The organism is Gimesia algae (assembly GCF_007746795.1).
GTDB classification, from domain to species: domain Bacteria; phylum Planctomycetota; class Planctomycetia; order Planctomycetales; family Planctomycetaceae; genus Gimesia; species Gimesia algae.
In genome coordinates, this window is the sequence record NZ_CP036343.1 from 6,618,056 (window position 1) to 6,733,398 (window position 115,343).

The window sequence follows — 115,343 nt, forward strand, 5'->3', positions numbered from 1 at the left end:
CTCTGGCTGACACCACCAAAAATTACTATATCCCGGTCTGGGGAATTGCATCGGAGAAACGCGCTCAATTGCAATCCAAACTGGAAAGCAAAGATATTGTCGTTGATTCCGAAAGCCGGCCTTCCGAATGGGAATCGCTGATCGCGGTCCTGTTCTTTCCGATCGTGCTGTTGATTTTTGTAATCTACCTCTTCCGTCGCATGGGTGGCGCCGGTTCCCCGATGTCATTCGGTCGCAGTCGCGGACGTATGTATGCCCAGGAAGATATCGAAGTCACATTCAATGATGTCGCCGGCATTGATGAAGCCGTCGAGGAACTCCGTGAAGTCGTCGAATTCCTGAGAACCCCTGCAAAATACCAGGCACTGGGTGGTCGCATTCCCAAAGGTGTGCTGTTAGTCGGGCCTCCCGGAACTGGGAAAACGATGCTCGCCAAAGCAGTTGCCGGCGAAGCGGGTGTGCCCTTTTATGGACTCTCCGGTTCTGATTTCGTCGAAATGTTTGTCGGTGTAGGAGCCGCCCGTGTCAGGGATATGTTCCAGCAGGCAGCACAACGCTCACCGGCGATTATTTTCATTGACGAACTCGATGCACTCGGCAAGACGCGAGGTAGCGGAATGCCCGGCGGTCATGATGAACGGGAACAGACCCTCAACGCCCTGCTGGTCGAGATGGATGGTTTTGGCTCTGATCAAAGTGTGATCGTCATGGGTGCAACAAACCGTCCGGAAACCCTCGATCCTGCCTTGATGCGTCCGGGTCGCTTTGACAGACACGTGCTGGTTGACCGTCCTGATGTACGGGGCCGGGAAGCAATTCTCAAGGTCCACAGCGCCAAAATCAAAATGGATGACTCCGTCAACCTGCAGCATATTGCAAAAATCACCCCCGGTTTTGTTGGTGCCGATCTGGCAAACCTGATCAACGAGGCCGCCCTGCTCGCAGCGCGAAATAATAAAAACGCAGTGACCATGCACGAATGCGAAGAAGGCGTCGAACGCGTCGTTGCTGGGCTCGAAAAATCGACGCGTCTGATCCATGAAGACGAAAAGAGCCGCGTCGCCTATCACGAATGTGGCCACGCTCTGGTTGCCTGCTCTCTTCCTAATGTCGACCCGGTTCATAAAATTTCCATCGTTCCCCGTGGACTGGGTGCCCTCGGCTATACCCTGCAGCGACCCGAAGAAGAAAAACAACTGGTCACTCAGAGTGAACTGGAAAACCGCATCTGCGTCCTGCTGGGAGGCATCGCCGCTGAAGAAATCGTATATCAGGAAACCTCAACTGGCGCCCAGAACGACCTGCAGCGTGCGACCGACCTCGCCCGTCGCATGGTCACCGAGTTCGGCATGAGTCCCAAACTGGGGCGTGTCCACTACAGCGAAACCAGACGGTCTCCCTTCCTCGGCGATTCGCAAGCCGGTGTCGAGAGCGTGCATAGCGAAAACACGTTACGCGAAATCGATCTGGAGATCAGGCGTATCATCGATCAATGCTCTAAGATTGCCTACGAAGTCCTCGACGAACGACGCGAACTACTGGAGCATATGACGAGGGATCTGCTGGAAGTCGAAGTCATGGATATGGAACAACTCCAGGCCATTCTCAAAGAACATCAGCGCGGTCCGCAGATCAAACCGGGCACCTATAAAGGGAATGCCCACGAAGGAAAAAGCGGCGAGCAGAAACCGGACGAAAAGACTTCAGAGAAAGATCAGGCAGCCGACGGAACCGGAGCATGAACACACTCCAAAGTATCTGCGTCTTTTGTGGCTCAAAGTCAGGGAACGATGAGCAGTACCAGAGGTCCGCTCTCAAACTAGGACACCTGATGGCGGAGCGCAAGATTTCACTGGTTTACGGCGGTGGCAGCGTTGGCTTGATGGGAATGATCGCCGATGCCGTGCTGGATGCCGGCGGTGAGGTGATCGGTGTCATTCCGCAACAGCTGGCAAAAAAAGAGTTGATCCATCCTGGCGTGGAGCAGATGCACATTGTGGATAATATGCACACTCGTAAAGCCCTGATGTCCGAATTGTGTGATGCATTTATTGCGATGCCAGGCGGGTTCGGCACACTCGAAGAACTTTTCGAAGTCGTCTCCTGGGTACAACTTGGCATTTATAGAAAACCAATCGGACTGCTGAATATATCCGGTTTTTATGACCCGCTGCTGAATTTAGTCGACCACTGCATTGAAACAGAATTTATCAAACCCAAATACCGCGATCTGATCATCGCCGATCCAACACCAGCTATCCTGGTGGATCATTTGACCCATCACCAGTTGCCTGTCATTGAAAAGATTCTGGACCTCAATGAAACTTGATTCGCAGAGATCTGTAAGCTGTGAATCACTTTGCCTGACCGACTGCAATCGCCGTGGCTGTGGCAAATTCGCGGCTGTGGGAGATCGTAATCAGAATCTCACTGATACCCATCTCGCCAGCGTGGCGCTCGACACCCCCGGAAATGACGATTGTCGGTTTACCACTCTGTAGATTAACCACTTCGATCTCTTTCCAGCCGATACCTTTGATAAAGCCGGTCCCCAGTGTCTTCATGACCGCTTCTTTGGCAGCCCAGCGCCCCGCATAATGCTGCTCTTTATTCTTTTTAGAGCCACAATACGTGTTTTCGTTTTCTGTAAAAACGCGACTCAGAAACGTATCGCCATGACGTTCGATCATCTGACCAATGCGCGAAATTTCAACGATGTCTGTCCCCAGTCCTACGATCACTGATATTTACCTTGCTTCTGGTCACTTGTATAATAATTAAAAATTAAATCTTTTCCTGAATTCTGAAACAGATTTACCTCAGGCAGGGTAACTAAGCATAGAGCTGTCATGATGCAAATCGTAAATCTGCTCTATGAATACTGGACGAAACGACGTCAATTCACGCTACTGTCAATTCCCGTTTGGGTTAGATGATAGTCACAGTTTTCGAAATTCCAGTTGCGCCCATCATTAAATATGAGTTGAGAGGGGAGTTCAAGGTCGAATGCGATGCTTCTATTATCTAATCACAGGAATGCTGGCCGGCTGTCTGTTCATTGCAACAGCTTCAGCCGAACCCAAAGATACTCTACTCAACAAACAGGTTAAGAACTTTACACTGCAGGATTTTCGTGGAAAATCCGTTCAACTGGACGATCAGCGGGAGCAGAAACTGGTTGTCATCGCTTTCCTGGGAACTGAATGTCCTCTGGCAAAGCTGTATGGTGGACGTCTGCAGAAACTGGCTGACGAGTTTACCAGCCAGGGAGTCGCCTTTTATGCCATCATGTCAAATCAACAGGATTCCCTCACCGAAATCGCCGCTTATGCACGAAAACATGAGATCAATTTTCCCGTGCTGAAAGATGCCGGAAATCATATCGCCGATCAGATTGGTGCCAAACGTACTCCGGAAATCTTCGTCCTCAATCAGGATCGCAAGATCTGCTACCACGGTCGCGTTGATGATCAGTATGGAGTGGGCTATCTCCGCGATGAACCCCAACGGGAAGATCTCAAAATCGCATTGACGGAACTGCTAGCCGACAAAACGGTCAGCCAGCCTTCGACGAAACCAGTGGGCTGTTTTATCGGCCGCATCCGCGAACCCGATCCCGACAGCAAAGTGACTTACTCCAACCAGATATCCCGTCTGTTTCAGAAACATTGTGTCGAATGTCATCGTGAAGGGGAAATTGCCCCGTTCGCGTTAAATGAATATGAAGAAGTGGCTGGCTGGGCTGAAACCATCGCAGAAGTCGTCCGCGATCAGCGTATGCCTCCCTGGCACGCAGATCCCAAACATGGAAAATTCGCCAATGATCGCAGCTTAGGTAAAGCAGAAAAAGAACTCATCTATACCTGGGTCGAAAACGGGGCTCCCCAAGGCGATCCCCAGGATTTGCCTAAACAGCAATCTTACGTCACCGGCTGGAAGCTGCCTCAAAAACCGGATGCTGTATTTTACATGGATGACAAGCCATTTAATGTTCCCGCGCAGGCTGGGAAACGAGGTGTCAAATATCAGTATTTCACAGTAGACCCCGGATTCACAGAGGACAAATGGCTGAAAGGGGCAGAAGCACTGCCAGGCAACCGGGCCGTCGTCCATCATATCCTGGTCTTTGCACGTCCCCCGCAGGGAAAACGGGTTCGTGTGTTTGGCGAAGGAGATCAGTTCCTGGTCGGTTATGTGCCTGGATCCCGCGAAGTCATGCTGCCGGAAGGCATGGCGAAAAAAGTACCCGCGGGTTCCAAACTGGTATTTCAGTTGCATTACACACCCATCGGTGTCGAACAGCAGGACCGCAGCAAAGTCGGCCTGGTATTTACAGATGAATCCAAGGTGACACACCAGGTGGTAACAGCTCAAGTGATTAACGAAGATTTCGTTCGTCGTCGCTTCTCGATTGATGCCAATAATGATAACTTCAAAATCGAAGCCACTTCCCCCCCCAGCGATCGCGATGGCGTGATCCTGAGCTTTATGCCACACATGCATCTGCGGGGAAAAGCGTTCCGCTACGAACTTCGCAAAACACCCGATCAACCAGGCGAAACTCTGATCAATGTTCCGGCTTTCGATTTCAACTGGCAGACTGCTTACAGTGTTGAAAAACCGATTCCTATTAAGAACGGGGAATACATTCACTGTGTCGCGCACTACAACAATTCCGACAGTAATTTATCCAATCCAGATCCGAACAAAGATGTTTCCTGGGGCGATCAGACATGGAATGAAATGATGATCGGATACTTCAATGTGGCCATTCCCAAGGAGACAGCAGAAGCCGAAAACCAGTTCAAAACGATCGCCTTTAAACTGGTCAGGCGGCGCGACAAAAATTCTAACGGCAAACTTGAACGCGATGAAGTGCCGCTCCGCGAACTCCCCCTGTTCTTCCAGGCGGACCAGGATAAAGATTCTATCGTCACCGTCGATGAACTGGCTGCCATGATCGAAAAAACACGAGGAAAGAAAACCGAGTGATTGTGATCACTCGGTCAACTGAAATCAGTCCTTCTTCTTGAGAGTAATCCTCTTTTCTGAAACAGAAAAAGCTCAAACTCTACCGTTTCGACGACGGTTTTTTCTTCTTGCCTTGTCCCTGCTTCTTCTTTTGCTTTCCGCTCCGTTTAGGATCACGAGGGGCATTTAGTGCATTTTTACTGGGGAATGATTTTGCCAGCCGCTGTTTGACTTCCACATACTGGGGATCATCGGCCAGGTTTTTCCATTCCATGGGATCCTTTTCGTGATCATAGAGCTCTTCACTGCCATCCTGATAGCGAATCAGACGATACCGGTTATCTCGTAACGCGTGATTCAAGCGACCATGTGTTGTCAATGCCGGGCGCTCCCAGATGATATCGGGGTCCCTTAACAGGGGAACCATGCTGACCCCATCCAGGTATCCGCCAATCGGTAACTCACACAAATCACAGAGCGTCGGATAGATATTCATAAAGTCCACTGCCTGGCCACAGCGTAAACCAGGCTTTGTCACGCCGGGAACAACCATCATCAAAGGAGCCCGTGTCGCCTCCTCCCACAGCGAGAACTTCCGCCAGTGATGTTTCTCACCCAGATGCCAGCCATGATCTCCCCATAAAACCACGATCGTATTCTTAGCATACTGGCTGGCGTCGAGGGCATCCAGAACGCGACCGACCTGGACATCCGCGAAAGTAATGCTGGCCAGGTAAGCCTGCACGGAATAACGCCAGTTTTCCGTTTTCAGAATTTTCGCGTGATCGCCGGTCGGCTTCGCCATTCGGATTCCAGCAGGAGGAACATCATTCAGATCATCATCCGGCACTTCAGGTAGTTGAATTTTATCCAGGGGATACATGTCATAATATTTGCGAGGCACCTGCCAGGGCATATGCGGACGATAAATACCACAAGCCAGGAAGAAAGGTTTGTCATGCTTTTTACCCAGATAATCGATGGCATAATTCGCCATTTTGTAATCGCTCATCTCCCTGTCATCTACATCCAGCACGCCCCAGATAATCGTTCCCGCGCGGCTGTGCGGATCATTCAAGACTGCGGAAACCGGTTGGGGATCTCCTGTCTGCTTTAAATAATCATCCCACGAATTCAGATCGTTATAGCCGCCATGAAAGATTTTGCCGGAGCCAACCGCCTCATAGCCATTGTTTCGAAAATGTTGAGGCAGCGTGACAGCGTCAGGCATGACGGGACGCCAGGGTTGAGGGTTCAAATACACGCCCGAACTGGAAGGTCGAATCCCTGTCATCAACGCTGCCCGTGATGGGTTGCAGGCGGGAGCCGCACAGTGGGCGTTGGTAAACAACACACCACGCGATGCCAGGCGATCGATGTTTGGTGTCTTACAGTCCGGATGCCCTCCGAGACAGCTGATCCAGTCATTCAGATCATCAACGGCTATAAACAGTACATTCGGCTGTTTCGCTTCCGCTGCAGCAACGTCATGTCCCCAGGAAAACGCCGCACATATCAGAAACAGTATTCCCAAAATCGAGTGGCTCATTTCATTCCCCTGTAAACATGTCGGACTTTGATAAATCAGAACAGACGATTATACCCGTTTAAAGCAGCCACGCGATAAGCTTCTGCCATCGTAGGGTAATTGAATGTCGTATTGATGAAATACAATAATGTATTCGCATCTCCGGGCTGAGACATGATGGCCTGACCAATGTGAATAATTTCTGATGCATTCGGACCGAAACAATGAATCCCCAGAATTTCCAGCGTCTCCCGATGAAACAGAAGCTTCAACATTCCGATTGGACGGTTCATAATCTGTGCACGTGCCAAATGCTTAAACATGGAATGACCGACTTCATATGGGATTTTTGCTTCGGTCAGTTCTCGTTCGGTTTTTCCCAGCGAACTGATTTCCGGACTGGTATAAATCCCCGTCGGGATGTCGCGAATTAATGCCCGTTCGCATTCTCCATTGTCCAGATGGCTGGCGGCATAGCGTCCCTGTACATAGGCGGCACTGGCCAGTGAAGGATATCCGATGATATCACCCACGGCATAGATGTGTGGTTGTGTTGTCTGGAAATCATCATTGACTTCAATCTGTCCACGTGAATCAGGAGTAATCTCCACCGTTTCCAGTCCCAGACTTTCCGAATTCCCCGCCCGACCGGCAGCAAACAGGAAAATATCTGTTTTCAGCTTCTTTCCTGACTGCAGTGAAAGTATTACCCCATCATCAGTCCCCTGGATCGATTCGTAATGCTCACAGTGCCTTAACAGTACACCACTCTCACGCATGTGATAGCTAAGCGCATCGCTGATTTCATCATCCAGAAAGTCCAGGAGAGAACTGCGGGTATTGACCAGGTTGACCTTCATACCCATCGTGCGCAGCATGGAAGCATATTCACAACCAATCACACCGGCTCCATAGACGCTGATCGAACGCGGCGTGAAATTCAAATCGAGAATCGTATCACTGCAGAAGATACGGGGATGGCTGAAGTCAACATCGTCAGGCCGATACGGCCGGGAGCCTGTCGCGATAATTGCATAATCAAAGGTGATCTCTTCGGTCAGACCGCTGGGAGTATCAATATGAATTCGATGCGGATCCAGAAAACGTGCATGTCCTTCGACCAGTTCTACCCCGTTCCGTTCGTAAAATGTACGTCGCATGCCCACCTGTTTCTGAATCACAGAAGCCGCCGTCTTCCGCAGATCAGGAAACTCAAGATCCAGCACCATTCCCAGACGGCCCATCTGCCGCATGTAATTATTGATCTCTGACATCTGCAGAATTGAATAACGCAGTGCTTTACTGGGTATGGTACCCTTATGTGTGCAGTTACCGCCGATTTCGTAAAATTTCTCAATCGAAATCACCGACTTGCCCTGTTTGATGGCCTGCATCGCAGCCCCTTCACCCCCGGGTCCGGTACCGATTATTGCCACATCATAGTGTGCATCTGGCATCCCTGAATATTCCTTGCATCTTTACGCGTTGTTACTACTGAAACGAGCGACCTGCCTGCAGTAGAGTTCGTTGACCTGCTGATCTCCGATTGAGAACGATTACGTTTACCTTACCACCAATCCGGCTCTGCAAACAAGTCTTTAACCGGCATCACAAATTCCGGCAGCACATCTTTGCCTGTCAGCTTTCCCTGCACACCGATGACTTCACTCCCTTTTACAGGCTGATATTCCAGGACTTCCCGGGAATCGGGGTCAATCACCCAGATCAGATCAATTCCCCAGCTGACATAATCCTCGACATGACCTGTCATAGACTTTCGTCGAGGATTGGTAGAAGCAATTTCGATCACTGCGTCGGGTTTCCGTTCTGATACTGTTTTATCCGTCTCTTCAAATCGTTTGCCGCTGTTAAACAGACTGACTGCGGGAAACCGGACCGTATCCGGGTTCCGCCTGACCAATAGTCCTAAATCGAAGCAGGCATATCCCTGGTTGACCTTGTGCAGGTAGACTGACAGCACCTTGGAAATGTTAAGCACGATCGTTCCGTGCTCAATATCGGGCGGGTCCAGATTAATGATTTTTCCCTGGTTTAATTCCGTCCAGCGACCGGCATCCGGTAATTCCAGCCTGATATCCAGAAACTCGTCTGCCGTATATTTTGCTGAATCATCCATACCATGTTCCCATCAAACAATATCGATATTATGAGTGAAAACTCTAGAGCGTATCACATTTAACCATAGCGATTCACAATCTATTAAACTCGGTCCAAATGCCACTGGAGACGCTACTGTAAAACTGAACAAAGTCTAAGAATGGATTCCTACGGGCTCCTTTAATTTTTGATAGCAACATCATAGCATACATCAGTTGCTCCCGTCACTCTTTTCAGAAGTTCCATTTCGTAATCCTGATTGAATCACCGTCATGAAAATACGTTCGTACCTGCCTGCAGACCTGGAAACCCTGAAATCCATCACTGTCGAAGCCTTTCAGGGTGTTTCGATTGATGAAGGAATTGAACGCGAATACGGCCTGGTCAATGGCCACGACTGGAAATGGCGGAAAGGAGGACATGTGGAAGCAGATGCCCGTCGAGAGCCTGAGGGCATCTTCATTGCTGAAGTGGACGGCAAAATTGCGGGTTATATTTCGACGTGGCATGACCCGGAAGCGGGTATCGGATATATTCCCAATATGGCAGTTGCATCTGAGTACCGCGGACAGGGGATGGGGCGAAAACTGCTTGAACACGCACTACAGCATTTCCGGAATCTCAATCTGACTCTGGCAAAAATCGAAACGCTCGAACAGAATGAGGTCGGCAACCACCTTTATAATTCGCTCGGGTTCCGGGAGATTGTGAAACAGGTTCACTTCGTTGCACCACTGACCGAAACCCCAGACAACACATAGGAGATGAACAGACCGCAACAGCGGTTGGAAGTGTCATTTTCCTCAGTAAATACAAAAGGCATTTTTTATGCGACGTATTACGGTAATTGGTTCTCGAGGACAACTGGGACATGATCTGATGGATTCTCTGACTGCTGCCGGCCATCAGATTACAGGTCTGACGCATCAACAGATTTCCATTGAAGATCCTGATAGTATTGCAGGCGCTTTGAGACAAACTCCACCTGACCTGATCATCAATACTGCCGCCTATAACAAAGTCGATCTGGCGGAACAAGAACCTGAAGTCGCGTATGCTGTCAATGCACTAGGGCCACGTCATCTCGCCCGCTACTGTTCTGAAAAAAATATCTGTTTGATGCATATCAGCTCTGACTTCGTCTATGGTCTCGATACATCGCGGCAGATTCCTTTTCAGGAGCATGAAGCGCCCGGCCCTGTCAGCGCCTATGGTCTCAGTAAACTGGCCGGTGAATATTTCGTCCGTGCCCTCTGCCCGCAGCATTATGTCATTCGTACCTGTGGTCTCTATGGAGTCGCCGGGAAAACAGGAAATGGCAACTTTGTGGAAACCATGCTCCGCCTCGGCAAAGAACGGGACGAGCTGTCCATCATTAATGATCAGCACTGCACTCCCACCGCCACGAAGGATCTGGCTTCAGCATTGACTCGTTTGATTGGAACGGATCAGTTTGGACTATTTCACGCTACCTGTCAGGGCCAGACCACCTGGTATGAATTTGCCTGTACGATATTCGAACTGACAGGCATCTCAGTGAAAACACACCCGATCACAACCCAAGAGTATAAAGCACCAGCTGACCGACCCCGCTTCAGTGTTCTGGACTGTTCCCGACTCACTGCTACAATCGGGGATGCGATACCCGACTGGAAATCGTCGCTCAGGCGCTATCTGGAATCACAGGGAGAAATCTGCCCTAAGTGAAATGTTCAAAATAGCTTAGACGATTCTAAACCGGGTGGTAAGAGTGACACAATTATCGATTTTCGCTGTGATCGCAGCTTGATAACAGCTGGTTTCCCGCTTTCAGACTTCTGAACGCTGAAACTATTGCAGCTGGGTTTTTGGTTTGATACACTCCCTGTCCGCTGTGTTGTCAATTTACCGAAGTCTCTGCATATTCAAGGCTTCAAACGTTGACTTTCGACACGAAAAACAGCATAAAGAGTGCTGCCTGCCACCATTGAGTGGCAGTCGAAGCATTCAGGAGAGATGGCAGAGAGGCCGAATGCGCCGGTTTGCTAAACCGGTGAGCCGTGCAAACGGTTCCACGGGTTCGAATCCCGTTCTCTCCGTTTTTGAAAATTCAGCCGCTGGAGACTCTTCCTGTCAGAGCTTCCAGCGGCTTTTTTGACGCGCTTTTGCCAACCCGATGAGCAGGGGCTGCCGTATGCTTGCACTCCCCCTCGGCCGTTCCTGTACGATTCTCTTCTCGTTTCACTGCTTGAACATTTCTTGCTATGAATCCCCGATGCAGGGAGATCCCCGTACTCATTTTCTAGCGAATACTCACCGTTGCTATAGGACCTCTTTCCCGAACAATTGAAATAACCGCTATTCGTTTACTGTTGAGGGAATTGCTGTTTATTAGTTGTGTTTGTTGTCGAAATCACCAATACATAAAATGATGTGTTATCCAGCAATACATACCATAGATGCAGCAAACCTCTGTAATTATTTCAATATTAGTGGTGTTTCGTTAGCTGCATGGATTCAATCTCACTGAAACCCACTTGAGATAGATATTACTTTTCAATGCACACTGTTTCCCGGATCAGACAGGTTCTATCGGCGCGTTTTGCTCAGACTGCTGTCTTCAGCTTTATTCTGATGATGGTGGGAGCAGGACTCTGCTACTATTCCACATCGAACTTGAAGCAGTTGGAAAATTCCCGATTTGACCAGATCCATACAGCAGGGGCACAACAACTCCTGCTGCACCGCATGCTCAAGGATGCGATCCTGCTGGCAAAAAACTCTGATTATCAATCAAGCTATACTCAACTTGACGCAGATCTGGAAAGATTCACTCAACAACAGCAGTTTCTGTTGAACTCCTCGTTACCTGAACAGCCTTCGACGAAACTTCTGAAACTTCAGATTTCTCCTTTGACTTCGCAGATGTCCAGGTACATTTTACTGATCCTGTCAGGGAAACGGCCCGCTGCTGCGATGCTTAGTTTAGTGCTGGCAGAAGAAAAACGTCTGATGCCCGCTCTGGAACAGTATCAGAACGAATTGAAATCAGAGCATCAGTTCCTGTCCCGTCGTGATCAGAAACGGCAGGCGATGATTCTCAGTCTGATCTGGCTCTGTATGGGATCACTGATTCTGCTCGTCTGGTGGTATACTCAAAAAACCACGCAAAATATGCATCCAGCGTTATGCGGAACCGTTTCTTCTGATCTCCAGGCTGAACTCGAATCCAGCGCTGAAAGTGAATTACTACTGTCCAAAGTTGGCGAAGTTGGCAAAATTGGAGGCTGGCATCTGAACCTGAAAACACAGGAACTTTTCTGGACTGCAGAAACCTTCGCAATTCATGAAGTTGAACCTGATTTTAAGCCGACTCTCGAAAATGCGATTGATTTTTATGCGCCCGACGCACTTCCCCAGATCAAGAAAGCCGTTAAACTCGCGATCAAAACCGGTCAACCCTGGGATTTGAAACTCCCCTTTATCACAGCCAAGGGACGACATATCTGGGTTCGCGCCAAGGGAGAAATGGAATACCAGAATAACAGACCCGCCCGACTGGTAGGCGCCTTTCAGGATATCACCAGAGAGAAGCAACTTGAGGCCGAATTTACTCTACTGCAGGATGATCAATTCACAACGCGGGCAAAATTAGAAAGCGTGATCCGCGCTGCAACAGAAATCTCTATCATTGCCACTGATCCCGAGGGGTTAATCACGCTGTTCAGTCCTGGTGCTGAACGATTACTGGGATATACTGCCGATGAAATGATTGGAATAAACACGCTTCAGCACTTCCACATTGCTTCCGAACTCAAGCAACGAAGTCAGGAATTAACAGAGAGCCTCGGACAAAAAGTAGATGGGTTTGAGGTCTTTTTCAAACCTGCCAGATGTGGGACCTGCGACAAACACGAATGGACTTATGTTCGAAAAGATGGTACGGAACGGACCGTAGAGCTGACTGTCACCGTCATCCGGGGAAAACAAAATCAGATCGACGGATACCTGGGAATTGGCATTGATGTCACCCAGAAGAAGATACAGGAACAGCAGCTCTTCGAAAGCCATGAAAAAATCAAACACCTGATCGACGCGCTTCCAGCCGCGGCTTATACCTGTGACAATACAGGATTAATCACCTATTACAACCAGGCTGCTGCTGATTTCTGGGGACGGGAACCAGAACTCAACAGCCCAGCAGATCGCTTCTGTGGATCTTTCCAGATGTTCGATTCCGATGGGACTCCTGTCGCTCATGAAGATCGCTGGATGGCTGTTGCATTACAGAATCGTGAAGTCTATCACTGTAAAGAAATCGTTATTGAATGCGATGATGGCAACCGTAAAACGGCGCTGGCACATGTCAGTCCCATCAGGAACTCTGATGGGGACGTGATTGGAGCAGTCAATGTGGTTGTTGACATTTCGGATCGGATTACTCTCGAAAATTCCTTAAGAGAAACGACGGCTCGCCTGGAAACATGTCTCAAAATTCTCGACCAGCATGCGATTGTTGCCGAGACCGAACTCAACGGCGTAATCCGTCATGTAAATGACATGTTCTGTAAAGTCAGTGGCTTTGAACGGGAGGAAACAATCGGCCAGACCCACCGGATCGTGAATTCCGGGTTTCACCCAAAAGAATTCTGGCAAAACGTTTTCAAAACCATTGCGACTGACGGTATGTGGCAGGGCGAGATCTGCAACCGACGTAAAAGTGGAGAGCTTTACTGGCTGGATACCACGATTGCTTCCATGCAGGATGGTGATGGAAAAGCCACCGGGTATCTTGCCATTCGGAATGATATCACCGAACTCAGACTGGCGCAGGAAGCCGCCCTGGCTGCTTCGCATAGCAAAAGTGAATTTCTCGCTAATATGAGCCATGAAATTCGTACGCCGTTGACTGCGATTCTCGGTTATGCAGATCTCCTCAAGAATGATCCCGAGTTTGCCAGTTCAGCAGGCAGAAGAGAACAGGCTGTCAAAACGATTCAGGAAGCTGGGAATCATCTGTTGACGGTGATCAACGACATCCTGGACCTTTCCAAAATTGAAGCTGGGAAAGTAGAAATAGAAAAAAAAACCACTCAACTCTTCAACATCCTCGACCATATAGAAAGTCTGCTAAGACCACCGGCGATTGAAAAAGGAGTAGAGCTGATCACCCGAATCGAAACGCCTCTCCCGGATTTAATCGAAACTGATGCGACGCGACTGAGGCAGATCCTCATGAATCTGGTCGGCAATGCAGTCAAATTCACAGACCAGGGGCACATTCAGATCAATGTAAAAATTCTGGAACAGAACGAATCCAAACTTCTGCAATTCGATATTGAAGACTCCGGACCGGGGATGTCAGCCAGGCAGGCCGCCAAAATGTTTATGGCCTTTTCACAGGCAGACACTTCAGTGACACGTCAACATGGCGGAACCGGACTGGGACTGGTAATCTCCCGCAAACTCGCACGGCTCATGAGAGGCGACGTTACTCTGGCCTGGACGGAACCGGGGAAAGGGACCTGTTTCCGTCTGACACTTCCCCTGCATGCTCTGCCCGAAACCCGATACACCACAAGCCGCTTGCAGGATGGTCATGAGCATGCAGACAAAAAATCTCTCGCTGCCACTGTTAAACTTCCTGCTCACACACGCATTCTGCTGGCAGAAGATGGACCGGACAACCAACGACTGATTACTTTCCTGTTGCAAAAAATGGGAGCAGATGTCGATGTCGCCGACAACGGCGTCATTGCCTGCCAGAAATTCCTGGAAGCAGAAACGGCAAACGAGTCTTACGATTTACTGTTGACAGATATGCAGATGCCGGAAATGGATGGTTATACACTTTCCCGAAAACTCCGGGAATCCGGCGTTACAATCCCCATCATTGCCTTAACCGCACATGCCATGTCCGATGATCGTCAAAAATGTCTGGATGCAGGCTGTGATGATTACCTCAGCAAACCTATCAACAGTAAAATTCTGGGCCAGACCATTCTGCACTGGTTGATACTCAAAGCAGAGAAGAAAATCGAACCCCCCTCTCCTTCGTAGTGCCGTCCATTCAGATCAGCTGTCATCATGCCGGATGTGCTCCCGGCTGACCGGCTTCCACAACAAAAGCTGCCCGCTGGCTGACTTTTCCCCCAGGACGCGTCACATCATCCACAACCATATACTCGGTCGTCCATTTCTCTGGCGTCAAGGTACATCGTACATAACCACGTTCGGAATTCTGGAACTGGATACAGGGGTTGTTCGACAGGATCTCGGCATGACCTTTTCGCTTCTCAGCACCGTTCCCACCACTGCTGATTGATGTGCCCACGAATTCCGTCGCGATCACCGGAGTTTCCATCTGACGATCATCGACTCGTAAATTATTCACCCAGTTTGAATGAATATCTCCCGTCAATACAACCGGGTTGGGAATTTGACGATCTGCCAGGAACTGCACCAGCCCCATCCGTTCATAAGTACAACCGGGCCATTGATCCATCGAATAGGCAACCGGACCTTCTTTCTGTGGAAAACCGACCATTCCCATCATCACCTGCTGTGCCAGAACATTCCAGATCCCATCTGATGATATCAGGCCCGATTGCAGCCAGTGCCGCTGGCGACTTCCCAGCAACGTATTTTTCCGCATCAACGCCGCATCATTAATCGGAGATTTCTTGTCTCCGTTCGGCTGATCTGTACGGTACTGACGCGTATCCAGCACAAAGAAATCGGCCAGACGACCAAATGCAGCCTGTCTGTAAAGCTGCATATGCGGTCCCTGCGGAAGAGAACCCGCTCTGAGCGGCATCATTTCATAATACGCCTGATAGGCATTAGCCCGACGCAACAGAAATTCCACAGGATCGACTTGTGATTCTTCAGAAATATCGTTGGCACAGTTATTATCAAATTCATGATCGTCCCATGTCACAATCCATGGGCATTTCGCATGCATACCATGTAGAAGTGGATCAGAACGATACTGGGAATGTCTGGTGCGATAGTGCTCCAACGTTTCGATCTCTGGTCCGAAATGGGCACGTACCGTGTTTTTTTTCCGGTTCTCTTTTTCGTAAATATAGTCTCCCAGATGAAATACCAGATCCACATCGTCCTGGGCCATCTGCTCATAAGCGGTAAACAGACCTGACTCATAATGCTGGCAGGAAGCGAAGGCGAACTTCAACTGATCGGGCAATTCGGATTCGAGTGGCATGGTTCGTGTTCGACCCACCGGACTTTTCGCATCCCCGGCTTGAAAGCGATACCAGTACCATCGGTCTGGTTTCAGCCCCTTAACTTCCACGTGCAGTGTATGACCCAGCTGTGGAGTCGCCTGGGCTGTTCCTGAAGCAACGAGTTTCGTGAATCTTTCGTTATCGGCAACTTCCCATGTGACTGCAACCGCTTGAGGCCCCATGCCTCCATGGGGCGCCAATGGTTCTGGCGCCAGTCGCGTCCACAATACCACGCTGCTGGAATCAGGATCGCCAGATGCCACTCCCAGACTGAAAGGATCTTTCTGAAACACGGGAGAAGGGTCGGCCCAACTGGCACGCCCCATCAATGGAATCGCAGAAAGAGCCGCCCCATAAGACAGAAATAATCGACGGCTGACACCATTTTCCGATCTGACTGCATCCTGGAGACGTTTGTAATCGAACATATTTGAAACTACCTGTATTGAGGGAAGGAATGGCGAGGAATGAAATCAATCATGATCTACGAACTATCAGAAATGGCGGGACGATACTTCACTGATCAATTTATTCTAAAAGCTGTCTGGACGGCAGACAACAAAGATCCAGATCAAAACTGACCGCTTTACGGGCATTTAACCTGAACTTAACGATCAGAGTTGATCAGCTTAAGATCTCCTGAATCACATGGCCATGCACATCAGTCAGTCGATGATCCCTGCCCCCTTGACGGAATGTGAGACTCTCATGATCAATTCCCAGTTGATCCAGAATCGTCGCATGAATGTCATGGATCGTCAGCGGATGTTCAACGACGCTATTACCGAATTCATCGGTCTCGCCGAAGGTCATCCCCCCTTTCAGTCCACCTCCCGCCATAAACAGGCTGTAGCCGTTCACGTGATGATCACGTCCGCAGGTCGAAGTAACTTTGGGAGTATGTGGGGTGCGACCCATTTCTCCCGCCCAGACCACCAGTGTTTCATCCAAGAGTCCCCGACGTTTTAAATCTAAAATTAATGCCGCGACTGACTGTTCGGTAATCCGCGCATTCTTTTCATGGTTCCGTTTGAGTAAACCATGCTGGTCCCAGGGCGAATTGTTACTGTCAAAACTGGGACAGGTAATTTCGACAAATCGAACACCGGCTTCTACCAGCCGCCGTGCCCGCAGTGCCTGGGTTGCATAATAGTGCTGATGCTCATCTTTGGAATTAACTCCATACTCGCGTTGAATATGAAGTGGTTCTCGCGAAATATCTGCGACTTCCGGAACCAGAGTCTGCATCCGGAATGCGGTTTCATAATTTGCAATGGCACTCTCAATCGGAGACGCCTCTGAAGCCTGTGCCGCAAAAGTAAGATCCTGTTCTGCCAGCAAGGCCAGCTTGCGTTTCTGTAACGGTAATGAATCTGCCGGTTGAATATTATCAACGGGACTGCCTTTTGCGCGCACCAGCGTCGCCTGATGAGTGGCTGGCAGAAATGAACTCCCAAAATTTTCCAGCCCCCCATTAGGGACCCAGTCATTGTTCAGCACAACATAAGCAGGCAGATTTTTATTTTCTGTTCCCAGCCCATAGGAAACCCAGGCTCCCATGCTTGGGGCCTGCCCGATGATCCGCCCGGTATGCAATAACAGGTTCTGCTGACCATGTAGCGGCAGTTCCCCCACCATCGAACGTACGACACACAATTCATCAGCGATCGATGCCAGGTGCGGAAACAGATCACTGACCCATAGTCCGCTCTCTCCCCGCTGTCGAAATTCCCAGGGGCTTCCCAGCCAGACGCGACTGGCATTCGACTGCGATCGTTTAGAAACCGCCTCTTTCCCGATGGCTTTCCCTTCATGTGTCTTCAGCGCTGGCTTGGGGTCAAAAGTATCGACATGGCTCGGCCCACCATCCATAAAACAGAAGATCACGTTTTTCACCTGAGCAGCAAACTGGGGAAGTGCGCTCTTTGACGCTGCCTGAACTTGCTTTCCCAGTAAACCCGCTAATGCCAGCCAGCCGAAACCCGCGCTGGTATTTTGCAAAAAACGACGCCGGTTCATCACAGGGAGATGTCCCGGACAGCAAAGGGAATTATTTTGTCGCCCCATGGTTTTCACCTGTAATAAATGAATTCTTTTGTATTAAACAGGGTATGCGAAATCTGTTGCCAGACACGCGGGTCAGCGAGCAGGAACTGTTCGTCTTCGCTTCCGCCCAGTTCTGCTACGAGTTCAGACCAGCGACGTAATTCCTGTTGATCCGGCTCACGTCCATAGGCTTTCCTGAACATCAACCTGATCCGCTGTTTGACAGAATCGGCTGGCTGTTTGAGCAAGAGTGTTGACCACTCCTCCGCCTGCGCCATCACGAAGGGATCATTCATCAGAATCAATGCCTGGTTCGGCACATTGGTGACATCCCGTTTTCCGGTTGGCAGTTTTAAGTCAGGCAAATTGAATCCCACCAGAAACCGGGGTGGATCCATAATCGACATTCTTAAATAAATCGAACGCCGTCCTTCCCCATCCAACGGACCGCTGAACAGCCGCTTGGCCGCATCTTCTTTTGAACGAGGCGCATCAATCGGACGACCATACATCCGACGCTCCAGTCGTCCCGAGACAGCCAGTAGAGAATCACGAATCGCTTCTGCCTCCAGTCGCCTGGTAGGATAATGCTGCCACAGGCGATTATCCGGATCCCTGTTACGCGCTGCCTCAGTCACCTTCCCCGATTGACGAAAGGCCCGCGTCATCACCAGCCTGCGAATCAGGCGTTTTGTCGACCAGCCATCTGCAATAAATTCTCGCGCCAGAAAATCCAGAAGTTCCGGATGGCTGGGTTTTGCTCCCAGATGTCCAAAATCGTTCGGGGTTCGCACCAGACCGGTTCCATAAATCCATTGCCACACCCGATTCACATAGACCCGCGCTGTCAACGGATGATCCGGGCTGACCAGAAATTCGGCCAACTCTTGTCTGCCGCTTCCCGTACTTTGATGAACCGCATGCCGCCCTGCAAACACTTCCAGAAAGTCAGGCTCGATCAGCGCTCCGAGTTCGTCGACATTCCCACGGATATTCAAGGGATATTTCGCAGAGATCATTCCACGTTCATCCATACTGTTCGCGGTATGAGCAAACGCGATCTGATGTTCCACATTTCGATAGCCTGACAACAACTTTGCCAGCCGTGATCCTGCTTCTGGCTTGTTATTGAACAACTTCTTTTCCAGCAACCAGTTGATCAGTTCGACGTCAGCGGTAGTCGCCTGATCGTCCACCCAACGCTGGACTGCGGAAGACAGCCAGTCTCCGATTCGATCGCAGGCTTCCTCTCGATTCGCGGGACCAGTCATTCCATATAGAGGCGCAAAGCGAGCCAGTTCATCCGCCGGTGTTCCAGTTGAGTCATGCGAGACAATTCCCGTCACACTGAACCAGCTGCGTTTCTCAAAACCCAAATCATCCGCTGGCAGCAGTTTGCCTCCCGCGCGGGTTTTTCCCGTTCGGGGCGGGAAATCCGGATTCAGATCGCTGGTAGAAATCTCGAACATCAGTCGCTGTATTCCATTCATCAGCGGACGATCAGCAAAAGTCTGCCATTGAGGCTGCTCCCGGTCAAAGAATATTACATTCTCTGTCTGAAACGCATTATCGGGTACTCGAAGAAAGCCGCTCCATTCGCCGCCTGCCAGATTCAGACTGATTATTTTCCCTGGAATATCCCGTTCTGAGGGAGGCCTGATCGCGCCAGGCAATTTTGAAGACAGAGCATGCGTATGGTAGCCACGCGGCAAAATACGCGCGACGATTTGCTGCCCCTCCAGAGAAATTAGAGGCACACCATTTTCGACATAACCATGCCGTATTCCGTCTCCTTCTGTCTGCCAGCCCTCTGGAAAACCAGGCTTCTCAAAGCGTGTGAGATACTGAAAGCGTTTCTGATTTTCCCGTTGATGTGTCTCGCTGGCGGTTTGCCATTCCTCCACCAAGACATGCCACAACTTTTGCAGTTCCGCGGGCTGCGAACTACTCAGCAGACGGTGTGCGGGGTAAGCAATCTCACCCGGCTTCAATTTTTCTGTTTTTTTCGAATGGTCTGTATTCAGCTTCAAAACTTCTCGCCACACGGTAGAACGCGGGCTGTCCGATTTCTCAGTGTTAGCCAGGCGAAGCTCAGTTCTAAATTGATTTGCCTGCGCAATCCAGACGAGCTTCAGTTCCTGATGAATCTGATGTCGCAACTGCTTGAGATTTTTAATTGCTGCATCATGCTTACCGGGCGCATCAATCACGCGGGACGTCCAGCGGGGTGTCATGAAGACAGCAGCGAGCGCATAATAATCCCGCTGTGAAATCGCATCCAGCTTGTGGTCGTGGCATCGCGCACAGGCCACCGTGCTGGCCAGAAATGCTTTCGAAAAGGCATCGATCTTGTTATTGATCATCTCCTGGTGAATTCCATTGAAATCCACACTGTCGCCATGCCGATGTTCTCCCATGTGATAAAACATCGGCCCAATCAGGCTTTCCTGAAACACGCTGTTTTCATCAATGCGAGGCTGCTGTAGCAGATCACCCGCAATCTGCTCTCGTACCAGCTGATCGAAGCCCACATCCTGATTGAAGGCACGAATCAGATAATCGCGATACTCCCATGATCCTTTCGCTGGATTGTCCCATTCATAGCCGTAGGTATCGGTGTACCGTACCACATCCATCCAATGCCGGGCAAATCTCTCCCCAAAATGAGGAGAACTCAGCAGATGATCGACGAGTCTCTCATAAGCAGTATCCGGATTCTGTTTTGAATCTGCTGTGAACTGCTTAACCAGAAGCGGAGTGGGAGGTAGCCCGGTCAGGACAAAAGACAGACGGCGAACCAGAATATCGGACTGTGCAGCTGGCGCGGGTTGCAGCTGCAACTTTCTCATCTTATCCAGCAGAAAGCGATCGATGGGTTGAGACGACCATTCATTCTTTGTTAAATCGGGAGGATTTACATCCTGCAGAGGTTGCAGGCTCCACCACTTGCGTCGCTTTTCGAAAATCGTTTTCCATGAAAGTGACGCCGCCTCTGCCACCGTAGGTGCCTGATCGCGCGAGTCAGGTGCTCCCAGTTCCACCCACTTGACGAAATCCGCGATGACCTCATCCGACAATTTCTTACCCGGAGGCATCTCAAAAGATTCATACCTCAACGCTTCCAGCAGCAGACTCTCATCAACTTTGTGGGGTACGACAGCAGCGCCAGTTTCTCCGCCAGAACGAATCGCAGCGCGGCTATCAACCCGTAACCCCCCTTTGACAACGGAGGTAGCTGCAGAATGGCATTCGTAACAATGCTCAATCAGTACCGGACGGATTTTTGACTCAAAGAGTTCCAGGCCAGGATTCTGTTTCTCTGCAGCTGCCCCTTCGCTTATGAAGAACATCAGCGACGCCGTGCAAACAGCAAGGATACCCAGCAGATTACAGCGACAGGCCGGAAGCATCTGATCTCTCCGGAAGGAAAATTAACGGGCTGTTTATCTGAAATAAAATCTCAGCACAGTCATATCAATGAATATTTATCAATCATTATCGTATGTAATCACTGACGGAAACTCAACAAGAGAAACAGCTTTCGTATGAGAACTCCCTATTTCTCAGCCTGGGTCTTCAGCCCCTGGTCCAGTTCCAGTACCTTACCGATGATCCGCTCTTCCACATCCGGCTTATAAGGGCGGCTCGCTTCATAGCCTCCTTCCAGCAGAACCCGCTTGCTGGGAATGTATCCTGAATACACATTCGAATAACCGGCGACCCAAATGGCAGGACCTTCCGACTCAAACAGTTCCTGCTTGAGCCGCAGAGAATAATCGACGACAACTTCAGTCCCCAAAGCCACCAGCGTCAGGTCGTTACCAAACTGAATTACCTGTACCGGGTAGTCCCAGGGAGCGCGTTTCTTCTCAGGTAGATATTCCAGTTCGACCGTTCCATAAGCAGATTTCAGCGGGCCGTGTAATATACGCTGATGCAGCGGAGTCCGCTGATTCACTTCCAGAGCAGCTTCAATCGAAGTCGCCAGTGATCGGCCATGCTTCTGAGCATAATGCAGTTCGCTGCGGGGATACGGATTCTGATCACCGCCACATCCCATCATAAACAGTGCCGTCACACCGGGATGATCTTTTTCGAAATACTCCTGCGCAAACCCGGCATAGTCTCCCAGCCAATTGCGAAAGCCCATCGTCGTATTGTGACAGGCATAACCGAACATTACTGCTTTCAGTTCTCCGTTAGCGTCATCCACTCTTAATACAGGGACCTGGTGATCCACACGCCCGTCAGGATTGGGATGATTCCGATATCCAGTCACCGTCGGAGTGCGACGGTTCATCGCGACTGAACACCGCGCAGCCGACCAGCTCAGTTGCGCCGGCTGCATTTTCTCCAGCGCTGCGCCGATTGTTTTCACGAGTGTGGGGACAAGAATGTCATAATATTCTTTCGCATCCTCACGACCATAGGCGGGGCCACAATGCGTATGGGAAGCATTCATCAGCAAAGCCTGCGGAGGCAAGTGATATTGTTCCTGAACCTGACTGGTAACATCCGCCCGCAACTGTTCAATCACGCCAATCAGATCGAGAGTCAGAAAGACAGCCCGGTTCCCTGCTGAATCTTCCACAGCCAATGCTTTGGCATACAGATCCTGCTCGGTCCCTTCCGCGGGTTCCTTACGCCCCGCATAGCCTGCCATTCGTAACGGTTTTTTCGGAGTAATCTTGGCGGAAGCAGCCCCCGCCTTCCATTCGGTCGGTTCCGCTTTGGCAGGTTCCGCTGCCAGCAAAGCCATACAGTGGCTGAAAACAAAAGCAAGACTGAGAACAATGCGATGCATGAGGAGAGCTTTCCGGATTTCAGGTGAGCAGGACTGCGAATTCAGATGGCTCTGATCGCGGTAAGAGGTAACACCATGATGCTAACCCGTTGAAACCGGAGTATCAAGAATATTTGTGCGATTTGAGAGAGCCCTGTTATTCATTTTAAAAAGTAAGAATGATTTTCCCCTCGATTAAATACCTCGATCATCTCCCCAAAAACCGATTTATGGCTACTTTAATCATACCGTTTCGCGCGTTATCATTTCGTGTACTGTATTCTTTTGAATTCCCCCAATCGTCAGGTTTAGTTGTTCGGAGTCCAACATGATGAAATATCTTTGCCTTGCTTTTTTTACTCTGTTCTCACTGGCAGCGGCACCCATTGAAACTCCTGAACCCACTGAAAGCGTCGCCATCTGGCCGGACCGCCCGCTGCTGGACAAGAGTGATGACGAAATCAAATACAGCAACATCATTCGAATTACCAAAGTCAATCGCCCGGCGGTTGAATTTTATAAAGCCCCTGACGCGAAACCGAATGCCCCCGCAGTCGTCATCTTCCCCGGTGGCGGATACAACATCCTTGCGTATGACCTGGAAGGCACCGAGATCGCTGAATGGCTGAATTCGATCGGGATCCACGCGATCGTTGTCAAATACACGGTTCCCGGCAACCAGCGTGAAGCCGCGCTGAAAGATGCACAACGTGCTTTTGGTATCGTTCGCAGTAAAGCGAAAGATTGGGGTATCAACCCGAATGAAATCGGCGTGCTCGGCTTTTCCGCCGGAGGTCACCTGGCTGCGAATCTGTCTACAAACTATCAGAAACGCAATTACGAAGCCATTGACGAAGCCGATCAGCTCAGCTGTCGACCTGATTTCACGGTCCTCATCTACCCCGCATATATCTACAAGGAAGACAACAAACGACAGTCAGCCCCCGAGATCAAAGTCGATGCAAAAACGCCTCCCGCGTTTATCGTGCAGACTCTTGATGACCGCCGTCTGGTAGACAGTGCATTCAACTACACTCGTGACCTGAAAGACGCAAAAGTCGATGGAGAACTGCACCTGTATGCCAAAGGGGGACACGGATACGGAATGCGTCCTTCGGATAATCCCATTTCAGGCTGGCCAAAACTCTGTGCTGAATGGCTCAAACGTACCACACAGCAGGATTGATAAAATGTCAGACAACCCTCAGGGCCCGCCTACCACTTTGAAGCGGCCCTCGGGGGACTGACTGGCTTTCTGGAATTCCACTCGTAACCCCAGGTCACCGCGTAAACTGCGATCTACTTCAAACGTCAATTGATTGCGACCACTCGGCAAGTTCAGCAGCGTCGATTCTTCAACAGGAAGTGGCGTTCCATTCTGCCAGACTTTGAGCCCTTTCACCGAATTCAGTTTCAGCTGCACGTTGCCAGCCTGATTGACATCTACAAAAGCAATCGCCTGTGTCAGCGGTTTTTTCAGATTCAAATCGGCAGCCGGTAACGTACCGTTAACCATGCTGTAAGCGGCGACTCCCGCATCCGCCACTGTGTTGAATTCCTGCATCTGCTCTGCAGTCAAAGGCGCATCTGTACCTCGCAGACGCCAGCGCCGCACGACCTGCGACACACTCGTCGCATAAGGCCCCGGGCGCCCCAACTCTGTCACAAATTTCACCAGGTCCAGAAACTCCTGACGATCTTTCAATTTACTTGCCAGTCCCTGAGGCATCAAGGACGGCAACTTCTTTGTGAATTCGATCTGGTCGGCTGGAATCGTCACCAGTTCCCCCTGTCGCGCCGCATCTTTGAGCACGACTTTCTTATCATCGTGTACTACCATGATTCCGTTATACACGCGGCCTTCACCGGTCACGACCATGATACTCTCATAAAATTCCTTGATGACTTTGGACGGGCGCAGAAACGAATCCACGATATAGTCCGGCGGGGAACTTGAACCGATGGCAGCCAGATCTGGGCCGAGTACCGGTCCCGCATTGGAAATACTGTGACATTTCATGCACGCCAGTTCGCTCCGCCTGAATATCTGCTCGCCTCGCGCTGCATTTCCTTCTCCACGAACCGCCGTCGCCAGCTCCAATACATTTTCTTTTAACAATTGAGCTTCAAGTGAATCCTGCATGACGGCTCCCCCAAACGCGTCAATCAGCGGCTGGCTGGTTTCGCCCGTTTCAATCAAAGCCTGTCTGATCTGCGATGCAACCTGCGGATTCAACGATGCTGTCTTCAATTCCTCTGCCAGAATCTCCGCACCCCCTTTACGTCTGGTAAACGCTGTCAGTATCCAGGCAGGATCTTCTGCTTTGGGATCTTCCTTAAGAATCGCTGGCAGCTGTTTCGCTGCCTGTTTCTGGTCGTGGGCCGCCAGACCATAGACACCCAGCAGTCGTTGATTCATCGGCTTCTTCGACTCAGCCAGAGACTTCAGATACTTCAGCGAAGCCGCATCACCCAGCATCCCCAGTGATTCCGCTGCCAGCTGTTTGACTTCGAAATCCGTCTCCGCCGCATTGATCTCACGCTGCAGACGTTTTCCTTCGCGTGTCAGTTTCCAGGAACCGATTAACCGGGCCACTGATTTCTGAACCGGTAAACCCGGGACAACAGCTGAGCGACTCAACATTGAACTGATATTTCCGTTGGGGATCACACCCCGTTCCCGCGCTGCTCGATCAAGGGCATTCAATAAGATACTCAACGCTTCAGGCGAAATCCCTTTGCCTCCCTGCGTTTTATATTCGCGCGTCACTTCTACCAGACTCAACACCAGCGGTTCCAGCTGATTCGCATTTGCTCGCTCAGCGACTGTCTGAGCCGGCCCCTGTAATAGTTCCGCATCAATACTGCCGGCGTTTAACAGATCGATAATCACATCGATCGACTCATTCGACAGCAGATTCGCCAATGCGTAATTTTTGTGGGCTGGCTTTTCAAACATCACTTTCCCCTGCCGCTGTGGTTCCAACCACTGTGACTGCAGCCCATCGATAGTCAGTTTCAACGCGTGTTCCAGATAGCGATCCATGGGGGCATCGATCGCTTTGACGGCAATCGTGACCGAACGTGAATCGGGAATATACCCTGCTGTCAAAACAGCTTCCAGACGCACACGCGGATGCGAATCGTGGATCGCGGTCTCAACCAGTTCCAGTGGATTTTTAATTTCCGGAAACCAATATCGCAGCACCCGCATGGCGGCAGCGCGGGCCCGGGCATCTTTCGCCTGCAGAAGTTCACGCAGTAGCTCTTCATTCACAACGCCAATCGTCTGATAACACCAGAGTGCTTCCAGTCGATGATGATCATAATTCGGTTCCTGGGGCACCAGTGTCAGCAGCCATTCATCCAGAGCCTGCTTCGCCTGCTGCTGGTCGGCATCGTATAACACACGTTTCACCTGCTGCCGGGTAAAGCTTTCCGGATCACGCAAGTGAGAGACTACCTTCGCGAGAGGCACTCCCACCAGTTGGGGACGTTCTACTAGTGGACGCGATTTATGTGTCACTCGCCAGACCCGGCCATGTGTGGTGTCGCGGCGTTCGTCGCGGAAGCTGTGCTGCATATGACCGATCAAAGGATTGTACCAGTCCAGAATATACGCAGCGCCATCTGGCCCCATCTTCAAATCTACGGGTCGGAAATAGGAACTGCTCGACTGAATCAATGGATCTAAACCTTTGATCGTGTAGCCGGCACCATCATCCGATACTTCATAGCGGGCCACCACATGCGACTTGTACTGATTCGTCCAGATTTCTCCCTGGACTTCCGGTGGAAAATGCCCGCTTGCTACAAACTCGCCGCCACACTGTTTCGTGCCTTCGCCGCTGGCATCATAACCCAGTTTGGCACGACTGTTAGCGGTGAGAGGCGCACTGAAATAGAGCCGCGGGTTGTCAATCACAAACGACTGTCCCCAGTCATCGAACATATGCCCCCACGGATTCGAGGCACGATAGTCGGCAAATACATTCAGTTTGAGTGTACGTGGTTGAAACTGAAACACACCACCGTTTTCCAGACGGACGGTTCCATAAGGCGTCTCCACCTGGGTATGCATGAAGGTCCCTTCCTGGAAATACAGCCAGCCCCCCGGCCCCCACCGCCACGCACTGATGGAGTGGTGATTGTCCTCCGTCGCGAATCCAGTCAGAATCACTTCCCGGTGGTCGGCTTTTCCATCGCCATTCGTGTCTTTCAGGAACAGCAGATCCGGGGCATTCGCAACATACACTCCCCCATCTCCCAGTTCCAGTCCTGTGGGAACATACAGTCCCTCTGCGAAAACCGTGGATTTGTCCGCGCGCCCGTCCCCATCGGTATCTTCCAGAATCACGATCTGATCATTGGGCTTCTCACCTGGAGAAACCTGCGGATACGATGTCGAACAGATCACCCACAGCCGCCCCTGAGGATCCCACGTCATATGAATCGGATTCACCAGCATAGGTTCTGCCGCGAACAGATTCACCTCGTATCCGGGCAGCATCTCAAATGTTTTCCGTTCCGCTTCCGGAGAATGATCCTGTGTCAGTTCAAACGGTCGCTTCAGGTTGGGAGCCGTATTCGCCACCGCCATCCGCTCGGGTGTCGTGCCCACCGGTTTTTCCAGACACCAATGAACCGCGTTGATCAGCAGTCGATTGAAAGCATCAAGTCCGAACGATTTTTCGTGCCCCAGTGTTGTCGTAAACACTCGGCTGCCCCATTCATTTTTCCAGGTCCAGGCTACCGGAAAGCTCATTTCACCTGTCAGCTCATACGTGCCAAACTGATTCTTGAAGATCCCCTTTCGTTTTGAATTGCCGGTCCCCAACAGTAAGGGCGTCGCATCGGCCGGCGGGCTGGCCTGATATAAAGTTCCCGGATCAAGAAACTTCGCCGCGACACCATTCAGAATCTCGTGATCGCGATGCGCCAATATATGCTCGACCACGGTCTCGCCCGACAGGTCAAACAGGAATTCGGAACCCAGCACCCGCTTGCCGAAACCCTGGTTCCATTCGTCGAGCGGATGCCCTTTCTGGTAATCAAACGCATGCACACTGGTACGTAATCCGATCAACGGTTTCCCGGATTCTATATAATCATGAATATGTGTGAACTCACCCGGCGCCAGCCGTTGAAATCGCAGGCAAAACACGGCGACATCCGCGTCTTTCAAAACTTTTAGCCCGGTGACCTCTTCCCGTTGATTCTCCTTCTCACCTGTTTTCTCTGGTAGCAGGACAGTGGTTTTGAAACCATATTGTTCCAACCGTTTTGCAAACGCGGGAATTGTTTTAACAGGCAAATTATGTGTGGTTCCTACTACAAACACCACGTGAGGTTGTTCCTGCTCCGCGGCATTGCAGCGAGTTTCGTTCCACAGCAGCATACTCACCGATGATATCGCAAAAGCAAAAATCGACAGGATTGGTCTTTGATACATAGTTCACTCTGATAGCTGAGAAGTTGTAATATTCAATTGGAAAAGCAGTCGTCAAACACAAATCCAGTTAATCCACCCGGAACAGGCCCCACTTTGTTTCATCCAGTGGTCGCGCCTGATTTTTGATGGTTGTTTCACGGGCTTCAATCAGTTTGCCGAACGTCTCCATTTCCGGAGGAAAAGAAACCGCCCCAAACGGCTTGGTACGACGCCCGAAGACATATTCCGCATTGTGCGCCCGATAGACATAGAAGAACAGTTCATTCTTCCGGTCGATGCTCGCTCGCAGATCATCAACCCTCGCCTGGGAAGGCAGAGCCTGTAACTGCAGCCCTCGAGACCAGTCGGAATGACGAGCCTCTGTCACTGGAATCCCATTCACCAGTAGTCGATACTTTCCTTCCGGGAGATTTTTGACTGTCAGTCGAGGCTGCTTCTCCAGTAATTCATTGACTGGAATCGAAGCTTTCGGCGGAGCAGGCAGCGGCAGTGTTTCAGCCAGAATGGTAAACTCGACCTGATCAGGTTGAAACTTCGAATCTGTGACTGTTGCATAGGTTACCTGAATCTGTTTCTGTGAAACATCGATCACAACAGACGGGCTTTCCAGCTTACGCCCCAGCAACTGCTCCGCCACGAATTGACTCAATGCCCAGTAACCATATTCATTCAAATGGATCCCGTTTCGTGTCAGTTTCTGGGAGACATTTTCCTGCATCATGTGTTTTGATCTGGCATACAGGTCCACGAATGGTATCTGATGCCGCTCCGCGATAGCCAGCATTGCCTGAGTGTATTTAGCCAGACTTTGATTATGCTCGAAGGGATCTGGTAACGGTGATCCCATATTTTCATGAGCGATCGGAGAAATGATGACCACCCGCGGGGCCGATTTGCCATTGAATTTCTGCGATGTCAAGTGCTGCAGAAACTGTTCCCATGCCTCGGTATAGTCAGCCAGACCCGCTGCGCCGTCGAACGACTCATTCATGCCGAAACAGGCGATAATCACATCAGCCTGTTGTGCTTTCAGATGATCATCCAGTGAACCAAAATTGAGCGGACGTGGCCTCAGTTTCAGCGTATCGCCCGACCACGCCAGATTCCGGAAGGTCAGTCCCGGCACCGCTGCCTGCGATGTCAGCAGCGTCTCCAGATAATTGTTCAACCGTAACTGATCGGCAAATGTGTTCCCGATAAAGACGACTCGGTCCCCCGCTTTCAATTCCAACGAAGTCGGCGAGGTTTGACGCGGCGAATCCGCGGCTGAAACGTTCGCAGTCAGCAGAACCATCGAACTGATCAAAATCAACAGTATAGGACAAAGGCGTAAAAACATAAAATCGAATCCCGATATCTGGTCTGTGAATTCCACAACGGTTCAGGCGTTGTTCCTTTATTATGCGACTACGCCGGGGCAAAGGAAAGTCCAGCTCAAAACAGTTTCCTGCCCTGCATTCGATTTCACAGCACTTTCACATTGAATTGATGCGCCGGTCACTTCACAATACAGTCTGGAAAGCTCGAAGTTTCTACGAGAAAAGGAACCAACATGCAAACTACCCAGTCACAGCCCAGACGACATTTCCTGCAAACACTACTGCAGAGTTGCGCCGCGGGGGCGCTGCTCCCTCAAATCGAAACTCTACTGGCCGAAGAAACCGGACAGTCTTCCCGCTCCCTCCCCCCCGTTCCCGGAAAGCTCTCTGTAAACCTCCGTAAACGTGGCAAGGAAATAGATGCTTCTCCAACAATCGAGCAGACAGAGTGGAACGCTTCAGAAACTGCAATTATCATCTGCGACATGTGGGCCGATCATCCCTGCAAACTGGCAGCACAGCGTGTGGACCGCATGGCGCCCCGCATGAATCAAGTGATCTCAAAAGCCCGTGATCAGGGTGTCGCCATCATCCATGCTCCCAGTGGCGGAATTCAACTTTACGAAGACACGCCCTTCCGCCAGCGCATTAAAGAAGCCAGACCGTCAAAACCACCTGTCCCTATTCAAAGCTGGTGTTATCTCAATCCGGAGAAAGAGTCACCTCTACCCGTCGACGATACGGTGAAACGATCTACAGAATCCACTCTGCGAGGCTGTGATGATCCGATTGCAGATTACAAAAAAAATACCGACCGGCACGAACACCCGGCGATTAAAATTGTCGGTTACGATGTCATCAGTGCGAACGGACAGGAGATCTTTAATTTCCTCGAACAGGAACAGCGGAAGAACATCGTGATCATGGGCGTGCACACCAACATGTGCGTTCTCGGCCGTCCGTTTGGCATTCGACAGCTGAGATACCTCGATAAAAATGTCGTGCTCTGCAGAGACCTGACCGACGCGCTCTACGATCCCCGTGACCGCCCTTACGTCAGCCACGCGCGAGGTACGGAAATGATTATCGAACATATCGAACGCCACTGGTGCCCTTCAATTCTCGGCAAAGACCTTACAAAAGTGATCCCTGGTTCCAACAATCCGGACAGTTAAATCTCGAATAGAATCATCCAATGTTCAGACCCGTTATAACTACTAATCTCACTACTCAGGACTTGCAATCTCATGGACGAATTTGAACAACAGTGGCAAGACGCACTTGAAGAGCGTTTTGGCGAGATAAACGAAGTCGCCGAAGTTCAGGCAGAAGACCATCTCCCCACAATCAAGATCTTTTACTTTGAAGATCTGCCGGAAGAAGGAACTCTTACTGCCGTCACCTGTGGTCTGTCCAACGCCTCACACCCTGACTGGAAACATGGAAAACCAGAATTGATCGTCTCACTGGATACCAGTGACAAAAGCTGGGGATTCGCCGCCGGCTATTTTGCCTCAGGTTTTTTTAACGAAAAACGATTCTCCTACGGCGACATTTTTCAGGTCGACGACCCGATTTCCGAGGAAAGCGAAATGAGCGCCTATCTGGTGTTCGCCCCCTCTTTTCTGAATCAGGATGAGGCCACTTTCGAGCTACCCGATCGCACGATTCACCTCACAGGCATGTATCCTCTCTTTGCCTCCGAAATTGATTTGTATGACAAAATCGGCCTGAAAGAGTTTTGGCACTCCGAAGGCTTCGATATGTATAATTCAAAACGAGCCCCCATCTCCGGCTGAAAACATGCATTTCTCTTCACCGATCCTCAACCCCCCCTGCCCGCTTCATTACTGTTCAGATTCAACTTGACAGCCACGCGCCGCTGGCGAAACTCCCTGACCTGTGTCGCGCGCGCGAGTCAACTTTAAGGTGAGTGATAACACACGAACCACTGCGACATTTTCACTATCAAAGTCCCTTGTTTCAGCACCATTTTTTGATACTCCTGCTCATCCGATCCCCGGTTATCGACACACTTCACCACTCAATGACACTGCCTTCGCAATTCGATCACCTTCGTTTCGCAACCTTTCACTACAGTATCGCCAACCGAACTTCTGGAATCCCGCTTGACACCACCACGCCTTTGAAGAGGATTCCTTCAAAGACACTGGAATCACAAACTCCAACGGATAAAACATAAGCATTCCTCAAATTACAATCAATCGTTTGCATTATCTATACGCGGACTCCCGATAACCTCGCGCAGTCGTGTATTTTAATCAATCCAGGTTTCAGCCACTCAGATGAATATCCGGCACCTGTATCAACGTGTTTCTTTTTTCGTGTCGTTTCGTGCTATTTGTGGTAGCAAAAAAAACGATTCTCAAACGAACCTGTTCTGCTCTATTTCCTCTTACTGATAACTCGTATTGTTATCGGTTTCATACCAGTGCCCACCAGTCAGTCAGTTTGAGTTGAAACCAGACCCATGCCATTTGACCTGCAACCCACACTCAACGGCGAACTGCTCCAGTTGCGTCCCCTCCAGCCCGCTGACTATTCCGCCCTGTATGCCGTCGCCTCAGACCCGCTCCTCTGGGAGCAACACCCCGCCCGCACACGTTATCAGGAACCGGTTTTTCAAAAGCTGTTTCTGGAATCCCTGGAGTCCGAGGGGGCATTAGTTGCGATTGACAACAGTACGGGAACCATCATCGGTTCCTCGCGTTTTAACGGTTACGACCCTGACGCGTCTGAAATTGAGATCGGCTGGAGCTTCCTGGCCCGCTCCCACTGGGGCGGCCGCTATAACGGAGAAATGAAACAGCTCATGCTGCAGCATGCTTTCCGCTACGTCGATTCGATCATCTTCCTTATCGGCCCTGACAACATCCGCTCTCAGCGAGCCGTGGAAAAAATTGGCGCTCATCGTGATGGCTGCCACACTGATGAAACTGGTTTTGAAAGCTGGCTCTATCGGATCCAAAACAAAGAAAGCACTATATAAACTACAAGAAAATCAGCTGATTTTCTGCCACAGCGATTTTTCTTAATAATGACAAAATAAAACATACTAATAGTTGTTTATATATTCAGGAATTCTATACTAATATGAACATAAGCAACTCATTATGTCAAATCCTAAGCTAGATCGCATCACATTTAACCACAGCGTCTCTCAATCTAGTATACCCGGTCCAAATGGCCCTGAAGACGCGACAGTAAAACTGGACACAGTCTAAAAGAGATAGCTGATCTTCACTCTGTTTTATTTTCATTCGAACCAAATAAGACAGATCTAACTATAAGAACTCCGCAGGCACATTAAATTTATTTTCTCTTAATGAAGGTGCATCATGCTCTCGCGAGTATTCCTGCTGCTGAGCTCGTTTCTGTACGTACCGTTCACTCTCTTCTTTGGTTTGTTTGCTTTTTTGATCGCGATTCTGTTTTTGACTCAACAGGAAATATTTGTTGACGCGGAGGGAGTCCCCCTGAGGCCCGGGAATATTGATATCCAGCCGATGTCTGAAGATATGCGAGAGTTACTGGAGCTTTCAGGAAAAACAGGCTGGAAAAAAAATCCTGAGACCAAAGCAAGAGTCATGGAATTAAGCAATTCAATTGAAACAAGAAAGACTCTGCCCGAGACGACAGAAAAGCGGCCAAAAGCGGTACCGATCGTCCCCAGAGATTTAACACCGCAGATTCATCACGAGTAAACAGGCACTATTAGACGCTCCGCTGATCAATCGATCGTCCGCAACCGATACTCCACTTTTTCTGCGATCACAAACCCATCCAGGTGACGGCTACCTCTCACCCGGTAGGCCTGGAGACCCCGTTCTTCCAGAAGGTTTTCCAGTTCCGGAAGTGTTTCACAGGAACAGAGAGGCCACCCGTGATTTTTTCGTTTGAGAAACAGCCACTCCCACTCATTCAGCAGCGTCCGGAAAGTATTGTATTCCACATCAAACAGAATACTGGGAGCCATAATGTCATTAAAATGATGCGTGAGCACCCCGGAAAATCGCAGATCAGTCTGTTCTTCCCGCTGATGGATTTCCTCATACCGTGTCTTTAAAATGAGCGTCCCCTGCTCCAGATCGAGCGATAGCGCCGTCACAAAGTTGTCGTGCACCGCAGGAACTTGCATTCCCTGGGATGGATCGATCTGACATTCCTGCCACTCTGAAAACTTATCCATTTTCTGCTCTCTCCCTGCTGCTCCCACTTTGCTCACTGCACACTTTGACCGAATGCTTTCCCCAGCAGTTCGCCGACCAATCGACCACTGGTGATGGCCCAGGCAATGTGCAGACCGTGGCCCCACAGCACCTGGCCTCCCATACCGTTACTCCCAATCGCATATAAACCGGGAATAGGCTGTCCGCTTTCGTCCAGTGCCTGCAGTCCTGCGTTAATCGCCACACCCCCTTCAGTGGTTGTAAAATACGCTTTCGCCGGTCCCAGTAACACCCAGCGTTTCCCTGTCAGCGGACATTCATCACCGGTTCGACCAAACAGATCAGATTGCTCAGCACTGACGTAACGATTGAACTGCTGTACCGCTTCATTCAAATTCGTCACATCCAACCCGCGCTGTTCTGCAACAGCTTCCAGCGAATCCGCCGTCACACTCACATCCGGGCGGAGCTTGAGATAATCGTCCACGTACGCATAAGCAATTTTTGGCGCGGTGGAAATAAAGTAAGGCCATTGGCTGTAATGCGCGGCGATGCGTTCGTCTAATAAAATATAAGCAACTTTTCCCGGCTGCTCAGATATCGCGATCTCCCGTGCAGGTGAATCGGTCTCATTACAGAAACGTTGTCCTGCCTCATTAACCAGTATCGCGCCATCATCAAACAGAGAATTCTCCGGATGCTGCCACGTTAACAGCAATCGTTTGATCCGCCAGTTGATCACTGCCTGCGGTAGCAGAGGCACCAGTCGTCCCAACAGCTTCGCGAACAGGCCACTGGTTGGCAGCAACTGTTCGAACGGATCTCCCGGCGGTGGCAAAAATCGCAGTTCCGGTCCGTAGGTGATCTCCATATTCAGCAACCGCGCCCCGACCCGCTCTGCCAGCAAATGTCCGTCACCGCACGCCTGTGGATTCACACCGTCAATCGTTTTAAAACGATCTCCTTTGAATCGCCCGATCATCTCCGGTGCACTGGAATAATCACCGGCCGCCAGCACCACCCCCCGCTTCGCGGTGATCGTCGTGCGGGTCCCCTCGATTTCCGCGACGACACCCGTTATCCGTGCTTCATCAGACACCAGTCCCACTACCGGCGCACTGCAGATAATCGTCCCTTTGAGTTGAATGATTTTCGCCTGAAACGCAGCGATATACGCTTTCGCGTTCGGCACAATATTATGCATGCGAGGCACCCGGTTCGGCGGTTCCGGATTGGGTCCATGAAAATACAATCCCATGCCTCGCAGCCACTCCAGCGTCTCTGCAGTCTCCCCCAGAAAGAACCGCCGCAACTCACTGTTGTTGTGTGCTTCGACTTCTGCAGCCGCGAACCTGCCAGCATCTGCTTCATGATCGTCCGCGTTATCATTCACACCCGCATCACGTTGCAGACTCGTTCCGTTCGCGGTAAACGAACCGATGGCCATCCCTGTCGTGCCCCCCAGTTGAGACTGCTTTTCCAGTACCAGAACGTTTGCCCCCATCTCCAGCGTCCGCACCGCCGCCGCCAGTCCACTGCCACCCCCGCCAATGATGATTACATCATATGTTGTTAACACGTTGTTCGCTCTCTGTCTGTACGCATTTCGAATCACGATTTGGTCACAATCGTATCAGAACCGCTTGTCGCATCAATCAGGTAAACCATAGTGATTATGAGTTTACCAGGCTCCACTCACAAAAGTCTGGCGATTACTTCTTCCGCAAGCCGAAACAAACTTAAGGTTGTTGACTTAAACACATCAACCAAGTATGATCTATCCTTGTTCACTACTATCTTACCTGAACGCGTACGACTCCTCCTACCTGCATAGAATCTGTCGGCCATGCGTAAGCTTTTCACTCTGATCTCTGCCACCTGCTGGTTTTTGGCGATCACCTTCTGCGCCGCTTCCCCTGTTTTTTCGGCCAGTAAATCAGCGAAAAAAACCGTTCCATCGAAGATGAATCCACAACAGCGGGCCTTTTTCGAAAACAAAATCCGCCCCGTACTCGTCAAAAAATGCTACTCCTGCCATTCAGAAAAGTCCGAAGAGCTGGGTGGTAAGCTGCGAATGGATACCCGCGATGGCATGCGTGAAGGAGGCGAATCGGGACCGGCGTTTGTCGAAGGACGCCCGGATGAAAGTCTGTTGATTCAGGCACTCCGCTACGACGGTCTTGAGATGCCTCCCAATGAACCACTGCCCAAAGCAGTCATCACCGACTTCGTCAAATGGGTGGAAATGGGTGTGCCCGATCCCCGCAATGATGTCCCCCTCACCGCGAAAAAGCCGAACTCGATTTCTGTTTCCGCCGATCCCGCACTCTGGTCTTTTCAACCGATCACAAATCCCGATCTCCCCGATGTGCAGAACCAGCACTGGGGCGTTGATCCGCTCGACCGGTTCGTCCTCTCCCGCATTGAAGCCGCTGGCCTGAAACCTACATACGACGCAGCACCCATGCAGCTGGTAAGACGTTTATATTACGACCTGACGGGTCTGCCCCCCACGATGCGACAGGTCGAAACTTTTCTGGAAGACTATCAGCGTCGCCAGCAGGCCGCTGTGCAATCGCTGGTAGATGAGCTGCTTGCCTCACCGCATTTCGGGGAACGCTGGGGACGCCACTGGCTCGACGTGGCCCGCTATGGTGAATCGAACGGCAATGACGGCCTCAGCCGCAACTCGACCTTCCCTCATGCCTGGCGATATCGTGATTATGTAATCCAGTCGTTTAACGCTGATCTTCCTTATGATCGTTTTCTGACCGAACAGATCGCCGGAGATCTGCTGCCTGCTGAGAATCCTGCAGACCGCGACCGCCTGCTGATCGCTACCGGATTCCTGGCCCTCGGTTCCAAACCCGCCAAAGCCATGAATGTCAACTTTGCGATGGATGTGATCAACGACCAGATCGATGTCGTCAGCACTGGTGTCATGGGTCTCAGCGTCGCCTGTGCCCGCTGTCATGATCACAAGCACGATCCCATTCCCACCAGCGACTACTACGCTATGGCGGGCATCTTCCTGAGTACCGAAACCATGTGGGGCGCCGCCGGTCATCAACCCTTAACCGCACCTGAAACACCTCTGCATGTTCTGAAAACCAGACATCATTATGTTGCGCCGCCGGACAGTGGTGCCAAACCGGTTTTAAACAAACGTGTTCAATCCAGAAAAAAGAAACCAAAATATGTTTATCCTGCGGGGACACCGCTGGCGATGGGCGTGCGCGAAAAGAAAAAACCGGCTGACTGTAAAATCAATATCAAAGGGGAATCCAAAAAACTCGGACCCAGCGTGCCCCGCGGTTTCCTCACTGCCTGCAACATGGCAACATCGCCGCAAATCAAAGCCTCACAAAGTGGTCGTCTGCAGTTGGCCGAATGGCTCACCTCTGAGGAACATCCGCAGACCTCCCGCGTGATGGTCAATCGCATCTGGCTGCATCTGTTCGGCCAGGCCCTCGTCCGCACTCCCGATGATTTCGGAGTCTACGGCGAACGCCCCACGCATCCCGAACTGCTCGATCATCTGGCCACCCGCTTCCGCAGTGAAGACTGGTCGATCAAACAGCTGATTCGCAGCATCGTCCTCAGCCGCACCTATCAGCAGAGCAGTTTCTGCGAAGCCGACGTGCTTGATGCCGACCCGGAAAATAAACTCCTCTGTCGACACAGTCGGCGTCGCCTCGATGCTGAATCCCTCAGAGACAGTATCCTCGCAGCCAGCGGTCAATTAAATCCGAATCCCGGTCTGGGCTCTTCAATCGCCAATGTAGATGAACTCGTCAATACCGCAGGCAACCTGCATCTGCCTTCAAATCATCGCAGTATTTATCTCTGCATGTTACGTCATTCCGAACCAGCTCAACTGGCTGCCTTCGATCTACCCGATTCCACAAAACCTGTCGGTCAGCGCAACGAAACCACACTGCCCACCCAAAGTCTGTTTCTGCTCAACAGTGATTTTCTGATTGAACAGTCACAGGCCTTCGCCCGGGCTATCCTGACCGATCCACAACTGAGTGAATCCGAACGCATTCATCTGGCCTATCAGCGCGCATTGACCCGCGGGCCCGAATCGTCAGAACTGCAACGGGCGCTGACACTGCTGCAGGATCTCGACATAAGTCTGCAATCAGAAATATCACAAACAGAACAGCGACGGCTCACCGTCTGGTCCACACTCTGCCAGGCATTACTGACCACCAGCGAATTTCGCTACGTCGATTAAGAATTGAACACAAAAAGCAAACACGATCACAATCAGAGGAACGACCTCATGCTCGGATTATCGCGACGCGAAATGTTACGTTCAGCCTCTTGCGGCTTTGGCTACCTTGCACTGTCTGCGCTTTGTGGTCAGACAGCAACCGCCCGCGATTCAGCAGTGACTGCCAGTCTGGCTCCCCGCACACCGCAGCTACCTGCCCGCGCCAAACGAGTTATTTTCCTCTGTATGAGTGGCGGCCCTGCCCAGCTGGATACTTTCGATTATAAACCGCAGACCGGCAAGAAAAAGCATCCCGGCTCGGTATTCAATTTCGCACAGCACGGCGAAAGTGGACTCTGGATATCAGAACTGCTCCCCGAAACGGCAAAACACGCCGACAAACTCTGTGTCCTGAATGGTATGCACGCCGACATCACCAACCACGCGCAATCGTTTCTACAACTGCACACCGGCGACCGCTTGCGGCCCCGTCCCAGCCTGGGCTCCTGGATCCTGTATGGGCTCGGAACCGAAAACCAGAATGTTCCCGGATTCATCAGCCTGTATCCTAAAAAGCCATCCGTCTACTCCAGCGCATTTCTGCCTCCCGTTTACGAAGGCACCCCGATCGGCCTCAACACGACCAACATGTCAACCGCTACCATCGGCAACATTCAAAGCAATCACCTGCCTGCAGCCACCAAACGCCGTCAGCTCGACTTTGTACAGGCGATGAACCGCGAACACGCCACCCTGCGGCCCGAAGATGCCCGCCTCGATGCGGTCATTCAGTCGATGGAACTCGGGTTCCGCATGCAGATGGCCGCTCCCGAACTGCTCGATCTGAATCAGGAAACAAAATCGACTCTCGAACGATATCGCGTCGGGCAAGGCAAAACAGTCGGCACCTGCAGAGACTCCGACTTCGGTCGCCAGTGTCTGCTGGCGCGTCGCTTTGCGGAAGCGGGCGTACGTTTCATTGAAGTCAATCATGGCAGCTGGGATCAACACAAAAACCATCGTGCCGACCTGACCGCAAACTGTGAATCAACGGATGCCCCGATCGCTGCTTTGCTCGAAGACCTCGAACAACGGGGCCTGCTCGAGGAAACACTGGTTGTCTGGGGAGGTGAATTCGGTCGCCCCGGTCTTGTTCCCGAAACGAAAAAAAATGAGACCGGCCACAATGCCCGTGGCTTCACTTTCTGGATGGCTGGCGGAGGCATCAAAAGCGGACTGGCTTACGGCAAAACCGATCCCACCGGAGCCCGGGCTATTGAAGGCAAGGTCCATTTCCGCGATCTGCACGCTACCATCCTGCATCAACTGGGGCTGCAGCATGACCGACTGACTTTCCACCAGGGGAACCGCGAATTCCGACTGACGGGTACCGAAGGCGGCAACGTCGTGCATGACATCATTGCCTGACAGACGCTTTTCATGCACAATAGTGAGTGAACCGACTATCGCAGTCTGATTGTTTCAACTCACTCTGGCAGGAATCCGATGTTGCATATACCCCGTCGCTCAATCCTGATGATGATTCTGTATCTGCTCGTCTTCTGCTCTCATCTGCAGGCAGCGGAACGACCCAACATTCTGATTATTTTTACCGATGATCAGGGCATCAACGATGTCGGCTGTTATGGCAGTGAAATTCCGACCCCCAATATCGATCAACTGGCTAAAGAGGGACTGCTGTTTCGCCAGTACTATTCCGCCTCAGCAATCTGCACACCCTCCCGCTTCGGAATCCTCACAGGCCGCAATCCGGCACGCTCGCAGGATCAGCTTCTGGGGGCATTGATGTTTATGAGCGAGATCGATCAGAAGCGCGGCATTCAACCCGGCGAAACGACCATTGCCGATGTGCTGCGGCAGAACGGTTATCAGACCGCCCTGCTCGGCAAGTGGCATCTGGGGCATGGCAAGGAATCCTTCCTCCCCACTTCCCATGGCTTCGACTTGTTTCGCGGACATACCGGAGGCTGCATTGATTACTTCACAATGACCTATGGCAATATCCCCGACTGGTATCACAACCAGAGACATGTCTCCGAGAATGGTTACGCCACCGACCTCATTACCGAAGAAGCCGAACACTTCCTGAAAGACCAGCAGACAACTGACAAACCATTCTTTCTGTTCCTGTCCTACAACGCGCCCCATTTCGGCAAAGGCTGGTCTCCCGGCGATCAGAACCCTGTTAATATCATGCAGGCGCGCGGCTCCGATTTAAAACGGGTGGGAAATATCAAAGACAAAGTCCGGCGCGAGTTCGCCGCCATGACAGTTGCGCTGGATGACGGCATCGGACGCGTGATGTCCTCACTGAAGAATAACGGGCTGGATCAGAATACGCTGGTCATTTTTATGACCGATCACGGCGGTGACTACGTCTATGGCGGCAATAATCAACCCTTCCGGGGCGCCAAAGCCACACTGTTTGAAGGCGGTATTCGTGTCCCCTGTATTATCCGCTGGCCAGGAAAAATCAAAGCGGCTACGGAAACAAATGAAGTCACCTGGGCATTGGACCTGTTCCCGACCATCTGTCAGCTAGCCAATGTAAAAACAGACGGACTGACCCTGGACGGAAAAGATATCTCCGGTCTCTTGACCAGTCAGACGCCTGTTGGCACCAGAGAACTGTACTGGCAACTTGGGCCCCATGCTGAACTGAAACGGGGTCGCTGGTCTGCATTAAGGCAAGGTGACTGGAAATACATTGAGGATGCAACCGGCGAAGAGTTTCTGTTCGATCTCAAAACCGATCCGCATGAGAAACGCAACAAGATTCGGTCTCAAGCAACTAAGCTGGCAGAACTCCAGAAACGTCGCGATGCACTTGTGAAAACACTAACGCCCCAGGTTGAAGCAACCGATCGATAAAATCACAATTCATATTTTATAGCAAAGACAATTCTGCATGTCACAACACGTTAAAAAAAGTTTCGGCTTCCTGAAAACCACCGCGATCGGGGGACTGATTTTTCTATTACCATTAATTGTGATCGGTGCACTCGTCGGACAGATCGTGCCGATCGTGCTCTCCATCGCCACGTTCCTCTCCGATTACATTCCCGTCAAAACCCCGGCAGGCATCGCCATGCTGATTGGCATCGCGCTGGGTATCGTGCTGTTGATGTGTTTTGCTGCTGGTCTGGTCGCCCGCTGGTCGATTGGGAGAAGTCTGTCCCGACTGATCGAGAAGAACCTGATCCTGCTCTTCCCCCGCTACGCTATCTACCGTGAACAGCTGAAAGGTAGTATCGGCGGCCATCACAATAAACCTGAGATGCTGCCCGTCCTCGTTCGCCTCGATGATATGACCCGCATCGCATTTGAAGCCGAACGCACTCACGATAAACTCGTCTCCGTCTACCTGCCCGGTTCCCCCGATCCCTGGTCCGGCTGGGTCGTTTTCATGGACCCCGATCGCGTAGAACGATTGGATATTCCCTTTTCCGAAGCACTGGGAATCTGTGAACGCATGGGCCGTGAATCACTGTATCTGCTCGAACCCTCACCGATTCTTAAACAAAAATAAAGCATATTTCGGTTTCGTGCAGTTGTCGTGTCGTTTACGATAATACTGAGACATTGCCCCATTAATCCTACCCGAAACGATCCAACACAGGGAACTACTGCCATGCCCGTTCATCTGCCCGCACAAAATCGCCGTCAGTTCCTTTTCACGCTGGGTGCCGGCTTTGTCACCTGTTCTACCGGCCTGCTGGCAGAAGAACAGAACACGCCGCAGTCTGACATCGTCTATCTCTTAAACGATACACACATCGGCGAAAAGCATCCGCCAAAATCTTCCATCCCCACGCATCTCCGGGAGATCGTCACTGAACTGGTGGAATTACCTCAAAAACCGGCCTGCGTCCTGATAAACGGCGATCTTGCACTCCGCGACGGTCAACCCGGCGACTATCAACATTTCGCCAAACTAATTCAGCCGTTGCAGGAAGCCAAAATTGATACACACCTCACACTGGGCAATCACGATGACCGCGATGTTTTTTATGAAGTCATGCAGGCACAGCGTCCGTCCGCCCCTCCCGTGAAGTCACGACATATCTCCGTCGTGCAGACTAAACATGCCAACTTCTTTCTGCTCGATTCGCTGCATAAAACCATGGTCACTCAGGGGACACTCGGTAAAGAACAGCGTACCTGGCTGGCCAACGCACTCGATGCACACGCTGACAAACCGGCCATCATTGTCACCCATCACAATCCGCGACTGGGCGGTGATCCTCTGCATTTCCCGGGCGGACTGACCGATTCAGAAGAACTCTGGGAACTACTGGTTGCGCGGTCGCAGGTCAAAGCCTATATCCACGGGCACATTCATGATCGCGGAAATGCTGAGCATAAAGGGATCCACATTCTCAACATGCCAGCCACTTCCTATGTGGCCAACCCCGATCATTCCACCACAGGCTGGACCGTCGCGAAGCTCACACCCACCGGAGTCACGTTAACCACACGCACGAATATCAAAGATCACGCCTGGAATCGCCAGACAAAAACACTCGCCTGGCGCTGAATCTGCCAGACAAGTGAACGATAGAACTTATTCCTGGCGAGGCAGATGCATGCTTAACTGTTTCCCGTCCCGCAGGACCGTGACCGGAACTGATTCGCCGGGCTTGAATTCGTTCACGCCATACGCCAGCAGGTCGGTCTCCCGCTTCAGATCTTTTCTGCCGTTGTAGGAAAGAATCAGATCCCCTTTCTGGAAACCAGCCTTTTTTGCTGCTGCATGGGCCCCGTACTGCCCCAGATGCTTGATACGTAGCGTCATATCCGGGGACGCCATCGTCAGCCCGATCTGTTTGCGCTCCTCGCGCGTCGCTTCCTCCAGTACGGCTCCACCCAGTACCATCCGCCGTAAAGGCCAGCTGCTCACGCGCCAGGAAAGATCATCCTTGCGTCTCCAGCCCTTAGGTAGAACCATCGTCAAATCAAGTTCCTGTCCGCCACGATTGACACGAGCCGCCAGTTGATCTGTCTCTTTCGCATGCTGCAATACCCACTGCACGTCGGCAATCGAAAGTAAAGGCTGCCCTTGCATCGAAATGATCTGATCCCCCGGTTTAAAACCGGCCTGCGCGGCGATGGAGTCTGCAGTAACCTCCTGCACCCTCGCTTTCTCTTGCGGGTCAAGAATGAGTCCCAGAATCTTGGGATGCGGGTACGAAAACAGGATCTGGTCGGGCAGCGGTTTCTGATCACGCAGATAATAATCGCGCTGGGCATCGCCAATCTGATGACAGTGAATACAGCTTTTCACAATATTTTGTTTCTCGTTGATGCGCGATTTATATTTGCCCGCCAGTAACGGAAACTTTTCGGGTGAGGCTACCAGTGGCTTTGTCCCCTGCTTCCCGGCCAGCGAATCCTTTGTGGTCTCATAGCTCTTATGCAGTTCCAGCGCCCCTTCGATGGCCTTTCGCAGACCGGCAATCGAAACATCTTCCGACCACATCGTCCGATGTGAACGGGTTCCGAACCGCCCGTAAATCGTACGATCAGGGTTCAGCATGAAGACGGCAAACGACTGATCGTAGTCGTATTGAAACAGCGACAGGTCCAGCCCGTTGGTGGAAATCAGTCGCACGCGCACAAACTGATCCATCAAAGGTTTCAGGTTCTGATCCTGTTCCATCAGCTGTTCATCCAGCTTCACGCATTCCTCACAGGGAATACACCGCAGCACAACCAACAGAGGTTTATTCGACTCTTTTGCCGCCTGGAAGCCCTGTTCCAGATCGTTGTAGATCCAGTAACCGGTTGACTCCACATGCGCACGGTCCTGTTTTACTTTTTCTTCACGCGTCTGCGCAAAAGAAACCGTTGTGAACTGAACCAATAGCGCAGCTGTGACCAGAAAACATTTCCACATCGCTCCGTCTCCTGACACCGGCCGGTTAAAAAGAGAAGTCAATCACGTAGAAGCAGTTTAATGAATGATATTGTCGCCACCATTTTCTTTCTGGTGAATGGTCACGGGCCATCCGGGAAACTGATTAGCAGCTTTCCCATCCGTTGCATCCACCAGAAAACGGTAGCAGTTCAGGGTATAAGTCTTTTTCTCGGGGTCAATCATTACCAGACCAAAGCCGCTCCCCTTTTGATGCGCCAGATCGTAGCGGTTCTTTTCAGAAGCAGGTTCCGGATTGCCCACAGCGTAGACATATACTTTATTGCCGAAACCATCGATAAATTCCCCTGTATTTGCCAGCCCATGCTGCGGGCGGTTCTTATGAGGCATACCCAGTTCATCAGGACGCCACCAGCGAGGATAACCAGCTGAGATCGCCGGCGTACAGAATGACCAGCAGCTGTCCCGCTGTTCGTCGGATCCATATTGTGAAAGCGATGTCAAATGCTGATCGCCGTTGATGTGTAACGGCATACCTTTACGAATGATCTTGACTGTGCGATTCCGAGCCGTCTGAGGCCAGCTGCCACAGTCCAGGTCGGCTTTCAGATAACCATCATAACCGCCATGATGTGTGGCGACGCCGGCAAATACAGTCTGGCTGAACAGCACCTTAATGTTGTGCGCCCGCCAGTCTTCACCCCAGCGTTCCAGAAATTTTTCCTGCCGCTCACCCAGCAGAACCAGTCCGGGTTTATCAAGAACTGACGTATCAAAGTTGGGATCCATCACATGATCTGCCCGGCCACTCCCCGTTTCCACACGTTCAGGACCGCTCTTGAACTGTCGGTCCGCGATGATGGCGAAGCCCACACCGCCATAAATCATATCGCCGTAGTACACGCTGATATTCTGCTTACAGGGAGTGGGGTCCGCATAATCAGGGTGGTGAGCAGTACACGTTTTGTGAACCACATTCACCATCCGCGCCGGTTCTCGATACCCGCCAGTGGAAGACGTCGTGCCTTCCTTCATTTTCATCCCACCTTCACCCCAGATGTTACCCTGGAACACGTCATGGTCATCAGGAAGACAGATGGTGGGACGGTCCCGCATCGCTTCACCAAAGGCCCAGCCATGCATATAGAATTTTCGCAGGTAATTCAGAATCGCCGGTTCCGCGGGGTCGCGAATCAGGCCGAAACCGCCATGGTCTTCATACAGCTGATCGCCCGAGAAATAGAGCAGGTCCGGATCGACTTTCAGCAGATTATTCGCTACCGGCTCATATGGGAAGCCGTAATCTTTCTGACAGGTCAGCGCCCCCAGTTTCAGTGGACGCCCTTCCGGATTCGCCCGGATGATACCAGTCCGCTCGGCGGCCAGTTCCGATCCATCTGTCAGTTTTTCCTGATAAACGAGTTTGAACGGCGTTGCTGCTTTCTCATTCCAGTTGGGTACACGGAAGGTTGCCGTCCATGCATCCGTATCCAGAGCTGCAGTCCCCAGAGATTTCCACTTGTCACCCTGTTTGATGAACAGTTCCACGTCTTTGTTGTCCTGCTCACCCAGGGGGCCTGTCAGAGCAGTGATCTTCATCACAAAACCATCGTCGCTGCGCGAATCACTGAGCGAATACTGCGACCATAAGATGGGACCAAATTTGTGTTCGGGTGAAACAGTAAATGCAGCGCCAGTCACCGACCAGTCGCTGAAGCGATAGCGGGCACCAATCATCCGTTTGAAGCGGGGATCGAAATTACTGACGACCGCCACATTACCCAGCAGTGCCTGGGGTGGAAACGTCTGGGTCAGTGTTCCCAGCGGCTTATCTGATTCGGGGCTGGAGACGATTAACGTCAGCGAATACTTCTCCCCGTCCGGCTTCCCGATCAAGGTCAGCACACAGTTTTTCATATCCGCCGGGCGCGTCAGTTTCTGCTGTTTGTTGCCCAGCACCATTTCGCCATTCACCACACCGGCTTTGATACCACTTTTGGCAAAGCAGTTGCTGCGGTATTCGTTAATGTCGCTTTTCACGCCAACGCGAAAGCCAACACCACCATCCTGCTGCTTGACTTCCATCTGACTCACATGCACGGACATTCTGAACGGCGCATCCGTATTCGTCAGTTGATGCGTCACCAGCTGAATGTTGCGGCTGCCTCCGGTCGACAGGCATTCGGCGGCACCCTCTTTAATTCGCCAGTCTTCCATCGGATTCGCCCAGAATTCTTCTCCCAGCCAGACCCGGTCGTGAGTTTTACTCCAGCGTCCTACGACAGAACCGGCCTCTGTTTTATTACCTGCCTGCAGTGCTCCCGGTTTTTTGAACCCCAGGAATGTCGTTCCCGCAGCAAACAGTTTCAGCGCCATCCGTCGAGTCAGCGATTGCATCTATAAATCTCCCATTGATCGCAGGTTCAGCAGTAATCATTGAATAATACCGGAACAGACATTATCAAGGGCGCAGCGGGCATTGTCCAGCGAGTCTCCCCGTGAGATACACTACTTAAGGTTGTTAAGACAGTGTTCCGATTTACTCCTGTGATGCCAGCTTTGCAGTCACGCTTGCTGGTTGAGTGACCCGGACTTTCTCCGCCCCCGCCAGTTGGATCAGGTTCGGCAGGTCATACACCTTGAGTGCACCGTGTACCGTGTTAATCAACTGATTCTGCGTCTCCGGTGTTTTCACGACGTCCCCCCAGGATGCGATCATCTGGCTCAGGTTGACTTTTGAGAACAGTCCCGGTTCGAGAGCAGCTGCATGCAACGCCGAAACCGAAGTTTCACCAATGGCCGTCAACACAACCGGCTGCGATTTTTTCTCTGACTGATAATCCGACAGGAACCGGGCCGCCACCAGAACGTCTTCTGCTCGCAGTTTAACCATCGACTCGCCCAGCAGATACGCGAGCGCACACTCATGATAGTTCGGCCCCAGCAGGCCATGCGACCAGCCAATCCGTCGATTATTCAGCCGCGAAGTTTCACCAATACAACGCACATCCACAGCGAGAACGACATCCCCTTGCTTCACCAGTCGCTCAATCCCAGCCCCAGCGTCCGCTTCCAGATGTTTGCCGCCACCATGCAGATATAATACGAGTGCTCCCTTGCGCGTCTCGGGCAGAAACAGCAGCGCCGGCAAAGGCACACCGTGATCGGGTGTGATAATCAGTTTCTGAATCTGATAATCCTCCCGCGATATTTTACCCGCTTCCTCGATCTCAGGTCGTGGCAGTGAATCGAGGGGCAGGATCCCGGAAACCTCACGCACTTTTTCTCGCGCGACGCTTAAGTCTGTTGAATTCCAGAGTGCGGCACGTTCCTCCGCCAGACCCTGATTCAATTCATCATTGACGGCAAACAGCGAACGCTCGCCCGCGTCGAGTAAAATCTGCCCCGATTGTGAACACTGCAGTTCTTCGTCCGTAAAGACCGGCTGATCTTCGACCTCAAAGATCGGATTCTCTTTGTTCAACAGCCAGCGGTTCATCCAGCGTGCCGAACCTTCCCGCAGTTTGATGGTGAATCCATGTGGGGCATCGGCCTCGATAATATCCACCCGCTCCGCATACCCCATCCGTGTATAGAAGCGTTTGGCTTCGCGGAACAGTTCCCATGTCCCGTCAATTTTGAATGTACTGTCGAGTGTGCCGGCACAGATCAGTGTCGGTTTGGGAGCCCGCATCAGCGTATAGTCGGCGATGTCCATTCCATAGGCAAGCTGGCCGAAAATGTTCTGTTCCCCGTCCTGCGGACCATTAAAATCGATGAGATAACGATACATGGTGGAATAGCAGACCGGTGCTGCAGCCTGCACACGATCATCAAGCGCCATGATGTAACTCGTCAGAGTTCCTCCCCCGGAATTCCCGGTACAGCCAATTCGTTTAGCATCAATCTCCGGACGGCTCACCAGGTAATCAATACTCCGCATCCCGTCCCAGATCCGATAGCGGGCCGCATTACTCCCTAATGGAATGGAACTGACCGAAAATAGCGTATGCTCGGCAGTGCAGTAGTACTGCACACGCGGATGAGGCGGTCGATAGCGACTCCCTCCTTGAAAGAATTCGTTCGGCTGTTCGGACAGCACCTGATACCGTTCTCCCTGACCAATGGGATCGTAGCACAGCGCCGCCATTCCGTTTTTCGCCAGCAGGATACAGGCCCGCTGATACGCGGCGGAAGCCTTGCCGTTATGACTGTGCCCACAGGGAACCAGGACACCCGGATACGGGGGCGGCGTGGTGGGCAGATACAAATTCGCCGTCACATGATGCCCGGGCCAGCTTTCGTAAATCACATTCTCAACCCGAAATCCGTCCCCCTTCAGCTTTCCGATCACGCGAGGGTTGAGAGGCGTCCGTTCCGGAAACCCGCCGATCTGCGTCCGGAAGAAATCTTTCAGCCGCTTCTGATAGGCTTCGCAGTCGGCAGGCGTTTTGATGTTCTCGTAGGTCTCTTTACGTTTCGCGAACGCTTCATGCGCCCGTTTTTGCAGAGCCTGATACACCAGACCAGATTCGGCTGCTGCACCTTCCAGAGCGGGAAGCACAGTTAAATCTTCCGCCGCATTAGCAATCGGAGAAACAACAGACAGAAAGCCAAACAAAGTCAACAAAAGCAGGCGATTCATAGCAGCGACCTCATGAGCGGGAATGCGGGCAGGAGATTAAACAGCGGCAGGATCATCTGGCGGCCAGATAATTAAATGTTCTTAATTATCATACCTGCTCGCTTGCCCGGACTCAATCAAAGATCGTTTATTGAAGCAGTTTTCTATTCTCCAGCCGTAATCTCATGACTCAAACAGTGAAGCGTGCCCAGCCCCCAGACCAGGTCGACGGCATGAATGCCGATCACGCGGCGGTCGGAAAACTGCTTACTGAGAATGTCCAAAGCTAATGAGTCATTCGAATCATTAAACGTCGGCACCAGCACACAGCCGTTTGTTACCAGAAAATTCACGTAGCTGGCAGGCAAACGTAAATCTTCAAAGTCGAGACGGCCCGGCATAGGCATTTCTACAACTTTCAGTTTGTTACCATCTTCCAGGCGCACACTTTTCAGGCGCTCCCGATTCTGTGCCAGGCGACGATGATTGACATCTTTTGTGTTCGACTCAACGCAGGCAACGACAGTGGTGGGATTCACGAAACGGCAGATGTCATCCACGTGGCCGTGCGTGTCGTCCCCTGCGATGCCATCCCCGAGCCAGATCACATTTGATACACCCAGATACTCTGCAAAGACGGCGGCATAGTCTTCTTTCGTGAAGCCGGGGTTACGCACCTGGGTTTTCTGGTCGAGCAGACATTCCTCGGTCGTGATCAGAGTCCCCCGTCCGTTAACTTCGATGGCGCCCCCCTCCAGAACCACCGGACGTCCCTGGTAACAGACCTCCGTTACAGGAACCTTGAGCGATTTCGCAACCGCGGGCGGTACCTGCCAGTCCAGTCGATGATTGGGATATTTCGCCCAGCCATTAAAGCGGAACTGTAGTGCTTCCCGTTTGCCGTCACTCCGCTGCACAATAATCGGTCCCGAATCGCGCATCCAGCTGCGGTTCGTATTCTGCAGAATATATTTGACCTGCCCGGTATTGGCGTGCGCCTGCTGCAGCATGGTATCGACCTTCTGCTGCAGTTCCTCATTTTTGACAACCAGCAGGACGCGTTCAAACTCGGCCACCTTGCGAATGATTTCGATGAACGCCCACTTGATGACTTCGTACTTACCGGGCCAGTCATTGCCATTATGTGGGAAACAGAGCAATGTTGCCTGCTGCGGCTCCCATTCAGCGGGCAGTCTGCGTGTGATCTCACTCATTGAGAGATATCGTCATGATAGAGTTTCAGAATGTTACCATACGCGTCGATGCGACGGTCGCGGAGGAAGGGCCAGTTCTGGCGGACCTCTGCCATCTCATCCAGGTTGACCTCTGCGATCAGAATTTCTTCCTGGTCGTGCGATGCCTGGGCAATGATATCTCCCTGTGGTCCACAGATGAAGGATGCCCCCCAGAATTCCAGCCCCGGCTGCTCGGGTTCGGGCTGTTCAAAGCCAACCCGGTTGACGGCGGCGACGAAAGTGCCATTGGCAATCGCGTGACTCCGCTGAATCGTCATCCAGGAATCGTGCTGCTTCACGCCATACTCGGCTTTTTCATGGGGATGCCAGCCGATGGCGGTCGGGTAGACCAGCACATTTGCACCGCTTAACGCAGTAATCCGCGCTCCTTCCGGGAACCACTGATCCCAGCAGATCAGGGTGCCGATTTTGCCGAAGCGGGTTTGAATGGCTTTGAAACCCAGGTCGCCGGGCGTGAAATAAAACTTTTCATAGAAGCAGGGATCGTCGGGAATATGCATCTTGCGATACAGTCCCGCTTCACTGCCATCTGCGTCAATCACGTAAGCGCTATTATGATACAAGCCTTCGGCTCGTTTCTCGAAAAACGGCACAATGATCACCACGCCCAGTTCTTCCGCCAGCTTGCTGAAAGCGGTGAACGACTTGTCGTACAGCGGTTCGGCAAATTCGAAGTACTTGGTCGTCTCTTTCTGACAAAAGTAGAACGAACTGTAGAGCTCCGGCAGACAGATAACCTGTCCCCCTTCTCCGGCGGCGGTACGGACCCAGTCGAGGCACTTGATCAGATTCTCATCGGGAGTCCCGTTTAATGAGACCTGCACCAGAGCGATATTAAATTGACGCGACATAAAGGAAACATTCCAGAAACATGAATAAACTGTGAAGACCTGTTTCAGCAACCAGAGTTTTGATCATTCACTCGGTGATGTTATGTACGAAATCTGAAAGTGAGTTGCAAGTCGTGCATCCCCCACTTCCACCGTTTCCCGGCAATTATAGGACAGTCATCGCTGCTCAAACTCCAGCTTACTGGAATCCGTCCAGTTTCTTAAGAGTAACATCGACAGACTCACCACTTTTCCACTATTCTATGCCTGAAACAGGAAGTGCCTTTCAGATCAGGTTTTCCGTATCACTTCCTCACCCACGACTCTTCACATCGGGATAGAATTTGACATGAATACAGGACGTACGACAGAAGAATTTTCGATCGAGAAACGCGGCACCCTGCTGGTGGAAGACCCCCTGTTGAATAAAGGAACTGCTTTTACGACCGAGGAGCGAATCCAGCACGGATTACTCGGGCTCCTGCCACCGCATGTGGATACTCTCGAAGAACAGGTCGAACGCGCTTACGAAGCCTTCTGCGACTTCAAGGAACCGATTAACAAACATATTTATCTCCGACAGCTCCAGGACGAAAACGAAACTCTCTTCTATCGTCTGATGCTGGGTCATATCACAGAGATGATGCCAATCGTTTATACGCCCATTGTGGGTCTGGCGTGTGAACGTTTCAGCCATATTTATCGACGTCCCCGTGGAATTTTCATCTCCTACCCGGAACGTGATTCCATGGATGCGATTCTGGAAAATGTCGAACGGGACATTGATGTCATCGTGGTCACAGATGGCGAGCGGATCCTGGGTCTGGGCGACCAGGGTGTTGGTGGCATGGGCATTCCAATCGGCAAATTATCCCTGTACACCCTGTGTGGCGGTGTTGCCCCCGCGAAAACACTGCCGATCGTGCTGGATCTGGGTACCAATAATCAGGAACGCCTGGACGATCCCCGTTACATCGGCTGGCGGGAAAATCGCATCAAAGGGGAAGAGTACGACGAATTCATTGATCTGTTTGTGACGGCTGTCAAAAAACGTTTCCCGCATGTTTTGCTGCAATGGGAAGACTTCGCTTCCGTCGACGCCGAACGGATTATCGACCGCTACCGGGATGACCTGTGTACATTTAACGACGACATTCAAGGCACCGCTGCCGTCACCACGGGCACAATTCTCGCCGCGATCGCTGCCGGAGGGGGAGAATTAAAAGATCAGAACATTGTGATGCTGGGTGCAGGCTCGGCCGGAGTCGGCATCTGTCTGCAGTTGAAACAGACGATGATGGCAGCAGGCATGAGCGAACCGGAGGCCCGTTCCCATTTTTATGTAATCGACCGCGACGGGCTGCTGCATTCCGGACGCACGGATCTTGATGAACTGCATCAGCAGTTGGCACAGCCCGCTGAAAACCTGAAAAACTGGGACTGTGATACGACGGGGGCCATCTCGTTTGCTGATGTGGTCCGCAATGGAAAGCCGGGTGTACTGATCGGTGCAACCGGGCAGGCGGGCGCCTTCTCAGAACCCATCATTCGCGAAATGGCAGCGCATGTCGAACATCCGGTCATCTTTCCGCTCTCCAATCCAACCTCACGGGCAGAAGCCACACCTGCGGATTTGCTGGAATGGACCCATGGTAAAGCTGTGATTGCTACCGGCAGCCCGTTTGATCCCGTAGACCACAACGGCGTCACGCATACGATCGCACAATGCAATAACAGCTATATCTTCCCGGCGATGGGGCTGGGCATCCTCGCGTCGCGGTCCCGCCGCGTCACCGATGCGATGTTCATTGCCGCCGCGGAGGCCTTGAAGGAAACTTCCCCCGCGCTCAAGGACCGGACAGCGTCTCTGCTCCCCTCGCTGACGATCATCCGTGATGTCAGTCGCAAAATAGCCCATGCGGTCGCATTAGCCGCCATTGCAGACGGCGTTGCCGACTCGATCACGGAAGCTGAAATCGACCAGCGAATTGAAGAAACCATGTGGCAACCTGAATATTAAAGCTTCCGCACTGCGTACTCCAGGCTGAATTACACTTATCAATAGAAGGAACTTTGATGTCTGATAACAGTACTACCGTCGGTTCTTACCTGGCTTCCCGTCTGGAAGAAATTGGAATGAAGCACTATTTCGCTGTCCCCGGCGACTACAACCTGGTGCTGCTGGACAAGCTGCTGGAAAATAAAAATCTGGAGATGATCTCCTGCTGCAACGAATTGAATGCCGGTTACGCGGCAGACGGATACTGTCGCGCCACCGGCGGTGCCAGTGCGGTCTTCGTGACTTTTAGTGTCGGTGGTTTAAGCCTGCTCAACGCCGTTGCGGGCGCCTATGCAGAAGACCTGCCACTCATTGCTGTCTCGGGCGGACCGAATACCAATTCGGAAGCCGAATTTGAGATGCTGCACCATACGCTGGGTCTGCTGGACTACGATTATCAACGCGACATCTTTTCCAAAGTGACCGCGGAAGCAGTGACGATCCATGATCCCCGCGAAGCGCCGACGCAGATTGATCATGCAATCCAGACCGCCCTCCGCTTCCGTAAACCCGTCTATATTGAAATTGCGTGTAATATCGCAGATGCAGTCACTTCCGCTCCTAATGTCCGTTCGTTCGGTGGCCCGACTGCCAGTGATCCACTGTCGTTGAACGCCGCCGTCGATCGAGCCGTAGAACTACTGAGTGCCGCGTCGAAACCGGTCCTGGTAGCAGGCGTCAAGCTCCGGTCGTTTGGTGCGGAAGCCAACTTCCAGAAACTGGCTGATGCCTGTGGTTATGCCATCGCCAGCATGCCCAATGCGAAAGGATTCTTCAACGAACAGCATTCCCATTACATGGGTATTTACTGGGGCCCCGTGGGCACACCCGGTTGTGGTGAGATTGTCGATTCTTCTGATCTCTGCCTGTTCGCGGGTGGTACTTTTACCGACTATACCACCACCGGACATGCGGCCCTCATCAATCCATCTAAGGTCATTCAGGCCCGCCCGAACAGTGTGGTCTTTCCCAATCAGACCTTCAGCAACGTTAAACTCACCGAATTCCTGGAAATGCTGGCAAAGAAATTGAAACCCAATGACGGGTCGATGATCGCCTACAATCGAATCAAGGAAGAAATCGCTCCTCTGCGCCCCGGCACTCCTGAAACAGAGCTCTCCACGCGACAACTGTTCTCGCGTATTCAACAGATGCTGGGCCCCGATTCCGCAGTGATTGCCGAGACTGGCGATTCCTGGTTCAATGGCATGCAGTTGGATCTGCCCGAAGGTGCGCGGTTTGAAGTACAGATGCAGTACGGTTCGATCGGCTGGTCTGTGGGAGCCACTCTGGGCTTTTGTGTCGGTGCGCCCGATCGGCGACCGATTGCCCTGATTGGGGATGGCTCGTTTCAACTGACGGCTCAGGAAGTATCCACCATCATTCGTTACGGTTTGAAACCGATCATCTTCCTCATCAATAATGGCGGCTATACTATTGAAGTGGAAATCCATGACGGCCCCTATAATACCATCAAGAACTGGAACTATGCCGAGCTGGTGCATGTCTTCAATGCGGAAGACGGTAATGGTTTCAGCTGTAAGGCCCGTACAGAAGGCGAACTGGATGAAGCCATCAAACAGGCGACCGCACACGATGGTCCGGCTCTGATTGATGTCCTCATACATCGGGATGATTGCAGTAAAAATCTTCTGGTCTGGGGAGGCCACGTGGCGAAAAATAATGGGCGACCACCGCGTTTTCATTAAACGCTCCCTGCCGAAAAACGATTTCGCTCGAGTCAATTTGATCTTTCGCTGTAATATTGGATCGTTAATCGATGGAAGAAACCTGTGAATTGCCGGACGGCAAGCTGATTCTGAGAACCCTGGCCATGCCGGCAGACACCAATGCCAATGGTGATATTTTTGGTGGCTGGATTATGTCTCAAATGGATATCGCCGGCGGTATCCTTTCCAAGGAGGTCTCAGGAACCCGCACGGTGACGATTGCGGTTGAGTCGATGAAATTCATTCGTCCAGTCAAGGTTGGCGATGTTGTGAGTTGCTATGGAACGGTCGAACGCATTGGCAATACTTCTATCACCCTGCAACTCGAAGTCTGGGTGGAACCGGTCCTGCGGCATGAAGATTCGAAATGCCCCTACTTCAAAGTTACCGAAGCGGCCTTTACTTATGTCGCCATTGATCACCAGGGAAATAAAACGCCGATTGTCAAACGGGGGTGTTGAACGACAATACTGCTTTTCCAGCAAAACCAGGGAACCTTGCCTGCTTCCTGTTCCACTTGTGGTTTGCCGGGTACAATTGATGCAGTTCCTGAAGCCGTTTTGATTTTTTGGATTTACATTCGAAACAGCTGGAATCTCCGTTGGTTGTGCAATCATTCCGGTATCCGTGTTGACTGTGAAAGGACCAGAGGCCCATGAAGAAAGTGGCGATTATTGGAGGTGGTTTCAGTGGAACTATGGCGGCGGTCAATCTGGCCCGCTTAAGCAGCGGCCCGCTCTGTATTCAACTGATCAACGATAAATATCCACTCGGTCGTGGTGTCGCTTATGGGACCCGCCGCGAAGAACATCTGCTGAATGTCGCCGCACGAAACATGTCAGCCGTTCCCGATCATGCAAATCACTTTCTGGACTGGCTCCGTACCCGGGTTGACTACAGTGACCTGCCCGATCCCCAGCTCCGCGAAACCTATGTCCCACGTCGCATTTATGGAGATTATCTGCGCAGCATCCTCGCCACTTATATGCAACCGATCGACAGCCATCATCCTGCGGAAATCCAGGTCATCGAACAGGAAGCGATCGACATTGAATTTAACTTTGAAGGCACCGCAGAGATTTCGCTCAAAGATGGCTCCACCATCGAAGCTGACCGCGTTCTGCTGGCAACGGGAAATCAGCCACCCTGTCCGCTGGCGGAAGATGCATTCACTCATCATGGTTACTGCGCTGAACCCTGGACCAACTGGATGGAAAAAATCCCCGGTCCGGCTGAGAACATTATTGTCATGGGAACCGGTCTCTCTATGATTGACGTCTTTCTGACACTCAGCGAACAGGACTGGCAGGGACACTTGATCGCGATTTCCCATAACGGGATGATACCCCAGGCGCATTTTCGTGGCATCGAATATCCCGATTTTCTGCCCGAAGAACCCGAAAACCTGGGCCTGGAACATCTGGTGCAGTTGCTCGAAAAACATTGTCGTCAGCTGCAACGAATTGGTGAAAATCCGGGAATCGTCGTGGACCGCCTGCGACCTCATACGCAGAAGATCTGGCAGAAATTTGAACTCGCGGAAAAACAGGAATTCCTCAAACGGTATGCGGCCCGCTGGAACGTGATCCGACACCGTATCGCCCAACCAATTCACCAGCGCGTAACAGAAGCGATTACCGAAGGCCGACTGAGTGTCGTTCGAGGACGCATCACCGGACTGGAAGCAGACGGCGATCGCGTTTGCGTCAACGTACTGAATCGGGCGGGCGACTCACAACAGGTGAGTGGCGGTCTGGTGATTAACTGCACCGGACCCAAATCCGGTTTTTCAGATACCAGTGTCCCCCTGTTTCAGAATCTGCTGCAGCGCGGACTGATTCGACCGGATGAACTGGATATGGGCATCGATGTCGGAGCGGACTTCGCCACGATCGACGCGGAAGGCAATCCGTCCGAATTTCTGTTTGCCATCGGTCCGTTGATGAAAGGGACTCTCTGGGAAACAACGGCCGTCCCCGAACTGCGGGGCCAGGCAATGCGCGTTGCGCAGCTGCTGCTGGATGACGCCGACCTTGTCTCACCCGGACACGATTACCGCATCTCGGTCGAAGAAGAACACGTGATTGAATACTATATTTAATCCCCGAACGGATCTGGCAGGGAAGTTAACTGATTCTTCTTAGCCAGTACCACCACAGGATGATAGAGTGCTGCCGATCACTCCATCAGAGGATGTCTTGCGCATGCGTCTGCAAAATTGTCGCATTTTCAGCTCGTTTAGCGAATCCATGATTGAACACTGAGAACTTCTACGAAGTTCCTTTGAGAAACCAGACTGATCGAAAGGGGAAACGAGCATGTTACGCTGCATCTTGCTGGCGATACTCGCGACAATGGGGAGTTCCTGCCTGCAGGCGGGAGAAACAAGGACCTGGGAAGGGAAATGGAATAACCGCAAGTACAACACCACTGGTCCTTTGAAGTGTGTCGCGTCATCGGATGATAGTGGAAAATGGAAAGCGACCTTCACCGGATTATTTAAAGGTGATCCATTTAAATATGAAGCGACGTTTCAATCAAAGCCCATGGGCAAACAGCTCAATCTGTCGGGGGACGCTGTCATTCGCGGTCATCAGTATCAATGGACCGGCTCGATGAAAGGCAACATGCTCAACGGAAAATACAAATCGAACATCGGCTATTTTGGCGCGTTCGTCTTGAAAGAGAAAAAATAGCAGTTCGAACCTGACTGACGGGGGGATCAGTGTTACTCACTCTCTGCGGCAATGTGTTCTTTGATCCGCTGTAGATTGGTCAGTCCGGTCGGCTTTCCTACTTTCATGATGAACTTGACCAGTAACCAGCCCCAGAAAGGAATCTGTCGTTCGAACTTAATCCGTTCAATGACCCGTGTGTATCTACCCAGAGGCTCAATTTCATACTCGACAGTCATATGCTCCGTGCGATTCTGTTCGGGATTGGTCTGCACCACGATGTTACAGGTGACTTTGAATGGGTCATCATCTTCGGGAACCATGCCGGCGAAATCAATCGTCTTTCCTTTGAAAACCAGCTCACCAATGCATTTATCACCTTCGACTGAAATCGATCGAATCTTTTCATTGATCTTCGGCCAGTTTTCCAGATCGCTCAACCAGTTGTGAATCTGATCAGGAGGCGCTTCCAGTTTTGTTTTTTCGGTCAGTTCCAGTTGCATCGCATCATTTTCTTTGAGATAAGTTACAAAACAATCTCTGCAAAGTATGCGGGCTTTCGAAATTTGCTGCAAGAGCGATTTGACCTGACGATAATAAACAGCCGCCTCAAGGCAGCACATTCAGGTTAAGCTGGTTCTCTCCCTCTGCTGTGATTTCGGCGATCAAAGTAGTCGTATTACGTTGAGAATATTTGACAGGAATTCGAGGCGTCTTTTGTGGAACCGCTGTGCCATCAGGACTTCCATGTGACACCTGGATCACCACTTTATGCTCTCCCGGTATTGCACCATCTCCTGATTCATAAGTGGATAAATGAAATGCGCCATCATCGCCTATCATACCGACAGCATGTTTACCGCCAGATACAGGAAAAAACATAATATTGCCTGAAGTAAGTGGCTTTCCGTCGAAGGCAACGGTCCCCGTCACCCTGGCTGTGGGCAGACGGTCATCAGGCTGACCACAGCCGAAACAAAGCAGCATCCCCAGAGACAACAGCAGGCCTGATCGATTACTCATGACTGTTTCTTTCTCAAAAAGTGAAGACAACGTTAGCTACAGTTACTTGTTGAATCCACCAGTGGGCAATCCATCACTGGCATGTCCCAGTTGCTGATACAGGGTCAGGTCCATGTTCTCACTCAGAAAATGAACGCTGCCGTCTGCCAAAAGAAAATGAGCACCACCCGTGTGAAAACTTTGCGAAGCGGTCGTCTGTGGCCAGCCGATCGTCGGATATTGACAGGGGCTCGGCCCACATAGTAACGATGAACTGTTAATCGCTGCGGAAGTATGCACCGGGCTGTCACTGGGTACCCTGGCACTGAAGGGATTATAGCTGGGAGACATTTCACCAATCGCCAGTACATTTGATGCCCCATCAGTCAGGTCTCGAAACCGCATTACAAACGTTTGACGTCGACGAAACATTCCCCCCGGACCACTATCCGGATGCAGCCCGCATACTTCTCCATAAGTTGCTACTGCTGCGGTTGTATCGTAAGTACTGCCAGCAATATCACAGACATTAGTAGAAGTCAGAGCGCCACTGGCACCGGTTGCGTTTCCAGGAAAACACCAGTTGACATGTAAGTCTCTTTTCACCGCAGGAGTCGGGTCACTGGGACAGAGGTAAACGGGGATAATATTCTGACACAGCGCCAGATGAGCGGGATCAGTAATCCTTAAACTCGAATTGAACTGATTGAACAGGGGTGCCTGATCAATATAAGGCAGCACTTTCATCCGCCAGCTGAACCCGTTGGGCAGATTAGGGTCAGCGCCATTGGAATTCGGCGGGAAGACATTAAACGCATCATGATAATTATGCAGCGCCAGACCGATCTGCTTCAGATTGTTCTTACACGTGGAACGACGGGCCGCCTCTCGCGCCTGTTGGACCGCTGGTAAAAGCAATGCGATCAAAATTGCGATAATGGCGATGACCACCAGCAATTCAATGAGTGTAAACGCACGACGTAGTCTTTTCGAACTCAGCATGATGGACCTCAATATGATTCTGGAATTGATAAAGCGAAACAAATCAAATGATTCGGTTGAGAACGCTGACGAGACCACAATTAACATTTTGGCACCAAAATATATTATATTGCCGGCAATGGCAAATATAATTCACTTTGGTGACAATATATTTCCAGAGTTTTTTACCAGTCTGATTTCAGATAAAGCCTGATCCCACCGATTATCCAGGGCACATCCTACCTGTAAACGGATATCATTAAATGAGTTAGGAACGTATCACAGCAACACACATCAACAGAGATTGTTGTGTTTCCGATCCGGCAGCTTTATAATCAGAGCCCGACAAGATCCATTTTCCTGATGAAACAAGTGAGGAGCGAGACCGATGACAGGAGTATTCAAGCGACGACAATGGTTGGCTGGTATTGTAAGCGTCTGTTGGTCTCTGCTATTGATCGGCAGCCTACAGGCAGCTGATTCTCCTCGGGGGAAAGTCCTCAAAGCGGGTGCCGCCACGAGTAATATCACTCCACCGCTTGGCGAGGCGATCATAGGCGGATTCGCCCCCTTCCCCGCGGAAAATGTACATGACGAACTGCATGCCCGTTGTCTTGTTCTGGATAATGGTGAAACACAAATTGCGTTTGTCATCTGCGACAACCTGGGCATCACTGACGATGTCTACCAGACTGCCCGCGAATATATCAAAGCGGAAACGGACCTGCCTCCCGAAAACATATTAATGGCGGCAACACACACGCATTCGGCGACTCGCGCCAGCAGTCCGAAATATCGAGACTTCCTTTCCCGCCGCATTGCCGACTGTGTCCGACGTGCCCTGGAGAAAACGGAACCAGCCCGGATCGGCTGGGGCGGCGTGGACGAACCCTCCGAAGTGTTTAACAGACGCTGGCACACCACGAATCCGGACTTCTGTAAAAACCCGTTTGGTGGCGTCGACCAGGTACGTATGAATCCGCCACGCGGGAATGCAGCACTCGTCAAGCCGGCTGGCCCCATTGATCCCGAAATCTCTTTCATCAGCGTGCAGTCTCTGGATGGTCGCCCGCTGGCGCTGCTGGCCAATTACTCACTACACTATGTCGGCGGGGTGAAAAAAGGAGAAATTTCGGCTGACTACTTTGGCATCTTCGCAGAAAAAATTGGATCGCTCATCGGTGCCAGCCCGGAAGAGGGTTCTTTTGTAGGCATGCTCTCGAACGGTACCAGTGGTGATATCAATAACATCAATTTCAGTAAGCCAGGACAACGCATGCAGGCTTACGAGAAAATGACACAGGTCGCAGACCTCGTGGCAAAACGCGTCTCGGAAGCATACAAAAATGTCAAATACCAGACCTGGGTCCCCCTGGGTTCAGCCAATGCAGAACTGACTTTGAAAGTCCGCAAACCGGATGCTGCGATGCAGGCCTACTTCAAAAAAGTACTGGCACAACCGGAAGATGCTCCGCAACATCATCGCTATGAACGGAACTATGCGGGTCGCGTCCAAAGGCTGCTCGAAGGACCGGATGAAGTCACCGTGAAATTACAGGCTCTCAGAATCGGCGATCTGACAGTTGCCGCCATTCCCTTTGAAACGTTCTGTGAGATCGGTCTGGAAATCAAAGACAAGGCGCCGTTTAAAGATGCTTTCACAATTGAACTGGCGAATGGCTATTACGGATATTTGCCTACACCAGCTCAACATAAGCTGGGGGGTTACGAAACCTGGATGGGAACGAATCGTGTTCAGTTGGATGCCTCTGACAAAATCCAGGCCGTATTATTTGAACTGATGAGCCAGCTCATTTCAGGTAATTAGATAAACCTGTCTTTACCTGCGGTTCCCCGAGCAGATCTAAACCCCTGAAAATTAGTTCCGAAATTGACCTGTTTCATCTCAAAGCAGATCTACTACAATGCCGAGACAGTCAGGCACATTTTGTTACGGGAACCGAATATGGGTAAACGACCGAAAAAGTTAATGTATGCGGGAGGTGGAATCTTAGCGCTGGGAATTATTCTGGGGCAGTACTTTGGCTTGACCCCCGGCATCAATTCCGGATCAGGAGAGGCTGAGAAGACAGCAGACCCGGCGGAGGAAGAATCACGGGCGATCATGGCGTCCAGCGAATCAGAAATCATCCCGATCTTGATTCAACCGGAACCGAAACAGGAAAAATCGCTCGCCGAACTTCCCGTGAAAGTTCTGGATATCCTGATTGATGATCGAAACTACCTGGTCAAAGCTGCCTCCCAGTCCAAAGACAAATACAGACCAGCAGAGATGAACGAGATCCTCACTCTCGCAAAGCAGGCTTCAGGTGATGCAGACGGCATCCATGTGCGTGTTTATCGAACGGGCTCTGCGCGGGTCGTGCCTGAAGACAGATTGAAAGAAGAGCTCGGCAATTCCGGTTTGCAACCGCACATGATCGACTGGAAAATTCACCTCATTGACTGAACGTCAATTTTTTTCAGGCGGCCTTCCCGCTCCACCAGCAGGCTGAAAGGGAACTTCCGAGAACCTACCAATTTGCGAAACTCCTCACTATTCTCAATTTTTTTGCCGTCAATCTCATAAATCCGGTCATTGATTTTCAGTTCCGCCAGAGCAGCAGGCGAAGATTCGACAAGATCGGATACCACAATGACAGTCGGATCGGCTTCGTCGGTCTGCCACTGAATTCCTAACTTGACCGGTTTTCCGGACAAATTTATCGGAAGTTCCAGAAGTTCTTTCTGTCCTTTGCGGCGAACCTGCAGGACAATTCGGTTGGCTGAATTCTGAATCAAGGCACCAAAACCCTGTTCCGCAATGGGAGACTTGCCATCAATTTTGACTATCTCATCACCCTCTTTGAGTCCTGCTTTTTTAGCCGGTGTATTGGCCATGACCTGCGTCAGTAGTAATTTTCCCTGTGAATAAATATCAGCATTCCAGGCAACCCCCAGTCGCGGAGGATCGCTGTTATCAATGTGTGCCTGCTGATCGATGCCAGACACAATATCCTGGTTGGCATTTCGAAATTCCAGCTTATCCGACTGCAATGCGAAATCGAGTGTCAACTGCGTTAACAACTGGGCACTTTTACGAGCGCCCTGATAATCAATTTTATGGGCGTCGTCTTCCGGACGATGATAATCTGCATGTTTGCCTGTGTGAAACATCAGGAAGGGAATCCCTTTCTGATAAAAGGGCCAGTGGTCACTGTCTGGTCGGATAGCTGAATCGAAATCAATTTTGAGATCGGTTTCTCGTTCATTGGATCGTACGGTACTGGAACGCAGTCCGTATGCGGAACGGGAACCAAATAGAGTCAGGGGTTTCTTTTGTAACCGTCCTACCATATCCAGATTGAGATAGAGGACGACCTGATCCAGAGGCACGGTCGGGTAATTTATCCAGTGGCGTGAACCCAGCAGCCCCATTTCTTCCGCATCCCAGAACATAAACAGAATCGATCGACGGGGAAGCTCTTTGTGTAACGACAGCGCTTCAATCACTTCGAGCAAGGCCGCGGTTCCACTGGCATTATCATCAGCACCATTATGGATCTGCCCGACGCCGCCTCGACTGTTAGATGGTTTCCCGTATCCTACATGATCGTAATGGGCACCGATGACCACATATTCTTTTTTCAATTCGGGATCATTTCCCGGAATCACGCCGATGATATTTCGAAAACCACTATCAAACTCCTGGAAGTAGCCTTCGTCAGCCATTCCCGCTTGAATCCCGTGTTTCTGAAGAAAGGTCCGGATATAAGTCCCCGCAGCCTGGCCTCCCTGTGAACCCGCCTCGCGACCTTCCAGAGAATCGCTGGCAAGAAAATCGATATGCGATTTCAACTCGTCGACTGTGATTGAATTTACGACTGCTTTATAAACAGCCGCGGAATTTGTCTCACCCTGAAGCCGTTCTCCGGTACTAATGATGAAGATTGCGAAACAGACCAGCATAATCCGCATCATATGAAACAGCCTATGATTACACTGAAAGAGAACAGGAGTCTCACCAGGGGGTAGATTCAATGGGGATTTCACTCTGAGAAATTTCTATGACAAAGGGCTGAAACAGACCGGTAGAACAACCTATTCTTACTCCACTACGCAGTTTCGTCTAGCAGAGTGTACATCAGTTATCGATTAAATGCTATCTCAGCAGTGATACAACGACTGGTATTGCATATATTTACGCATTTTCGATAAAACACAACCTGAGTGCCCCCGCGTATCAACCGGCAATTTTTGCTGCTAAGGGACGCTTAGGAAATGGTTTAGAGTAAGCTACTTTAAGTTGAGATGCAATTCTGATTTTTTAATAACGACAGGCAAGGAAGCCATGATACGTTCGTTCGCTCAAAATCTAGTCCGGTTTTCTCTCTCATTTTTGCAACAGAGAATGGGAGTCTCATTTCTTCTGGGATCGGTTTGCGGTCTGTACATTCTTTCCTGTGTTCAACGTTTTCAGAATCTGGTCAGTGACAGTCCGGAAGTGATGACGGGAATTGGTCTGGCAATTGTGATGGGTATCTGGCTCGGACTGCCACAGCGGGCCATCGTCTCGAGCGAAGACTCTGGTGCAGAAACAGTACCTCACCAGAAACGCATCCACTTTACGTTATTGATTCTTTCATTCTGGTCCATCTGTTATCCGTTTTTGCTGGCCCAGTTCAATCAGGTTCTGCATTGGGTCACGCTCACGCAGATGACAAACGTCGTATTTCTGACAGGTCTGATGACACTCTCTGCCATGACGCTGATCCTGCCTGTCGTGTTCTGGTCGACCCGCCTGTTCTGGTTTGCGACATTGACTGCAGGCGCTCGCAAAAATTCCCGCACGACTATAACTTCACAACTGGCCCGCTTCCTGACCGGTGTCAGTGTTTCATTAATTCTGTCAGCTTACTGGCTGGTTCCCGTATTCGGCTGGACCGGTACTTTACTGATTCCTCTCATTGCAACTTTGGCTTTCTGCTGCGTTCCCTGGATTGGTACACTCTGCAAGAGTTATCTTCCTGAATATTCACACTGGCTCAAACTGGATCTTTTCCAGACTGATACGCAATCCCATTCCGATTTCGAGGCGACTAAGCGAGCGGTTGCCCCTCCCCGTATTCCAATGGTAATCCGGGTCGGCTCCTATGTAATGAGTCTGGCAACCGGTATCCTGCTGGTTGTCGTCAGTCGGGTTCTGTTTCAACTTTACCCGGATTCACTCTATCTGAAAGTTACCATCTGGGCGGGATTTTTACTCGGAATCGCAGCGGCCTTTGCATTCCTGCAAGCACGAAAACCCGGAAAGCTCGCTCAGATGACTTCCAGCCTGTCTCTTGTGACAGCACTGACGGGCATCGGCTGTCTGGCGTTGTTCCCATTGCTGGTCTCCTGGATGCTGTATGCCAACGCCTATATTGAATACGCACTGCTGTTGTCGGTCATCCGTGGCGGCTTGACGGCGGCCCTCTTTTGCCTGTTGGGAACCTGCTGGGGTGGCTGGCTCAAACTCTCCAGTCCCACGCAGTATTCCAGAGTAGAGAACTCCACTATAACCACTCTGCCTGTCTGGCAGCCGCTCTGTCTGCTGGCCGGGATGTTTAGCTGTTTGTGGCTTATCGGTTCGGCTGTCATCGAGCTCAAAACCATCGCGGTTGTCACCAGCCTGGTACTGCTCAGTCTGGCGGTATTGGTCCGACTGACTCATTTCCGACTCCCGACGTCACGCTGGCGGGCCGCTGCAATGACCTGCGGTCTGGTCCTGCTCACGACGGGTCTGTTTTCTCACAATAATTATGATGTTCATCATTCTGCCAAGCTGTTGTTCTCGACAAACACTTTTACCGGATTACGCTATGGGTTGAAACCAGAGCTGCTGCCCCACCTGGATGAAGGGCGCTGCCTGTCAGAACTGGAAGGCCAGTACGGTACGTTTACCATCTGGTCTTATCGGGAAAATCAGATTCAGATTCGCAGAAGCGGTCTGCCTTTCGGCGTCACCAGCGTAGATGCCGGATTATGCCCGCATACCACCGGGGAACTGATGCCGTTTGTGATTCCCGTTGTTTTGCATGAGCGTCCTGCAGATGTGCTGTTCCTGGGACTCGGTGCCGGCGTGGGCGTCAATTCCAGCCTCGACTTCCCCGTGCAACATGTAACCTGCCTGGAACCGGATCGAAGTCTCGTCAAATTGTACCACGAAGAGATTGCACCACGAAATGCAATCTCTGCCTTTGATTCAGAGCGGGTCGAGCTGGTTCAGATGCCAATCGCATTGGCAATGGCAGCTCGTACGGACACAGAAACACAGTATGACCTGATTATCAGTAACCCGGCCCATTCGGTTGTGACACAATCTCAGGCAGAGTACACAGCAGAATTTTATCGCAATGTTTCGCGACATCTGAATGCAGATGGAATTTTCTGTCAGCGATTTCAACACATCGATTTTGGTGCACAACCACTGCGTGTGATGGCACAGACCTTTCGGGCCGCGTTCCAGCAGGTTCTGGCAATTGAAATCGCCAACGGCGAAACTTTATTTCTAGGTACAAATTCAGCACAGGGTTTTATCAGGAACAACCTGATCGATCGAATTCAGGCGCCGCAGGTCAGACGCACGCTGGCACAGGTAGGCTGGGACTGGTCGGTCCTGTTGAATCTGGCAGCGTACTCGAATAAGGCACTCGCAGATATGACTGTCGATTTCAAAACCAGCGTCAATCACTCTTCAACCGGAAACTTCGCTTTCACTCTTCCTTACGAGATGATGCGCTGGGGAATGAAACAGGAAGAAATCCGGAAAATGGTTTCAGCAGAAATTCGCAGCGAAAATCCCGTCAAAGAATACCGCAGCAGCCGCCTGCTGAACTGGATGGAGGGCGAGAAGAACGACCCCATCATACTCAGACGACTTTCTGAAGTGACTGCACAAAACAGACTGATGGCCCGCTATCCCGATCAATACTGGAAGTATCGCAAACCTGCCAAAGATCAGATTACAGAAAATCCACGTTCACTCATCAAGCAGGTTGCTGCAGAAAATCTGCACAAAGAAGATTACATCCACGATGAAGACAAACGTCGCATGTTTTATTTCAAAGCACTTTCAGACGCGATGGAGAAAGCCAGCCCTACGGCCGATCAGATTGGTCGTGTGACAACATTTACTGCTACTTACGATCCGATGATCAGTTACTTCATGCATGACGAAGTCGCAGAGCTCTACAATAAATCAGATGATGCGCCGGACATCCTCGAATTCTCACATCGCCTGCACGCCATCAATTATGGTTCCGCCAATGACCGCTCCATTGTTTCCGTTGTACGGGCACTGGAGTTGGCAGCAACTGACCCCAGTCTGTTCCAGGAACCGGGACAGCAGTGGGACCACCTGAACGGGTTACTGCAGTCTTTGAAATATCGGTGGGACAACCGCTCCCAGGCACGACCTTTAACTTCAAAACAGGCTTTGCACGATATCGAACTTAGTATTTCCGGAATCGAACGCGCATTCGAAACCATGGACGAGATTCAGGCTCAGGCGAATGTCAGTGCGCAAGACTGGCAACTACGAAAAAAGGTCCTGGAACGCACACTGGTACGGCCATTGGAAACCTATCACGAACGGGTACTGCCTCATCACTACAAGAAATCCCGTGAAGAGCGAAAAAAACTGCTGGATGGTCTTAACCTGCCCTCTATCCCTTCGCTGTAAATGATTGACTCACCTGGCTTTATAGATCACCCTCACTTCCGTCTGAGCAATTATCGGATTCGTTGAATCTTTTTGTTTTCCGAACTGGTATACTGGGGTGGATGGTATCGAATCTCATTTCATTCAAAATCATTCCTTACCAACCCTGATCGGGAAATAAGTACACAAAATCACACGCTGTTTTTGTCTTTACCCCGGTCGAATTCCGCGTTTTCAACAGTATGAGAACGCGCCACCCTTTTAATACGAATCTCAACTCTACGGAAAAGGCATCGTATGAGAACCTCCTGCACTTCAGGCTCCCAGGACATCTTTGCAAAATCTCTGCTCCTCATGGGACGACAATTAGTTCTTCTCGTTCTGATCTCCTTCTGTAGCAGCACACTTTTTGCCCAGGAACCCGAGACTAAAAAACCGGATTCTGAAAAGAAGGAAGAGCAACAGGAAAAAAAGGGCACTGGTCTGGAATCGATCCTTCCCAAACCAATTATCGTGATCAATGTCGCCAGCGTGGAACGGATCCTCTCGGATATCGATTTCATTTTCGAGCTGGCAGGGCGTCCGGAGATCGCTGAAATCGCCTCGGCTTCACTGGCGAATGTGAACGATCTGGAAGGCATCGATAGAAATAGAAACCTGGGTGTGGAACTCTATCTGAAAACCGGATTAATTCCCCAGCCTGTTCCGACCATGTATCTGCCGATCACGAAAGTCCGTACATTTCTTGAAACCCTGGAAAAGCTGATTCCAGGTGACGAAGAAACCATCAAAAAAGATACAGACCGGGATGACCTGTATGTAATTAATGGGCGACGCGGCGAATCCATCATTCGGCTCCAGGATGATTATGCCCATATGCTGTTTCAGGGTGTCGAGAATGAAACCAGTCTGGACATGATCAGTTCCCGCGACTTCGGTGACCCGTCTCAAAAACTGCAGAACCTGACTGCCGACTATGACCTGGCTTTTAAAATCGATCTAAATGCCATTCCCGAGTTGATGCGCACGACATTTCTGGGTTTCTTCCGTACCGCCATCGAAACACAACTGCAACAGCGGGATGGCGAATCAAAAGCCGCCTATGAATTCCGTCGCATGTCTGGCAAACAAAATCTGGAAAACATCGAATATTTTCTGAGCGAGGGTCAGGAAATGGTGTTCGGCGGTCGCATCGAAAAAGAAGCAAAACGGGGAGTTGTGGACATGCTCATCAAAGCCAGACCCAACAGTGATCTGGCCCGCGCTGTCAAAAACATTCCCGGTAAAGCCAGCTACTTCAGTGTGATTACCTCACGTGAAAATCTGCCTCTCGCTATTTCCGCTTCCATGAATCTTGCCCGCCGCGATCGAAAAATCTATCAGAAATATCTGGACTACTTTGAAAAACAGCTGAGTGAAATACTTCTGACGGAAGAAGAACGCCTGCAGAATACCAACTCGATGCAACAGTTCTTCAGCCCGGTAAAAACGATGGTCGATAAAGGGCACTTGGATGTGTTTGCCCAACTGGCCTCAACCCCGACTAAAAAATTTGCTCTGATTGGCGGAATTAAAGTCGCCCCCTCCTCGAATCTGCCGGCTGCCTTGCTGGATATCATTAATCGAATTGATCAGTTGCCTGACAACAAGACACACATCTTTACGAATGCAGAAACCGTTCAGGGAATCGCCCTGCATCAGGTGCAACCCGATATAAAAACCGCTGATGATAAACAACAACGCTTTCTCGGCGGAGTTCCTTCACTATATATCGGAGCGGACAATGAGGTGATCTGGTTCGCCATGGGTACTGAAATTGCCGTCGCCGCATTAAATGAAGCCATCGAAACAATTAACACAGCGACACCCGAAGCCAGAAAAGAACAACGGACCGCTCCCGGTCAGATAGAGTTTCATATCCGTCCCTGGCTCAACCTGTTTTCCGAAGCGGAAATTCAGGAAAGCGGCGTCATGAAAATTCTGGATGGTGCCTTCCAGAAAGAAAACGACCTGATCCTGGTGACCACTCAACCTACCGAAACGGGCGTCCGAACTCGACTGCAGTTTGACGAGGGTTATCTGAAACTATTGGGAATTTCGATCTCGAAACGCTTTGACAGAAACCAGGAACGTCGTGAAGAACAAAGGCGAACCAGAAAGAGAGCTGAACAACTCGAAAAGAACCTTGGTATCCAGGACAATTGACTCTGACAAAACGGGGTTATTTCACGGTCGACAGTTTACTTCTTCTTGATCTCCAGGTAATGTTTTACAAACTGTTCCTGAGGCATGGAAACTGTCAGATCAATATTTGCCTCTTCAAACAGCTTCCGCATGGAGCGGCTCTTTTTCCATTCTGCAGGGGAAACGGAGCCATCTTTATCCCGGTCGACCAGTTTAAAGAAATAGCCTGCCTGTGCAACCAGCGGGTCGGTACTGGGCACAGAAACCTGAGCTGACTCCGACTGGGATGTCTTCTCAGGTGTAGGTTGCTTCGAAGCATCTGCTGTTCCGGGAGTTGCAGAACTGCCGCTCGCAGCCAGGGGATTTGCAGAAGTCTGCCCGCTATTCAAAGCGAACATGAAGGAGGCTGCACTCCGCTGTGTTTTCCCCTCTTTGGCAAGCTTGATTTCTTTCGGCGTTAGAAATCCATCTCCATTCAGATCCATCGTGAAAAAATCACCAAGCTTGGTCGGAATATTTTTACGCCATTCGTAGAGGCCAATCTGACCATCCTGATCCATGTCGTGAGGCACAAAATCCTGATTCAGGTCGACTGTCGTGCGAACAGGCTTGGCCGGTTCATTTTTGGAAGCGCTGCTCGAAGGACTGCTGCCGGAACGTTTAGCTGTAGAAGAGTCTGACGCGCCTCCCCGATCTGGCTCAAACGAGCCGTAGCGGCTGCGCCTAGCATCACGGTCAAAACCACCGCTCCGATCATCATCGCCACCTCGATCATCGCCGGGCCGGGAAAAACCGCCCGGAGGGCCACCAAAACCACGGGAAGAACCAAAACGACTGCGGTCATCCCCACCACGACTGCCGCGGTCTCGTCGATCTCCACCACCAAACGAACTGCGCTGGCTGCGCATGCGCTCCATCACCTGAGGCATGATCCGTTCGAATTCCTGCTGGCTCATGTCGCGTGATGTATTTACGCCGGCCGCTTCCAGAGTTTCCTTGAAACGCCCCGGCATCTGATCAAATTCAGAGGCCTCAATCACCCCGTTTTTGTTACGATCCAGAAACGACATGAAGCCGCGTGAGCGACTATCGCCACCTGGCTGCGCATATGCCAGATCAGTGCAAAACCCTACCAGCAGTACAGAAGGAATCAGGAGAGTGGTAAAACGGAACATTTTCTTACTCCGCAACATTTAGAGCGGTCTTCGACGGGTATTACCGTGTTTAATAAACAGATACCATGATTTTGCGCATCTGTCCGTTAGAGATGCAAGTAGAATTTCAGTATCTGACATTAGAAACACCCGTCGAGGGGAAACCGGTCGATGAATTCTAAAAGAATCCCCAGATCTTTGAAACGAGCTGTAAACTGTTGAAGTATAACATGATAGTACGCTAGTCACTTAAATAACCTTGTATTTGATTATGAGGCAACTTAGCCTGTAGTCAGTAGATTCAGCGATGCAAAGACCACATTACAAAACAAAATGATGTTTTGGAAGTTCTTAAGGACTCCTGTGGCATACCCCAAATCAGTATCCATAAGTCCACATTTATTCTTGATTTTTTACGCCTGATATCAGAATCGCCATGCAAATGATGAGAAATATCAAATTCCACGTCTTTTTTATGATCGCCTTGATGGGACTGATCCCCTGCTCTGACATTCTCATGAGTTCAGTACAGGCACAGGAAACGGAAGACCGAGGCGATCGGGGTGGCAGACGTGACCGCGGGGGCTTTGGCGGCGATCGCGGAGGTTTTGGTGGAGATCGAGGCGGATTCGGAGGCCGTGGTGGATTTGGCGGAGACCGGGGCGGATTCGGCAGTCGAGGCGGATTCGGTGGCCCTCGGGGAGGCATCGGTTCCCTGATCAATCGCGAAGAAGTCCAAAAAGAGCTGCAGCTCACCCCGGACCAGATCAAGCAGCTTGAAGAAGCAGCAGTAAGCATGCGCCCCACTCGCGAAAGTATGGAACCCTTCATGACGCGGATGCGGGAAGCTCAGACGGATGAAGAACGGACCAAAGTCCGTGAAGAAATGAGCGCGTCTTTCGAAAAGCAGCGTACCGAAGGTGAAGCCAAAATGATGAGCCTGCTGAACGAAAAGCAGGCCACCCGACTCAAACAACTGCAGTTACAGGATGCCGGCTATCGCCAGTTGACCAATGACGATACCGCCAAACAACTCAAGCTGACTGAAGACCAACTGAAGCAGATTTCGGAACTGGAAGAACAGCGATCCAACGCCCGTCGTGAACTGGGTCGCCGTGCGACTTCAGAAGAACGTGACAAGGTTCAGCAGGAATTTGATCAGAAAATCGAAGCCGTACTGACCAAAGATCAGCAGACCCAATGGAAACAGATGCAGGGACCGGCTCTGGTCACAGAAGCCAAACCGGCTGAGCCCGGTGCCCCGGCTGTCAGCAGTAATGCCAGTCCGACACCACGACCACGTCCGCAAATTCCGATGGAACCGGAAGGGTTGAAACCCGAAGACCGTCGCATCTCGTTCGGTGGTGGCAATGCAGTCGCTAAGAACGACGCAACCAGCAAACCTGCCGACCCTGATCAGCCCCAGACCGCGAAGAAGCCGGGACCAGTCAACAAAATGTCCTTTAACTTCCGATTTGCCCCCTGGGGAGATGTTCTGAAGCTGTTTTCAGAATCAGCCGGTTATACACTTGATCTGAACGATGTTCCTCCGGGAACCTTTAATTACTTCGACCAGGGATCCTACACCCCCACGGAAGCACTCGACATTATCAATGGCTATCTCCTTCAGAAAGGTTATATCATTGTCCGCCGCGATCAGTTCCTGGTGGTTCTGAATATCGATAACGGAATTCCACCCAACCTCGTACCGATTGTCGATTCCGAAAAGATTACCGAACATGGTAAAAACGAACTGATGAGCGTGACCTTCCAGTTGGAAGGGGTCGACGTCAGTCAGGTCGCCAAGGAAGTGCAGTCGATTCTGGGACCACAGGGCAAATCAGTGGCTTTGAACACAGCCAACTCCATCATAGTGACTGATATCGGCAGTAATCTGTCGCGAGTGAAAAAACTTCTGGAAGGTGCCATGGCAAACGCAGGGCCTACCGACCTGGCGTTTCGCTCCTTTGAACTGAAATTTATTGACGCGACGGAAGCGGAAAAAATTGTCCGTAGCCAGTTTGGCTTGCCTGCTGCCACACAGAATGTAAGTGCCAGTGCCACCTCTTCCCGTTACTTTGACTATCGTTCCAGGGGCAGTAGTAGAGATCGAGGCGGAAGTCCTCCACAGCCACAACCCAGCAAAGAATCCAATACCCAGGTAACAGCCGATCCCCGCACGAATCGTCTGCTGGTCACTGCGACACCCGATCAGATTAAAATCGCTGATGAAATCGTCAAATCGATCGACGTTGATGAAGGCAACCCGCTGGGGCCTGGTGGCAACAAACCATTCCTGCATGTTTATAGCGTCAGCTCTGCCGACTCACGCGAAGTAACTAAAACTCTGGATGCAATGATGCCGGGTGTCGTCGTCAACGAAGACGCCCGCAATAATAAAATCCACATTCTCGCCACTCATAAAGAGCACGAAAAAATCGACGAGATGATCCGACAGCTGGATGGCGAAGGAGGCAGCCAGTCTGTTTCCGTAATCAATCTCAGCTCGATGGATCCCATTTCAGCAACCACCACACTACGGTCTCTTTTCTTACGTGACGGTGACGATGCCCCGACCATTGAAGCCGACCTGCTAGGTCGGCGACTCCTGATTCGTGGCACTCCCGATCAGGTCATTCAAGTCAAAGCGCTGCTGGCTCAACTGGGCGAAGATGGATCGGGTCGATCCAAGGACCCCCGCGATCGTGGTCCTGTCCGGACCATTCCACTGGGCGGTCGTGATTCCCGTGAAATTATGGAACTCATCAATAAACTATGGTCCGCTTCCTCAGGCGATGAAAACCCGATCCGCATTGTTGTGCCCTCGGAAAATAATCTGATCCGAGAACGCATTATCGGAGGTGAAGAAGAAGAATCCCCCAATCGTAACCGGGGTTTTCGCAATCCATCGCAAAATACCAGTACTCCCTTGAATCGCCCTATTCGGCAGCAGCAACCTGTTCGTGAGACCAATCAAAAACGGTTTTTCTTTACTGCCAGCGACGAGAGAACAGAATCCTCTCCAGAACCGAATAACGGTGCAGGTTCCAGCAGCAAACAGGAATCCCCCCAACAGCCGGAAACCGATAATAAACCAGCCAACATTCCTCCGGGAGAAAAAAAGAATCCAGTTGCTGTTTCCTCAAATGGAGATAATCTGATTATTTCATCCATGGATCTGGAAGCTCTTAATCGACTGGAAAATATGATTGAAGCGCTGACACAGGCGATTCCACCGAAAAATCAGTGGACCGTATTTTACCTGCGTTCAGCCGATGCCACCGCCACCGCCAAAATGCTGGAAAGTCTGTTTCCCAGCAGTTCTGTCTCTGACATGGATTCGGGCTCCGGGATGTTCGGTGGTATCTCCAACATTGGCGGCAGCCTGATGGATGCCACCGGACTCACTACCCTGGGCATGGGACCGCAAACATTACGTATCATTCCAGAAGTCCGCTCCAATGCACTTTATGTGACGGGGCCATCGGATAAAGTTCGTTCTGTGGAACAGATGCTGAAAGTCCTGGATACTTCTGAATTACCCGCTTCATTGCGAGATCGTTCACCGGGTATCATTCCCGTCGAGTTCGCATCAGCAACAGAAGTCGCCAACATCGTCAAAGAACTTTACAAAGATTACCTGCAGGCACCACAACAGCAGAACAACTCGCGCAGAGGCGGTAATCCTTTCGCCGCCATGATGGGGGGAGGCGCTGCAGGCGGTTCCAGTGCGCAGCCGGCAGAAGCCCGGCTTGCCGTCAGTGTGGATGAAAATGCAAATCAACTACTCGTCTCTGCCAGTGATTCCCTGTTTCAGGAAATCGAATCTCTGGTGCGTGAACTGGATTACTCTGCGAAGATGTCACGAAAATCGGTTCAGGTCGTCACTTTGAATAATGGGAACTCGGCTTTGATCCAAAACGCCCTGACTTCACTGCTACCTAATGTCACCGTGAGCACCACTGGTGATACACGCAAAAAAACAACCGACCCGACGTCTGCTTCCCCTGGCCAGTCAACATCTCCCTCAGATTCCAGTGACCGTGGCGAAGAAATCCGTAACTTCTTTGAACAGCGCATGCGCGAACGCATGGGCGCCGGTAGTGCGCCGGGAGGCGATTCCAGCCGTGGCGGTTCTCCCTTCAGCGGTCGCAGCTCACGTGGTTTTCGTTTCCCGGGCAGCGATGGTGGCAGCACACGCGGAGGCGGCAGCAGTCGCTCCAGCCGTGGTCGTGGTCGCTGATACAACATTACAACTTCCATTCCAATCTTCTGATATCAAACCATTGAGTCAACTCCATGGAAATCGGTGAAATTCTCCAAAGACGTGGCATCCTTGACGAACGCCAACTGCTCATAGCACAGCAGGCGGCGAACGGAAATCGTCTGGACCGCGTTGTCATGGAGATGGGGTTGGCTTCCGAGGAAGATCTGCTCAAAGCTTTTGCTCAAGAACTGGGTATGAAATATTTTGAGCTCAAAGACTATCAGGTTGATAAGGTACTGCTGGCCCAGTTTCCCGCGACACCCATTTTTAAAAATGCCCTGCTCCCTCTGCAGCGCAACAATGGTCGCGTCCTGGTCGCCTCTGCAGATCCATTTGATTTTGAAGCCATCGACGAACTCAGTTCGCTGAGCGGTTTGGATCTTGAGCCAGTCCTGGCATTACATGCTGATGTGATGGAACTGATCAAGGAAAACCTGGGCGTTGGCGGCGATACGATTAATGAACTCGTCTCACAACGGGCCGCAGAGGATGGCGTCGAACTTCTGGAAGAAGTCTCCGAAGAACATGGCGAACTGGCGGACATGGCGCAGACCGCTTCCGTCATTCGCCTGGTGAATGAACTGCTGATCGAAGCGCTGCAGCAGCAGGCAAGTGACGTCCACATCGAACCACACGAATCCGGGCTCGTTGTCCGTTACCGTGTCGACGGCCTGCTGCGAGTGCAATCAGTCCCTCCGGAAATCAATCATTTTTATTCGGCCATTATCACGCGTCTCAAAATCATGTCGCACCTGAATATTGCTGAAAAGCGATTGCCTCAGGATGGACGCATCAAGCTTCGCATCACCGGCCGGGAAATCGACGTCCGTGTTTCGATCATTCCTATGATCTACGGTGAGGGCATCGTGATGCGTCTGCTCGATAAAGAACGCATGGTCTTTCGCCTGGACAATGTTGGCCTGAATTCTGAGATGCTGAAATCATTTCGTGAGATGATCGAACTGCCGCATGGCATCATTCTGGTTACTGGCCCAACAGGGAGTGGTAAAACTTCGACTCTCTACAGTGCCTTAAACGAAATCAAAAACCCGGAAACCAAAATTATTACCGTGGAGGACCCTGTCGAATACCATAGTGAAGGCATCAGCCAGATTCAGGTGAATTCCAAAATCGGGCTCACGTTCGCTGCTGGTCTCCGCAGTATTTTACGTCACGACCCCGATATTGTATTGATCGGGGAAATTCGCGATGGTGAAACGGCCAACAGTGCAATCCAGGCATCTTTAACTGGCCACCTGGTATTCAGCACGCTGCATACCAACGATTCACCCGGTGCATTTACACGACTGATTGACATGGGTGTCGAATCCTACCTCGTCGCCAGCACGGTCGAAGCTGTCTTAGCACAACGCCTCGTGCGCGTGCTTTGCAAACATTGTAAACGTCCTTACGAACCGCATCCGGATAAGATCCCTCCAGATTTTCCTGTTCAAGATATCAAAGAACTCTGGGAACCGGTCGGCTGTCGCCACTGTCGTGAAATGGGATACTCCGGACGAATTGGTATCCTGGAACTTCTGATCAATGATGCAGTCATCCGAAAATTATGTACCGAGCATGCCAGTTCCGGTCAGATCCGTGACTATGCCCGCAAGAACGGCTGGCAGACACTTAGAGATGCTGGCTGGCTGAAAGTACTGGAGGGGGTGACATCCATCGATGAAATTCTCCGCGTGACCAAGGGTGATATATAATCAAAATCCAATCAAACCAGGAATGATTTTTTAGTAAACAAACACTACCAGAGTCAGAACCATGCCGGATTTTCAATACATCGCACGCGAAGCAACGGGCCGCCAGGTCACGGGGATTCTGTCGGCATCCAATCAGCAGGATGCCTTGAATTCACTGGCCGCGCGCAGCCTGTTTCCGGTAAAAGTTGATCTGGCAGATAAAGCAAAAGCCCAGCTGAAACACTCCGGACGCCGTGTTCGCGCCCGTTATCTTTCGATCTTTTATACTCAACTGGCAGATCTGCTCAAATCGGGTGTCCCCCTGCTGCGTTCTCTGGAACTGTTAAATAAACAATCCACAAATCCATCCCTCAAACAGGTACTGGAAGAAGTCCGTGCGGAAGTTGCTGACGGAACCCGGCTCGCCGTTGCCATGGGACAACATCCGAAAGTCTTTTCCGAACTCGCGGTCAGCATGGTCCGTGCGGGAGAAGAAGGCAGCTTCCTGGAAGACGTGCTCAAACGCATCGCCAGTTTCACTGATCATCAGGAAGAACTGAAAAATCGCGTTGTAGGTGCCATGATCTATCCGGCCTTTCTCACAACATTCGGAACCGTCATCGTCAGCTTTCTGCTGGTTTACTTCGTACCGAAATTTGAACCGATTTTTGCCAGGATGTCTGAGCGGGGCGAACTCCCCTGGGCCACGACCACCCTGTTGGGTTTCAGTGCGTTTATGCAATCTTACTGGTTTATCATTTTTTTCTCGATCGGAATGGCGGTTGTCGCAGTTTATAAGTATATCGAAACGAAGGAAGGTCGGTTCAAATTCGATCAGTTCCGCCTGAATGCCTATGGCCTGGGTGATGTAGTCCGCAGCCTGGCGATTGCCCGCTTCTGCCGCATTCTGGGCACACTGCTCGCCAATGGGGTCCCCATTCTACAGTCACTTCGAATCGCTAAAGATGCCGCCGGTAACAAAGTAATCAGCAAGTCGATTGGAGAAGCGGCTGAGAGTATCTCTGCTGGAAAATCAATCGCCGAGCCTTTCGCATCGAGTGGTCAGTTCCCCGAAGAAGTCGTCGAGATGATTGCCGTCGGGGAAGAAGCAAATAACCTCGAACAGGTGTTAATTGACATTGCCAACAACATGGAACGGCAAACCAACCGCAAACTGGACATGTTTGTGCGTATGCTGGAACCGTTAATGCTCCTGTTGATGGCAGCAGTTGTGGTTTTTGTGATGTTAGCGTTGCTTTTACCGGTTTTTCAAAGCTCCGGTTTACTATAATAAATGTAGAAATATCAGATCGGTTTTATCTTCACACGGGTAGAACCCAGAATCATTCCTTCTGGAAATGTATATAGCAAAAAGGATGGAGACATGTATCGAATCAAATCACAAACCAAACCACAACGTCGCGGTTTTACGCTGCTGGAAATGCTGATTGTACTGGGAATCATTCTGGTCATCGCAGCCATGGTAGTTCCCAACCTGCTGGGCAGCCAGAAAAAAGCCAATATTAAAGCCACTCGTGCCAGTATTCATAATCTGGAACAGGCCTTCAAACTGTATGCTACTGAGAACAATGGCGAATACCCGCAAGGAGGCCCCGAACAGTTGGAACTGTTGATGCAACCTGTCAGCTCTGATGGACAGGCAGCTGAACCCTTTATCGAATCCATTCCCCTGGATGCCTGGGGAGAGGTCTTTCATTATGAGTATCCCAACAACAAAGCCAAGTCGACCAAACCTGCGATCTGGTCATCCGGTCCCAATCAGCAGGATGAAAATGGTTCCGGCGATGATGTCAACAACTGGGATCTGAACGAATAGTCTGACATAGCCAAAGGCCTGCAGCAGATGAATTCAGAGGATATCGCACGTGACAAAACAGCCACACCTATTTCGAAACGCGCATCAGCACCGATCAGCCTTTACGCTGTTCGAAATGCTGCTGGTACTGGCATTGTTGCTGGTGCTCGTTTCCGTGGTCTGGCCTGCCGTCCTGCGAATCAGTTCCAGTAACCGCCTGCGTCAAAGTATGCAGGATGTGGATTCGGCTTTCGCTGCCGCCCGCATTCGCGCCATTGAACATGGCGTGAATTTTCACGTCTACCTGGAACTGGGAGGAAATCAGTACCTGGTGGTTCCGGTTGACCAGGGGCTGCTGGGAATCAATACCGAAGAAAACGGCGCTGCAACAACAGGTACCAGCGATGCTGTCCTCGTCCGCGAATTGCCTGAAGAATTTCAGTTCAACAAAACAGTATCCGCTACAGTCACCGAACCGATCATCCCGTTTGAGTGGCTGTCCGGCCTCCCCAACGCAAAAGATTTACGCTGGGTTGAAAGCTCGTTCCCCATCACCTTCTATCCCGATGGAACCGCGGCCCTCGACCTGCAGCATGACATCCTGAAAAAAGAGCAAAAAGTAGCGCGTATCGAAGTTCGCGGACTGACGGGAAACACGACGATTTCTTACAAACAGGAGAAATCGCCATGAAGGTTCGTCATCGGACTTCAGCAAATCACAGTTCATACCGCGCGGGTTTGACGCTACTGGAAGTGTTGATCTCTCTCTCAATCTTTCTAGGCGCCTTAACGGCTCTCAGCCAGTTAATTGGTATTGGCTCCCGGGCCGCTGTACAGACTCAGTTAAGAACCCAGGCGATCTTCAGATGCCAGTCGATCCTCGCAGAGGTACTGGCAGGCGCTCAGCCTATGCAATCGGTGTCGATGTCCGCGTTCGATGATGACAGCGAAAACTGGAAATGGAGTCTCAATGTCGAACCGGGCGACTATGAAAATATGCTGAAACTGACGGTGCTCGTACAATACGCCGGCGACTCGGAAACCGTCACGTCCAGTTATCAATTAATTCGCCAGGTGCGCGATCCCGCCATGCTGCTCGATGCCGCCAATACTGTGGAAACAACGACCGACACAACACTGGAGGAACAGTTATGAGAATCCATACTGCCCGCCAGAACAGAAACCCCGTTCGGTCTTCCGGTTTTACGATGCTGGAAGTCATTTTGGCGATTGGGCTGACAAGTCTGCTACTGGCCGCAATCTATTCTGCTCTCGACCTGTATTGGAAATATACCACCATCGGCCAGCAACAGGTCGAACGCGCGCAGATCGCACGAGCAGTCTTCCAGAAGATCTCGCATGATTTACATTCTGTCACATACATGCAGAAAACAGAGGTCGAAGAGGAAACCTCTTCAGGCTCCTCCGAAACAGAGACCGATGAAGTAGTAATCGAAGTGACTAATCCAGATGACGCCTACACTTCAGGTAATATCGGCGTGTTTGGTGATGCCCAGTCACTGGTCCTGCACACCAGTCGTCCCGGCAGACAGCCACTGTTCGTCGCGAGTGAGGGCAATTCTTCCACGATGCAGAGCGACCTGCTCTCGGTCTCTTATTTTCTGGCGATCGCTGGCGCGGATGGTCTACAGGGGGCCGTCGGAGATCGATATCGCAATACGGCAACTACCAGCCAGAGTACACAGGGACTCGCTCGGCTTGAAGGTGATCGGCTGGCAATGAGCATGGCTGATAATTCAGCTGACATCGAAGTACTGGCTCAGCAGTCACAGTTGCTGGCAGCGGAAATCAGCAGCCTGCAGTTTCAGTATTTTGATGGTACGGACTGGCTGGAAATCTGGGATAGCATCGAATACGGAACCGTCCCTCAGGCAATCAAAGTGACCATCGGCTTTCAAAACGAAAAGATCGAAGGTCTTGAAATAATCACGAATGATAAAATCAATGGTTATGAGAACAAGTTCAGTATGGTGATTGCCCTCCCGCTGGCGTTGCCATCGACGTTGCAGACCACGACTCAGGATACCACCACGTTTTAATATTTAATTGCAGATTACCGTATGAAATCATACACATTACAACAGGTTCAGCCCGATAGTTTTTCTCAACAGAAACACGCGCTGAAGCTACGTGCCGGCAGCACGCTGCTTGTGGTGCTTGTGGTGGTGGTCATGCTCACTCTGGGCGCTTACACATTCTCAGAATTAATGATTGTCGAAGTGGAAGCGACAAATATTTACGGGCGTTCAATCCAGTCACGAGAGCTGGCTCTGTCCGGAATCGAACTCGCCGCCGCCTATATAGGTGATCGCTCAGACATCGATGGCTGGAACTCCTATCATAATCCGGATCAGTTTCAGAACATCAATTTACTACCCGCTGATGTTCCGCGTGCCAGCGGTTATTTCAGTGTTGTAGCACCAGTGACAAAAGATACCGCTTCGAAAACAATCCGCTTTGGCTTAATCAATGAATCGGGTAAGTTGAATCTGAACATTCTAGCCAGTGAAGAAGAGAATGAAGAAGGCGCTGCCGTCGATCGTCTGATGTATATTCCTAATATGACCGAAGACATTGCCGCTGCGATTCTCGACTGGATCGACGATGACGACGAAACCCGGTCTTATGGAGCAGAAAGCGATTACTACGAAACATTAGAGACACCCTATTTCACAAAAAATGGTCCTCTGGAATCACTGGATGAGTTATTACTGGTTCGTGACATTACACCGGAACTGCTCTACGGCGAAGATACCAACCGCAACGGGATCCTGGATTTTAATGAGAATGACGGCGATGCCACGCTACCCAATGACAATGCGGATGGCGTTCTCAATGCTGGCTGGTGTGAATACTTTACTGTTCACAGCCGCGAAATGAATATCCGCCCTGATGGTTCCGAAAAGATTAACGTGAACCAGACCATGCTCACAGAACTCTACGATGCGCTCGAAACTGAACTTGGTCCCGATGAAGCCCGGTTCATCGTTGCCTATCGTTTAAACGGCCCCGTTGTCATGGAGAGTGATCTGTCATCAGGTTCTACGGGCACTACTGTGGGGGGCAGCATGAGTGAGAAACAGGCACTCAATGAACTCGCCAACGGAATTGCCAAAGCGATGTTTTCTGAAGAAGGAGTAACTGTGACCCGGGGGGGCATGGACCTCACTCCGGGTGGCGCATTTACCATCAATTCACTCTTCGACCTGATTGGTTCCGAAGTCGAAACAGAAATCGATGGAACAAAAACGACACTCTCCAGTCCCTGGCTGGCTGATCCGGGGGCAATGACTGCCGAACTTCCCCTACTTCATGATCTGCTGACCACATCCAAAAATCAATACATTGAAGGCCGAATCCAGATCGATGAGGCACGTCTGGAAACATTGCTGGGCATTCCCGGGATGGAAGCAGATCTGGCTAACGCGATCGTTAATTCCCAGATAACTGCTACAAATGGAGCCCCTTCTACTGAAATCAGTCAGGCACGCCAGACAACAGGATGGCTTGTGATTGAAGGGCTTACGACAATTGAACAAATGAGATTACTGGCCCCCTACATCTGTAGTGGCGGAGATGTCTTTCGTGTGCAGGCTCTGGGATATTACGGCCAGGGAGGACCGCTCACACGCATGGAAGCCGTGATTGATGGCACATTTATTCCGCCACGCATCACAGCGGTTCGTGACCTCAGTAATCTGGGAAGCGGTTACCCCGTTTCTACCTTACAGGGATTGACGCAGGAAGAATAACTTCTACATCAATCCGAATCAGAAATTATAATTGAGATATCAATCACTGACGTTTTTTGAGAATCAGACCATGGCAGACTATCTGGCAATCAATTGGGAAAAAACAAAACTCACCGGTTTGGAAGGGCACATCGGTGTTGGCGGAGTCTCCGTAAAACGCGTATTTCAAATTACCTGGCCCGAACACTTGCATCCGGAAAAAGACCCTGTCTCTGCCGGCAGTTGGTTGAAAAATGAGTTCAGCCGCCTGAAACTGTCAACAAAACAGATTCTGATTTCGTTTCCCCGTCACGAGACAACGGTCCGACTACTGGAAATCCCCGAAGTTCCACTCGAAGAAGTTCCGGAAATTGTCCACCTGCAGACCGCAACTCGATCTTCAGTTCCCCTGAATCAACTAATGCTGGATTATCTGCTGCTGCCCGCCCGCGGAGGAAAAGCAACCCGTGAAGTCCTGGTAGCCAGTATTGCAAAACAGACCCACGATCATGTTATTAAAACTTTTCAATCAATGGGCCTGGAGATCACAGCAACGGGAATCAGCTCGATCAACGCAGCCGTCTGGATCAACCACATCATACCTGCTGGTATGGAAGCACCAGCGCTCATCGTCAATCTGGTCGAAACAAACCTGGAGATGACTCTCGTCCACCAGCAACAAATTTCATTCACCAGTTCCACAGCAATGGGTTCTTCAGACCCCACAGTCGTGGATCAGACGATTCAGACAGAAATCAACCGGTTTCTACTCTCGCGGAGTTCACAGCTCGGCAGTGAAAAAATAAACCAGATATTATTGATTGGCGGTCGTCCGGATTGCGCCACTCTATTACAGGAACGACTGCAGTGCACCGTCGAAGTCATCGATCCGTTACAGCAGGAACAGTTTTCACAGGAGCCTCCAGAAGAACTGACTTCTCCTGGTGTTCTGGCAGGCCCATTAGGTATCCTGTATTCTCTACACCAGAAGCACCTCGAGATCGTCGATTTTCTGCATCCCCATAAAGCGGATCAAAAACCGGATCGTCGCAAACTGCAAATGGGACTGGGACTGGTCGGAACAGGACTGATTCTGCTGACGGCTCTCTATTTGACCCACCAGAGTGTTTCTGATCTTGATGAGCAAATTGCCGATCGACAAAAGATCCAGCGCGATCTGGATGAATTGCTAAAACGGGGACAGCCTACTTTAGAATCAGTGGCTCTCATTCAGAAATGGGAAAACTCCAATTCCGAAACACTGAAAGTCCTGCAGGAACTGGACACTGTTCTGCCAGGAACTGATCGCATTTATCTGAGCGAACTCGATGTAAACCGTTCATCCAGTCAGTCACTCAGTCGCCTGAGAGCGATTGGTAATGCGAAAGAAGATCTGGATGCCCGCGATCTCAATCAGCAGCTGTCCAAAAATAACTTTCGAGTGCACCCCAAACGCAGCACAAACAAAACTTATGATCCCGAGTATCCGGTTCCGTTTGAAATAGATGCAGAAAAACTTCCTCCGCGGGCTGAAATACCGCAGCCCGCTGTACAGGCAAAACAGAATGGGAATTGATCAGGTCAATAGTAAACCTGTTTAATCCACTTTTTGAGTTGAATGCTAAGACAATGCAAAAACGTGAAAAAATATTGGCTGCAGCTTTTGGAGCCGTCATTTTGATCTGGCTGGGAATGCCTTTGATCAACAGTACGTTTATTGAGCCTGTGGAATCGCGGCAGAATCAATTAAAGGCTTTGAATCAACAGATCGATCTGCGGGAACAGAAAGAACTGGAACTCTTACGCTCTGCCAAACAACTGGGCGCCTGGGTGGAGAACAGCCTCCCCCCGGACGAACACGATGCTCAGCGACTCTACCTGGAATGGTTGAATGATCTGGCGGAACTTTCCGGCTTCTCCAATCTCAAAATTTCTCCCGGTCGACGGATAAGGGAAGGCAAGACCTATATCGCCATTCAGGCTTCTCTGGAAGGATCTGCAACTTACGCTCAGTTATGTCAGTTTCTGCTCCACTTCTACCAGACCGATCTGCAACAGAATATTATCGGCCTGGAACTGGACAGTACCGGCACCCGTCAGTCTGACCGGCTTGATGTTAAACTGACCGCGGAAGGGCTCGCTTTAGCCAAAGCCCGGCCACGCGAAATTCTGTTCCCGCGGGGGAAACTGACATCAACATTGAATTTTGATGCGACAAAAATGAAGGTTCAGGACGTACTCGAATTCCCCAGTCAGCCTCCCTTTCGAATACGACTGGATCAGGAATTTCTCACCGTGGAAAAAATCGAAGGTGATACCTGGACCATCGCCCGTGGTGCGAACCTGACAGTACCCGCACGCTATGAATCGGGCACACCGCTGGAACTGGCACCGTTAAATCAATTCACTGAAGGCAGCACACGCCTGCAGCAACCAATGACACAGGATGCTGAAGTTCTCAAAGTACTCAGCACGACTCATTTCCCCGTTGATCAGACTTTTCTGATTCAAATTGATAACGAACTGCTGAATGTCATTAAAAGCAGCCCCAGTGAATGGAGGGTCCAGCGGGGTATGCTGGATACGAAACCCTCAGTGCACACTAAAGGTGCTGCTGTCACCCAGGCACCTCCGTATCTGCAGGCATTGTTCGATTATCGTTTAATCGCCCAGGCCAACCCGTTTGCAAAACCAGTTCCCGATAAGGTCTACAAACTGGAGTTAAAAGAAATTGGAAAACAAACAGTCGTCCGCGGAAATACACTGAACCTGACGATACCTCTGGAAGGGGTCAATCCAGCTCTGGCGAATCCTCAGATCACCGTCAAATCAGATCTTCCGGGTCTCACCACAGAAGCAGACAAATTAATGTGGTCACCTGATAAAGAGCAGAAAGCAGGAGTTTACCCGGTGACCGTCATTGTCGCTCAGGACGGGCAAAAAGTTGAACGCACATTCCAGCTCGACTTTCTGGAACAGAATACGGCTCCCCGAATTGAAGCTGCTACTTCGGCCATTGCCTATCAGACTCAGCCATTTTCTCTGTTTGTCAAAGCGGCTGATGCAGATCTTCCGGCACAGAAACTCCGATTTGGTTTAGCTGCCGGCGCTCCCGAGGGAGCACGGATTAATCCCGATTCCGGAGAATTAACCTGGATTCCCGCTACAACAACAGAATTAAAAGAGTACCCGATTACGGTGACGGTGTCCGACTCAGGAACACCCCCTGTCACCTCTTCTCACCTGATCAATGTGAAGGTCTCTCTGGATGATGCATTTTTTACATTTTTAACGGGCAGCATCGAAATCGACGGTAAAAAGATTGCCTGGATCCGAAACCGGGCGACTAACCAGAAACGGGAGATTCAAGTGGGAGACACACTCGATGTCGCCGACATTCATGGTGTCGTGAAATCCATTACAGATCAACAGTTGATTCTGGAAATCGATGGTAAACCCTGGATGCTCTCATTGGGGGAAAATTTCAGATCCATGCGAAACCTGACCTCGCTTCCCGTGTTAAATTAGTCTCTCTCAATCCGTTTACAAGCAGGTAAATGGGCAACATCCTCATCTACCTGCTTCCCATACTTTTTTCTCAACCAATTCCCCTCTGACATCCCACTTCCACATTCAAATCAACTCGTATCTCTACGCGAGCTGCCCCGATTACGCGCATCTCTTTTTATTACTGATACTTATATCATTTTCAATTCATAGAAAAACCGCGTTTTTCTTTGGTTTTCTGCAACCTTTGTTCAACAATAATGTCAAACTTTACCGATATTAACGATTGTAGGGATTCTGTCGGAGTCGATCTCACTTGAGATGCGTCCACACTTCTTGGCTCTAGTTCCTGAAATCAAATCCTGATAATCACGGGGTGAAACGGTGTTGTCTTACAAACGATTAACCAGAAATTTCTCCAGATATCTACGATGTCTGCTGGCGGCGCTCGTACTGAGTGGTCCGTCAATTTCTGCACACGCCGAAGGCAAAGTTGGTTTCTGGAACCGTCTGCGAAAACCAGCGGAAACGCAAAGCAACGAAGCCGGCTCGGCAGTTGTTGGTTCAAAGCAGCAGATCGAGGCAAATCAAAAACAGGCTCGCAAAACAAGTGATGTCGCTGATATTTCTTTGAACCACGTCCAGGCAACCTGGGCACAAGTATTAAAACAGGTGGCTGAACAGAGTGAACTGACCCTGGTCATGGATGTTGTTCCCAAAGGATTCTTTTCAAGAATCGATAGACGGCCTCATACTCTCAGTGAAACATTTCAGATTTTAAATCGGGAGCTCGAACCAAAGGGTTTTCGACTGCTGCAAAAAGACAGTTTCCTGATTGCGCTTGATCTGCGGGAAGCGAAAGCCAAATATATTCGTCCCACCGTTCAGTCGGCTGAGCGGACTGCGGAGGGCAAACAATCACGAAAGAATAACATTCGTCAGATCGATCATCTGGAGCAGGCAGAAATAACGCAGGCGCCTGTCACACAGGCAGATGCGCCAGCTCGATTCGAAAAGAGTGCTCGCAAACTTCAGCAGAAAGAAGTGGCGACTCAAAAATCAACTTTTAAAGTTCAGCCTCGCACACTGAACAGCACGGAAATCCTCCGGCAATTCTATCATGCCTTTGAATCGCGAGCGGAACTCCAGGGTGAAGGTCCCAATGGATTTCCAGGACTGATCGTCTTCAAAAATCAGGAAGCCAGCCCGATCGATGATCGTACTCAGGAACCACAGAAAAATATTGAAGTACAAATCGATTTTCGCGTCGGCATTGATAAACAAAATAACGAACTGATTTTTGAAGCGGCTCCTTCCACAGCACAGGCGTTGAAAGCGACTGCCTTCAAGCTGGATGAGGCTGCAAAAGGATTTTCACAATCCATTCAACTGGTAATCGGATCACCACAAATTGGTCATGTGGCTCAGGCATTACATAAACAGACCAATGCCACAACCGCTGCCTCAACGGCACCACAACGATTGCCAGTCAAATCGTATTCAGACAATTTTGTCTCTCCTCGCGATCAGCAGATTAATCAGCTCAGACAACGAGTGGATCAGCTTGCGTTTCAGGAACAGCAACCCGGGGCTGCACAAAACCCACAGCAGCCTCAACCGGCTGACAAACCAGCCGAAGTCGAAAAACAGCGTTCCCTGCCTGAACTGCTGCAGGACCTGAGTGGCAACGTCAATATCGAATCGGTCCCGGATCTGGGAGTCCTGATCCTGCGGGGTAAAGATGAAGATGTCAATGCGTTGATGAAAATCATTAAAGAACTGGAAAAGCTCAGTGAAGGCACCCGTCCTGATATACATTTATTAAACTTGCGACATGTGAACTCGACCGCGCTTGCCGAGTTATTGAACGGCGTTTATGAAGATCTGGTCAAGTTGCGTGCCATTCAGGGACAGATCCAGAAAATCAAAATCATTCCACTGGTCAAACCGAATGCGTTACTGATTCTGGCACCGGATACAGACATGCCATCGATTCTCAAGCTGGCAGAGGAACTGGATCAACCCGTTAATCCCCTGACCGAGTTTGGCGTCTTCCAACTCAAGAGTGCCAGTGCCAGTCAGGTCGCTACAACCATTCGCGAATTCTATGATGAACGAGGCGGTCTGGGAACACGTATCCTCGTTTCTCCCAATATTCGTACCAATTCAATTATCGTACAGGCACAGCCCCGTGATATGCAGGAAGTCGCTGCCCTGATTCAGAAAATCGATCTGGACCAGTCACAGGCTGTCAGCCGCGTCAAAATTTTCCCTTTAAAAAATGCCATCGCTGCAGATCTGGCGGAAACTCTGAATGCCACATTGCAAAGTGTGCTCAACCCCGCTGCTGCCCAGTCTGCAGGACTCGGAACCAACATTGGCGGTGCCGGCGGCGAAGCCGCACAACAGTTACAGGAAGCCCGCTCTGTCGTATTGGAGTTTCTCTCACAGGAAGGGACTCAAAGTCGAATCTTACGATCCGGCTTATTGGCAGACATTCGCGTTATCGCCGACCCTCGTGCGAACACACTGGTGGTCACTGCCCCTAAAGACAGTCTGGAACTGATTGGCGCGTTGATCAATCAGTTTGACGCACGCGTTTCCTCCGTCGCGGAATTGAAAGTATTCACGCTGAAGAATTCGGATGCCGAATCGATGGTCACCTTACTGCAGTCGACCTTTTCAGCAGATAATCAGCAGACCGATCTGGGGATTCAGATTGCCGGCGTCAATGATGCTAACAGTAATCTGATCCCGTTGAAGTTTTCGGTCGATCGCCGCACGAACTCTGTTGTTGCACAAGGTGGTGCCGATGCGCTGCAGATCGTTGAAGCGATTCTGTTGAAACTGGATGGTGCCGACAGCCGCAAACGCGAAACGACCGTAATTCAACTCAAAAATACTCCGGTCGCCGATGTATCGATTGCCATCAATGAATTTCTGGACACACAGCGTGCACTCATCGCCCAGGATCCGGACCTGATCAGTAGTTTTGAACTGTTGGAACGTGAAGTCATCGTGGTTCCAGAAGCGATCAACAATAACCTGATCATCAGCGCCACCCCTCGATATTTTGAACAGATTTCCAACCTTGTGAAACAACTGGATAAGGAAGCACCGCAGGTGATTATCCAGGCTTTGATTGTGGAAGTTGAACTGGATAACGACGATGAATTCGGAGTCGAACTCGGCCTCCAGGATTCCCTGCTCTTCAACCGCAGTATCATCGATAATGTCTTGACCGTGTCACAGACGGTCACCGGGGCGAGCAATGTGACTCAGACCAACCAGACCATCGTTTCACAGGAAGCGACACCAGGCTTCCTGTTTAACAGCATCAACCCGCTGGGAACCAACAACACACAAAATACGGGTAATGCAGCCGGACAGGCTCTCAGTAACTTCTCGTTGCAACGAGGGAACAGCGATCTGGGATTCGGCGGACTGGTTCTGTCCGCCAGTTCGGAATCAGTCAGTATTCTGATCCGTGCTCTGGCTGCCAAGCGAAATGTGCATGTCTTGAGCCGCCCGCAGATACGGACTGTAGACAATGTCACCGCCCAGATCCAGGTCGGTCAGATCGTTCCTGTGGTCAACGGTGTTTCAGTGACAGCCGTCGGTTCTGCCAACCCGGTGATTGAACAGTCGGAAGCCGGGATTATCCTGACCGTGACTCCTCGCATCAGCCCTGATGGAAACATCGTGATGGAAACCCAGGCTGAGAAGAGTGACTTCAATGGTTCGAGTGTCCCCATCTTTACGGACGCTACGACCGGAAATGTCGTGGAATCTCCTATCAAAAATATTACCCAGGTCCAAACAACGGTCAGTGTTCCTAACGGACAGACGGTTGTATTGGGTGGTATGATTACCGAATCAGACACAACGATCGAACGTAAGGTCCCCTGGCTGGGAGATATTCCACTGGTGGGAATCCCCTTCCGCTATGACTACACTTCGACGCGCCGCAAGGAACTGCTGGTCTTCCTGACACCACGCATCATTCGTAATGATGCTGACTCCGAGTTTATCAAACAGGTAGAGTCAGAACGCATTCATCTGCAAGTCGAAAAAGCAGAACAGATGCATGGACCGATCTTCGCTGTGCCTCCGGGAGAACCTGAATTCCTCCCCGATGGTGAAGGTCTGCTGGAGCCCATCCCCACGACTGTCATGCCCCAGGAAAACCTGAATCCGGAAGTCATCAACAACCAGCAGCAGGGTGGCGTAATTCAGCAGATGAGCCATCAGTCAGAGCCGCTGAAAAAACAAAAGAAGAAACCATTGATACAAAAGAAATTTCCCTATTGGGGGCGAGATTAAGTGATGAAACACCTGATTGTGCCTGTTCGACTTTTCGTATTTTTGATGCTATGTGCCTCAACATCTCTCACAGGGTGTACCAGCCTGGCACTTTCACAGTGGGGCTTGAATAAAGACCACAAATTTGCCACTGCGAAGAAGCCCGCTTTCGAAATCGTCGCCCTCTGGGAGCCGGCGGAAGGCAAAGGCGTGGATGGTATGCCGACGCGTGGTTTTGCCGGCCAGTTGCTGTTTTTCCAGCATAACAACACTTCCCCCGTGTATGTAAAGGGAGAGGTCTATGTGAATCTGTATGATGATCAAGGGGAGGCTGCCACTCAGCAAAATCCAATTCACCAGTACAAATTCGATTCGGGAGCCTGGCAGGTACACGCAGTCGAGTCCACCCTGGGTCCTGCCTATCAGGTCTTTATCCCGTATGTCCGTAAAGGCAGAGATCAGGCAGAGTGTGCACTCCGCGTTCAACTGACTCAAAAGGATGCACCAGAGATTTTCTCGCGTATGATTTCTGTCAAGCTGGATGGCAAGACGCCTCAGGTCACTCAGGAAACGGTCGCACAAACACCTGCAACACAATCAGAAAAAACGAATGTGTCAGTCGACACACTCGCCCGTCGGGAGAGTGGCAAAGCGCTGGAACTTTCACCAGAGCATAAACTCAGACAGTTGAAACGTGCTCTGGAGGAAAGCAGTCAGATCGAGCAGGTCAGTGCCGAGTCCGCTGCACCCGTTGAAGACAAACGAGATGAACGTATTCACCGTCTGGAACAACAGTTGGGCGAATTACTCAATCAGCAGAATCGTACCATTCAGGCGGGATATCAGACTTCCAGCCAGCAACGCCCTCCGGAGCAACCGAAACGCTATCAACAGTTTCGCCTGAACAGCTCAGAACAATAACAGAAAAACAGATTATTTACTTTGTGGGCAATTGGACGATGTTATAATTAACGGGCACGAGTTTTTATTTTTCGCTCTGATCACGGATATAACCATGCGACGCTTTAACTGCCGAAGTGCTTTCTATGCCATGCTTTATGCAATCCTGCCTATTGCTCTGACTACGACCGGCGAAGCACAGGTACAAACCCTGTCCAGCAATAGCACCTCTCAGTCAGGGGGAAGCACGGGAACCACCATTGGAAATCTGAATTCAGGAAATCAGGCAGGCGGAAATGCACAATCTGGACTTTCTACTATGGGGAATTTTCAGAATCTCAATCCTCAGAATGGCTTCGTCGGACGAACTGATGATACACAGAATAATTTTATCGGCCGCACGAATGCCCAGGGAACAACAGGCGCGAATGGCGGTCAGAACCGCAACTTCAACAGAGCTGCAACCAGTGGCTTACGAAACGGGCAAAATCAGCTGAATGCAGGTCAGACAGGCCCTAAGGTTCCCGAATTTCGTCCCCAGTTACGTGTTGCCTTTGCCGCAACTCCTTTGCCTCTGAATAACGTTCAGACATCGATGGGAGAATCCTTCACACGCATCAAAGAGCGCCACGAACGGTTACGCGATGTCGAGTTCCAGTTGAATCCCGATCACAGCGTCACACTGCGAGGCGAAGTCGAATCAGCGGGAGCAAAGAAGCTGGTTGAGTTTATGGCCATGCTGGAACCTGGTGTAAGAACGGTCAAGAATGAGCTCACCATCACAGCCCAGCCAGTGATCCCGGTTCCCGCAACTCAGATCAACCAGTCTAAATAGACGCTTTAAGCCAGTGAAGGTTCTGCCGGTGATTTGACGGCCTTCATCAGCAGTGCATACTGGTGATCATGTTCTGTCAGTTGATCAGCGCGATCTCCCAGATGATTTTCGGCATAGGGAATTTTCACCACATGCCCGCTGCCGGGAGCGACTTCGATTGAATCTGATTTCTGATTCAATAATGCATGGAGATTGAAGACGGTATTGCCGGTGGGAGTCATCAACTCCAGTTCATCGTTGAGACCAAACTTATTTTTGACATCCACGATGATACCATCTGCATCGCGATCGATGATATCTCCGACAAACTGCTGCTTGTTAGCCATGGAACGGCCATGCTCATAATTCTGCATACTCTCCGAGGCATGTCGCTGGAAGAAGCCTTCGGTGTAACCACGATTGGAAAGACTGTCGAGCATTTCCAGCAGGTTTTCATTGAATTCCACGCCCGCAGCAGCATCATCAATGGCCTTACGATAAACCTGGGCCGTCCGAGCTGCATAAAAGAAGGACTTGGTCCGTCCTTCAATCTTCAAGGAACTGATTCCCATGTCGGTGAATGTTTTCACATGCTGAACGGCGCGGAGGTCTTTCGAATTCATGATGTATGTGCCATGCTCATCTTCGTAAGCAGGCATATACTCGCCAGGCCGCTGTGGTTCTTCGAGCAGAAAGACCTTATCGAGAATCGGCAATTGCGGGTTTTGTGGCGGAGGTGGATTCTTTAAAACGATATCCCCTTCGAGTGTTTGCACTGCATCACTGACTTTATAATCCCAGCGGCAGGCGTTCGTGCAGTTCCCCTGATTGGAATCGCGGTGATTCATGTACCCCGACAGCAGACACCGCCCGGAATACGCGATACAGAGCGCACCATGTACGAAGACTTCCAGTTCCATATCCGGGCATTCTTCCTGGATCTCTGCCACTTCTTTAATCGACAATTCGCGCGAAAGTATGATGCGTGACAGACCAAAGTTTTGCCAGAATTTGACGGTTGCATAATTGACGGCATTCGCCTGGACAGACAAATGAATGGGAACCTCTGGCCAGCGCTCCCTGACCATCATGATCAGCCCCGGGTCAGACATGATCAGCGCATCGGGCTTCATGTCAATCACCGGCTCCATATTCTTCAGGTAACTTCGTACCTTTAGATTATGAGGGGCAATGTTACTGGCGATATAGAATTTCTTGCCCAGTCGATGTGCTTCTTCGACCGCTTCCGCCATCACTTCCAACTTGTTGAATTCATTTTCCCGGACACGCAGACTGTAGCGAGGTTGACCTGCATAAACGGCGTCTGCTCCGAATGCATACGCGTACTGCATGGCCTTACGGGTTCCCGCGGGTGAAAGAAGTTCCGGTTTCATTCTGATACCTGTATTACTTTTCATCTTCAAAAACGTGGAATTGAAAGCACATCGCTCAAGGCAGGATAGTATTAGTTCCGGGGAACTTTCCATAGGGCCTGGGCAAAATTCCTGCCTAAATCCAGATAACCTTCTGAATTATAGTGCCAACGATCAGAATAACCATACTCATCCGTACTGGTAACAAGTGCAGCCCACTTGTCTTTCTCCACAAATGCCGCCTGAGCAGCCCGCACAATCTCACCATATTTCCAGACCTTTCCCTCCGGATTGTCACCCGAATCCGAAATGCGTCCGATCACCACAGGCAGGTCATCTGCATAGAGCGTCGCGCGAATTAAGTCCATAAGACGCTTGAGGTTCGCTTCATAACTCTTTGCGATTTCTTCCGTATAAGCAGCATCACTTTCCCCCTGCATCCAGACAATTCCCGCAGGAACCAGCGTATCCGCCTCTCCATCATGGTCGATATCAGTCGTCTGCAGTGCCCGTTTCATACCCGCCAGAAAATGATCATACTGATTGATCCCCTGCCCTTTTCCGGTCCCTTTTTCAAAATCAGGGTCCCAGCAGCCGAAGTTCCCGGCAGCATCAACGGCAATTGAGGTCCCTCCCCGCGAAATCTTGATTAACGCAATGTTCGCTTCCGGGGCCAGTTCCTGCAATGTTTTCGCAAAAGACAACTCCACACCAAATCGGTTGGAATACGTATTCTCTTTCCCATCCGACTTGAACCCGGCTCCATGGCCTGGTTTTAACTCGGACCAGAGCCCTCGCCCGTCAACGGGTACGACATCGGGAGCAGGATTCGCATGATAGATCATCACGCCCGGAACGGATTCCTTGAGATGATCGGGCAGGTCTTTCACATAGCCATACCCATCCATATTGGACTGACCACCCAGAAAGTAAACCTGATAGTTTTTGGCAAATGCAGAATCAGATTCTGCAAGCAGAGAAAATAAAACCAGCAGTATAACCAGACACAGAGAACGAATCATCGGGAACCCTTTCACTTTAATCGTCAGAGAAGACATCAGTGGCGAATCAAATTCGCAGGTCTGCATTATAGCGACGCAGCAGATCCCAGAAAATCGTAGCGGGGTAGATCAGGCTATGATCTCGTCGATCGGCTGACCATAATCCATTTCCAGACGTTTATGCCCGGGCACTTCCAGACGTCGACTATTCAGTCCCAACTGCTGCATCAACGTGGCGTGCACGTCGGTCACATAGTGTGGATTCTCTTCCGCATGGAAACCGAGTTCATCCGTTGTCCCATGCGCGACGCCCCCTTTAATCCCCCCGCCGGCCATCCAGATGGAAAACCCGTACGGATGATGATCGCGTCCATTACTACCCTGGGAACCGGGGGTCCGACCGAATTCGGTCGCGAAGACAACAATCGTATCTTTCAACAGCCCGCGACGTTTTAAATCCTTCAACAATCCTGCAGCAGGCTGGTCAACCTGTTTTGCCAGTTTGGAGTGGCCCGACTTCAGATTCGAATGCGAATCCCAGGCACCGGCTGCACCAGCGCCGTGCATGATCTGGATAAAGCGTACGCCCTTCTCAACAAACCGTCGGGCTGCCAGCAATTGCATCCCGAATGCCTTGGTTTCGGGTTGATGCAATCCATAAAGTTCCTGGGTCTCTTTGGTTTCCTGATCGAAGTGAATGACTTCTGGAACTGCTTTCTGCATTCGAAACGCCAGCTCATATGATTTAATGCGGGCCTGGAGGGTACTGTCGTTGGGAAACTTCTCAGCACTCAGTTGATTGAGTTGATTGATCAAGGAAAACTCAATCTTCTGTTCAGCACTTGAGAGATCCAATTCCGGTTTTGCATAGGGCAGTGGATTTTTGGGATCGACTTTGAGGGGAACGGAATCATAAGCCGGTCCGAGATAATGACCGTCTCTGACATCAAAATACCGGGGCCCCATGTTAATGAACTGAGGCAGATTCTGATTGAGTGAGCCAAGCCCGTAGTTCACCCAGGCGCCGATCGTCGGCACTCGTTCATCCAACATGTGTCGACCGGAATGAAACTGAACCTGTGCGCCATGATTGTCATCGGTCGTCCACATAGATCGCACAATCGACAGATCATCCACACATCCCCCCAGATGAGGGAACCAGTCACTGACCTCGATCCCGCTTTCGCCATACTTTTTATAACCGACCTGCAGCGGATACACTTTATTTCTTTGTTGCCCGTTGGCATCGTTAACGACAACCACGCGTACCCGCTTCAGCTTTTCAGATTGCTGCACTGATTTCCAGGGAGTTTCGCTGATCGATTTCCCCGAGTACTTGTTGAGCATCGGCTTGGGGTCAAAACTCTCCATATGGCTCACTCCGCCTCGCATGAACAGCCAGATCACACTTTTGGCTTTAGGAGTGAAATGCGGTTGCCCATCCGGAGCCTGGTGCCCACCGGCAGCGCGGGCTTCATCCTGCAGAAGAGAGGCCAGCGAAATACCCGCCAGTCCGGAACTGAGGTTCGTCAAAAAGTTTCGACGGGGCAATGAAGTTTGTTGATTATGATTTGACATGACACACCTTCAGCGGATCGTGATGAAATCGTTATGATTAAGTAAGGCGTGCACCAGATTCTCACGTGATCGCCAGATTGGATTCTGATGTTTCGCTGCTTTTAAAGTGGCCTGCGTCTCGGATAACGCCTGACTACAGATTTCAAATTCCCGGGGCGTTGGTTCCTCACACAGAATTCGTGCATAGGCCAGTCTGATAAATTCCTGATCACTCAGCGAAGGCTGCTGCTCGCGAATGTTTTGAACCATTTTCCGTGCCATCTGTAGAGAGACTTTGCTGTTCGCCAGTGTGAGCGCCTGCTGAGGAACCACACTTTCATTGCGACGATAACAGGCAAAGATATCAGCCGCATCAAACATGCCGATAAACTTCTCCTGCGAATCACGGGAGTACGTGAAATACAGGCTGCGGCGTCTACTATCCTTATTCTTGTCAGGATCAATCGTCGGGCCTCCCAAAGTCAGATCCAGTTCACCCGCCAGATGCAGCAGGCTGTCGCGAATGACTTCTGATTCCATCCGCACGGTATTCCGTTTCCAGTAGTACCGGTTCGTTTCATCTTTCGTCAGGTTCTCTGGATTGCTATTCAGGGTGGAACTACTGAGCTGATAGGCTTGCGAAGTTACCATCAGCGTATGCAGATGTTTCATGCTCCATTCATGTTCCATAAACTCGACCGCCAGCCAGTCCAGCAGATCCTGATGTACGGGGCGCTTCGCTCTCAATCCGAAATCTGTCACATCTTCGACCAGCGGTTCGCCAAAATGACGCAGCCAGATATGATTCACAGCCACTCGTGCCGTCAATGGATTTTTTTGATGTGTAATCCAGCGTGCCAGTGCCGAACGACGGCCGGTACTGGTTTCAGGATAGGGTTGATAACGGGAATCATTTTTTTCAGCTGGACCTTCTAAGGCTTTTCGTGAGGCGCGAATCCGCGTGTATTTTTCACCGGGTTTACTGACCGACTCTTTTGCTGTCTTGACTGCTTTTTCCGCTGCGGCGATTTCTTTCGTGAGTTTCTGCTTCGCATCTCCGCTGGCTGTTTCTGCTTTCTCTCGGGCCTGCGCCAGATTCTCTTCTGCCACTGCCAGTTCATATTTTCGAGCTGCCAGTGCAGCAGCATGCGTCAATGCGGTCAGTTCATTTTCGGAAACACCATTCAGGCGAGCTTTCTCAACGGTGTAAGCAGTCTGTAATGTCTCCGGGTACAGACTTGCGACTTTCAACGTCGCCTGAGCCCGTGCCACCTTTGCCTGCGCGAGTGCCAGTGACATTTTCACAGGCTGCTTGCCTTCAATCATCGTTTCAGCGGATGCCAGAGTTTGAACATTGATCTGTTCGAATTCCGCTGCTGCGTCAAACGCCAACAGTTCCAGCTTACCGGTTTCGCGTGGGAGAGGCAGACGATAGGAAAGGGCATGCGCGCCATTGATGGCGATATTTACCAGTTGATCGCGAACTTTCAGTTCCAGTTCATAGGGTTGATTCAGTTTGACTTCGCAGGCGTGTCGCCCCTCGGCGGGATAAATGGATTTGCCATTCTCTTTATAAGAGACCTGCAGTTTTGAGCCCGGCTGTACCGCACTCAGGTAGATCATCTTTTCCCGATCGCCGGTCACGTCAAACGCCAGACCGACAGAACGCCATTTATCACCACCCGTGGTCTTGAATTTGAAGCGGGCTTTGAAATCATGCGGATGGTTCTGTTTCGAACGTAAATACGCGCGACCATAACCCGTTTTTGTCTGAATCAGCTTACCATCCAGGTACGTCCATTCACCAGGGCCCAGCGCCCAGAACTCAGGATTCTCTTTTTGAAAATCATCTTCCAGAAATGTCACTGCCTGGTCAGATACGTTTGCAGCGACTTTAGTCTGTGCAGTCTGCTCCAGCTGAGCCAGTTGTGTCGTCGCCTGGTCAGACGCATTCTGCGCGGCCACCATTTTTTCTTTTGCGGCCTTCAGTTGATCCTGTAGAACAAACTCCTGTAAGGCAGGATAATGTGCTTTCGCCGGTAGAGTGACTGATGAAACCTTAAATTCATCGAAAGTGAAGATCTCCGGAGTCGCCGGTTGCATCTCCTGGCTTTTATCCGGATTTTTCTCATCGCCCCGGATGTGCAGATAAGTTTTGGTGTCTGCGTGGGCATCAAAGATCCGCGGTAACCCATTCTGTTCCAGATCGATTTGACCCGGCAGTGGATCCAGACGGACCTGATATGGTTCGAAGATTGCCCGCATAGAATAATAATCAACGTGGGTCAGTGGATCGTATTTATGATCGTGGCACTTGGCACAATTCATGGTCAGTCCCAGAAACGCTTTAGAAGTATGTTCCAGAGTGCTGTCCAGCCAGGTCGTGCGGTTAAACAGATAGTAATGCCGCGCCAGAAAACCGGTAGCACGCAGTGCCTCGTGGTCGGTTGGTTTCAGCTCATCCGCGGCAAGCATATCCTGAACCATTTCTCCATAACTGCTGTCACGGTTCAAGGATTCAATAATCCAGTCGCGCCAATGCCAGATGTGCTTCTGACTGTTGCGTAATTGTTTGCCTAGACCGTACCAGTCGGTGTAGCGCCAGATATCCATCCAATGGCGTCCCCAGCGCTCGCCATATTGTGGGCTCGCCAGTAATTTTTGTACGACTTTCCCGTAAGCATCGTCATCGGTATCGTTCGCAAACTTCTCGATCTCCTCTTGTGACGGAGGCAGGCCGATCAGATCCAGATAGACACGACGGATTAAAACACGACGCGATGCAGGTGCAACAGCCACCAGTCCCTGCTGCCGACGTTTTACTTCCAGAAAAGCGTCGATCGGATTTTTCAAACCGACATTGGGGACCTTTGCCTTCACAGGTGTCTGAAAAGCCCAGTGATCTTTGGGACTTCCCGGAATTTCTTCTTTGGGTGTGACGGCTCCCTGTTCGATCCAGGTTCTGATGAGAGCAATATCATGATCAGAAAGTCGCGACCCATCCTCAGGAGGCGGCATCTGCTCATCTTCTTTAGCCATAATGCGTTCCAGCAGCATGCTCTTGTCCGGCTTCCCCGGATGAATGACAGCTCCCGAGTAACTTCCTTTGAGCATCAGCTCCCGTGTCTCCAGACGTAACTCAGCCTCTTCTTTCAGAGCGCTGTGACAGGCAAAGCACTTCTCTGCAAAGAGGGGCTTGATCTCTTTCAGGTAATCTACTTTTTCAGCAGACTGGGCTGTTCGGGCAGATCCTGTCAGCAGAAACAGCAGCATGAGGAAAGAAGCGGAATGAATTCGTCGAGGATTTCGTATGCTCATACATTAATATGTACCAAGGAACTCAAACCGTGATAAGAGCTTACTTTTGATTTTTATATATTATATATATTTTTCTTTGTATATTTTATACAAAGTAGGTCAGGTTTCACGCATAATCAGCACAATACGAACAGTGGGACCAGCTTGACTGGAAAGCGATGAGTATCATCAGCCTCTGTTTCAGGCAATGCAACTTACCGCTTCTGATATTGATCAGCCTTGAAGTCCGAACATTTCGCGTCTACTATTGCTTCACGGAAAACAGTAAGTTGAAACGTGGTAAACTCAATTCACTCCCGTATTTCTGAAGCAGGAAGTGGTTCACTCATTTCCAGGAAAATCAGAAAGTCGACTCCGGTTTTATGATCCGAACCCGGAATCGAAACGTTTACTGCTTCAAGACATAACACCGTTTCACATCCGCGTCATTCAACCAGCGATTACAGATAAGGGATTTGACAATGACTGATGATGCTAATTTGAGTAATGAACCAGGAACTCACAATGAGTTTTCTCAGGATAGTATCTACCTGATTTCCTATCCCAAAATTGTGTTTCTGTACCCTACACTGCTGGTTTCCATAGCCGCTGCGATTTACATGACCTTCGCTGGAGAGTCGGCCCACATTGGTGGCCCCAGCGAGCATATGGCGGAAGTCATGGCGTTGATCTTTCTCGGGGTCTTTGGTTTAAACCTGACGGTCCTGGCATTCGATTTTCCGCGTACGACATCCCTGACACTGTTCTTCCTGGGGGCTGCCTTATTTATGGGGGCCTGGATGATCCTGCGATTTAATCCGGGGATTATTCCTCCCCTGACCAACATGCTGAAAGGTTTACGCCCTTGGGCAAACTCTCAGATGTACTGGCTGTTTTCCAGCATTCTGGGGCTCATCTTTATCTGTGTGGCCATTTATGTCCGCTTTGATTACTGGGAAGTCAAAGGCAACGAACTCCTGCATCACCATGGATTTCTGAGCGATCTGGAACGATTTTCTGCACCAAACCTGAAGATCGATAAAGAAATCAGCGATATCTTTGAGTATATCCTGCTGCGTTCCGGGCGACTGGTGCTGCACCCGCGCAATGAACCCCGGGCGATCGTATTGGATAATGTGCCATTTATTTCCAAGAAGGAAAAACAGATTACCCGCATGCTGGGTGCCCTGCAGGTCCAGGTTCGGACCGACAAAAACTAATACTGATCACGCTGAACCACTTTCAAGGGACGCGTGTCGATCAGGAACGGGTTCACCCGCTTCAAAGTAAGATTTAACATCAAGTAGTATTCTGTCGCTGAACCAGGCTGGTTTGCGGCAGTCGGAGATGCTGGCAATGGGTAAAAAAGGAAAAAAGAAAGCTTCGAAAGAAGACCCGAATTCACGTACGATTTGCCAGAACCGTAAAGCCCGGCACAATTACGAAATTCTGGAGACACTGGACTGCGGAATTGTGCTGGCCGGCAGTGAAGTCAAAAGCATTCGCGCCAATAAGGTTTCGATCGAGGAAGGTTTTGCGCGGATGCAGAATGACGAGGTCTGGCTGTTCAATGTTGATATCGCCCTGTATCCACAGGCCAATACCATGAACCACCAGACCCGCAGGCCACGGAAACTGCTGATGAAAAAAGCTGAGATCCGCAAATTCGCCGAACGATCTGAAAACTCCAGCCTGACATTAGTCCCGCTCACCATGTACTTCACTCGAGGACTGGTGAAAGTCAAACTGGGAATCGCCAAAGGCCGCAAACTGCACGATAAACGCGAAAAGCTCAAGAAAGACTCCGCCCGCATGGATATCCAGCGGGCAATGCGAGCCAGAAATAATTAAGGCCCCGGAGATTTCTCCTCGGGGCTTTGAATGATCTACCAGATTTTCTTCTCTGGATTAATCCTTTGCTTTATTCGGATCGATATACAGTTTGAGATGAACTGTCTGACCCTTTTTAGCAGTAGCACCTGGTACGGGGACCTGCTGATAAACGTGATGGATCAGTCTGGGCTCATCCGCAGGATCACCGGGCCACACTTTAGTCTGGAAACCCATCTTTTGCAGCAAGGCTTCGGCGGATTGAAAATCGTGTCCGACCATGTTGGGAACTTTGAAAGTCGCTTGCTGGACAGGAACCTGTTGAACTGGACGTTGTATAGGTTGCTGCACCGGGCGTTCCACTTTTTTCTCCTCCGGTACTGCGGCCACTTTTCCTTCCAGTCGATACCCAGCCAGTTTAGGAGTAAATGGGTCGGTTCCCCAGATTCTGTCGATGATCCGATTTTTATTGGCAACCACATCACTGAAAATATAAACGGTTGACTGCTTTCCGCTGGGATGAATCAACTGTACGGCTGCGGGTAAATAGGTCTTCGGATCCAGCTTGATTTTTGCTTCACGGTAATTGGCAGCATCGGCCTTACGACGTGGTTTAGCGGCAATGATGATCTGCTCGGGCGTATTGACCAGCAGCTTCAAAAAGTAACGCTCTTTGGCAACTTTCGCTGGCATACCAAACAGAAAAGGGAGTGGACCTTCCATGATATTGACGCCACGTCGCTCCAGAGGAATGGGATAGACTTCATATTTTTTTTCGTTTTCATCAATGGAAAAAATCCGTTTGCCGTCACAGATCCAGCGTTCATCCTGACCTGGTTTCAGCGCATAAAAACCACCTTTATCATTGGGTTTATCGCTTTTCGCACCCTCTGGAATTTTCATTCCAGAGATATCGATACGCCCTTTATCAGGCTGCTCGTAATAGAATTTACCTTCCGATTTTTTTTCGACCTGGAATACATCGTCATACTCGCGGCGAAGATGGTTGCCTTCCAGCTTTTGAATTTTGGCTGATTCATTTTCCCAGTTTTTCAGGATCTGTTCCAGCGCAGCTGGTAATTGTTGCTCGACCTGGGGTACCTGATTGGCAGCGGGTTGTTGTCCCTGCGCTTGAGAAAGCTGATTGCACAGCAGCAGGCCCGCTGCAGTACAACAGGTGAAAACGAGTGCGCTTTGAAGTAAGACAGGTTTTAATTTCATTGTTTATCCAAATCCTTCCCTGAATTGCAGGTCTGGCAGTTCTCTGTGCCAGTGAGACTGGCGTTGGCCCGATATGATAATGCAATCCGTGCTATTGAAGAAGACAGGTTCATCGAGTGAGGTGGGGAGTGAATTTCAGCTAGATTGATTGGAGATATGGTGTTCGGTCAAAAGCGACCAGATTTTAGCAGGTTCCGTAAATCGTGACTATCCAAATTTCGTGATCTTGTTTACCAGGGTGATTCCATTAATTGAACAATCTGGTTCGCCAGACTGTCGGTCGCGGTATGGGTGGCGGTCGCCAGAGATTGCCCGACTTCGGGTGCAAACGCAGCCTGTGAAACCAGTTGCACCACATCCGCAGAGATTGGCACTTCCTGTTGTGACAGAATCCTCCCCGTCCGCATATCTTCCCAGGTCACCTCAACCACAAACCTCAGATTCAGGTTTCGCGGGTCGTTATTTTGTGTCGTTGCTAAAACACTTTTATCAATTTGTTTAATCGTTCCGGTTAAACGTGTATCAGCTGCCTCCCCTTTGGCCAGATGAAAGGGAGTGCGAGACTGAATTTTTTGCTGGACCGCTTCAGTCAGCTGATATTCAAAACCGCGTCGAAAAGTCTTGTTTTCAAAGATGGGTACATAAACGGTCTGCACATCTGTCTGATAGGAATTACCCACGGTGTAACCGCAGCCTGCCATATCAAAAGACAACAGAATCAGTAATAACATTTTAACCAGGAAACGTTCCATAAATTTATTCAACAGATCACTGAGAATCTGACCTGCAGGGACAGCTCTTACAGTTTAATTCGAGCTGGCTCTGCCTCTTCTTCCAGGGGTATCTTTCTGATCGGTTCACCAAAACCTTCCAGTTGCAAGCGTCCCGGCGGTTCCAGTTCGCGAGGTACCTCGGCTGCGTTGGCGGGTGCTTTCACAGGAGCTGGTTCGGATTTTCCAAATCCAGGCAGACCAGGCAGAAAAGATCTGGCTGGTTCAGGCTGTTCGGTGACCTGCTTTTTCGGTGTCGCATAATTCGCCCAGAGATGGCTGGTGTTTTCTCGCCCGAGTTCTGCCAGTAACTCTCGGGCCTGATTGGCAAACGGCGAAGTGGGGTAATGTTCAATCAACAGGTTACAATAAATGGCTGCCGATTTGGGTTTACTGCGACGCATCCAGTATTGCACCGTTTCCCACTCTCGCTTCGCTTTAGCCTGTTCGATTTTTTTCAGCTCTTCCTTAAGACGGGCCTGCTGGGCTTCCGGGAAGAGTCTGAGTGTCGTCTCTTTCAGTTCTCCCGCATCTTTCAACACGGTGGCATCATAGGCGGGTCCCTGATACGACATCAGTTTCACATGTGTTCCGAGCATGAAGGCATCTTTCAGATGCGGACTTTTGGGATATTCTTCCCGCAGCAGGCTGAATGTCCGGTCGGCGTCCATGTAGCGACCTTTTTTCAGATAGTAACTGGCGGTCAGCATCAGGGAATCATCAGCAAGGGGGCCAGTCGGATCGTGCAACCAGATCGATTTAAGCGCTTCCAGTGCCCTGTTTTCAGTATCAAACACAGGTCGGCTGCGGTCAAACAGATTCGGCAGTAATGCCCAGCGTGATTTTCGATCTTTGCCGTCAGAGGGAATCTCCGGAGTCTCAGAGCCGGGTTTTTCCAGATTGACCTGCTCGATTTCACTCCCTTTGACGATAGTCGGTTCCTGCAGCCAGTAACGGGCTATCGTAAACATTCTTTTGGTTGTCTGATCCAGATGGCGCGTCGAGGGAAAATCGACCAGTAACTGATCATAGCTGTCTTGTGCCCAGGAATATTTTTTTTGTGCAAATTGAGATTCTGCCACCATGAACTGGGCATCTTCTTTGATAGGATCGTTCTTAAACCTTTTGACGATCGCCTTGAATTCTTTTTCAGCTGCTTTGTAATCCTGCGCTTTGAATGTTGCATTTGCCTTCTGATATTCGGCGGCACCGACTGAGGGCTCGAAGAAATTTGACTCTTTCTTTTTTTCCCACATTGCGGTCTGCATGATTCGCTGCATCGGGCCCCGCACTCCCTCGATCGAAGGGTTATCGGTCTCGCTCTTTTTAGACCATGGCGGTTTCATCGCGGAAAAATCCGAAGCGCGATCACCAAACATGGCGCAACCCGAAACCAGGCCACAGACCATCATTGCTGAAGTGAGCAAAATGAATCGAGGCAGGTTTGAAGTGTGATATTGTATGTCTGAAGTGGACATGGTCATCCCTGACTTCCACCCGGGGGAATTGATGTGATTATAATTGAAGGTAGGGCGCCATTTTGGGGCGGCGTCCCAGGATATGAGACATGGTTGTTGACAGTAGTTGTCGAATTTCTCGTTGCTGCTGAAGGGATAGGTTTAATCGCTGGGAAAGTAAAGTATTCTCGTCGGACAGCTTCTGCAAGATTGTAATCGTGCCACGGGAAACGCGTACGTTGCCATGTCGCTGTTGTTCACAATCCTGACAATACAGCCCGCCATTACCGGCATCATACAGATACGATTCCGACGGCCCGAGTTCTCGACTGCATCCTGCACAGTATTCGAACTGAGGTAACTGACCGATTTCTTCTAAAATGGTTAACTCGAATTTTATCAACGATTTCTGAAAATCATCGTGTTCCTGTAAGTGTCGTAAAACTTCACAAGCCGCATCGTAGAGCTCCGGATGAGGATCATATTCCTCAGTCAAAGCATCCAGTAATTCGGCAATGTAATAGCCCACATACAGGTTGGATAGATTTCCAGGATAAGGGCGAAAACGATTTACCAGCTGAGCTTCGGTTAAAATATCAAGCCCGCCGGAAGATTTTCGGATGAAGACTATCCGACATGTGGCTAACAAGTCAATAGCAGCCTCAAACGAGCTTTTCAGCCTTTTTGCACCTTTCGCCAACGCTGCAGTCTTCCCAAAATCTCGGGTAAACCAGGTGATCACTTTACTGGATTCGCTGAAATCAGCCAGCCGAATCACAACACCTTCGGTTTTTTCATTGGACATGGACGGAACCAGATTACACGGCGTGAGTCCAACTGGCTTGTCCTGTCCCGGTAGTGGAATCAGAAACCTGCCTGAAGTTGAATGTAGGGAAAGAATGAATTTTAGGAAGTGCCCCGGCGTTCTGAAAAGGAGAATCGGGAATATTTCCGGCAAGCAAAGGGGAAATAAAAATAGCCTGCGAAATTATTCGCAGGCTGAATTGTTGCACAAAGGCAACCAGCGCTCAATTGGAGACACACTTTTGAATACAAAGCGCGTAAACCTTCAGGAGGCCCGAAAGGATCCTATGCGAGATCCTTTATTTCAGACAGACGCAGAATGAGCCTGCCGGTATTTCTTAAAAGACGTCCAGAAAGAAATGATTGCCTTTATGATAAGGACGATCACTGGGGTAGAAATTATGCCAGTCTTTGTTGTAGACAGGAATTCTTCTGTTTTCCGGATAGCGATAGTAGAGGTTATCGTAGCTACCCTGTGGTCTCTGGAAGTTCTGGGGATAATAAACATAAGGGTAGTGGTAAAAACGATTCCAGTCAGTAGGTTGTCCACGACCAGCCGCCAAAGCATCGGAAGGCGAAAAGGTAGACGTGGCCAACCCAACCACAAACAGGAACAACCCTGCGAGCATGAGACGCCGCACCATCATAGTTCTCTCCTTGCCAGTCAGTAGAAAAAAGCGATCAGTCCAGTCTGGACTGCCCTTAGAATATCAACAGATGGAACTCCTGAAACAACAGGATTCCACTGTATTCATCGGCCCGGAGAGCGGCGGCACAACAGGAAACTTCTGCATAAACGGATTAATCGTCGTAATTCAACCTGGTCACCTGTATTAGAACCGTGATTGGTCGCTGGCTCGGTCTTAAACAAGCCATGCTGTCGAGATGCCTTCCATGATCCAGCGGTCCAGAATGCGGAACAACTCTGTATCTTGAGTGGTTTCCGTTTTCAGAGAATTAACAGTTTGGATATCTGCCCCTGTGGTCTCCCACATGCGGCTCAACCACTGTGCAGAAAGTTTGCTGTCAGAATGATTTGTGGAACGGCGGTCGAGGAGCACCCGGTTTGCCTTCAGACTGGCACCGGATGTTTTCTGAAAATCTTTATCACTGAACCTTCCGTTCAACAGAGCGGCACCGGCAAAAAAGCGGGGGGCTTTCAGTAACAGCTTTGTAGCCATCGAACAGCCATTTACAGTCCCTGCCAGATAGATTCGATCTTCATGGATATTCAGTACTTTACGCAGTTCCAGGACTGTTTTTTGAATGCTTTCCACGAACTGGGCGGCAAACAGATGACTGTCGGGCCAGTGATACCCGTTCTCCGGTGCTGCAGGATCGATGGCAGGCGCACGAAAGGAAAGCCCCAGATAATTTCGCAGGCTGATTTGAGGCATGATATGATGCAGATCATGCTCTGATCCCCCGTCCGGGTGCAGCCAGATCACCAGGGGATAGGCATAACCCGGCTCATAATGCTCGGGGCGAAACAGCGAAATATTTTTGAGAGGCAGTTGTAACGGTGTTTCCGTATCGCCCTGCATACCCAGGATTCTGTTTTCAGCCGGCGACTGCAATTGCTCGGCATTCATTACCTGTTCAATCCATTTAAGACGCTGCGTAAAATCCATTGTCAGTCTGCTTTCGAAGAGTAAATCAGGGGGTAGTCTTAAATGTGGGGGATGTTTCAGTTTTATTTCTGGTAAGCCAGTTCCATTTTTGAGGCAGGATTCGTCCCGGCAGGGCTGGTTGCACCATAAACGGGAAGATCAACGGCTGAAGCCACTTCGCTCATCGGGAAGTATTTACCCGGGCAGGCAGTCGCTTTGACATCGCGGTGCCCCTGTACGTGATCACTGGTAATGTTGTATTCCGCTTTGAGAACACCCACCAGTTTTTTCACAGCAGCCAGCTGCGCATCGGTGGGGGGCTCATTTTCGAAGTTCCCAACCAGACAGATTCCAATTCCGTGCTGGTTATATTTGTTATTTCCGGCATGGGCACCATGCATCTGCTCGCGCCAGCGGAACGTAGATTCGATCGCGCCATCGGGCATTCCGTTGCCGTTACCAATCACAAAGTGATAACCAATGCCCAGCCAGGAATTACCCGATTTATCTTTTTTCTTGCTGTGCAAGTCATGGATACTTTCCACACTGCCGGTTGAGGACGCGGTATGATGAATCACAATGTACTCCCAGTCGCGGACTTCCGCCTCTGGTTTCCAGGGATTTTGTGGCTCGATTGCCAGTGGTTCAACAGCAATTGTAGGAGGTGTGGTAAATAACGGCGCACCGGGTACAGGTTTCGCGACCTGTGGTGAGTATTGGGGAGCCGGTGTTGGAGAATTGATCGCCACAGGAGGTAAGGAGTTCCGCTGAGCGCATCCTGAGATTTCAAAGGCCGGCAGCATCGCGACACAACACATTATGATGCCCTTCATATTGCTGCCCTCCCTGACAGCGAACCTGCAGATCAACTCATTTGAAAAAGGAAACGAAAGAATTTGAATCTAGATGATAGATACTTTAAGTCGGGACTGTAATTCCGAGCCGTTTTTGTGTCAATGCGGGGAGTGCTGGTGCTTTGAGCGGTGCGACATCGGCGACAGAAAAACTTGAATCAGACGACTCAGAAATTAGAAAATACTCCTTATTTACCCTAAACCCGGGACGCAACCTCACCCTGTTTGAACCAATTTATCCATTTTGCGCAACACACACGATTTTGAGCAAAAAAACGAGTTCCAAAATTTAGGACTCAACCTGGTCTCTCAATCAGCCGAAAGCGTGCGGCATTGGGCATGAAACTATCGCCGTAACTAACCGGAATGTCAGGCGTTACCGTGGATGTCAGTTCTTGGCTCGAATGACATCTGTGAAATAGGCTGACTCAGTCCATTGCTTGAACCAGACATGCAACTGTCCTGCCAACTGGTCTGCTTCCATGAGCCCGGCTTCAGCAAAGTCGTGGATTGCCTCACCGACTTTTTTACCCTGCTGCAGACGGGAGAGCAGAAAAAATTCTGCTTCGGAAATCGCAGCGCGACGCACAATATAATCCCGGCGTGTGATCGCGAGACAGGTGGTCTTGGGATCCGGAATGGCAGGTGTCTCTCCACGTTTGGTGCTGGTGATGAATTCCTGAACTGGAAACTGCAACTTCAGTAACCGAAAACAGGGGGCCAACTGTAAGACCAGATCGGGCCACACCTCCGGAGTAACTGTATTCAAGGTCTCGGCTGTCAAAAGTGCCTGCTTTTCGATCCCGGGGCCGTCAAAAACTTCACTGTAAACGCGTTCCAGCGTCGCCAGTTCGATCAGAAAATCAGTCCAGTCAGGTGTACCTGCATTCGACTGCGGTTCTGGTCGACTCTCCTCCATAAAGCGGGGAAATCGTGCCCCCAGTTCCCCGAGTGTATAACTGGCAGGAGGATACTTCTGTAAATATTGCATGCTGAACGCACCAAAGGCTGCGGTCCCCATCGCAGCAACCAGGGCTGCATATTCCTCACTGAGACATTCCAGCAGCCGCGCATAGTAGGCATTCGCATAAATACCGATGCGCTCCTGGCTCGTCTGTTGGCTGGATCGGGTAATCACCGATTCCAACTGGTCGTCTGTCAGCGGTATCTCGCGTTGTGCCTCTTCCGAAGCGATTCCCGCTTCAATGCCGCCGGGCGCGCTGATCACCGTCTGCATCCAACGCTGTATCTGATCCAGTTTACGTTCCTGTCGGTTCATTCGACTTCCGCTACGATAAATGATGCTGGATGCGGAATGGCCCGCGAATCAACATGGATCGTCTCTGCTTCTGCTTTAGCTTCTTTCGGCTTCGGAAGATTTTCATCCATGTACTGACGGGCTTTTAATACTTCCTGATGTACCACCGGGAACGGAGGAATCTCAGCATCCCATTCCAGGAGTGTTGCTACTCCCCCGGTGCGCTGGTGCAGTAAGCGAAACAGATTCCAGACCGGATCGACCACATGGCCGTCATGGGTATCAATCAGGTGAGTTCCACAGTTGGTATGTCCGGCCAGATGACACTGCACAACCCGTTCTGCAGGAATGGATTCCACATAAGCGACCGGATCAAATTCATGATTCACACTGGAGACATAGACGTTATTCACATCCAGCAGTAAACCGCAGTCTGCTTCTTCAGCCATACGACAGACGAACTCTGACTCGCTCATTGTCGAATCCTGAAATTCGAGATAGCTGCTGGGGTTCTCCAGGACCAGTGGTCGTTCGAGGATGTCCTGCACAATTCGAATCCGTTCAACCAGATGGGAAAGTGTCGCTTCACTATAGGGAATGGGGAGTAGATCATGTGAATTGAGGCCGGCTACACCGGTCCAGCAGACATGATCGGAAATCCAGCGTGCATTGATACCTTCCGCCAGCAGTTTCAGTTTTTTCAGATAGTCACGGTTCAACGGGTCAGTACTGCCGATTGACAGTGAGACGCCATGCATGACGATCGGATAACGTTCCGCAATCTGTTCCAGCACGGCACGCGGGCGGCCGGCAGAGTCCATGAAGTTTTCGGAAATAATCTCGAACCAGTCTACTTCTGGCTGTTGTTCCAGAATATGGGAGAAGTGAACGGTCCGCAGACCAACTCCCAGCCCCAGATTCTCATGTCCCAGACGTGGATTCTGCATGGATCTCAACTTTCGTTCCTTGAGATGAAAAAGGACTTGCAGGAGTGTCGTTATTTCAGGTCATCACACAAAGCGGGCTCCTCATCAAACTGATTGAAAAGGAGCCCGACTTCCCAGTCTCAAGAATGACTCTTTAATTTTTTTTAGGTTCTGGTGCAGGACCGACTTTCTTACCCGCTTTTTCCATAGCTTTCTCGAATTCGGCTCGTGCGAGTTTCCAGGCCTCAGGCATCAGAGGTATGTGGCAGCCTCCTTTACCTTTACACGAATTCATGCCGGGATTGCTGCCACAGCCGCCCTGCCCTTTACATTCGTTTTCACCCGAGCAACTGTGTTCTGCAACGGAAGCACAAGCTCCGAGACCGGCACATTCATTTTCAGTACCGGCATGTTTGCCTTTGCAGGTATTCAAACCGCGGCAGACATGTGGTTCTTTCATCAGCAGGCTGACATCTTTATCACTGGTCTCGGCTCCTCCTTCAGCAGCGTGATCATGATCGTCGTGTTCATCGGCAGCAGTGCTACCGGCTTCTGCATCAGTGGCTGGTTTTGCAGGTGCAGGTGGTGCAGCAGGCTGGCAGCCCGTCATAGAACCTGCCACCACTCCCCCAAAAGCAGCAAAGGTCAGTCGATTAAAATCGCGTCGATTCATTTCTGGACGTTTCATGGAATACCTCGGAGTTTCTATATGGCTAAAAGATGTAACATCAAACTGTGAGTTAGTTCAGACTAATCAGAATTCATTACCCATTCTGTGAGTTATCTCACATTTCAACTCAGAATTAAACTGATGAGTCTGGTTTTCAATAATTATTTGAACTTCTTTTCCATGATCAGTTCCTGATTCTTCTACCTCATATCAATGGAATTTCATCAAGGATGTCCGTCTGAAACCAGCATGTTGTACGCTGGTGTAAGCCAGCTCACAGATTCTATTCCTGAAAAGTTCGATACTCATTTCAGACAAATTGATCTACTCGGTTTCACGGAGGAAAAGACGATGCTGCAAGCAACAAGACCCGCTCGGAGATTCTTTATACTTCTCATTTTATCATTCACGCTGACAGCACAACTGCAGCTTGACGCCGCTGAACCCTTGGAAAAACACTGGCCAGTCAATCAACAGATCCCGCTATCTCAAATTGATCATAGTGCACTGGATCGTCTGCTACGCAAATATGTTGATGTTCGGGGACTCGTCAATTACAAGGCGTGGAAAGCTACCCTGGAAGATCGGCAGGCGCTGCAGAATTATTTGAAACATTTGAGCCAGGCTGATCCCAACCAGCCAACGACTCAATCTGTGAAACTGGCATTCTGGATTAATGCTTACACTGCAGTGACACTCGAAGGAATCCTGCAGGTCTATCCAACTTCGAGCATTCGCAATCATACTGCGGAGGTGTTTGGATATAATATCTGGGATGATCTGCCTCTGATTGTGGGGCGAAAAAACTATCGTTTAAACCAAATAGAACACGAAATCTTACGTAAGAGTAATGAACCTTGAATCCATTTTGCGATCGTTTGTGCTTCGAAGAGTTGTCCCAGACTCCTCAACGAAGTCTCTACGGCAGATAAAGTAGGCTCTCAACTGACCGAAAATACAGTTGACTCCTTTAAACAGCCAGACAATTTCCGTGTAAACCCTTCCACTAATACCATTTATCTCAATTCGATATTGAATTGGTTCGCAACCGATTTTAGACAAGAAAAATCTCACCAACTCCTTTATATCTCCCGGTTTGTGACGGACGCCTCGCATGTCATGCTGATCACCTCTGAGGTCAGCGTGAAATATCTGGATTATAACTGGAACCTTAACTCCCAGCCGTGAATCAGTTAGCGCTGGGACGCTGAGGGATATACCCTACAGCCTGCTGTCAACTCAGAGAACTTAAACAGACTACAAAATATCCATCGGTAAATTGCGATCTCAATTCGTCATAAACCACATATCAATTACAAAAATCTGAACCAGAATAATCCTGCAAACTGAACAGACCATCAAATATTACCGATATGTAAAGCGTGTAGGACCTCTGGAATTTATCATAAGGAACAGTTATGCGTGCCGGGCACTTTATCATTTTTTCACTGAGTTTAGTCACCCTTCCCTTATTCTCTGTCTCCTCATACGCAGATGAGATCAAATGGCAAACCAATTTGAAACAGGCCGCGACCCAGGCCCGTTCCGAAGACAAAGCCATGTTAATTCAGATCGGCGCCTCATGGTGTGGCTTCTGCCACAAAATGGATAGGGAAACATACAAAGACGCGAAAGTCATCAAACACGTCAACTCATGCTTTGTCCCCATTCGTGTGGATGCAGACGAAAACTCTGAACTGGTCGAAGCAATTGGTGTTGCCGGACTACCCACCACAGTCATTATCACACCCGAACTGAAAATAGTGAAAAAGATTTCCGGTTACGTGGCTGCCCCCGAAATGCAGGGGCATCTCAGCAAAATCTGTCTGGTGAATCACGACCAGGCAGCGCCGATCCCTAAACAGGAACCCATCCAGAAAATGAGCCAGAAGCAGGTTGCACCTGAGTTCGCCTTCAAAGGTATATGCCTGGTGAGTATGCTGGACGATCAGGAACTGACTGTCGGAAAAGCAGAATTCACCTCCGAATATCGCGGCCAGACGGCCTGTTTCTCATCAAAAGAACATAAGCAGAAATTTGATGCAGAACCAGAACACTATTGGCCCGCCTTCGAAGGTAAGTGCCGCGTCTCGCAATTAGAACGCAACCAGTCTGTGGAAGGAGACCCGTTCGCCGGCGGCGTGTATCGCGAGCGGCTCGTATTCTTCACATCAGCAGCAGAACGTGACAAGTTTACTGCGAACCCGGGTTACTACCTGATCAGGAAGTAATGCCAAAACACCTGACAGCCATCCTCAACTCTGGTTGGAAGGGAGAGGAACAGATACGCTGCCAGGTGTCGTTTCAAATTCAATCAACAGCCTGTTACCGACTGCCGTGACAGGCTGTTTTTCTACTTACTGCATCTGTTACCGGTTACTTTTCGGTTTCAATCGACTGGGGTTCCAGCCAGACGAACTTACCTTTGTGGGCAATCTGCTTGCCTTTCACACTGACTTTCTGGCTCTGAAAACGCCCTTTATATAAATCAGGGTGTGAAGCATGTGCGCCCTCAATCACATAAATTTTTCCGTCGTCGCTTTTAACAGCCAGACCTAATTCATCCGGATCCTGCCTGGGATGGACTCCGTATTCACAGGCGGCGCAGCCCGTGGTCCCGCTGATTGAAACCAGCTCAGAAGCGGCTGGCGATCCGCTGGCAGCGGCCTGCTTTGCTGTTAAGCCGCTGACATACTTTGCAGGATCTTTCTGAAATTTCTGCATCACGGCCTGACTGGGGAACTGATACTTCAGTCCCTGGTAGATAGCCGTGAACTCCGGTTTACCGGGCACGTCTTTACCGCCATCGACTTTACAGACAATACATTTCCCGTCAAAGGCCAGGTCAACATCTGCGTATTCTGTAGGTGATTTATCAAAGACAGCTTTGATGCTCTCGTTCGGAAACAGGAATACACGTCCCTCGTAAAAACTGACATGATCAATCTTGCCCGGGTTCCGCAAGCCATCATGATGAGCAAAGCAGACAGTGCAATCTCCCTTTAACGCGGGAACATATTTTTCCGGTGCCGCTTCAAATTTCTGTTTTACTTCCTCTGAGGGAAACAGATAAGTCTGACCATCATAGACAACAGCAAACTCGGGCTTTCCGGCAACGACTTTCTTGCCATTCAACAGGCAGACGGCACAATTCCCATTCAGGGCGACCGGAGCCTGTTTTTTCTGACTGCTTTCTGCAGCATTCACAGCACCACTGAGACAGACTACGGATACCAGAACCGCTGCTGTCATTACAAATCGAAACAAATTCATCTGCATCTCCTGAAACATTCACTCTGTTTTCTACGAAGGGAATTCGGGCTGCAAACTTCAGTTCGTCAACCTCGATCAATTTCCCTGACACACACTGATTCATGGGTAATGAATCACAACAGTCACAGTATTGCTGCTGCCATTGGTGGAATCTGTGGTGTATCTCACAGTCACAAAATTTTATGAGAATTGAATCCGACAAGCTGATCTCTAAAGGGCATCAGATAAAACGGTATTGCATCAAATGGCCAAGTATTGATAATCAGGGTCTCTCTCCCAACTCAATGCAGACTCAGACATTTCTCAAGTCCTCTCTAATTCTTCAGTTATAACAAACCAGGTGCCTTATGTGGTGCACAAGTTGCCAGTCCGATGTGGCTGCCGAAGTTTCGTCAGATTCCAAACGCGTGCAATGCGCAACGTGTGGAAGTGATCTGGGAACGACTGCTGCTGCGCGCATCAGTGACAAAACCAAAGAAGCCCGAGAACTATTGGCTCGCTGGTCGAATCGTGAAATCCTTGACCCGTATGGTCCCTTAACCCGATCCGAATCTCGCGCACAAAGTACCGCTTCGCTGTTTGAACAACCTGAACCACAGCGTGCAGAACCCTATTCACAACCCGCAAAGAAATCTGTACCGGAACCTGCACCTTCCCTGCAGACTGGTGATTCAAATCTGGATCCCGATATTACCATTGAACAGACTTATGCTTATGAAGAGCACGAACCGGAACATGTGGATGACTTTGAAGAAGCAATTGTCCCTCGATTGCATTCTGAGTATCGTGATATTCAGGATTTGATCGAAGAAGACGATCAGAAACCCAACTGGCTGGGTCTGGTGGGACAGTTGATGGCGTATGGTGGCGTTGCCGTCTTGACAATCGGCACAACACTCGTCTTGTGGGGTTATTATGGCGGACCTGCTAACTATGCATCAACAGGCTGGCTCATCAGTACGGCAGGACAGATGCTGCTGTTCCTGGGAGTCATCACGCTCGTCTCTGCCGGCATGGAACAGACAACCAGTTCCGTCAGCCGCCGGATTGATCGTCTGGGCAAACGCATTTTTATGTTTGAACAGGCGATGCTGGAACAACAGCAGTCTCAAACACGCAGACGACGTACATCATCCACTGCGACTCACACTGCACCAGAACCAGCAACTCGCAAGTCGGCATAAGTGGTTTGGCTCTAAGCTGACTGCCATCAGAGCAACGCCCGCGTTTCCAGCATTAACAGATGTTCTTTGAGCGATGTCCCCTGTGGTGCTGAAAAGCCACCCAGCTTCCCTCCAGATGCGATCACACGATGACAGGGAATCAGAATTGGAATTCGATTCGAAGCCATCACGGTACCTACCGCACGCGCTGCACGCGGCGAACCGGCTTTCTCGGCCAGTTCTCCGTAAGAAATCTGTTCGCCATAACCAATCTCCTGCAGAGCATGAATCACGCGTGATTGAAACGGAGTCATCTTACTCAATTTCAGCTTCACATCCTGGAATTCCACATGTGCACCCTGAAAATAATCCTGCAACCGCTCCTGCAGTTCCGCATACCAGTTCGACTCGTTAACTATATTCGCAGAAGATGGTCCTTTTACAGCAGTCTCTGTATTGATAGCACGCATCAGATCATTGCGAGTAGGCAGGCCCATCAGAAATCGTTCTACAGTGTCCCCCTTCCCCTGCAGACCACACCAGCCAATTTCCGTCTGAAACAGCGACCAGCTAGAAGGTATTTCGGAAGAAGAAGTGGTTAAATGTTCTGTTTCAGGAACAGCCCTGTTTACAGAAACAGTTCTTTGACCCATCTCAATTTCTCCGATAGAATAAGTTTCACTAACGAGCCTCGACTGACAACTCCTGCCAGGAGTCATCAGTCTCAATTATATGACGATCGAGCGATTATGCACCCATACAGCATGCTGTCTGATGATTATTTCATCAACTTAAACCTGTGCACTGAAATGACACTGCCTTCCGCCCGGGATACAGTTCTGAATTTCTTTGAACGGGTCCAGAAATCATTTCCCAGCATGCGTAATTTCTACAATCGCGGCGAAAGCGGATTCATCCTGGAGGAAGATAAAGAAGAAGTTGGGCAGCAGCGCTGGATGTCACTGGAGACGCAGCGGATCTGCAGTGGCTATTTAAATCCCAAAGATCCCGAAGACTGTCTGGAACAGAACCGGCTGATGCTGGAACTGGTTCCCTATATGCTGTCAGTCAGCCCACTGGATTGCGAAGCCCTGGATTATATCGTCGGTTTTGATTTTTCTTATCGAGGCAATCACGATGCCCTGGTCGCGGAAGTGCTCGGTGCGAATCATGCGGTCGACAGCCTGCTGCAGATTCCCGGTTCACAGACTCTCAACTACGAACCTTCGATCACTCTGAGTCTGGATGATTCCTGTCGCTGCCAGGCACGACTGCTGATAGA

At 50.6% G+C, this 115,343-nt stretch carries 82 protein-coding genes and 1 tRNA gene (2 of these 83 running past the window's edge); 45 read left to right on the forward strand and 38 right to left on the reverse strand.

The window, feature by feature from the left end:
- Together ftsH and Pan161_RS24880 are read left to right on the forward strand one after the other, a co-directional pair.
- A protein-coding gene (ftsH, locus tag Pan161_RS24875) for an ATP-dependent zinc metalloprotease FtsH (RefSeq protein WP_145231432.1) crosses the window boundary here: on the forward strand, nt 1–1,742 show its 3' portion. Its footprint begins 316 nt before the window's first position; 1,742 of the gene's 2,058 nt are visible here — the last part of the coding sequence; its start codon lies beyond the left edge, outside the window; its stop codon occupies nt 1,740–1,742.
- Nucleotides 1,739–2,329: an LOG family protein gene (locus Pan161_RS24880; RefSeq protein ID WP_145231433.1), complete on the forward strand. Its 591-nt coding sequence runs from the start codon at nt 1,739–1,741 to the stop codon at nt 2,327–2,329. Before ftsH ends, Pan161_RS24880 begins: the two co-directional genes overlap by 4 nt.
- Before the next feature lie 25 nt (nt 2,330–2,354).
- Here the strand turns inward: Pan161_RS24880 and acpS are convergent, their stop codons facing one another.
- Nucleotides 2,355–2,741, reverse strand: a complete 387-nt coding sequence (gene acpS / locus Pan161_RS24885; protein WP_145231434.1) for a holo-ACP synthase — start codon at nt 2,739–2,741, stop codon at nt 2,355–2,357.
- A gap of 265 nt (nt 2,742–3,006) precedes the next feature.
- Here acpS and Pan161_RS24890 point away from each other — a divergent pair, with 265 nt between their 5' ends.
- The gene (locus Pan161_RS24890; protein WP_232103476.1) at nt 3,007–4,992 is read left to right on the forward strand and encodes a redoxin domain-containing protein; all 1,986 of its coding nucleotides are present in this window, start codon (nt 3,007–3,009) and stop codon (nt 4,990–4,992) included.
- 79 nt (nt 4,993–5,071) lie between these two features.
- Here Pan161_RS24890 and Pan161_RS24895 read toward each other — a convergent pair whose 3' ends face one another.
- The 3 genes from Pan161_RS24895 to Pan161_RS24905 all read right to left on the reverse strand — a co-directional run bounded on the left by Pan161_RS24895 (nt 5,072) and on the right by Pan161_RS24905 (nt 8,636).
- Nucleotides 5,072–6,520, reverse strand: coding sequence for a sulfatase (locus Pan161_RS24895; RefSeq protein WP_232103477.1), 1,449 nt, complete (start codon nt 6,518–6,520; stop codon nt 5,072–5,074).
- Between the two features lie 35 nt (nt 6,521–6,555).
- Entirely contained in the window at nt 6,556–7,956 is a 1,401-nt protein-coding gene (sthA, locus tag Pan161_RS24900; protein WP_145231435.1) for a Si-specific NAD(P)(+) transhydrogenase, read from the reverse strand.
- 110 nt (nt 7,957–8,066) lie between these two features.
- Entirely contained in the window at nt 8,067–8,636 is a 570-nt protein-coding gene (locus Pan161_RS24905; protein WP_145231436.1) for a Uma2 family endonuclease, read from the reverse strand.
- Between the two features lie 253 nt (nt 8,637–8,889).
- Here Pan161_RS24905 and Pan161_RS24910 point away from each other — a divergent pair, with 253 nt between their 5' ends.
- From Pan161_RS24910 to Pan161_RS24925, 4 genes are all read left to right on the forward strand, one after another.
- Nucleotides 8,890–9,378: a GNAT family N-acetyltransferase gene (locus Pan161_RS24910; RefSeq protein ID WP_145231437.1), complete on the forward strand. Its 489-nt coding sequence runs from the start codon at nt 8,890–8,892 to the stop codon at nt 9,376–9,378.
- A 67-nt stretch (nt 9,379–9,445) separates the two neighbouring features.
- Nucleotides 9,446–10,324: a dTDP-4-dehydrorhamnose reductase gene (gene rfbD / locus Pan161_RS24915; protein WP_145231438.1), complete on the forward strand. Its 879-nt coding sequence runs from the start codon at nt 9,446–9,448 to the stop codon at nt 10,322–10,324.
- Nucleotides 10,325–10,606: 282 nt separating this feature from the next.
- Nucleotides 10,607–10,695: transfer RNA gene (locus tag Pan161_RS24920), tRNA-Ser, on the forward strand.
- Between the two features lie 460 nt (nt 10,696–11,155).
- Nucleotides 11,156–14,656 carry a PAS domain-containing hybrid sensor histidine kinase/response regulator gene (locus tag Pan161_RS24925; protein WP_145231439.1) on the forward strand — a complete coding sequence of 1,167 codons (3,501 nt, stop codon included), beginning with the start codon at nt 11,156–11,158 and terminating at the stop codon, nt 14,654–14,656.
- A 25-nt stretch (nt 14,657–14,681) separates the two neighbouring features.
- On the opposite strand, the gene Pan161_RS24930 is transcribed toward Pan161_RS24925, so the two are convergent.
- The 4 genes from Pan161_RS24930 to Pan161_RS24945 form a co-directional block, all read right to left on the reverse strand.
- Nucleotides 14,682–16,271 carry an alkaline phosphatase D family protein gene (locus Pan161_RS24930; RefSeq protein ID WP_145231440.1) on the reverse strand — a complete coding sequence of 530 codons (1,590 nt, stop codon included), beginning with the start codon at nt 16,269–16,271 and terminating at the stop codon, nt 14,682–14,684.
- A 196-nt stretch (nt 16,272–16,467) separates the two neighbouring features.
- Nucleotides 16,468–17,910, reverse strand: coding sequence for a DUF1501 domain-containing protein (locus Pan161_RS24935; RefSeq protein ID WP_232103479.1), 1,443 nt, complete (start codon nt 17,908–17,910; stop codon nt 16,468–16,470).
- Between the two features lie 5 nt (nt 17,911–17,915).
- Nucleotides 17,916–21,299 carry a PSD1 and planctomycete cytochrome C domain-containing protein gene (locus tag Pan161_RS24940; RefSeq protein WP_145231441.1) on the reverse strand — a complete coding sequence of 1,128 codons (3,384 nt, stop codon included), beginning with the start codon at nt 21,297–21,299 and terminating at the stop codon, nt 17,916–17,918.
- A 146-nt stretch (nt 21,300–21,445) separates the two neighbouring features.
- A complete protein-coding gene (locus Pan161_RS24945; RefSeq protein WP_197995506.1) occupies nt 21,446–22,693 on the reverse strand; it encodes a neutral/alkaline non-lysosomal ceramidase N-terminal domain-containing protein in 1,248 nt (415 codons plus the stop codon).
- Nucleotides 22,694–23,000: 307 nt separating this feature from the next.
- Here Pan161_RS24945 and Pan161_RS24950 point away from each other — a divergent pair, with 307 nt between their 5' ends.
- Nucleotides 23,001–23,858, forward strand: a complete 858-nt coding sequence (locus Pan161_RS24950) for an alpha/beta hydrolase (RefSeq protein ID WP_232103481.1) — start codon at nt 23,001–23,003, stop codon at nt 23,856–23,858.
- Between the two features lie 18 nt (nt 23,859–23,876).
- On the opposite strand, the gene Pan161_RS24955 is transcribed toward Pan161_RS24950, so the two are convergent.
- Nucleotides 23,877–28,124, reverse strand: a complete 4,248-nt coding sequence (locus Pan161_RS24955) for a PVC-type heme-binding CxxCH protein (RefSeq protein WP_145231442.1) — start codon at nt 28,122–28,124, stop codon at nt 23,877–23,879.
- Nucleotides 28,125–28,191: 67 nt separating this feature from the next.
- A complete protein-coding gene (locus Pan161_RS24960) occupies nt 28,192–29,463 on the reverse strand; it encodes an SGNH/GDSL hydrolase family protein (protein WP_145231443.1) in 1,272 nt (423 codons plus the stop codon).
- Between the two features lie 213 nt (nt 29,464–29,676).
- Here Pan161_RS24960 and Pan161_RS24965 point away from each other — a divergent pair, with 213 nt between their 5' ends.
- The 4 genes from Pan161_RS24965 to Pan161_RS24980 all read left to right on the forward strand — a co-directional run bounded on the left by Pan161_RS24965 (nt 29,677) and on the right by Pan161_RS24980 (nt 33,168).
- Complete coding sequence (locus Pan161_RS24965; RefSeq protein WP_145231444.1) at nt 29,677–30,618, forward strand: cysteine hydrolase family protein; 942 nt, start codon at nt 29,677–29,679, stop codon at nt 30,616–30,618.
- 72 nt (nt 30,619–30,690) lie between these two features.
- Nucleotides 30,691–31,242: a suppressor of fused domain protein gene (locus tag Pan161_RS24970; RefSeq protein ID WP_145231445.1), complete on the forward strand. Its 552-nt coding sequence runs from the start codon at nt 30,691–30,693 to the stop codon at nt 31,240–31,242.
- A gap of 692 nt (nt 31,243–31,934) precedes the next feature.
- Nucleotides 31,935–32,453: a GNAT family N-acetyltransferase gene (locus tag Pan161_RS24975; RefSeq protein ID WP_145231446.1), complete on the forward strand. Its 519-nt coding sequence runs from the start codon at nt 31,935–31,937 to the stop codon at nt 32,451–32,453.
- Between the two features lie 349 nt (nt 32,454–32,802).
- Nucleotides 32,803–33,168, forward strand: coding sequence for a hypothetical protein (locus Pan161_RS24980; protein ID WP_145231447.1), 366 nt, complete (start codon nt 32,803–32,805; stop codon nt 33,166–33,168).
- A gap of 26 nt (nt 33,169–33,194) precedes the next feature.
- Here Pan161_RS24980 and Pan161_RS24985 read toward each other — a convergent pair whose 3' ends face one another.
- Nucleotides 33,195–33,653, reverse strand: a complete 459-nt coding sequence (locus Pan161_RS24985; RefSeq protein ID WP_145231448.1) for a hypothetical protein — start codon at nt 33,651–33,653, stop codon at nt 33,195–33,197.
- A gap of 32 nt (nt 33,654–33,685) precedes the next feature.
- A complete protein-coding gene (locus tag Pan161_RS24990) occupies nt 33,686–35,212 on the reverse strand; it encodes an FAD-dependent oxidoreductase (RefSeq protein ID WP_145231449.1) in 1,527 nt (508 codons plus the stop codon).
- Nucleotides 35,213–35,479: 267 nt separating this feature from the next.
- Between Pan161_RS24990 and Pan161_RS24995 the strand changes: the two genes are divergently transcribed.
- The 5 genes from Pan161_RS24995 to Pan161_RS25015 all read left to right on the forward strand — a co-directional run bounded on the left by Pan161_RS24995 (nt 35,480) and on the right by Pan161_RS25015 (nt 42,410).
- Complete coding sequence (locus Pan161_RS24995; protein WP_145231450.1) at nt 35,480–37,873, forward strand: PSD1 and planctomycete cytochrome C domain-containing protein; 2,394 nt, start codon at nt 35,480–35,482, stop codon at nt 37,871–37,873.
- A gap of 48 nt (nt 37,874–37,921) precedes the next feature.
- Nucleotides 37,922–39,280: a DUF1501 domain-containing protein gene (locus tag Pan161_RS25000; RefSeq protein ID WP_145231451.1), complete on the forward strand. Its 1,359-nt coding sequence runs from the start codon at nt 37,922–37,924 to the stop codon at nt 39,278–39,280.
- A gap of 78 nt (nt 39,281–39,358) precedes the next feature.
- Nucleotides 39,359–40,744 carry a sulfatase-like hydrolase/transferase gene (locus tag Pan161_RS25005; RefSeq protein ID WP_145231452.1) on the forward strand — a complete coding sequence of 462 codons (1,386 nt, stop codon included), beginning with the start codon at nt 39,359–39,361 and terminating at the stop codon, nt 40,742–40,744.
- A 37-nt stretch (nt 40,745–40,781) separates the two neighbouring features.
- Nucleotides 40,782–41,402 carry a DUF502 domain-containing protein gene (locus Pan161_RS25010; protein WP_145231453.1) on the forward strand — a complete coding sequence of 207 codons (621 nt, stop codon included), beginning with the start codon at nt 40,782–40,784 and terminating at the stop codon, nt 41,400–41,402.
- Nucleotides 41,403–41,504: 102 nt separating this feature from the next.
- A complete protein-coding gene (locus Pan161_RS25015; RefSeq protein WP_145231454.1) occupies nt 41,505–42,410 on the forward strand; it encodes a metallophosphoesterase family protein in 906 nt (301 codons plus the stop codon).
- Between the two features lie 27 nt (nt 42,411–42,437).
- Here Pan161_RS25015 and Pan161_RS25020 read toward each other — a convergent pair whose 3' ends face one another.
- The 5 genes from Pan161_RS25020 to Pan161_RS25040 all read right to left on the reverse strand — a co-directional run bounded on the left by Pan161_RS25020 (nt 42,438) and on the right by Pan161_RS25040 (nt 50,479).
- A complete protein-coding gene (locus Pan161_RS25020; RefSeq protein WP_145231455.1) occupies nt 42,438–43,769 on the reverse strand; it encodes a Trx7/PDZ domain-containing (seleno)protein in 1,332 nt (443 codons plus the stop codon).
- Nucleotides 43,770–43,826: 57 nt separating this feature from the next.
- Nucleotides 43,827–46,145 (reverse strand): alkaline phosphatase D family protein, encoded by a 2,319-nt coding sequence (locus tag Pan161_RS25025; RefSeq protein WP_145231456.1) that lies wholly within the window; start codon nt 46,143–46,145, stop codon nt 43,827–43,829.
- 142 nt (nt 46,146–46,287) lie between these two features.
- Nucleotides 46,288–48,393 carry an alpha/beta hydrolase gene (locus Pan161_RS25030; protein WP_145231457.1) on the reverse strand — a complete coding sequence of 702 codons (2,106 nt, stop codon included), beginning with the start codon at nt 48,391–48,393 and terminating at the stop codon, nt 46,288–46,290.
- Nucleotides 48,394–48,536: 143 nt separating this feature from the next.
- Complete coding sequence (locus Pan161_RS25035; protein ID WP_145231458.1) at nt 48,537–49,586, reverse strand: agmatine deiminase family protein; 1,050 nt, start codon at nt 49,584–49,586, stop codon at nt 48,537–48,539.
- A complete protein-coding gene (locus Pan161_RS25040; RefSeq protein WP_145231459.1) occupies nt 49,583–50,479 on the reverse strand; it encodes a carbon-nitrogen hydrolase in 897 nt (298 codons plus the stop codon). Before Pan161_RS25040 ends, Pan161_RS25035 begins: the two co-directional genes overlap by 4 nt.
- A gap of 328 nt (nt 50,480–50,807) precedes the next feature.
- On the opposite strand from Pan161_RS25040, the gene Pan161_RS25045 reads away from it, so the two are divergent.
- The 5 genes from Pan161_RS25045 to Pan161_RS25065 all read left to right on the forward strand — a co-directional run bounded on the left by Pan161_RS25045 (nt 50,808) and on the right by Pan161_RS25065 (nt 56,943).
- Nucleotides 50,808–52,478 (forward strand): NAD-dependent malic enzyme, encoded by a 1,671-nt coding sequence (locus Pan161_RS25045; protein ID WP_145231460.1) that lies wholly within the window; start codon nt 50,808–50,810, stop codon nt 52,476–52,478.
- 56 nt (nt 52,479–52,534) lie between these two features.
- On the forward strand, nt 52,535–54,226 hold the full coding sequence (locus Pan161_RS25050) for a thiamine pyrophosphate-binding protein (RefSeq protein ID WP_145231461.1): 1,692 nt from the start codon (nt 52,535–52,537) through the stop codon (nt 54,224–54,226).
- Nucleotides 54,227–54,297: 71 nt separating this feature from the next.
- Nucleotides 54,298–54,708, forward strand: a complete 411-nt coding sequence (gene yciA / locus Pan161_RS25055; protein ID WP_145231462.1) for an acyl-CoA thioester hydrolase YciA — start codon at nt 54,298–54,300, stop codon at nt 54,706–54,708.
- 194 nt (nt 54,709–54,902) lie between these two features.
- A complete protein-coding gene (locus tag Pan161_RS25060; protein WP_145231463.1) occupies nt 54,903–56,348 on the forward strand; it encodes an FAD/NAD(P)-binding protein in 1,446 nt (481 codons plus the stop codon).
- 217 nt (nt 56,349–56,565) lie between these two features.
- Nucleotides 56,566–56,943 carry a hypothetical protein gene (locus Pan161_RS25065; protein WP_145231464.1) on the forward strand — a complete coding sequence of 126 codons (378 nt, stop codon included), beginning with the start codon at nt 56,566–56,568 and terminating at the stop codon, nt 56,941–56,943.
- A 32-nt stretch (nt 56,944–56,975) separates the two neighbouring features.
- On the opposite strand, the gene Pan161_RS25070 is transcribed toward Pan161_RS25065, so the two are convergent.
- From Pan161_RS25070 to Pan161_RS25080, 3 genes are all read right to left on the reverse strand, one after another.
- Entirely contained in the window at nt 56,976–57,425 is a 450-nt protein-coding gene (locus Pan161_RS25070; protein WP_197995508.1) for an SRPBCC family protein, read from the reverse strand.
- A gap of 106 nt (nt 57,426–57,531) precedes the next feature.
- Nucleotides 57,532–57,945 carry a hypothetical protein gene (locus Pan161_RS25075; RefSeq protein ID WP_145231466.1) on the reverse strand — a complete coding sequence of 138 codons (414 nt, stop codon included), beginning with the start codon at nt 57,943–57,945 and terminating at the stop codon, nt 57,532–57,534.
- Between the two features lie 42 nt (nt 57,946–57,987).
- Complete coding sequence (locus Pan161_RS25080) at nt 57,988–58,926, reverse strand: DUF1559 domain-containing protein (protein WP_145231467.1); 939 nt, start codon at nt 58,924–58,926, stop codon at nt 57,988–57,990.
- Nucleotides 58,927–59,293: 367 nt separating this feature from the next.
- Here Pan161_RS25080 and Pan161_RS25085 point away from each other — a divergent pair, with 367 nt between their 5' ends.
- Nucleotides 59,294–60,733: a hypothetical protein gene (locus tag Pan161_RS25085; RefSeq protein ID WP_145231468.1), complete on the forward strand. Its 1,440-nt coding sequence runs from the start codon at nt 59,294–59,296 to the stop codon at nt 60,731–60,733.
- Between the two features lie 138 nt (nt 60,734–60,871).
- Nucleotides 60,872–61,375, forward strand: a complete 504-nt coding sequence (locus Pan161_RS25090; RefSeq protein WP_145231469.1) for a hypothetical protein — start codon at nt 60,872–60,874, stop codon at nt 61,373–61,375.
- Here the strand turns inward: Pan161_RS25090 and Pan161_RS25095 are convergent.
- The gene (locus Pan161_RS25095; protein ID WP_197995509.1) at nt 61,360–62,874 is read right to left on the reverse strand and encodes a M20/M25/M40 family metallo-hydrolase; all 1,515 of its coding nucleotides are present in this window, start codon (nt 62,872–62,874) and stop codon (nt 61,360–61,362) included. The genes Pan161_RS25090 and Pan161_RS25095 overlap by 16 nt on opposite strands.
- A 382-nt stretch (nt 62,875–63,256) precedes the next feature.
- Here Pan161_RS25095 and Pan161_RS25100 point away from each other — a divergent pair, with 382 nt between their 5' ends.
- Entirely contained in the window at nt 63,257–66,628 is a 3,372-nt protein-coding gene (locus tag Pan161_RS25100) for a spermine/spermidine synthase domain-containing protein (RefSeq protein ID WP_145231471.1), read from the forward strand.
- A gap of 333 nt (nt 66,629–66,961) precedes the next feature.
- On the forward strand, nt 66,962–68,812 hold the full coding sequence (locus Pan161_RS25105; RefSeq protein WP_145231472.1) for a hypothetical protein: 1,851 nt from the start codon (nt 66,962–66,964) through the stop codon (nt 68,810–68,812).
- 35 nt (nt 68,813–68,847) lie between these two features.
- Here the strand turns inward: Pan161_RS25105 and Pan161_RS25110 are convergent, their stop codons facing one another.
- The gene (locus Pan161_RS25110; RefSeq protein WP_145231473.1) at nt 68,848–69,966 is read right to left on the reverse strand and encodes a hypothetical protein; all 1,119 of its coding nucleotides are present in this window, start codon (nt 69,964–69,966) and stop codon (nt 68,848–68,850) included.
- A 421-nt stretch (nt 69,967–70,387) separates the two neighbouring features.
- Here Pan161_RS25110 and Pan161_RS25115 point away from each other — a divergent pair, with 421 nt between their 5' ends.
- The 13 genes from Pan161_RS25115 to Pan161_RS25175 all read left to right on the forward strand — a co-directional run bounded on the left by Pan161_RS25115 (nt 70,388) and on the right by Pan161_RS25175 (nt 91,018).
- Entirely contained in the window at nt 70,388–74,188 is a 3,801-nt protein-coding gene (locus Pan161_RS25115; RefSeq protein WP_145231474.1) for a secretin N-terminal domain-containing protein, read from the forward strand.
- 56 nt (nt 74,189–74,244) lie between these two features.
- Complete coding sequence (locus Pan161_RS25120; protein WP_145231475.1) at nt 74,245–75,927, forward strand: GspE/PulE family protein; 1,683 nt, start codon at nt 74,245–74,247, stop codon at nt 75,925–75,927.
- A 61-nt stretch (nt 75,928–75,988) separates the two neighbouring features.
- Complete coding sequence (locus Pan161_RS25125; protein ID WP_145231476.1) at nt 75,989–77,197, forward strand: type II secretion system F family protein; 1,209 nt, start codon at nt 75,989–75,991, stop codon at nt 77,195–77,197.
- Nucleotides 77,198–77,290: 93 nt separating this feature from the next.
- Entirely contained in the window at nt 77,291–77,743 is a 453-nt protein-coding gene (locus Pan161_RS25130) for a type II secretion system protein GspG (RefSeq protein WP_145231477.1), read from the forward strand.
- Between the two features lie 49 nt (nt 77,744–77,792).
- A complete protein-coding gene (locus tag Pan161_RS25135; protein WP_197995510.1) occupies nt 77,793–78,413 on the forward strand; it encodes a prepilin-type N-terminal cleavage/methylation domain-containing protein in 621 nt (206 codons plus the stop codon).
- Complete coding sequence (locus tag Pan161_RS25140) at nt 78,410–78,877, forward strand: type IV pilus modification PilV family protein (protein WP_145231479.1); 468 nt, start codon at nt 78,410–78,412, stop codon at nt 78,875–78,877. The genes Pan161_RS25135 and Pan161_RS25140 overlap by 4 nt, the downstream gene beginning before the upstream one ends.
- On the forward strand, nt 78,874–79,782 hold the full coding sequence (locus tag Pan161_RS25145) for a prepilin-type N-terminal cleavage/methylation domain-containing protein (protein WP_145231480.1): 909 nt from the start codon (nt 78,874–78,876) through the stop codon (nt 79,780–79,782). Before Pan161_RS25140 ends, Pan161_RS25145 begins: the two co-directional genes overlap by 4 nt.
- Before the next feature lie 21 nt (nt 79,783–79,803).
- Nucleotides 79,804–81,495 (forward strand): type II secretion system minor pseudopilin, encoded by a 1,692-nt coding sequence (locus Pan161_RS25150; RefSeq protein ID WP_145231481.1) that lies wholly within the window; start codon nt 79,804–79,806, stop codon nt 81,493–81,495.
- 31 nt (nt 81,496–81,526) lie between these two features.
- Complete coding sequence (locus Pan161_RS25155) at nt 81,527–83,050, forward strand: type IV pilus biogenesis protein PilM (RefSeq protein WP_145231483.1); 1,524 nt, start codon at nt 81,527–81,529, stop codon at nt 83,048–83,050.
- A gap of 53 nt (nt 83,051–83,103) precedes the next feature.
- Nucleotides 83,104–85,002 (forward strand): cadherin repeat domain-containing protein, encoded by a 1,899-nt coding sequence (locus Pan161_RS25160; RefSeq protein ID WP_145231485.1) that lies wholly within the window; start codon nt 83,104–83,106, stop codon nt 85,000–85,002.
- 363 nt (nt 85,003–85,365) lie between these two features.
- Nucleotides 85,366–89,304: a secretin N-terminal domain-containing protein gene (locus tag Pan161_RS25165; RefSeq protein WP_145231486.1), complete on the forward strand. Its 3,939-nt coding sequence runs from the start codon at nt 85,366–85,368 to the stop codon at nt 89,302–89,304.
- A gap of 3 nt (nt 89,305–89,307) precedes the next feature.
- Complete coding sequence (locus tag Pan161_RS25170; RefSeq protein ID WP_145231487.1) at nt 89,308–90,204, forward strand: hypothetical protein; 897 nt, start codon at nt 89,308–89,310, stop codon at nt 90,202–90,204.
- Between the two features lie 94 nt (nt 90,205–90,298).
- Entirely contained in the window at nt 90,299–91,018 is a 720-nt protein-coding gene (locus Pan161_RS25175; RefSeq protein ID WP_145231489.1) for a BON domain-containing protein, read from the forward strand.
- Between the two features lie 5 nt (nt 91,019–91,023).
- Here the strand turns inward: Pan161_RS25175 and trhP are convergent, their stop codons facing one another.
- From trhP to Pan161_RS25195, 4 genes are all read right to left on the reverse strand, one after another.
- Nucleotides 91,024–92,391, reverse strand: a complete 1,368-nt coding sequence (gene trhP / locus Pan161_RS25180; RefSeq protein WP_145231491.1) for a prephenate-dependent tRNA uridine(34) hydroxylase TrhP — start codon at nt 92,389–92,391, stop codon at nt 91,024–91,026.
- A gap of 71 nt (nt 92,392–92,462) precedes the next feature.
- On the reverse strand, nt 92,463–93,392 hold the full coding sequence (locus Pan161_RS25185; RefSeq protein ID WP_232103483.1) for a sialate O-acetylesterase: 930 nt from the start codon (nt 93,390–93,392) through the stop codon (nt 92,463–92,465).
- Nucleotides 93,393–93,500: 108 nt separating this feature from the next.
- Nucleotides 93,501–94,949, reverse strand: coding sequence for a DUF1501 domain-containing protein (locus tag Pan161_RS25190; protein WP_145231495.1), 1,449 nt, complete (start codon nt 94,947–94,949; stop codon nt 93,501–93,503).
- A 9-nt stretch (nt 94,950–94,958) separates the two neighbouring features.
- The gene (locus Pan161_RS25195) at nt 94,959–98,246 is read right to left on the reverse strand and encodes a PSD1 and planctomycete cytochrome C domain-containing protein (protein ID WP_145231496.1); all 3,288 of its coding nucleotides are present in this window, start codon (nt 98,244–98,246) and stop codon (nt 94,959–94,961) included.
- 461 nt (nt 98,247–98,707) lie between these two features.
- On the opposite strand from Pan161_RS25195, the gene Pan161_RS25200 reads away from it, so the two are divergent.
- Entirely contained in the window at nt 98,708–99,445 is a 738-nt protein-coding gene (locus Pan161_RS25200) for an FHIPEP family type III secretion protein (protein WP_145231498.1), read from the forward strand.
- A 136-nt stretch (nt 99,446–99,581) separates the two neighbouring features.
- Nucleotides 99,582–100,076, forward strand: a complete 495-nt coding sequence (gene smpB / locus Pan161_RS25205) for an SsrA-binding protein SmpB (protein ID WP_145231499.1) — start codon at nt 99,582–99,584, stop codon at nt 100,074–100,076.
- A 57-nt stretch (nt 100,077–100,133) separates the two neighbouring features.
- Here smpB and Pan161_RS25210 read toward each other — a convergent pair whose 3' ends face one another.
- From Pan161_RS25210 to Pan161_RS25255, 10 genes are all read right to left on the reverse strand, one after another.
- Complete coding sequence (locus Pan161_RS25210) at nt 100,134–101,276, reverse strand: PASTA domain-containing protein (RefSeq protein ID WP_145231501.1); 1,143 nt, start codon at nt 101,274–101,276, stop codon at nt 100,134–100,136.
- Between the two features lie 230 nt (nt 101,277–101,506).
- A complete protein-coding gene (gene lptE, locus Pan161_RS25215) occupies nt 101,507–102,028 on the reverse strand; it encodes an LPS assembly lipoprotein LptE (protein ID WP_145231503.1) in 522 nt (173 codons plus the stop codon).
- Between the two features lie 47 nt (nt 102,029–102,075).
- Nucleotides 102,076–103,524 (reverse strand): outer membrane protein assembly factor BamD, encoded by a 1,449-nt coding sequence (bamD, locus tag Pan161_RS25220; RefSeq protein ID WP_197995511.1) that lies wholly within the window; start codon nt 103,522–103,524, stop codon nt 102,076–102,078.
- A 37-nt stretch (nt 103,525–103,561) separates the two neighbouring features.
- Nucleotides 103,562–104,308: a DNA repair protein RecO gene (gene recO / locus Pan161_RS25225; RefSeq protein ID WP_145231506.1), complete on the reverse strand. Its 747-nt coding sequence runs from the start codon at nt 104,306–104,308 to the stop codon at nt 103,562–103,564.
- A 337-nt stretch (nt 104,309–104,645) separates the two neighbouring features.
- Nucleotides 104,646–104,951 carry an MFS transporter gene (locus tag Pan161_RS25230; RefSeq protein WP_145232899.1) on the reverse strand — a complete coding sequence of 102 codons (306 nt, stop codon included), beginning with the start codon at nt 104,949–104,951 and terminating at the stop codon, nt 104,646–104,648.
- A gap of 219 nt (nt 104,952–105,170) precedes the next feature.
- Complete coding sequence (locus Pan161_RS25235) at nt 105,171–105,938, reverse strand: alpha/beta hydrolase (protein ID WP_145231507.1); 768 nt, start codon at nt 105,936–105,938, stop codon at nt 105,171–105,173.
- Between the two features lie 62 nt (nt 105,939–106,000).
- Nucleotides 106,001–106,750 (reverse strand): peptidoglycan recognition protein family protein, encoded by a 750-nt coding sequence (locus tag Pan161_RS25240; RefSeq protein ID WP_232103487.1) that lies wholly within the window; start codon nt 106,748–106,750, stop codon nt 106,001–106,003.
- A gap of 409 nt (nt 106,751–107,159) precedes the next feature.
- A complete protein-coding gene (locus Pan161_RS25245; protein WP_145231509.1) occupies nt 107,160–108,050 on the reverse strand; it encodes an HvfC/BufC N-terminal domain-containing protein in 891 nt (296 codons plus the stop codon).
- Entirely contained in the window at nt 108,047–108,976 is a 930-nt protein-coding gene (gene bufB / locus Pan161_RS25250) for an MNIO family bufferin maturase (RefSeq protein WP_145231511.1), read from the reverse strand. The genes Pan161_RS25245 and bufB overlap by 4 nt, the downstream gene beginning before the upstream one ends.
- A 133-nt stretch (nt 108,977–109,109) precedes the next feature.
- Complete coding sequence (locus tag Pan161_RS25255) at nt 109,110–109,643, reverse strand: hypothetical protein (RefSeq protein ID WP_145231512.1); 534 nt, start codon at nt 109,641–109,643, stop codon at nt 109,110–109,112.
- Nucleotides 109,644–109,976: 333 nt separating this feature from the next.
- Between Pan161_RS25255 and Pan161_RS31300 the strand changes: the two genes are divergently transcribed.
- Both Pan161_RS31300 and Pan161_RS25265 read left to right on the forward strand, forming a co-directional pair.
- Nucleotides 109,977–110,486 carry a DUF547 domain-containing protein gene (locus Pan161_RS31300; RefSeq protein WP_197995512.1) on the forward strand — a complete coding sequence of 170 codons (510 nt, stop codon included), beginning with the start codon at nt 109,977–109,979 and terminating at the stop codon, nt 110,484–110,486.
- Between the two features lie 557 nt (nt 110,487–111,043).
- Nucleotides 111,044–111,856, forward strand: a complete 813-nt coding sequence (locus Pan161_RS25265) for a DUF255 domain-containing protein (RefSeq protein ID WP_145231515.1) — start codon at nt 111,044–111,046, stop codon at nt 111,854–111,856.
- 145 nt (nt 111,857–112,001) lie between these two features.
- On the opposite strand, the gene Pan161_RS25270 is transcribed toward Pan161_RS25265, so the two are convergent.
- On the reverse strand, nt 112,002–112,898 hold the full coding sequence (locus tag Pan161_RS25270; RefSeq protein WP_197995513.1) for a YHS domain-containing protein: 897 nt from the start codon (nt 112,896–112,898) through the stop codon (nt 112,002–112,004).
- Nucleotides 112,899–113,245: 347 nt separating this feature from the next.
- On the opposite strand from Pan161_RS25270, the gene Pan161_RS25275 reads away from it, so the two are divergent.
- Nucleotides 113,246–114,082: a hypothetical protein gene (locus tag Pan161_RS25275; protein WP_145231518.1), complete on the forward strand. Its 837-nt coding sequence runs from the start codon at nt 113,246–113,248 to the stop codon at nt 114,080–114,082.
- A 26-nt stretch (nt 114,083–114,108) separates the two neighbouring features.
- Here Pan161_RS25275 and Pan161_RS25280 read toward each other — a convergent pair whose 3' ends face one another.
- Nucleotides 114,109–114,714 (reverse strand): methylated-DNA--[protein]-cysteine S-methyltransferase, encoded by a 606-nt coding sequence (locus tag Pan161_RS25280; RefSeq protein WP_197995514.1) that lies wholly within the window; start codon nt 114,712–114,714, stop codon nt 114,109–114,111.
- A 156-nt stretch (nt 114,715–114,870) separates the two neighbouring features.
- Between Pan161_RS25280 and Pan161_RS25285 the strand changes: the two genes are divergently transcribed.
- A protein-coding gene (locus Pan161_RS25285; RefSeq protein ID WP_232103489.1) for a hypothetical protein crosses the window boundary here: on the forward strand, nt 114,871–115,343 show its 5' portion. 214 nt of this gene lie beyond the right edge of the window; 473 of the gene's 687 nt are visible here — the first part of the coding sequence; it begins with the start codon at nt 114,871–114,873; its stop codon lies beyond the right edge, outside the window.

Excerpts from the sequence above, each read along its gene's own strand:
- Pan161_RS25095 (WP_197995509.1), bottom strand. The coding sequence starts at position 62,874 with ATGCTGGTCTGTTTCGCAATCTTCATCATTAGTACCGGAGAACGGCTT.
- lptE (WP_145231503.1), bottom strand. The coding sequence starts at position 102,028 with ATGGAACGTTTCCTGGTTAAAATGTTATTACTGATTCTGTTGTCTTTT.
- Pan161_RS25000 (WP_145231451.1), top strand. The coding sequence starts at position 37,922 with ATGCTCGGATTATCGCGACGCGAAATGTTACGTTCAGCCTCTTGCGGC.
- Pan161_RS25195 (WP_145231496.1), bottom strand. The coding sequence starts at position 98,246 with ATGAGCATACGAAATCCTCGACGAATTCATTCCGCTTCTTTCCTCATG.
- Pan161_RS25040 (WP_145231459.1), bottom strand. The coding sequence starts at position 50,479 with ATGTCGCGTCAATTTAATATCGCTCTGGTGCAGGTCTCATTAAACGGG.
- Pan161_RS25030 (WP_145231457.1), bottom strand. The coding sequence starts at position 48,393 with ATGAATCGCCTGCTTTTGTTGACTTTGTTTGGCTTTCTGTCTGTTGTT.
- Pan161_RS25090 (WP_145231469.1), top strand. The coding sequence starts at position 60,872 with ATGGGTAAACGACCGAAAAAGTTAATGTATGCGGGAGGTGGAATCTTA.
- Pan161_RS25060 (WP_145231463.1), top strand. The coding sequence starts at position 54,903 with ATGAAGAAAGTGGCGATTATTGGAGGTGGTTTCAGTGGAACTATGGCG.
- Pan161_RS25270 (WP_197995513.1), bottom strand. The coding sequence starts at position 112,898 with ATGAATTTGTTTCGATTTGTAATGACAGCAGCGGTTCTGGTATCCGTA.
- Pan161_RS24950 (WP_232103481.1), top strand. The coding sequence starts at position 23,001 with ATGATGAAATATCTTTGCCTTGCTTTTTTTACTCTGTTCTCACTGGCA.
- Pan161_RS24910 (WP_145231437.1), top strand. The coding sequence starts at position 8,890 with ATGAAAATACGTTCGTACCTGCCTGCAGACCTGGAAACCCTGAAATCC.
- Pan161_RS25115 (WP_145231474.1), top strand. The coding sequence starts at position 70,388 with ATGATGAGAAATATCAAATTCCACGTCTTTTTTATGATCGCCTTGATG.
- Pan161_RS24890 (WP_232103476.1), top strand. The coding sequence starts at position 3,007 with ATGCGATGCTTCTATTATCTAATCACAGGAATGCTGGCCGGCTGTCTG.
- Pan161_RS24965 (WP_145231444.1), top strand. The coding sequence starts at position 29,677 with ATGCAAACTACCCAGTCACAGCCCAGACGACATTTCCTGCAAACACTA.
- Pan161_RS25045 (WP_145231460.1), top strand. The coding sequence starts at position 50,808 with ATGAATACAGGACGTACGACAGAAGAATTTTCGATCGAGAAACGCGGC.
- Pan161_RS25140 (WP_145231479.1), top strand. The coding sequence starts at position 78,410 with ATGAAGGTTCGTCATCGGACTTCAGCAAATCACAGTTCATACCGCGCG.
- Pan161_RS25080 (WP_145231467.1), bottom strand. The coding sequence starts at position 58,926 with ATGCTGAGTTCGAAAAGACTACGTCGTGCGTTTACACTCATTGAATTG.
- Pan161_RS25120 (WP_145231475.1), top strand. The coding sequence starts at position 74,245 with ATGGAAATCGGTGAAATTCTCCAAAGACGTGGCATCCTTGACGAACGC.
- Pan161_RS25035 (WP_145231458.1), bottom strand. The coding sequence starts at position 49,586 with ATGAGTGAGATCACACGCAGACTGCCCGCTGAATGGGAGCCGCAGCAG.
- Pan161_RS25275 (WP_145231518.1), top strand. The coding sequence starts at position 113,246 with ATGTGGTGCACAAGTTGCCAGTCCGATGTGGCTGCCGAAGTTTCGTCA.
- sthA (WP_145231435.1), bottom strand. The coding sequence starts at position 7,956 with ATGCCAGATGCACACTATGATGTGGCAATAATCGGTACCGGACCCGGG.
- Pan161_RS25005 (WP_145231452.1), top strand. The coding sequence starts at position 39,359 with ATGTTGCATATACCCCGTCGCTCAATCCTGATGATGATTCTGTATCTG.
- Pan161_RS25100 (WP_145231471.1), top strand. The coding sequence starts at position 63,257 with ATGATACGTTCGTTCGCTCAAAATCTAGTCCGGTTTTCTCTCTCATTT.
- yciA (WP_145231462.1), top strand. The coding sequence starts at position 54,298 with ATGGAAGAAACCTGTGAATTGCCGGACGGCAAGCTGATTCTGAGAACC.
- Pan161_RS31300 (WP_197995512.1), top strand. The coding sequence starts at position 109,977 with ATGCTGCAAGCAACAAGACCCGCTCGGAGATTCTTTATACTTCTCATT.
- trhP (WP_145231491.1), bottom strand. The coding sequence starts at position 92,391 with ATGAAACCGGAACTTCTTTCACCCGCGGGAACCCGTAAGGCCATGCAG.
- Pan161_RS25105 (WP_145231472.1), top strand. The coding sequence starts at position 66,962 with ATGGGACGACAATTAGTTCTTCTCGTTCTGATCTCCTTCTGTAGCAGC.
- Pan161_RS25210 (WP_145231501.1), bottom strand. The coding sequence starts at position 101,276 with ATGAAATTAAAACCTGTCTTACTTCAAAGCGCACTCGTTTTCACCTGT.
- Pan161_RS24925 (WP_145231439.1), top strand. The coding sequence starts at position 11,156 with ATGCACACTGTTTCCCGGATCAGACAGGTTCTATCGGCGCGTTTTGCT.
- Pan161_RS25075 (WP_145231466.1), bottom strand. The coding sequence starts at position 57,945 with ATGAGTAATCGATCAGGCCTGCTGTTGTCTCTGGGGATGCTGCTTTGT.
- Pan161_RS25010 (WP_145231453.1), top strand. The coding sequence starts at position 40,782 with ATGTCACAACACGTTAAAAAAAGTTTCGGCTTCCTGAAAACCACCGCG.
- recO (WP_145231506.1), bottom strand. The coding sequence starts at position 104,308 with ATGTCCAATGAAAAAACCGAAGGTGTTGTGATTCGGCTGGCTGATTTC.
- Pan161_RS25265 (WP_145231515.1), top strand. The coding sequence starts at position 111,044 with ATGCGTGCCGGGCACTTTATCATTTTTTCACTGAGTTTAGTCACCCTT.
- Pan161_RS24940 (WP_145231441.1), bottom strand. The coding sequence starts at position 21,299 with ATGCTTCCGGCCTGTCGCTGTAATCTGCTGGGTATCCTTGCTGTTTGC.
- Pan161_RS25240 (WP_232103487.1), bottom strand. The coding sequence starts at position 106,750 with ATGAAGGGCATCATAATGTGTTGTGTCGCGATGCTGCCGGCCTTTGAA.
- Pan161_RS25185 (WP_232103483.1), bottom strand. The coding sequence starts at position 93,392 with ATGATTCGTTCTCTGTGTCTGGTTATACTGCTGGTTTTATTTTCTCTG.
- Pan161_RS24955 (WP_145231442.1), bottom strand. The coding sequence starts at position 28,124 with ATGTATCAAAGACCAATCCTGTCGATTTTTGCTTTTGCGATATCATCG.
- Pan161_RS25050 (WP_145231461.1), top strand. The coding sequence starts at position 52,535 with ATGTCTGATAACAGTACTACCGTCGGTTCTTACCTGGCTTCCCGTCTG.
- Pan161_RS24895 (WP_232103477.1), bottom strand. The coding sequence starts at position 6,520 with ATGAGCCACTCGATTTTGGGAATACTGTTTCTGATATGTGCGGCGTTT.
- Pan161_RS25125 (WP_145231476.1), top strand. The coding sequence starts at position 75,989 with ATGCCGGATTTTCAATACATCGCACGCGAAGCAACGGGCCGCCAGGTC.
- Pan161_RS24930 (WP_145231440.1), bottom strand. The coding sequence starts at position 16,271 with ATGTTCGATTACAAACGTCTCCAGGATGCAGTCAGATCGGAAAATGGT.
- Pan161_RS25235 (WP_145231507.1), bottom strand. The coding sequence starts at position 105,938 with ATGGATTTTACGCAGCGTCTTAAATGGATTGAACAGGTAATGAATGCC.
- smpB (WP_145231499.1), top strand. The coding sequence starts at position 99,582 with ATGGGTAAAAAAGGAAAAAAGAAAGCTTCGAAAGAAGACCCGAATTCA.
- Pan161_RS25230 (WP_145232899.1), bottom strand. The coding sequence starts at position 104,951 with ATGGTGCGGCGTCTCATGCTCGCAGGGTTGTTCCTGTTTGTGGTTGGG.
- Pan161_RS24935 (WP_232103479.1), bottom strand. The coding sequence starts at position 17,910 with ATGGGGCGACAAAATAATTCCCTTTGCTGTCCGGGACATCTCCCTGTG.
- bufB (WP_145231511.1), bottom strand. The coding sequence starts at position 108,976 with ATGCAGAATCCACGTCTGGGACATGAGAATCTGGGGCTGGGAGTTGGT.
- Pan161_RS24945 (WP_197995506.1), bottom strand. The coding sequence starts at position 22,693 with ATGCATCGCATTGTTCTCAGTCTTGCTTTTGTTTTCAGCCACTGTATG.
- Pan161_RS25175 (WP_145231489.1), top strand. The coding sequence starts at position 90,299 with ATGCGACGCTTTAACTGCCGAAGTGCTTTCTATGCCATGCTTTATGCA.
- Pan161_RS25065 (WP_145231464.1), top strand. The coding sequence starts at position 56,566 with ATGTTACGCTGCATCTTGCTGGCGATACTCGCGACAATGGGGAGTTCC.
- Pan161_RS25070 (WP_197995508.1), bottom strand. The coding sequence starts at position 57,425 with ATGCAACTGGAACTGACCGAAAAAACAAAACTGGAAGCGCCTCCTGAT.
- Pan161_RS24960 (WP_145231443.1), bottom strand. The coding sequence starts at position 29,463 with ATGTTTTTACGCCTTTGTCCTATACTGTTGATTTTGATCAGTTCGATG.
- Pan161_RS24995 (WP_145231450.1), top strand. The coding sequence starts at position 35,480 with ATGCGTAAGCTTTTCACTCTGATCTCTGCCACCTGCTGGTTTTTGGCG.
- Pan161_RS25150 (WP_145231481.1), top strand. The coding sequence starts at position 79,804 with ATGAAATCATACACATTACAACAGGTTCAGCCCGATAGTTTTTCTCAA.
- Pan161_RS25160 (WP_145231485.1), top strand. The coding sequence starts at position 83,104 with ATGCAAAAACGTGAAAAAATATTGGCTGCAGCTTTTGGAGCCGTCATT.
- Pan161_RS24980 (WP_145231447.1), top strand. The coding sequence starts at position 32,803 with ATGCTCTCGCGAGTATTCCTGCTGCTGAGCTCGTTTCTGTACGTACCG.
- Pan161_RS24970 (WP_145231445.1), top strand. The coding sequence starts at position 30,691 with ATGGACGAATTTGAACAACAGTGGCAAGACGCACTTGAAGAGCGTTTT.
- Pan161_RS25190 (WP_145231495.1), bottom strand. The coding sequence starts at position 94,949 with ATGTCAAATCATAATCAACAAACTTCATTGCCCCGTCGAAACTTTTTG.
- Pan161_RS25020 (WP_145231455.1), bottom strand. The coding sequence starts at position 43,769 with ATGTGGAAATGTTTTCTGGTCACAGCTGCGCTATTGGTTCAGTTCACA.
- Pan161_RS24985 (WP_145231448.1), bottom strand. The coding sequence starts at position 33,653 with ATGGATAAGTTTTCAGAGTGGCAGGAATGTCAGATCGATCCATCCCAG.
- Pan161_RS25200 (WP_145231498.1), top strand. The coding sequence starts at position 98,708 with ATGACTGATGATGCTAATTTGAGTAATGAACCAGGAACTCACAATGAG.
- Pan161_RS25025 (WP_145231456.1), bottom strand. The coding sequence starts at position 46,145 with ATGCAATCGCTGACTCGACGGATGGCGCTGAAACTGTTTGCTGCGGGA.
- Pan161_RS25015 (WP_145231454.1), top strand. The coding sequence starts at position 41,505 with ATGCCCGTTCATCTGCCCGCACAAAATCGCCGTCAGTTCCTTTTCACG.
- Pan161_RS25245 (WP_145231509.1), bottom strand. The coding sequence starts at position 108,050 with ATGAACCGACAGGAACGTAAACTGGATCAGATACAGCGTTGGATGCAG.
- Pan161_RS24905 (WP_145231436.1), bottom strand. The coding sequence starts at position 8,636 with ATGGATGATTCAGCAAAATATACGGCAGACGAGTTTCTGGATATCAGG.
- bamD (WP_197995511.1), bottom strand. The coding sequence starts at position 103,524 with ATGTCCACTTCAGACATACAATATCACACTTCAAACCTGCCTCGATTC.
- Pan161_RS25170 (WP_145231487.1), top strand. The coding sequence starts at position 89,308 with ATGAAACACCTGATTGTGCCTGTTCGACTTTTCGTATTTTTGATGCTA.
- Pan161_RS25130 (WP_145231477.1), top strand. The coding sequence starts at position 77,291 with ATGTATCGAATCAAATCACAAACCAAACCACAACGTCGCGGTTTTACG.
- rfbD (WP_145231438.1), top strand. The coding sequence starts at position 9,446 with ATGCGACGTATTACGGTAATTGGTTCTCGAGGACAACTGGGACATGAT.
- Pan161_RS25110 (WP_145231473.1), bottom strand. The coding sequence starts at position 69,966 with ATGTTCCGTTTTACCACTCTCCTGATTCCTTCTGTACTGCTGGTAGGG.
- Pan161_RS25145 (WP_145231480.1), top strand. The coding sequence starts at position 78,874 with ATGAGAATCCATACTGCCCGCCAGAACAGAAACCCCGTTCGGTCTTCC.
- Pan161_RS24880 (WP_145231433.1), top strand. The coding sequence starts at position 1,739 with ATGAACACACTCCAAAGTATCTGCGTCTTTTGTGGCTCAAAGTCAGGG.
- Pan161_RS25280 (WP_197995514.1), bottom strand. The coding sequence starts at position 114,714 with ATGGGTCAAAGAACTGTTTCTGTAAACAGGGCTGTTCCTGAAACAGAA.
- Pan161_RS25085 (WP_145231468.1), top strand. The coding sequence starts at position 59,294 with ATGACAGGAGTATTCAAGCGACGACAATGGTTGGCTGGTATTGTAAGC.
- Pan161_RS24975 (WP_145231446.1), top strand. The coding sequence starts at position 31,935 with ATGCCATTTGACCTGCAACCCACACTCAACGGCGAACTGCTCCAGTTG.
- Pan161_RS25255 (WP_145231512.1), bottom strand. The coding sequence starts at position 109,643 with ATGAAACGTCCAGAAATGAATCGACGCGATTTTAATCGACTGACCTTT.